The sequence below is a fragment of the Escherichia sp. MOD1-EC6819 genome, assembly GCF_002965765.1.
GTDB classification, from domain to species: domain Bacteria; phylum Pseudomonadota; class Gammaproteobacteria; order Enterobacterales; family Enterobacteriaceae; genus Escherichia; species Escherichia ruysiae.
In genome coordinates, this window is record NZ_PTRG01000009.1 from 1 (window position 1) to 113,146 (window position 113,146).

Genomic DNA, 113,146 nt, shown 5'->3' on the forward strand with positions numbered 1-113,146 from the left:
GTTTATCAGTGCCAAATGTTTTATTCAGTGCGGAATGAACAGTCCATGAGTCTGGTTTATTTGAGTTCCTCAGATAATTTGTCCTCTGTCCTTCAATCAATAAGCCATCGCGCTCAAATCGCGGTTCATCAACTTCAGCAAGCTTGAGTTGGCCGGACTTATTAATATACGTTGCTGTTGAAGCACGTTTAAACTTAACAATCTTGTCGCCTGGCATTGTTATTTCATCGTCACCAATAACAATCTTTTTATATGATGGCGAAAACCCCGTAATCATATCCAGTGTATCGTTAAACGGTATCCATACATCAGGCAGCGGCGGCACTATATTCGCATAGGGCTCTGCAGTCACTTCCGCTGCGGCTTCTGCGCGGTCTGCCGCCTTTTCTGCTCGTGTCGCTGCCGACAGAGCCTCATCCTTTTTCTGCCCGGCCTTTGTTGCGTCTGCTGCGGCCTCCCGCGCTTTTGTGGTGGCGATTCCGGCATTTTCAGCGGCTGACTCTGCATTACGGCGGGAAGCCTCTTCACTGTCTGCGGAGGCTTCCTCTGACGCACGGGCATTTGTCTCTGAATGTTCTGCCGCTGTTGCTGCATTTTGTGCGGCTGTTTTTGAAGAAGCTGCCGCTTTCGCGCTGTTACCTGCATTCGTCTCTGATGTTTTCGCCGCGTTCCTGGACGATGCCGCTGCTGTTTCTGATTTCTTTGCTGCCGCTGCGCTCTGAGAGGCGGCTTCAGCGTTGCGTGCCGCCTCTTCCACCATCTTTTCAAAACGATACAGTGCCTCCGGACGAACATCATCTTCTGTTGCAGCGCCCAGAAAATCATTCAATGTCCCCGGCTTAGAATCCTCATACACGGTGATGGTCCCGGCATGTGAAGGCGGAAAACCTTCAACCAGCAGGGCGACGCTGTACTGGCCATACTCAACATCCATGCTGTAACGTCCGGCTTCATCCGGATTTTCTGAGGCCACCGTGTTCACCACAACTGTGGTGCTGTTACGTTTTGCTTTGAGCTGAATGGTGCAGTTCTGTATCGGTTTTCCTGCACCGTCTTTCAGCACACCTGAAATCTGTACTGCCATATTCACTCCACAAATAAAAAAGGCACCATTTCTGGTGCCCGAATTTGGGTTTTAAAATTCAACTGATACTGATGCCGGCTGTTGATTTCTTCATCACGACAACAAGAAGGTCGCTGATACTGGTCGTTGGCGTCCAGTTATTTGCACCATATGAAGAAACATTGAAAGTCAGGGTGACATGGCCGTGTCCGGCAGGCATATCAATGACTGATGAAAATACCCTGCTGACATCCGTCGCGGGTTGCTGAAAGATTTCCTGTCCGTTCTTCAGCACCTGCAGCTTACAGGTTGAATACCAGTATGACTGTTGGTTGTTGCTGTTGAAGTTTTCATGCTTACCACCGCGAAACAGAACGGGGGGGATTACTATCTGACGGTCAAAAGCCTGGTCATCGTACACCGTGACCGTTATTGTACCGCTGGCATAACTGCTATTTCTCGGAAAGGCTTTTCCCACCGTTTTAACAATATCGCCTTCAATCTGGTTGGCTGACAGTTTTCCCAGAATCCGGCAGTTCTGATTAATCGTGACATTGTTGAGCGTCCCGGAGTTCGCGTTCACGTTACCGCTGATATCCGCATTTTTCGCCGTCAGCCGCCCGTCCGGTGTCAGGGAAAATGCCGGAGGATTACCGCCGCTGGTAATGGTGGGAGCCGTCAGATATTTCAGGAACACTTCATTCATAAATATCTGATCGCCCTGACCAACAAACATCGGCTTTGTATTGCCATTCGCAGGATTAATCATCGCAATCCTGTCCGCCGCCAGCAGCACCTGACTCTGCATACCGTCAGGGGTATTCTCAATACCGGCACCAATACCCGCGATATAAAGGCGTCCGTCCTGCATCTGCTGCAGCTTCACAGCCCACATGCTGTTCAGGTTATTATTTGTATCAACCTGAACCTTCTGTATCTGCTGGATCGCTGCACTCTGGTCTTCCAGTTTCTTATTGACGGTCTGCGTGATTTCATTGCTGACATCCGTAATGGACGTCCTGATTTCAGCCAGGTCAGGCGCAAGCTGACCGTTATCAATCTGCGTCCACAACTCCTGAGCCAGATGGGTTTTCCCTATCTCTCCTTTGAAAAAATCCAGATAGCCGGATGCATCATCACTCGGCTGGCCAACAGCCTCCACAAATGCCGATTTGCCAACGGTGTTCACACTGCGAATGTAAAAATAATAATCATGGCCCGGTTTGATATTGATACTAGCGGCTATCCAGTACAGCGCCGTACCAAGATAACGCGCGCTGGCTTCAACCTGCCTGATATCCGCAATCCGCTTTTCCGAGAACCAGAACTCAAACTGTACCGTCGGATCATAAACGGCAAGATGCGGCGTTGCGGTTATCTGAAAATAGCCCGGCGTCAGCTCAATCCGCGATGGCGCTGCCGGTGCGGCAATCCGGAACGATACCGACGCCGGATCCCCCTGCTGCCCCCACGCATTTACCGCCCGGACTGTCAGCCTGTAGTTCCCCAGCGCCAGTTGCCTGAAGCGGTATGTGGTTTCCGTCGTCCTGGCCGTGCTGACCAGCCGCTCACTGCCGTCATCCGCTGCCACGGTCAGGCGAAGCATAAAGCTCCCCCCCTTCACCACCTTCGGCGTGTCCCAGCGCGCCAGCACCTGGTATTCCCCGCTGTCTGCGGTGACTTCTGCAGTCAGGTGCTGCACCGCGGGCGGCGTGACACCGTTCACCGTTCCGCTCTGGTCGCCGTCAAAGTACGCCCCGTTATCCACGATGGCTTCTTTCTCCGGTACATGCTGCACGGCAGTGATGGCATACGTGCCGTCATCGTTCTCACGGATACTCACACAGCGGAACAGGCGCTGGCGCAGCATCGGCAGCTTCAGCCCCCACACGCTGTATCCGGCAACGCCGTCAGGAACACGGCTCACTTTCACCTTCACACCGTCGGTGACGGACTGGACCTCCACGCTGACCGGATTCCCCTGCCCGTCAACCAGGCTTATCAGCGTGGTGCCGGAGGATGGCAGCGTGATTTCACGGTCGAGCGTCAGCGTCCGGGTCTGGCTGTTCACCGCCAGCACACGCCCACCGATGCTGATACCGGCATAGTCATCATCGCAGATTTCAATGACATCCCCCGGTACATGGCGAAGCCCTTCAGCACCCACGCTGAAGTCCACGGTCTGCGTTTCCAGCAGCTCCGTTTTAATCAGCCACAGCCCGGCGCGGTGTGCCTGCCCCCGACTGGTACAGCCAAAGGCATCCATCTTCGTGACGTTACGGCCGTAACGGGCAACGGCCTGCGTATCCTCCACGAGCTCTGTCGCCGTCTCCCAGCCGTTGTTCGGGTCAATCCAGTTCACCTCAACGGCATTATGGCGGTCCTTCAGGGCGCTGAAGCTGTAGCGGAACGGCGCGCCATCATCCGGCATCACCACATTACTGCGGTTATAGGTCCACACCTTATCTGATGGTCGGTCCTGCACGAACGTCAGCGTCTGCCCGTTCCATACCGGCATACAGCGCATCGCCGAGCAGAAATCACTGAGCACATCCCACGCCTTGCGCTGTGTGGTCAGGTACGCATTACAGGTGATGCGCGGCTCCGTGCCGCCAAAGCCGTCCGGCACTGACTGGTCGCAGTACTGGCCGATGACATACAGCGCCCATTTATCCACATCCGCCGCACCAAGACGTTTCCCCATGCCGTAGCGCGGATGGGTCAGCATATCCCACAGACACCAGGCCATGTTGTTGCTGTATGCCGGTTTAAACGTTCCGTCCCAGATACCGCTGTATTGCCGCGTCTGCGGGTTATAATTCGACGGCACCTGCAGAATACGCCCGCGCAGATGATAATTACGGCTCACCTGCTGACTGCCGAACTGCTCCGAGTCCACCTGCACGCCGACCAGTGCCGTGTTCGGGTAGCACTGTTTCACATCGATAATTTCGGTGTATGACGACCAGAGCGTTTTGTTCTGCAGCTGGTCTGTGGTGCTGTCCGGCGTCATCCTGCGCATCCGGATACTGAACGGGCGCGGCGGCAGGTTATCCACCACCACCGAGGCCAGATACTGTGAAGTGGTTTTACCCTTAATGGTGATGTCTTTTTCCGTCACCCAGCCACCGTTACGTTGTATCTGAACCAGCAGGCGGACTTCCGATGGATTCCTGTCCCCCTTTGAGGTGGTTTCCACCAGTGCCTGCACGCCGAAAGTAAAACGCAGACGGTCAATGTTTGCCGACGTGATGGTCCGGGTGATCGGCGTGTCATATTTCACTTCTGTACCGAGCACCGTCTCGGAGCCGGAGGATTCAAATCCCTCCGGCGGTGTCTGCTCCTGCTCACCGGCCCGGAACACCACCGTGACGCCGGATATATTGGTATTCCCCTCACTGTCCAGCACCGGCGTACTGTTCAGCAGCACGCTTTTTAATCCATCCACCGGACCTTCAACCGGCCCTTCGCTGATGGCATCGATCACACTCAGCAGCTGCGTGGACTTCAGGTTGTCCTTCGCTTCGCGCGGGATATGCCCCTTACTGCTGCCTTTACCCATTCGTCATGCTCCATAAACGATAAAACCGCCCGGAGGCGGTTTCACATAAAACATTTTGCATCAGCGACCAATCACCACAATCTGACCACCATCCCCTTCGTCTGCCGTGCTGATCTCCTGAGAAACCACGCGTGACCCCACGCTCATTTCACCGTACAGAACCGGCAGAACATTGCCCAGGGCAACCATGTTATCCAGTGAGGAGAAATAGGTGTTCTGTTTGCCGTTATCCGTTGTCTGTGTACGGGGAGTTCTGGCTTTCGGTGCCAGCATCTGCGCCACACCACCGAGCACCATACTGGCACCGAGAGAAAACAAGATGCCGGTCATACCACCGGCCCCAATGGCTGCCCCCCATGCTGCAAGGGTGGCTCCGGCGGTAAAGAATGATCCGGCAATGGCGGCAGCCCCCAGGACAATCTGGAATACGCCACCTGACTTGGCCCCTGCGACTCTGGGAACAATATGAATCACAGCGCCATCAGGCAGAGTCTCATGTAACTGCGCCGTTAACCCGGACGTGCTGACGTCCCGCCCGGCAATCCGTACCTGATACCAGCCGTCGCTCAGTTTCTGACGAAACACCGGGAGCTGTGTGGCCAGTGCGCGGATGGCTTCAGCCCCCGTTTTCACACGAAGGTCGATGCGGCGGCCAAATCGTTGTAAATCCCCGTAAAGGCAGATGCGTGCCATGCCCGGTGACGCCAGAGGGAGTGTGTGCGTCGCTGCCATTTGTCGGTATACCTCTCTCGTTTGCTCAGTTGTTCAGGAATATGGTGCAACAGCTCGCCGTCGCCGCAGTAAATGGCGGCATGATTCGGCACCGATGAACCAAAACAGCACAGCAGCACATCGCCCGGCTGCGCCGCTGACAACGGCACCTGATACAGCCCTGTGGCCTCCAGATTATCCAGATAGAGATTCTGACCGTGACGCCACCAGTCATCCTCGCGGTGAAAATCCGGCATCTCAATCCCCGCCAGATGGTAAGCGTCCCGGAACAGCGTGTAACAGTCCGTCACCCCGTGCTCAAAGCGCCGCCCGATGAGATACGGCACACAGCGGAATTTATGAATCTCCCCGCGGCAGACCAGCCACCACGGTAAATCACTCTGCACCTGCAGCCGCCGGTCGGCTTCACTCAGCCAGGGCAGACCACCGGGATGGCTGTGGACCAGCGCCACAATCTCACCCTGCATCTCTGCCTGCAGCCAGTCCTCCGGCGACATCCGGAAATACTCCTCCGGCTCACCGGAGATATTCACGCAGGGAAAATATCTTTCCCCCTCCGGCGTTCTCACCACGAAGCCGCACGACTCCGCTGGCGCACATCGTCGGGCGTGCGCCAGAATCGCTGATTCTGTCTCTGTCATGGGATTTACTGCGAAAGTTTGTTAATGGAAAGGAAGCCGCCAAAGTTGCCGACGTTATTGCGAAACTTACAGCCACTCAGGCATTTGCTGCATTTATCCTTCGTGATATCGGACGTCGGCTGGTCATATTCATCCGCGACAGCCGGACCGTGATAACCGCACTCATCACCGCGATAGGTCCAGGTGCAGGTATTAGCCAGCATGATGCGCCCCGGAAAAACAGCACCATCCGTTTCAGTCGGCGTGGACAGTACAAAAGAGGCACTCACCGCGCTCAGTTCGCTGCACTGTTCGATGCGCCAGCGGCTGATCACCTCCTGCTCCGGATCGGCGTCGCTGTTTCCGTTAACGAAGTTCACCGCATCCAGAAAACGGGCGTAAACCTTACGCCGGACCACCGTTCCGCCGACCAGACTCTGCAGGTCTTCCGCCATACCGGTGACCATGCCGTGCAGGTTAGAGACCGTCAGCGTGGGGCGCGTACTGGTGCCTTTGCCATTCAGTTCAAAACCGCTCCCCTGAATGGGATACGGCTGATACTGTCGCCCCTGCCAGGTGACCGGCTCACCTTTTTCGTTCTGCTCATTACAGAAAAAATAACGTTCTCCACCGACCTCTGTCAGATCGATTTCCCAGAGCACCACGCTGGCCGACTGCTCCGCACGGGTGCATTCATTCAGTGTTTCCTGCCGGATATCCTGCATCAGTTCACCACCTGTTCAAACTCTGCGCTGAACTCAACACGCAGCATACTGACCCGCGACGACCATTTTGCGCAGGTCACCTTTATCTGCCGCCACTCATAAGGCGGCGTCCACAGAAAGGATTTCCAGCCCCCGTGCTCAGCCAGAAACGACTCAAGCGCCGTGGCCTCCCAACGGGGAACAGAAAGCGTCACGCTGTACGTTTTCAGGTCGGCATTCAGCCCGGCAGGCGCTCGCTGAGAATAGCCATCACCAAAGCGCACCTTTCTTACGGAAGGGGCCGAAGCCACATCCATACCGGGTTTCACTTTCCAGCGGAAGGTTTTCATCGTCCACCTCCGGAGAACAGACCACCATCGCGCATCTGCCCGGTCACAACATCCATTGCCGCCTTACGGGCTACGTCATAAACCGCCTTCAGCGCCTGTGGCCCTATCTGACCGTTCGTGCCGTCGTTGTTAATCACCACATGGTTATTCTGCTCAAACTTCCCGGACGCCTGCGAGCGGCTGTCCGCCATGCTGCCCGGTGTACCGACATAACCGCCGGTGGCATAGCCGCGCATCAGCCGGTAGAGATTCCCCACGCCAATCCGGCTGGTTGCCTCCTTAGTGAAGACAAATTCACCACGGTGAACAATCCCCGCTGGCTCATATTTGCCGCCGGTTCCCGTAAATCCTCCGGTCGCAAAATGGAATTTCGCCGCAGCTGCCTGAATGGCTGTACCGCCTGACGCTGATGCGCCGCCACCAACAGCCCCGCCAATGGCGCTGCCGATACTCCCGACAATCCCCACCATTGCCTGCTTAAGCAGAATTTCTGTCATCATGGACAGCACGGAGCGGGTGAAGCTGCGCCAGTTCTGTTCACTGCCGGTCAGCATCGCCGCCATATTCTGCGCAATACCATCAAAGGTCTGCGTGGCTGCACTTTTAACCTGCGACATACTGTCCGTGGCGCTCTCTTCCCACTCACTCCAGCCGGACTTGAGGCCTGCCATCCAGCTCCCGCGAAGCTGGTCTTCAGCCGCCCAGGTCTTTTTCTGCTCTGACATGACGTTATTCAGCGCCAGCGAATTATCGCCATACTGTTCCTTCAGGCGCTGTTCTGTGGCTTCCCGCGCTGCCTGCCGGTCAGTAAGCCCCCGGTTTTTCGCCTCAATGGCTGCCCGTTTTGCCCGTTGTTGCTGTGCGAACTTATCCGCCTGCTGCGCCAGCGCATTCAGGTGCTCCTGATACGTGACCTTATCGCCAAGTACAGCCAGCTGGCGTTTGTACTCCAGCGTCTCATCTTTATGCGCCAGCAGGGATTTCTCCTGTGCGGATAGCTGGCGACGTTGTGCCGCCTCCTCCAGTACCGCGAACTGATTTTCCGCCTTCCACAAATCCCGGCGCTGCTGGCTGATTTTCTCATTCGCTCCGGCATGCTTCTCCAGCGTCCGGAGTTCTGCCTGAAGCGTCAGCAGGGCAGCATGAGCACTGTCTTCCTGACGATCGCCCGCAGACACCTTCACGCCGGACTGTTTCGGCTTTTTCAGCGTCGCTTCATAATCCTTTTTCGCCGCCGCCATCAGCGTGTTGTAATCTGCCTGCAGGATTTTCCCGTCTTTCAGTGCCTTGTTCAGTTCTTCCTGACGGGCGGTATATTTCTCCAGCGGTGTCTGCAGCCGTTCGTAAGCCTTCTGCGCCTCTTCGGTATATTTCAGCCGTGACGCTTCGGTATCGCTCTGCTGCTGCGCATTTTTGTCCTGTTGACTCTGCTGTTCAGCCTTCTTTCGGGCGGCTTTAAGCGCAAGACGGGCCTTTTCACGGTCATCCCAGTAACGCGCCCGCGCTTCATCGTTAACAAAATAATCATCCTTGCGCAGATTCCAGATGTCGTCCGCTTTCTTAAACGCAGCCTCTGCCTTAATCAGCATCTCCTGAGCGGTATCAGGACGACCAATATCCAGCACCGCATCCCACATGGATTTGAATGCCCGTGCTGTCCTGTCTGCCCAGGTTTCCAGCGTGCCCATGTTCTCTTTCAGGCGTCGGGTCTGGTCATCAAACCCTTTCGTTGCGGCCTCGTTCGCCGCCTGCAATGCCCCGGCTTCATCGCCGGAACGCTGCAACTGAGCAACATACGCAATCTGCTCCGCCGTCACGTTATGGAACTGGCGCGCCATCGCCGTCAGCCCCGACGTCGGGTCAGTGGTCAGCTTCCCGAAGGCTTCAGCGACCTTGTCCACCTCCACGCCGGATGCAGAAGAGAAACGCGCCACACTCTGGCTGATGGACGCAATCTGAGCCTCACCGCTTACCCCCGCCTTAACCAGTGCGCTGAGTGACTCGCTGGTCTGGTTAAACGTCAGCCCTGCCGCCTGCCCGGCTCTGGACAGGACCAGCATACGATCTGCCGTCAGCCCCGACTGATTGCCGGAAAGGACCAGCGTTTTGTTGAAATCGGACAGGGTTGAGTTGCCCTGATACCAGGCATACGCCAGCGCACCGGTCGCCACCGCCAGCGAGGTGGCCCCGACCATCGGCAGGGTGATCGCACCGGCAAGCCCCCGGAACATGGGGATCATCCCGCCGAAGGAGTCCTTCACCTGACCCCCCTGTTGCAGCAGGATCAGCCACGGACTTTGCCCGCCTGCAAGCTGCGTGGCCACGTCGGTGAACTGTGCAGGCAGCATACGCATGGCGGCTTTATACTGCCCGACGGAAATCCCCGCTTTCTGTGCAGCCAGCGCCTGCCGGTTCATCGACTGTTCAACGACTGCCGCTGTTTTTTTCGCATCACTTTCCGTACCGGAAAAATGACGCCTGACTCTGGCCATCTGCTCGTCAAATCTGGCCGCATCCAGACTTAAATCAACGACCAGATCGCCTACCGGTTCAGCCATACCGGACTCCTCCTGCGATCCCTTCTGATACTGTCATCAGCATTACGTCATCCTCCGTCATGTCCGCTACATCCGGGGAAGCGGGGATAACTTCTTTCCCGTCCGGGCCAAAACGAACGCCTCCGGCAAGCCCTACCGCTTTCTGCATCAGCACATCATCTTCAGGCTCTTCGTCAGCCTCACGCCGGTTAAGCAGACTGAAATCCAGCGGATGCATATCCGGATCGCTGAAAAACAGGCTGAGCACGGTATATGTCAGCCCGGAAAAGTGCATATCCAGCAGAACATCATGAAAATAATGGGTACTGTAAAAGCGGTGCCAGTCGGCATACTCCGTGGATGACATCCCGGCAAGCATGGCACGCCAGTCGGGTCGCCCCATCTCACGCGCCAGTTTCAGGGCAAAACTCAGCTCACCGTCGAACACTTTCCCGCAGAAACAGGCTCTGCAGGCCCGGCGTCATCTGCCTGTTCAGGAGCATCATTCACCACAAACTCATACATACCGGACAGCCGGTACACCACGTTTTCAGCATGAGAAATTGCCTCCGTGGGCCAGGTGGTAAGCACTTCCTGCTCAATCTGTTTAACGGCTTCATTCATGGAAGGCAGCTTTGTCTTCTGCGGATGGTTATGCCACAGGGACATCGCCACCACAAAAGCGCCGGTTCTGATGGCGTCTTCCACAGTAAACTTCCGGTTGCTGTCTGACTCCGCCTGTTCTGCCTGTCGTTTCATCAGGGCGAGATGCTCAATACGCTGCAGGGCTGACAGTTCAGAAAGCGTGACGGTCACACCGTTATGTTCAAATGATTCGGTTTTCAGGAACATCGCTGACTCTCCGGATTAACTGGCGGTGACGTTGATTTCTGCAACCGCAGCAAGTTCACCATTACCGGATACGACCAGAATGTTGACCTTGCCTGCAGCAACACCTTTCACGGTGATGGTCATACCACTGACCGACACGGTGGCTTTTGTTTTATCCGCAGACACCGCACGGAAGCTCTTGTCGGTTGCGCCTTCCGGCTGGAATGCCACGGTCAGCGTGGTGCTCTGCCCTTTCACCACCGAGGTGCTGGCAGGCGTCACGGTCATGCCGGTTGCCGCTGTTACCGTGCTGCGATCTTCTGCCATCGACGGACGTCCCACATTGGTGACTTTCACCGTGCGGGTGATCACTTCCTTCGCCGTCACCGCCTTACCGATACTGCTGACCCAGCCACGGAACACATCGACCGTGCCGTTCGGGAAGCGGATTTTATAGGCACGGGTATCGCCTTCATTAAACCACGCCAGCAGCGCCTGCTGCCCCTGCTCTCCGGGCATCCACGCCAGCGTGAAGCTGGTATCTCCGGCAGATTTCTGCCCCTGTCCGGTCGCAGTCCAGTCTGCATCTTCATCATCGAGATAGCTGTCGTCATAGGACTCAGCGGTCAGTTCGCCGGGCGTCAGGTCTTTAACTTTAGCCAGACGCGACCAGTCAACGTCTGAAAGCGGGTTTGCATAAGGGTCGCCGCTCCCGTTATAAACCCACAGGGTGGTTCCGGCACCTTTCACCGGTATTGCTGGATTTGGTACAGGCATATCGTCCTCACATTTCATAGGTAATGACATAAGTCAGATCGGCTGAACTCCACAGGCCCGCATCATCGTCGCGCCGGTAGTCATAGCCACTGGCCACCATACTGGTGATCAAATCTGACAGTGCCGGGATATCGCTCATCACCGGATAAATCCGGGACTCCATCCACGAATCCAGCTCTGAATCCGGCACCTGAGCAGGCAGGAAAACTTCAATATGCAGCTCCGCCTGCCAGGTATCGCTGTCCAGCTCTTCGCCCGTGTATTCAGCGCCGGTGAGATAAACGGCAATTGCCGGAAAATCTTCCTCATCAAAAACAGCGGGGCGACCATCAAAAAGCGTCGCCCCGGTGTCATGCTTCTCCAGTGCATCCAGTACGGCTGCACGGAGTTCAGTATGTTTCATCGCTTTATTACCATTCTCAGTTGATGCTGCAGCGCATAGCCCAGCTCTTTCGGAAGACGTTCACGCCGTATCCGTTCAATATTCTGTTTAAACGCCGTGGTCAGCGGCACCGCCATCGGGATTTTCACCACATCAATGGGGTAACGGTTTTTCCCGGCCACACGCTGCATAACATGCCACCGGCCATTTTTCAGTTGCTGAATAAACGCGCCGGGAATACGACGGTTACCCACCACAAGCACGCTGCCGCCACCTTTCAGGGATGAACGCTGCCCCTTTTTACGACGCCTGCGGCGGGACAGGACAACCCGCGCATTACCCAGCCTGATTACGGGCAAATCCCCCCGGTTAACTTTGATTCTGGCCTGCGGATTTTTGACCGTGGCCCTTTTCAGCCTGGCCCTTTCCTTTACCAGTTTCCGGCGTACCTTTGTCTCACGGGCAACCTGTGACGCAGACTGCGATATCGCGGATGAAGCAACGCGGTTAATGGCCATTGCGGCGGCACCAGGCACCGCCGTTTTGCTGATACGGCTGAGGTTTTCAACGGCCTGCTCAAGACCTTTTATGGCCATACATCCCCCTTTCAGCGGCGACGGTTAACGGCAGGCGGTACGCCCCGTCCAAGCCAGAGATGACAACTTCCGCCATCATCCGGCGAAACCCGATCTACCCAGAAATTTTCCTCACCGATGGTCAGCGTGTCTCCACGCCGCAGCTGCCGCACCTCATCAGTCCGGACAAACAGGGACGGGCTGGAGCCTTCAACGCGCACGCCCTGTCCGGCATAGCTGATATTTTCAGGGTCATCAAAAACACCACGTATTACTGCGCCGGACTGCTCACCGGATGTCATGGTGGCTGACGTTCCCATGTACCCGCGTATCGTTTCATCGGCGCGGGCAATGGCAGCATCGAACAGGTTATCGAAATCAGCCACAGCGCCTCCCGTTATTGCATTCTGGCCAGGCCGCGCTCTGTCATTTCGGCTGCCACACCGGCAGAGACACGAAACGCCGTTCCCGGCAGCACAAATGCCACAGCCTCATCCCGCGTGGCGTGAAGTGCATCAGTATGCAGCGTCACCAGTGCCACAACCGTGACCAGATCAGCCGTATCAGTCACGGTATCCGGCTGCGCTGATACAACCTCATTTTCATGTCCGGTCAGCACATTTTCCGGGCTGAGAGGGGTATCCTGACCGGCAGTGTCGCCCGTGTCATCAAGCTCTTCTTCCAGCTCTGCCACACGGAGCGCCAGTTCTTCTTTCGTCCCCGTCAGGCTGATATCACGGTTCAGTTGTTCACCCAGCGAGCGGAGACGGGCAATCAGTTCATCTTTCGTCATGGACTCCTCCACAGAGAGAAAATGGCCCCGAAGGGCCATGATTACGCCAGTTGTACGGACACGAACTCATCAGGGTCAGCCAGCAGCATCAGCGGTGCTGACTGAATCATGGTGAACTCACGCGCCGGGTCGCCGGTGGTCACCCAGTTTTTCGGGTAACGGGCAGAGGCGTTAATGCCTTCGCGCTGTGCGTCCGCATCCTGAATGCAACCATAGGTGCGCAGACCGCGTGCCTGAGTGTTCCCCAGCACCATCGTGTTGTCCGGCAGGAAGTTCTTTTTGACGCCGTTTTCCACGTACTGTCCGGAATACACGACGATGGCCACATCGCCATACATTCCCTTATAAGACACCGCTTTGCCCAGGTCTTTTACCGCTGTCTCCAGCTCGGAATGAGAGCCGCGACGGGTATCCAGCTTCTCCTTGACGGCCTTGAAGGAACGGAACAGCGCCCAGCCTTTCGGATCAAACACGATGATATTCACCACACCGCTGGCGTTCAGCGCGTAGGCTTCGATATCGTCGGTCGGGTCATACGTGGACTTGTCACGCTTGCTCCACTCCGTGCCGCCGGACTGCGTGATGTTATTCGCCGCACTGCGGCCCATATCCACCTCAACCGGATCGAAGGCTTCACCGGTCATGGTGTATTTGCCCTTAAGCACGGCAGAAACTGCCTGCATCTCTTCGACCTGGGCAATCGCCAGATTTTCATCCAGCATATTCTGCCGAATAATACGGCGACGACGGTAAGCCGGGTCAGCCAGGTTCTGCGGATCTTCATCCGGCAGGCGACGCAGGGTCATCTGCGGATTCACCTCATGCTTCGGCTTGACATAACCCGGCGTAAATTCAGAGGTGGAGCCGCCACGGGATCGGATAACCTCACCGGAAACAATCGGCGAAACGTACAGCGCCATGTTTACCAGTCCCGGAATTTGTGAGAGATAGACTTTTTCCGTGGTGAAAGGATAGGTTTCACGGAAAAAGAGACGCAGAAACAGCGGATCGAACTTAAAGTGATGCTGGGTCGATGCCAGTAATTCTGCAGTTGTATATACAGACATAAATTATTTCCATAAAAAAAGCCGCACAGGCGGCCTTTGTTGATGAAGGGGAAGATTAAACGATGCTGATTGCCGTTCCGGCAAACGCGGTCCGTTTTTTAGTCTCGTCGCTGGCAGCCTCCGGCCAGAGCACATCCTCATAACGGAACGAGCCGGACTTGTAGAACGTCAGTGTGGTGCTGGTCTGGTCAGCAGCAACCGCCAGAATGCCAACGGCTGCACCGTCGGTGGTGCCATCCCACACAACCAGCTTACGGGTAGTGCCATCCAGCATCAGCGGGGTCATTGCAGGCGTTTTCGCACTCAATCCGCCAGGCGCAATTGCTGTATGAGCCGGATCACTGTTACCCAGCGGCTGGTAATGGTTAAACTCTTCTTTTGACGCCATAACTGCCTCTTATACCGGTAAAGCTTCAGGTGTATTAAGTAATTCTTTATTGGTATCAGATGCCAGGTTACCTGCAGCCAGCGGTGCCGGTGCACCCTGCATCAGACGATCCAGCGCAGTGTCACTGCGCGCCTGTGCACTCTGTGGTGCTGCGGCCAGAATGCGGCGGGCCGTTTCCACGGTCATTCCGGGGGTTTCTGCCAGAACGCGCGCCTGTTCTTCGCGTCCGTGAGCCTCCTCACAGTTGAGGATCCCCATAATGCGGCTGTTTTCTGCCGCAACCGCTGCGGTGATCTGCGCGTTCACGTCCGGCTGCGCCGCGCTGGCGTTTTCGCCCTCCGTAGCTGGCACCACGTCAGTAACGTCAGCCTGCGAAGCGGTGGCTGAAACAGTTGTTGATTGAGTCTCTTTGGTCATTCGCCCTCCTGAGAGACGGGATTTACGTGCATCCAGTGCATCACGCATAACGGTGATCGCATCGGTGCTGTTGACAAGTTCATCAGCCAGTCCGGCATCAATGGCCTCCTGACCGCTGTACACTGCAGCCTCTGTATCCAGCACAGCCTGCACAGACAGGCCGGTATATGCCGACACCTTCTGCGCAAACATCCGGCGGGTTGCATCCATCCGGGACTGCAGTGTCTCCCGGACGTCATCCGGAAGATGGCTGTAGGGGTTGCCATCCACCTTATGGCTGCCGCTGTAAATCAGCGTGATTTCCACACCCTGTTTCTCCAGCGCAGCACCGTAATTACTGTGAGCCATCATGACGCCGATGGAGCCTGTCCGGGCGGTCTGCGTGACCAGACGCCGGGAGGCGGCACTGGCAAGCAGCTGACCTGCACTGCAGTTCATATCGTTGGCCAGCGCCCATACCGGTTTTATGTCACGCACACGGGCAATGATGTCAGCGCAGTCAAATGCTCCCGCCACCATTCCGCCTGGCGTGTCCATATCGAGCAGAATGCCGTCCACCATCGGGTCGCTGGCAGCCTGTTGCAGACGGGCGATAATGCCGTTGTAACCGGTCATCCCCGAATACGGCTGCAGCGCCCGCGTCCGGCTGACCAGCGTGCCGGACACCGGCAGCACGGCGATGCCGTTCATGACCTGATAACTGCGGGCCTGTCGTGGTCCGTCATCATCACCGGATAATGCCAGCGTCGCGAGTGCCTCCTGGGCAGTCAGGCTGTCGCCGGACACCGCATCCGTCAGGCGGCTGATCCCAAGCTGGCCTGCAAGCGCACAAAAGAAAACCCGCGCATAAGCGGGTTCAAGCATCAGCGGCTCATTAAAGGCCATACTGGCAATATGCGGGAGATTACGCAGCTCTGCTGTCACTCTTCTCCTCCTCTGTTGATTGTCGCAGCCCGGATTCAAATGCTGCAGCCGCCCAGGCGGGCGGTTTAAGACCAGCCGCGCGGCGCTCCATCGTTTCACGGACCTGCTGGGCAAAAATTTCCTGATAGTCGTCACCGCGTTTCGCGCACTCTTTCTCGTAGGTGCTCAGTCCGGCTTCTATCAGCATCACCGCTTCCTGAACTTCTTTCAGACCATCGATGGCCATACGACCGGAGCCTATCCAGTCACAGTTCCCCCAGGCACTTCGGGCTTCCTGAAAACTGAAGCGCGCTTTTGAAGGTAACGTCACCACGCGGCGAACGATGGCCTCTTCCAGCCAGCACAGAAACATCTGGCTCGCCTGACGGGATGCGACGAATTTTCGCCGTCCCATAAAGTGCGCCCACGACTCGTTCGCGCTGGCCCGTGCCGTGGAGTAGCTCATCTGGGCGTAATTCCGGGAAAGCTGCTCATATGAGACACCCAGGCCGGCAGCGATATACCGCAGCAGTGACTGCTCAAACACGGAGTAGCCGTTATCCGTGTCCTGAGCCGTCTGCAGGTTCAGTGAGTCACCCGGCATCAGGTGCGGCACTTTTGCGCCTCCCAGCCGGACCGGTGCTGCGGCGTAATACGCGGCAATTTCACCAATCCAGCCGGTCAGCCTTTCCCGCTGCTCCTGACTGTTCGCGCCCAGAATAAAATCCATCGCTGACTGCGTATCCAGCTCACTTTCAATGGTGGCGGCATACATCGCCTTCACAATGGCGCTCTGCAGCTGCGTGTTCTGCAGCGTGTCGAGCATCTTCATCTGCTCCATCACGCTGTAAAACACATTTGCACCGCGAGTCTGCCCGTCCTCCACGGGTTCAAAAACGTGAATGAACGAGGCGCGCCCGCCGGGTAACTCACGGGGTATCCATGTCCATTTCTGCGGCATCCAGCCAGGATAGCCGTCCTCGCTGACGTAATATCCCAGCGCCGCACCGCTGTCATTAATCTGCACACCGGCACGGCAGTTCCGGCTGTCGCCGGTATTGTTCGGGTTGCTGATGCGCTTCGGGCTGACCATCCGGAACTGTGTCCGGAAAAGCCGCGACGGACTGGTATCCCAGGTGGCCTGAACGAACAGTTCACCGTTAAAGGCGTGCATGGCCACACCTTCCCGAATCATCATGGTAAACGTGCGTTTTCGCTCAACGTCAATGCAGCAGCAGTCATCCTCGGCAAACTCTTTCCATGCCGCTTCAACCTCGCGGGAAAAGGCACGGGCTTCTTCCTCCCCGATGCCCAGATAGCGCCAGCTTGGGCGATGACTGAGCCGGAAAAAAGACCCGACGATATGATCCTGATGCAGCTGGATGGCGTTGGCGGCATAGCCGTTATTGCGTACCAGATCGTCTGCGCGGGCATTGCCACGGGTAAAGTTGGGCAGCAGGGCTGCATCCACACTTTCACTCGGTGGGTTCCACGCCCGCAACTGCCCACCAAATCCGCTGCCACCGCCGTGATAACCGGCATATTCACGCAGCGATGTCATGCCGTCCGGCCCCAGAAGGGTGGGAATGGTGGGCGTTTTCATACATAAAATCCTGCAGGTCCCCTGCGTCGCTGTGTCATGCCGGTCTGCACTTCCAGCTCCGCAATGTATTTTTTCAGGTCAGACACGGAAGTGGCCGTAAACTCCACTCGCCGTCCGTCTTTCTGTACTGTTGCCACCCGTTTACCTGTCATCAGGTCATGCAGTGCCGCACGGGCAGCGGCAAGTTCTTCCTGTTGCGTCATTCATCCTCTCCGGATAAGGCACGGGCGTAATCTGCCAGTGTTTTCTTGTTGGTTGCAGCACCATCCTCTTCCTGCAGGCTCGCCAGCAGTGCGCTGAGATCCAGCTGCCAGCGGGAAATACTGATGCGCAGCGCCGCCAGCGCATAAACGAAGCAGTCGAGTGCCTCATTGCGTCGCTTTTTGCTGTCCCACAGTATTTTTTTCCTGCCATCCACCCATTTTTCGACCTGCTCTTCAGCAGTCAGCTGCTGCGCTTCGGTCAGATCAAAAATATCCGGGTTATTCGGGAAGTGAACGGCACCGGGAAGCGGTTCATCCCCTTCCGGCGTCAGTGTGAAGCGGTTATAAATCTGCTCTTTCGCGGTATCCGTACCGATTTCGGTAAGGTAAACCCCGTTTTTGTTTCGCTTACGTGGCATGCTGGCCACCGGCTTACCGTAGACGGATGCCCCTTTAATGGAGATCACCCGGAACAGCCCATGCTTTTTCGAGCGTTCATACACAATGGTCGGGTCAATGCCCCCAATATCCCAGCAGATACGGGATATCGACATTTCTGCACCATTCCGGCGTGTATAGGTTTTATTGATGGCCTCATCCACACGCAGCAGCGTCTGTTCATCGTCGTGGCGGCCCATAATAATCTGCCGGTCAATCAGCCAGCTTTCCTCACCCGGCCCCCATCCCCATACGCGCATTTCGTAGCGATCCAGCTGGGAATCGATACCGGCAGTCAGGTAAGCCACACGGTCAGGAACGGGCGCTGAATAATGCTCTTTCCGCTCTGCCATCACTTCAGCATCCGGACGTTCGCCGATTTTCGCTTCCCACGTCTCACCGAGCGTGGTGTTCACGAAGGTTTTACGTTTTCCCGTATCCCCTTTCGTTTTCATCCAGTCTTTGACAATCTGCACCCAGGTGGTGAACGGGCTGTACGCCGTCCAGATGTGAAAGGTCACACTGTCCGGCGGCTCAATCTCTTCACCGGATGACGAAAACCAGAGAATGCCATCACGGGTCCAGATCCCGGTCTTTTCGCAGATATAACGGGCATCAGTAAAGTCCAGCTCCTGCTGGCGGATGACGCAGGCATTATGCTCGCAGAGATAAAACACGCTGGAGGGATCATCCGGCGTCCATTTGAGGCCAAACGGCGTCTCTTTATCGCCAAATTTAAGGTACTGCTCCTCCCCGCAGTGCGGGCAGGCAACATGAAAACGCATAAAATGCGGGGATTCACTGGCTGCACGCTCAATCTGGCAGGTGCCTCTCACTTTGGGCGTGGAGCCACGGATGGACTTTGGCCAGACCGAGCCTTCAATACGCTTGTCACCCAGGAACGTCGGAGAGCCTTCCTGTTCAATATCATCATCAAAAGCAGCAAGTTCATCATAACCCGCCACATCCACCGACTTTTCACGGTAGTTTTTTGCCGCTTTACCGCCCAGGCACCAGAAGCCACGCCCATTGGTGAAACGCTTCATGGTGAGCGTGTTATCCCGGTGCTTTTTGCCATACCACGGGGCCAGCGCCAGCAGCGACGGAATATCGCGGATGGTCGGCTCAACGTGGGTTTTCATAAAGTTCTCGGCATCACCATCCGTCGGCAACCAGATAAGGGTGTTGCGCTGCTTATGCTCTATGAAGTAGGCATAAACACCCAGCAGCATTTTGGAATAACCAACACGGGCAGACTTCACCACATTCACCTCACGGATGTAGTCGCTGCCCATCGCATTCATGATGGCCCGCTGAAAGGGCAGTGTTTCCCAGCGCCCTTCCTGGTATGCGGATTCTTTCGGGAGATAGTAATTGGCATCCGCCCATTCAACGGCGGTCTGTGGCTCCGGCCGGAACAGTGAGCGAAGCCCGGCGCGGACAAAATGCCGCAGCCTGTTAACCTGACTGTTCGATATATTCACTCAGCAACCCCGGTATCAGTTCATCCAGCGCGGCTGCTTTGTTCATGGCTTTGATGATATCCCGTTTCAGGAAATCAACATGTCGGTTTTCCAGTTCCGGAAAACGCCGCTGCACCGACAGGGGGATCCCGTCGAGAATACTGGCAATTTCACCTGCGATCCGCGACAGCACGAAAGTACAGAATGCGGTTTCCACCACTTCAGCGGAGTCTCTGGCATTTTTCAGCTCCTGTGCGTCGGCCTGCGCACGCGTAAGTCGATGGCGTTCGTACTCAATAGTCCCTGGCTGCAGATCTGTCTCGCTGGCCTGCCGCAGTTCTTCAACCTCCCGGCGCAGCTTTTCGTTCTCAATTTCAGCATCCCTTTCGGCATACCATTTTATGACGGCGGCAGAGTCATAAAGCACCTCATTACCCTTCCCGCCACCTCGCAGAACGGGCATTCCCTGCTCCTGCCAGTTCTGAATGGTACGGATGCTCGCACCGAAAATGTCAGCCAGCTGCTTTTTGTTGACTTCCATTGTTCATTCCACGGACAAAAACAGAGAAAGGAAACGACAGAGGCCCAAAAGTTCGTTTTCAGCACCTGTCGTTTCCTTTCTTTTCAGGGGGTATTTTAAATAAAAACATTAAGTTACGACGAAGAAGAACGGAAACGCCTTAAACCGGAAAATTTTCATAAATAGCGAAAACCCGCGAGGTCGCCGCCCCGTAACCTGTCGGATCGCCGGAAAGGACCCGCAAAATGATAATAATTATCATCTACATGTCACAACGTGCATCTACGCCATCAAACCACGTCAAATAATCAATTATGACGCAGGTATCGTATTAATTGATCTGCATCAACTTAACGTAAAAACAACTTCAGACAATACAAATCAGCGACACTGAATACAGGGCAACCTCATGTCAACGAAGAACAGAACCCGCAGAACAACAACCCGCAACATCCGCTTTCCTAACCAAATGATTGAACAAATTAACATCGCTCTTGATCAAAAAGGGTCCGGGAATTTCTCAGCCTGGGTCATTGAAGCCTGCCGCCGGAGACTGTGCTCAGAAAAAAGAGTTTCTCCTGAAGCAAACAAAGAAAAGAGTGACATTACTGAATTGCTCAGAAAACAGGTCAGACCAGATTGAAGCAATTTAGATAATCGTGCAGACTACGCCCCCTCATATCACATGGAAGGTTTATCTATGGATCAGGTAGTCATTTTTAAACAAATATTTGATAAAGTTCGAAACGATTTAAACTATCAATGGTTTTATTCTGAGCTAAAACGTCACAATGTCTCACATTACATTTACTATTTAGCCACAGAGAATGTTCATATTGTATTAAAAAATGATAATACAGTGTTATTAAAGGGCCTAAAAAACATTGTGTCTGTCAAATTTTCAAAGGATAGGCATCTTATAGAAACGACCTCTAATAAGCTGAAATCCAGAGAGATCACATTTCAGGAATACAGAAGAAACCTTGCTAAAGCAGGAGTTTTTCGGTGGGTTACAAATATCCACGAAAACAAAAGGTATTACTATACCTTTGATAATTCATTACTATTTACTGAGAACATTCAGAACACTACACAAATATTTCCGCACTAAATCATAACGTCCGGTTTCTTCCGCGCCAGAACCGGACTCGCTGGCATGATGAAATATGTGTACCCGGTAACCCCGGTGTGCATCGTTTTTGATTATTCCCGCACACTCGCGCAGAAGGAGTTCCCCGTCAGGCTACAGTCATAATTAATGCAAGAGTACAGCGACGATACAGCGCATGATGTGTCAGGCTTGAATACCTTTATCCGTTAAAAGGGATATCAGTTAAGTTATCCCGTGTAGGGTATAAGCCATTGTCGAGACCACTCATTGAATGGCCTCTGCAATAACCGATGTCTTTCCATCAGTCCGCCACCACAAAGAATCTTTTTTGCCATAAGGCAGGAGGTTCATCTTTCAGTGGCTGCCGGTGTTATTTCTCCACTTACTGGCTTGGGTTGTTTCGTGGTACTGCCGTTAACTGGTGGCCCAGAATAAATTCCGGTTTCATTATCAAGCCCACCCGTAAATGGGCTTTGTAATGAAGAGTTGTTATGAAAATTGCTCTAAACAAGCATTAATAGCCATCAGAAGTAATCGCTACAGATTTCAATCCCTCAATGTCATCCTTGGACAGGGCGAACCATTCACCGTGCTTTCTCTTTGCGGCAAATTTGCGATGAAGCATGTTTTCAGTTTCTCTTCCACCAGGGATCAGGCACTCAAGCTTCAAGCAGTCTGGTCCAGAGTTGCCAAGCGATTTGATGCGTTGTGGAATGTTGGATGAATACCCAATTTTGGTTAGCCCAGTTTTCTTCGATGACAAAACGTATACCTGAGGAGGTTCTTTTCTCTGGTCTTCCATTACACGTCTCATTGTTGCCATAAGTCCGCCGTGCATCAGCATTTCAACAAAGAACGCTGACCGAACACCTGACGACTTAAGCATGCCAGAAAATTCACTTGCCAATTCCATTAACTCTGCGATGTTTTCAGGAACTTTTTGGCAGTTATCTTCCTTGTATAAGGAAATCATTCTTTGAAGCTTTTCTTCTAATTGGTTCATAGCGTCTTTACCTTTTAGAAAGTGAGCCTGTCTCACAGAAAAGCCGCCCCGAGATGGTCGCCACCATATACGGCAGTTCTCAGGCTCAACTTTCTGAAAGGCTCGGGTGATGTAATATGCGCGTGAGATGCGCTGTGAAATTCAGATGTAAAAAAAGCCCCGCATCGCGAGGCTCATTAAATGGACTTTGTGATTTGCAAAAAAATTATTTCAGGCATTGCGTCCTGATGTATTCCTGCAGGTAGTTAACCTGCGCGGTTATCTTGTCGATTCCACTTCGGAGACGGTAATAATTGAGTTCAGCATCTGCTGTAAGTCCTGGGCTTTCTCCATCGCCCATGCCGCTGGCTCCGGTCGTTGACTTTGCACAGGTGGCGGCGACTTGCAGGCGCTTACGCCCAGCAGAAACATCAGCACGGAGACTTTCGATAGTCGCGTTAGCATCAGCAAGCTCCTTTGTGTATCTTGCGTCGAGTTCTGCTACATCACGTTGACGCTTCCGCATGTCAGCGATGGTGGCGTTCGCCTTCTCCAGTTCACTGGCCTTGTTATCGCGCTGCTCTTTGTAGGCGATTGCGTTATCACGGTAATGATTAACAGCCAATGACAGGCAGACGATGATGCAGATAACCAGAGCGGAGATAATCGCGGTTACTCTGTTCATTGCTGACCCCACAAACAGATTTCACGCTCAATCTCACGACGAGTCATGAGACCTTTCCATTGCTTACCGCCAGCATATGTCCAGCGACGTAGCTGATCACATGCGCCTTTGATATCGCCCTGGTTTATTTTGCGAAGAAGCGTCGATGTTCTGAAATTGCCAGCGCCCACGTTGTAAACGAACGAGTAAAGAGCGCCGCGCATTGTTTCCGGTATATCAACTTTTATGTACGGGTTAATTTGTCTGGCGACCGTGGCAAGGTCTTTATTCAGGAGGGCTTTGCATTCTGCTTTGGTATACGTTTTACCGAGCATGATGTCTTTTCCTGTATGCCCGTGACATACAGTCCATACACCAACAATATCTTTGTATGGTATGTAGCTGACACCTTCCAGACCATCGTTACCACTTGGGCCAGTGATTAACACTGATGCTATAGCAATTGCTCCGCCACCAATAGCAGCAGCAACGGCTTTTCGTAATGATGGAGGCATTATTCACCTCTCGCAGCCTTGCGCTTATCTTCTTTAATCTTGAAATAAAGGTTTGTCAGGTACGTCAGCAGGCCAAATACCAGGCTACCCAGCACACCTATTGCTGCCCACTGTGAGGGCGTGACTTTATCGAGCAGCTGTAAAAACCAGTAGCCAGCACTGCCTGCGGAGGTGCCGTAGGCAATGCCCGTTGTTAACTTATCCATGGATTTCATAGCCTCACCTCCGCAAATAACGGATGGTGTACACGGTTCGGAACGAAGAGGAAAGGTATAGAAGTTACATTAGCGTAAGGCTTGAACATCTATTCAAAAAGAAAAACGCCAGCGATTATTCTGGCGTAGCTGAAAGCATCATACAATTATCAAATACGAAAATTACAAAATCATTAAAACGCATCACGTTACATCATGTCTTTTTCTAAAAAAAATCTTGATGAATATTGATGGGGAGGAACACCAAAATATCTTCTGAAAACACTTACAAAATATGACGTGTTTTCATAACCGCATATCTCAGCAACTTTTCCAACAGAATATAAATTGTAGCTTAATAACCTTTCCGCCATCACCATTCGCTCTTCAAGAATTAATTTACTAAATGATAAGCCTTCGTGCTTTAATTTTCTTTTTAACAGACTTTCACTCAGATACAGTCTTGAAGATATATCACAAAGTCTCCATGTTGCAGATATATCCGTGTGAATAATAGCCTTAACTTTACTTCCTAAACTATTAAGACATCCAAATAAAAAACTTTGCACTATTTTCTCTGAAGATAAGATAGCAAGACATGCAAGTGATATTTGATTTCTAACAAAATCCGCAGTTCTGCCATCACAATTCAAGCATGCAATCAAGTTCTTTAACAATGAAAAATCTTCACATTCCACCATCAAGTATGCCGGATAAAACCTTCTTACAGAAAAAGGTGAGAGTGTGTTGCTTTTAAAGAAATCATTAACTGTTTTCTCTTCAACATCTACGATCATTACATGATCTATATTTGATGAAAAAAAATCTTTTAAATTGTAATCAATGAGAACAGCACTTCCTTTTTTAAACAAAATATCTTCTTTACCAATTCGGACATCAAACGAGTTCAACACCAAAATGATAGAACATATGTATGGCATATTATCCACCTGATATCATTGGGGTTACACCAGGTAAGTATAGGTGGAAAATCAATATTCGCCAGTTCAACAATAAGGAAAATCTCATTGCATCACAAGTATAAAATTATGTATTTAACTCACAAAGACAAATTATTAAACCAATCTGTTATATTATATATAGCTGCGTGGAATCATAATATCATATATTTTGACTGGCATGTTTACCAAATTTAAGTTGCATCTCAATGGTTTCTTCAGCGTAAACAGAGTTTTTATACAAACTGACACTCTGGGTATCATAGTGTAGTTTTTACGATTGTAAATATCCTGTATGCAGGAACTCATCCTTTTGGATGATATCGCATACAATTAATTTACCATCAGTCTTAGAGCCAGTTCGTCCGGATAGGGATCGAAGTAATTCTGTGTAAGCAAGTAATCATTAGGATACTCACCCAGATAATGCTTCAGCAGAGTCAACGGCGCAAGAAGAGGTAATGTGCCAGAACGATAGTTAAGTATAACCTCGCTCAACTCTTTACGCTGGCGTGTACTTAAGTAGTTACTAAAATACCCCTGTATATGCATCAGCACATTCGTGTGATTTTTACGTGATGCAGGTTTTCTGAGAATCGCCATCAGCTTATCACGATACACCTCAAAGTATGATTCAAGATCCGCCCACTCGTGTATTGCAGCCACAAATGGTCCCATATCTTTATAGCCTGTCTGACTATGCGCCAACAACTGAAGCTTATAACGACTATGAAAAGCCAATAACTCTCTTCTTGATAATTTCTCCTTGTAAAGGTGATTGAGCTCATGCAAAGCAAAAACTCTTTCAACAAAATTCTCACGAAGCACTGGATCATGTAATCGCCCATCCTCTTCAACCGGTAGCCAGGAAAACTTTTCCATCAAAGTGCTCGTAAATAGTCCCACTCCATCTTTACGACCTCGATTACCATTTTCATCATAGACACGCACGCGCTCCATGCCACAGCTGGGAGATTTAGCACAAACCACAAACCCCGATACATCCTTTAATTTGTCCATATAAGAACGACTAAACTCTGTCATTCTCTCTGTCACATCCTCATTCTGGTCGTGGCTGAAACACATCCGTATATTTCCTTGCGTCGAGCGCACAAGACGTAGAGCAGGACGCGGAACTGGCAGCCCTATAGCCATTTCCGGACATACTGGTCTGAATGTTACCCATTCCACTAATTTGTCCATTAAAAAGTCAGCTCTTTTGTGACCACCATCAAAACGAACAGCAGAACCGGCCAAACAACCGCTGATTCCAATCACAGGTTTTTTTATCATATCCTCCCCCTTGACTAATTCATTAACACATAAACTGTGTAGTGCACGGAATAAATTGCCTTTCTGGCGTCATCACTGACAATTTTTCTGTTATGGACTATTCCTAATATAGTATGAAAGTTCTTTAAGTGATCGGTCGTAATCATCTATCTTTCATACTTACTCTCAACTATCAAAAGTACAGGATTTATTATGAAGTTATGGCCTGTGTTGACTGGCATTGCGCTCTCTTTCACTCTTATAGCATGTAAGGCCCCGACACCACCTAAAGGTGTGCAGCCGATTACAAATTTTGACGCCAACCGCTACCTCGGAAAATGGTATGAAATAGCTCGCCTCGAGAACCGGTTCGAACGTGGTCTGGAACAGGTCAGCGCTACTTATGGAAAACGGAACGACGGAGGGATTCGTGTACTTAACCGTGGATACGATCCAACGAAAAATAAATGGAGCGAGAGCGAAGGTAAAGCATACTTTACTGGAGATACTAAAACTGCAGCGTTGAAGGTTTCGTTTTTTGGCCCCTTCTATGGTGGCTATAATGTAATCAAACTGGATGATGAGTATAAGTATGCTCTTGTCAGTGGTCCGAACAGAGAATACCTATGGATTCTGGCAAGGACCTCAACTATTCCAGATAAAGTAAAAGCAGACTATGTGCGAACCGCTCAAAAGTTGGGATTCAATGTCAATGAATTATTATGGGTTAAACAATAAAATCCCTACCCGAAATGATACTTATTAGAAAAAAACCAGCCTTTGGGGAGGCTGGCTAAATCAGGAAACAAGCTGTTATATGATAATAACTACGTTGCGATTCCAACATTTAAAATGTTAGACTAATGACAATCAGACAGCAACTTTTCCTTTAATTATTTCGAACAATCAGCATCCATCTCCAATCGGAGATCCAACACCATCAGCATACCCTCCACTACGCCCTCAGCTTTCTGGAGCATCCTGCCAACCCAACAATCAGATCGCCCATGCTTACGTGCAAGCGCCATAAAAGTCATGCCGCCGACATAATAGCCCACCAATAAATCATGCAAATCGCTGTTGTTCTTTTTCAGACGGGCCATGCACCCGCAAATGATCATCGCGTCATCGTCACAACATTGTGGGCGAGATTTTACTTTTGAAGGAATTAATCCCTTAAAACCGGCGGCAATGGACGACCAGGTCACATCTTCATGATTATTAGCCGCCCACGCTCCCCAACGCTCAAGAACCATCTGAATATCACGCATCAACTTACTCCACAAAAATCAGACCAGAACGCCAATTACAAGCAAAAATCAACAAAACAGTATTAGTTGATTGTTATCTCTGACTTCATACTCCTGCTCCTGTCAGGGTTTTGGCGTAATTCTTCAGTATTCGGTAATCGGTCAAAACAGAACCGGGGAAACGATATAAGCGCAGACGCCCCCAGCGGTGGCGAAGAAGTTCTGCCATATAAAACTCAAACATCATTCATTCCCCATTTCGGTGATGGTCAGTTCCAGCCTCCCACCTTTGGTAACAGGCATCTTCACAACGCGGTAATCAACGACCTGAGCATCATCCAGCCAGAAACCTGCTTTGGTGAGTGCGTCAAAAGCGGCTTTTTGCAGATTATCCAGGTCACGGCGACGGCGATCCGGCATGTGGCACTCAATACGGATTTTCACTGGCATAGCCAGGCCGATATCCAGCATTGCGTTTTTAATGATTCGGGTGACGTTATCGCGGTATGCCTGCCCTTCTGCGCTGATGTGTGTGCGCCCGCGATTATGGCGGTAGTAGCGGTTATTGCTCGGCGGCCAGGGTAGTGTGATGTGGTAAGTATTCACGCCTTAATTACCCCCTCTTTCAGCCAGATAACCTGCGTTCTCGCCATACCTTCCAGCGCGCATTCTTTTGCATATGCAGCATCGACAAAATGTGTGCGGCGGTCGATTTCGTCGTGGCAGGCAGAACATGCAATGGTGGCAATCAGGTCTGGCGGTTTGATACCGGTACCGCACAATCCAGCCAGCCGGATATGTGCCAGTACAGACGTTTCAGAATTGCCATTACATACGCCAGGGATTCTTACCTGGCATTCCCGACCACGCGCTGCTTTTCTCAAATCAGCCATGATTCCTCCTTGCTGCCAGTCGCAACCATTTTTTATCAACCAGGCTAGCGGTATATCCGAGCAGTGTTGGTATTTCGGATGGCTTCAGCTCAGGCTTACGCTTACGACGATTTGATACTCTGTAGATGTGTCCGTTCATGACACGAATAAGCGGTGTAGCCATTACGCCTCCTGCTTGTCGCGGAGCTGCTGGAACTCGCAGCTCTGCGGAATAGTCAGGTGGCAGCCAATATTCACCGCCCAGGCTTCAACCTTACACAGGAAGACATACATCTCTCCGGTATCAAGATCGGAGGTATGGCGTAACGACTGGATAGTGGTGATATCACCGGTTACGACATCAACCAGGTCTTTGGTTTCATAACCGAGATATGTGTGTTTGAGAGCATCTTTTACCCAAGCTGGAGTGGCGAACGTTTTACCCCTGCTGATGAGGTGTTCACTGATTTCGCTGTACCACATGTGGCTGAGTGCATTCTGGGAAAGACTGCGTTTCTCACGCCACGGTTTAAGCACCATGCGAAAGCATTTGCCCTCCTCCAGATAAGGCTGGATCTGCCGACCGATAGCGGTGAAGTTGCCGCGATGTAATTTGATGCCGTCTTGTGAGAGGTTCACGCTTCACCTCCGCAGAGGTCAAACGCTAGATGCAAAGAATTGCAGGTGCATTTCTGCATCTGTGAAGGGAGAAGAGAGTTTGGATTGTATGTGCGCATAAACGTCCCCGTTTAGCGCAGAAGTCACCGGAGTTGTTCAGGCTCCGGTGACATAATTATGCCGTGTTGATTTCCCAAAATCAAAATCGATAGAATTGCTCCTTCTTAAAACACTTTTACTCTCTGGAAGCTTTTCTTATCTCTCTTGGTGTTATATTAAAACGATTATGAAATCTTTCAGTAAAACGAGAAGGACACTTATAACCATTTTCTCTGGCAATCTCGCTTATAGGTTTTACCGTCGTTTGTATAGCAGACAACGCATTATTTAACCTCACATCGTCCAGTATACTTTGGAAACTTACCCCCTCGCTTGCTAGACGGCGATGTAATGTAGAAACAGAAATGTAGAGATATCGAGCAACCTTGTTTGCTGTCCATTTTGTGCCGGGTTCGGATAGCAGCAGGTTATAACAACGACTTATCAATGATTGTTTACTATATGATAAAAGTAAATGATTAACATGATTCACTCCTAACGAAAGTAGAACGCCCATTGCTAAGTGCTCCTGAATTTTAGTTGAGAAGCCTCGGGAAACAGATGTTTTTAGTTGCTCCCAACAATATATTAACTCAGGATTCTGAGGTAAAAAGAAACTTGTTTTGTTACGTATTTGATCAGTTACCGTATAAAGTTTTTGGAAACTCTCAATTAAATCAATGGGTAAGTAAAGCATTTCTGCAAGATAAAGCCCTGCTTCAGGATAATTCTCAATATAAAATTCATAACCACAAGGAAATAATATTATTTGATTATTATCAACAGTTAAAGTATGCGTCTCCCAATTGATAACTTTCTTTCCCTGACGGATACGACACAAAGCTGGCATAAGAGGCTTAACCCTATGAATCTCATGATGTTTATGCATCCGTATTTCTTCGATCTTTAAGTTAGTCTTACCTCTTGCCAGCATACTCTCACCCTACTTTATCTCATAAACTGGTGTTATCTCAGCGGTTGCGATTTTATTAGCATTAAGCATATAACCAACTAACGCTCCGCTGGAGTTAGAATCTACAGGAATCTTTTCAGTTTTTAGAGCCCATACTTTAAACTGGTAATGATGTGGTTTATCTCCTTTAGGAGGACATGCGCCACCAAACCCAGCATAGCCAAAATCATTTCGGCCTTGAACAGCACCAGTCGGCAGTTTTGTTCCATCACGTCTCCCTGCATCAACGGGCAAATATGTTATTGTTGCTGGAATATTAACAACAGTCCAATGCCACCAACCACTGCCTGTAGGTGCATCTGGATCATATACAGTTACGGCAAAGCTTTTGGTACCTTCAGGAACACCAGACCAGGTTAATGAGGGCGATGTATTACCACCTTCACACCCAAATCCAGAAAAGACATGAGACGTTGTAAGTTGCTCTCCTGTTTTTATTTCATTACTAGTGACCTGAAATGCTGCAGCCTGCGCAGAAAATGTTATGAATGCCAATACAGTTGAAACGATAAGTGTTTTCATAAAAACCTCTTTGTTATGACCTATCGTTATTTTATTTGATATTCCTTTATCTCATTATGCATAAAGGCGCAATGTTTATGCAAAAGCAATCACAATTGTACCCCCAACCCAATTATTTGCCACAATATACACAAAGCACATTGATACTATCTAAAAACTCTGCTTTATTATTAGTAATACCTACGAAAGTCGGTGTTATTTTTTAACCTACCATTCAAAATACGTGACATACACCATTTTGCTCATAATAATTTGTCACGTATTTTCAGTATTTGAATCTGCGACCAAGAGTTCTCACCTAACAAATGATTAAGATTGTATAGCTCATTTACTACCCCAATACAGCCGTACAAAACTCGCTTGTGGGAGCAAACAAAGTAATTACCCATTAAGTTTCGTCAAAGATAATTAATTCTGTCTTGCACTTTATCACCATAGCATAACTTAAAATCCGAGATCATTATTTAGAAATAAATCTCACCATCAACCATATATTTGAGAGCACTTATCGCCTGCTGGGCGGATATTACTTTCATTAAAGGATAGTGTTTAAAAACAATGCCATTCATAAAATAGATATCACAGGTTTTATTATCCGTATTAATTATGATTTTTTCGAATGTTTTATAGGCAAGTGTACGGCATAACTCTCGTCCATTTTTACTGGTTAAGTCAATAGCATAAAAATCACTGAATGAATTTACACCTTTACTCTTCAAAGTTTTCAATGATACCGAAGCCCTTCGTAATTCCTTATCTAATAGTCTTATTTTCTCTGCTATAGCGGTAACTTCAGGCGCGACAGACAATGCAACGATTAAATTATTAATTTTCATCTGAAGCTCAATAATTTTTAACTCTAAAGTTTCATTAGCATCTTTCTTGTTTTCAACTGGTTGAATTTTGCTACAATTAAAAAGCAATTCATTAATGATATTATAATCAACCAAATCTCTTTTTATTGATGGCCTGTCACATCGATGTAATCTTCTCATCGGACAAACATAATAGCCATGCAAACTTCCAGATACCGCATGAACAATCATGGTATTACCACAAGCCTCACACTTCATAACTGTTCGAAGTAGATTTATTAGCATAGGATTCTTGCTACTATTGCTAATACCAAAAGGTGCCAACCGAATTTCCTGTACAGCGTAAAACAAATCATCTGATATGACTCTGGGATAATAGCCAGCGATTTCACTTATCCCTTTCCCTCTTGCACGATATGAAGGTACGCATATACCTATCAGAGCTTTATTCGCTAATAATTTTTCAATTACAGAAGGTCCCCATGCACTTTCTTTTCCTGAGAAATTCTTTACAGCATGATCATTTAAATACTTGGCTATTGCATTCAATGAGCGCCTTTCCATCCTGAGTTTAAAAATTAGCTCAATAGTTTTCACCCTGTCGGGGTCTGGAACAAAAGCCGTTCTTTTGTCATCTAAGGAGAGCCATCTCGGACAAGACGCCGTCATAATCGTACCTGATTCCAGTGCATCCTGCCGTTTTTTCTTCCATGATAATTTAACCCGACTTGACTTTATCTCGCTTTCTTCATTTGCCCTTTGTGCTATAAGTATGGCTTTTATTAATGAATATGGCTCATTCAAAGAGTCAATATTATAGACTGTATTGTCGCAAAGAGTTATAACATCAATACCGTGATTCAAAATCAATTTCAGACGTTCAATCGCTTCACCGACTTTTTCTCTTGAAAGTCTGTCCAGACTTTCAACTAACAATGTAGTTCCTGGCAATATATAACCATGCTCTATAGCATCTAAAAATTCCGAAAAAGCTCCTGATTGTGCATGCTTTCCTTTGAATGCACTTAATCCTAAATCTTCATATGTTATGGTATCAAGATAATAATCACTATTTACCTTTAACCATTCAGCAATAAGTCTTCTCTGTCGGTTTAATGAGTCACCAGACATCTGACCTGGTGATGAAAATCGCATATATGCTATGGCTTTTTTCATGGTGACACCTGCTAACGTATGCTTTTATAAACCTTAGTGGTGGGATATAATTTTTGTTTAATTTTTATTTAAAAAGACAATTAAGGTCACATTATCTTGAATATACAACAATAATCGTATTGCAATTTTCTTACGCCATAATCTTGAAAGCACAAAAGAATACATAAAAAATAAAGACATTAACAAAAAGCATAAAACGAGGCTCATATAAATATAAGAGCCTCCATATTTTAGTCGTTTAGAAACAAATTATTTTAATGTGGTGTGCTTCGTGACAATAAATTAATAACCAACACACCGGCACAAATCAACATCATGCCTATAATGGCTGGCAGGTCCAGCCGTTGGCCGAAAAGTCCCCATGACAGTAAGCTAATCAGGACAATACCGACTCCTGACCAGATAGCATAAGCAATCCCTGTAGGAATATAAGCCAGCGTCTGAGCTAATAACCAGAATGATGCACAATAACAAATAATTGTACCAACAGATGGCCATAACCGTGTAAAACCTTCTGAAAACTTCATTAAGGTTGTACCAATGACCTCTGCAAGTATTGCACCACCAAGATAAATATAAGGGTTCATAGCATATTCTTTCCTGTTCAAACTGGAGAGAATTGTACTACAGTTTGAACTCAACTCACCTGTTTCATCATTGTGTACCCATTGATGTTCTTTTATATACCCTCAATACCCGTTTCATCGCGGCACTCTGGCGACACTCCTTAAAAATCAGATTCGTGCTCACCTTTCCTTCCCGTTCTTCTCTGGTAGCGAACCGGTAATACACCGTTCGCCAGACCTTACCATCAACGACCAGGATTCCTGCCCGCGCCATTTTAGCCGCAGCCTGATTTATGCTGGTTACGGTTGCGCCTGTTACCGCGGCAACGTCCTGTGCACAGAAGCTCTTATGCGTCCCCAGGTAATGAATAATTGCCTCTTTGCCCGTCATACACTTGCTCCTTTCAGCCCAAACTTAGCTTTGATTTCTGCGATCTTCGCCAGAGCCTGTGCACGATTTAGAGGTCTACCGCCCATGACAGGAAGTTGTTTTACTGGTTCAGGTATCGCCTCATCACGGTTAATTCGCGCTGTCATACAGGCCAGTTCATCGGCAGCCTTGCGCCGTAATTCCGCATCAGTCAGCGCATTGGCCCGCATGTTCTGATACAGGTTGGTAACCAGCCAGTAGTGCGCGTTTGATTTCCACGGATAAGACTCTGCATCCGGATACAGGCCACGTTTCCGGCAATACTCGTAAACCATATCAACCAGCTCGCTGGCGTTTGGCAGCCCGGCGGTAACGGATGCTTCTTCCCGGCACCAGGCAACAAACTGCCCGGGTGATGGCAGGAATGGTCGATTCTGCCGACGGGCTACGCGCATTCCTGCGTTAACCTGTTCCATCGTGGTGATCCCGTTTTCCCGGAAAGCCAGAACCCACTGGCGGCGGATTTCGTTCAGTTCGTTCTGGTCCCGGTTAGCCAGGCTCGCCGGGAAAGTTGCCAGTAACTGGCTGAACACACCGTTGATGATCTGCGCTACCTGCTGTACCTGCGGCTTTTCGTCGTACTTTTCCGGCATGTTGTTGGCGATCCGACGCATCTGCTCACGGTCAAAGTTAACCATCTGTGCGGCGATGTTTTTCATAGATCCACCCCGTAAATCCAGTCTGTGTTTGTCAGGTCGAGTTTTGGTTTGCTGGCTATCACGCCTGCCTGTTGCTTGTTACGGTTAATTTCGAGTTGGGTCCACTTGTCGCGGAGTTTGGCCGGACTTAGCACGTTACCGGACCAGAAGTTGTCCTGGCATGCCCAGCGGAACAGCACGCACATGTCGCGGTGGTTACGTCCGTCACGTTCACGCATCAGGCGGATATCGTTAGCCCACCCAGCAAAATTCGGTTTTCTGGCTGATGGTGCGATAGTCTTCACCATGTCAAACATCCACTCTGCGGCGGTCAGGTCTTCTGCTGTCCCCCACTTGCTGCCGCTCTGAATTGCAGCATCCGGTTTCACCACAGGAAGATCGTTTTCTGGCTGGTCAGAGGATTCGCCAGAATTCTCGGACGAAAAAGGTTTTATATTGTCTTTTGTTAGTTTGTCTTTTGTGTTTACCTGATTCGGGTAAACGCCTTTACCTGATTTGGGTAAACTTTTCTTACCTGATTCAGGTAAATTTACCTCTTTCAGGTAAACTTTATTTTTCTTACCTGATTCGGGTAATGTTGACCATTCACTGACCACATTATTAATGCCGATATTCCGCCCGCTCTGAATAAGAATCCCACGCTTTACCAGAACGCTTTTTGCAGCAGAACACTTGTGCGGCAATATCCCGGTCAATTCGGAAAGTTGCTCGTTGCTCACCCAATCCAGTTTTTTATTAAAGCCATATGTTTTGCGCATGACAGCCAGGAAGACCAGAAGCTGGTGCTGTGTTAATCCGGCCAGCATCACAGCTTCCAGCAACTCATTTGCAATGCGCGTATAACCATCATCGAGATCTGCCACGCGCGGCTCCTTTTGTGCCGCATCCGGCACTGGAAAATTGAATATCTCAGCAGTGTTTGCCATAATTCCTCCCGCAATGAGTGCGTTACGATTTGCACCTGAAAGTCGGTTCTGTTCCAGCAGACCGGCTTTCGCCATTTCTGAACCAGTCATATTGCCCCCAGCATGGTGGTGACCATCGCCATCAATGGACCAGCCAGATCCGGGTCCACACGAAACATCGACACAATGCCTTCACTCATCTCCTTCAGTTTCTGGTGGCGTGGCGCGTTGAGAATGACAGCCTGTTTTGCTTCACTGAGTTCCTTTTCCATTTCAGCCAGCCGAGCCATGAAGCTATCCTGCTCAACCAGGTGGCCGCGATAGTCCAGCGGTAGTACCGCCAGAATTGCCGGGGTCAGTTCACGCACGTTATTTCGGTATTTTTCAGAATCGAATTTGTTATCGAGGAAGCGGAACAGCTTCTGGCGTGCACGGCTGACATCATCAGGGAAATCGATGGTGCCGCCGCCCTGCTCCCGATACTCATTCACAATGAGTGCGGCAACAACATCCTGATTATCTGCAGCCGACCAGGCGCGGACGGCATCACGGATTTTTTCGTGGCCTGGAGCTTGTTTTGTTTGAGAACGATTTATCACCGCAGTCGGGCTAAATCCGCTAGTCTGTTGGTATGTAAGTGGTTGCATAGTCATTGCCTTATCAGTTAACGCCGCAGATTAGGCGGCAGAATTACTCGCGTTAAACAATGGTGCGAGGTCGGGACGAATATCTGCTGGTTTAATCTTTCCACCAGTGGCTGAGACAATTTTCATTACATAGCGGGCATCAATTCCGCCACCGTGTAGCCAACGCCAAACAGTGGGCTGGGCTACACCGCATAGATCTGCCAGTCGTTTTTGACTACCTGTAATACTGATTGCGAGTTGAATGGTTTGATTTGTCATTGTTAATTCCTATTGGTATTACAATGAATAAATAATAGCAATGCGTATTAATCACAACAATAGCAAAACGTGTTTTGACCATCAATACGCAAGCGTATAAATTAAAACTTATGAAAAAAGAAACTCTTGCTGATCGCTTAAACCTAGCGATGGAACAATCTGGAATGTCTCAAGGCGCTCTTGCAAAGGCGTCTGGCGTAGCTCAACCCACAATCTGGAGACTGACAAGCGGCAACGCGCGCGGCTCAACAAAAATTGTTGAAATAGCTAATGCATTGGGTGTTCGAACAGAGTGGCTCTCATCAGGCATAGGCCCGATGAGAAATGACGGTCAACAATTAGGGAAGCCTACTGCCAACCATCCCAAATACTTCAAGATTGACGTTCTTGATATAGAAGTGAGTGCCGGGCCGGGAGTCATCAACCGTGAGTTTGTAGAAGTTCTACGCTCGGTTGAGTACTCGTTTGACGATGCTCGTCACATGTTCGATGGTAGGAAGGCAGAAAATATCCGCATCATTAACGTACGCGGTGACAGCATGTCAGGAACGATTGAACCTGGTGATCTTCTATTCGTTGATATCACGGTTAAATCTTTCGACGGTGATGGTATCTATGCGTTTCTGTACGACGACACAGCCCATGTAAAGCGCCTGCAAATGATGAAGGATAAGCTGCTGGTTATCTCTGATAACAAAAGCTACTCACCGTGGGACCCGATCGAGAAAGATGAGATGAACCGGGTATTTATCTTCGGGAAAGTTATTGGGAGCATGCCGCAGACGTATAGGAAGCATGGATAGTACCAATTAAAAATTATCAACCGGGCATTGTGCTCATTCAGTAAAACAACTTAATTATTCATTTTAGAATGGAGAACTTAATGGATACTTTAAAATATGAGAAATTCTCTGATTTTGATCACAATGACCCATTTTTTGACTCTTTAAAAAAAGATTATAAAGAGTTTCCTCTTTGGTTAGAAAAAAAAGCCAGAGAAGGAGAATCAGCTTATGTGCTCTATGATGACAAGCATAAAATCGAAGGTTTTATGTATCTAAAAGAAAATGATGATGCAAATGACATTAATCCAGCGCTCCCACCAGGACGTCATCTAAAGATAGGAACACTCAAATTTGAATCTAAAGGCACCCTTCGCGGACAACGATTTCTAAAAAAAGCGTTTGACCATGCATTTTCATCAAAATCTGATGATATTTATGTTACTGTTTTCGACAAACACGTCCATCTAATAAAACTTTTCCAAACGTACGGATTTTACATTCATGGTGAAAAAGAAACACATAACGGGAAAGAGTTTGTATATGCGAGGTCTTTGCATGAGCCTTATGGTGATATTTTATTAGATTACCCTCGAATAATGACATCAAGGGCCAACAAATATTTACTGGCGATTTATCCCGAATATCACACTAGACTATTCCCTGATTCAAAACTTGTAAATGAATCACCAGATATTGTCAAAGATATATCCCATGCTAACAGCATTCATAAAATTTACATATGTGGAATGCGTTCTGTGATGGGAATGAAAAGAGGAGATATCATTGTCATCTATAGAACCGGAGACAAAAAAGGGCCAGCTCGCTATCGTTCTGTAGCCAGTACATTATGTGTAGTTGAGAGCGTAAAAAATATTTCTGAATTTTTAAGCGAAGATAGTTTTGTAGACTATTGTATTCGTTTTAGCGTATTTTCTGAAGATGAACTCAGAAAAATCTATAAAGAACGTCGATACCCTTTCATTATAAGATTCACATACAATCTGTCTTTGCCAAAGAGACCCAATCGTGCTATTTTAATAGATCATGTGGGGCTAAATGGTTCGCGTGCATTCCGATGGAGTCACTTTAAACTCACAAATGAGCAGTTCTTAAAGATCATCGAGTTAGGCAAGATAAATGAAAGTTTTATTATCCATTAAGCCTGAGTTTGCAGAAAAAATATTGAACGGAACAAAGCGGTTCGAGTTTCGTAAAGGTATATTCAAAAATCCGCAAATTAGCACCGTTGTTATTTATGCCACGATGCCATTAGGTAAAGTTGTTGGTCAATTCCGTATTGAATCAATACTAAGTGACGAACCGGAATCTCTTTGGAAAAAGACGGAAAAACACGCAGGTATTTCTAAGCAATTTTATGACTCATATTATTCAGGTAGAGAAAAGGCCTACGCAATAAAAATTGGTGAAGTGGAAAGATATAAAGAACCAATTCCTATCTCTGCTCTAGGTAGTAATATTAAGCCACCACAATCATATCTTTACCTACCTGCGTAAGAATCCCGGCCACCGTGCCGGGTTTTCTTTTGTCCCCTCATCACACAAACCGTTCGAAAAACCACCACATCCTCCCTTCAGTTATCGCTATGCGATGCAAGTCACAAAATTAATTCTTTTTGCTATCAAACAGTTAATATCAAAACACATCAATCAATAGCAATAAGTATTGATACAGCCAATAGCAATAGCTATTATCACCATATCGCAACAACACAACGATACGGCAATCACCTGATTCACCGTTGCGATGACCGCTTAGATCCGCAGCTTGAATTTCAGCAGGCTCCGGGGAGTGCGAGGGGTGAAGCGGACGCGTGAACGTCGGTGTGACCAGCTGAAATCAACCCAACTCAACACCTCATACCTCAGTCGCTTCAACGAGGCGGCTTAGTTATGACAACCGGCGGCCATCCACCGCCTGAATACGCGCAGAAGTCTCTATATGTTCAGCAGCCCAGCTTACGGGCAGGAGTTTTTATGGTTCATCAACATTACGGAACGCAGACCGTTAATCGAGGTGCGGTCATGCCAGGAATGCTGGTCAAACACAAAGATGGTACCTGGACTGCATCAGCTAATTTACGCGGACGGCTATATCTGCATCGCGGCATCGAGCGCACTTATACCCGTGATTTGCTCGTGGAAGTTTTTCTCGACGGACGCGGTAACGGCCTGAATCGCTAATCCCCTTTCCTGTTTTCCTAATCAGCCTGGCATTTCGCGGGCGATATTTTCACAGCCATTTTCAGGAGTTCAGCCATGAACGCTTATTACATTCAGGATCGTCTTGAGGCTCAGAGCTGGGCGCGTTACTACCAGCAGATCGCCCGTGAAGAGAAAGAGGCAGAACTGGCAGACGACATGGAAAAAGGCCTGCCCCAGCACCTGTTTGAATCGCTATGCATCGATCATTTGCAACGCCACGGGGCCAGCAAAAAAGCCATTACCCGTGCGTTTGATGACGATGTTGAGTTTCAGGAGCGCATGGCAGAACACATCCGGTACATGGTTGAAACCATTGCTCACCACCAGGTTGATATTGATTCAGAGGTATAAAACGGATGAGTACAGCACTCGCAACGCTGGCAGGGAAGCTGGCTGAACGTGTCGGCATGGATTCTGTCGACCCACAGGAACTGATCACCACTCTTCGCCAGACGGCATTTAAAGGTGATGCCAGCGATGCGCAGTTCATCGCATTGCTGATCGTCGCCAACCAGTACGGCCTTAATCCGTGGACGAAAGAAATTTACGCCTTCCCTGATAAGCAGAACGGCATTGTTCCGGTGGTGGGCGTTGATGGCTGGTCCCGCATCATCAATGAAAACCAGCAGTTTGATGGCATGGACTTTGAGCAGGACAATGAATCCTGTACATGCCGGATTTACCGCAAGGACCGTAATCATCCGATCTGCGTTACCGAATGGATGGATGAATGCCGCCGCGAACCATTCAAAACCCGCGAAGGCAGAGAAATCACGGGGCCGTGGCAGTCGCATCCCAAACGGATGTTACGGCATAAAGCCATGATTCAGTGTGCCCGTCTGGCCTTCGGATTTGCTGGTATCTATGACAAGGATGAAGCCGAGCGCATTGTCGAAAATACTGCATACACTGCAGAACGTCAGCCGGAACGCGACATCACTCCGGTTAACGATGAAACCATGCAGGAGATTAACACTATGCTGATTGCCCTGGACAAAACATGGGATGACGACTTATTGCCGCTCTGTTCCCAGATATTTCGCCGCGACATTCGCGCATCGTCAGAACTGACACAGGCCGAAGCAGTGAAAGCTCTTGGATTCCTGAAACAGAAAGCCACTGAGCAGAAGGTGGCAGCATGACACCGGACATTATCCTGCAGCGTACCGGGATCGACGTGAGAGCTGTCGAACAGGGGGATGATGCATGGCACAAATTACGGCTCGGCGTCATCACCGCTTCAGAAGTTCACAACGTGATAGCAAAGCCCCGCTCAGGAAAGAAGTGGCCTGACATGAAAATGTCCTACTTCCACACCCTGCTGGCTGAGGTTTGCACCGGTGTGGCTCAGGAAGTTAATGCTAAGGCGCTGGCCTGGGGAAAACAGTACGAGAACGACGCCAGAACCCTGTTTGAATTCACTTCCGGCGTGAATGTTACTGAATCCCCGATCATCTATCGCGACGAAAGTATGCGCACCGCCTGCTCTCCCGATGGTTTATGCAGTGACGGCAACGGCCTTGAACTGAAATGCCCGTTTACCTCCCGGGATTTCATGAAGTTCCGGCTCGGTGGTTTCGAGGCCATAAAATCGGCTTACATGGCCCAGGTGCAGTACAGCATGTGGGTGACGCGAAAAGATGCCTGGTACTTTGCCAACTATGACCCGCGTATGAAGCGTGAAGGCCTGCATTATGTCGTGATTGAGCGGAATGAAAAGTACATGGCGAATTTTGACGAGATGGTGCCGGAGTTCATCGAAAAAATGGACGTGGCACTGGCTGAAATTGGTTTTGTATTTGGGGAGCAATGGCGATGAAGCATCCTCACGATAATATCCGGGTAGGCGCGATCACTTTCATCTACTCCGTTACAAAGCGAGGCTGGGTATTTCCCGGCCTTTCTGTTATCCAAAATCCACTGAAAGCCCAGCGCCTGGCTGAGGAGATAAATAATAAACGAGGGGCTGTATGCACAAAGCATCTCCTGTTGAGTTAAGAACGAGCATTGAGATGGCACATAGCCTTGCTCAAATTGGAATCAGGTTTGTGCCAATACCAGCAGAAACAGACGAAGAATTTCATACGTTAGCCACATCCCTTTCACAAAAGCTGGAAATGATGGTGGCGAAAGCAGAAGCAGATGAGAGAGACCAGGTATGACAACCACTGAATGCATTTTTCTGGCAGCGGGCTTCATATTCTGTGTGCTTATGCTTGCCGACATGGGACTTGTTCAATGACACCTCAGCAGGAAAACGCCCTTCGCAGCATTGCCCGTCAGGCTAATTCTGAAATCAAAAAAGCCAGACAGCAGTTTCCGGATAAAAACGTCGATGACATTTGCCGTAGCGTACTTAAGAAGCACCGCGAAACGGTAACGCTGATGGGATTCACACCGACTCATTTAAGCCTGGCGATCGGCATGTTAAACGGCGTCTTTAAGGAACGGTGAACATGAAAAGCAAAATCATCAGGGAGCTACAGGCTCCTTTTTTATTGTTCGCATTCATCCTCAAGCGTATTAACCAACAATTCAGGGATTAATGAAAGATGGCAGACATCATTGATTCAGCATCAGAAATCGAAGAATTACAGCGCAATACAGCAATAAAAATGCGTCGTCTGAACTATCAGACTGTATCCGCAACTCATTGTTGTGAATGTGGCGATCCGATAGATGAGCGAAGACGCCTGGCTGTTCAGGGTTGTCGGACTTGTGCAAGTTGCCAGGAGGAGATCGAACTTAAGAACAAACAATGGGGACTGTGATGGCCTCAAAGCAGCAAATTTCAACATCGTCCAACTGAGGTGTAAAAATGTTCAGAATCATTTTTCCTAACACCTGGTACGTCGACCACCACGGCACTCCCTGCAAAATCCTGCGTTCTACCCACAACAAAGTTCACTACATCCGAAAAGGCAGAACATGTATCGCCAGCATGTTCCGCTTTAATCATGACTTTGAACCTGTGAATAAAGCTGATGCAGATCGGATAGCAGAAGAGATCGAAACGGCAGAACACATTAAGAAGTTACGTGCCATACGCAGGAAATAGAAAAATTGATAAATTCAATACTGCATTTCTCAGCATTAAATTTATCTCTATGACCAGTCAAGAGATGTACCTGCCATGAGCTTAATATCATGTCAGATATATCGGTCACAAACTCCCTCAGCAGCTAAGAGGAGGACAAATGTCTCGACTAATCACTTTACAGGACTGGGCTAAAGAAGAATTTGGGGACTTAGCACCAAGTGAGCGAGTTCTGAAAAAATACGCGCAAGGGAAAATGATGGCCCCACCCGCTATAAAAGTTGGTCGCTACTGGATGATTGACCGAAATTCCCGTTTTGTAGGAACGCTTGCAGAACCGCAACTCCTAATAAACGCAAACCCAAAACTCCAACGGATAATCGCTGATGGCTGCTAGACCCCGATCTCACAAAATCTCTATACCCAATTTATATTGCAAATTAGATAAGCGAACCGGAAAGGTATATTGGCAATACAAACATCCACTATCCGGTCGTTTTCATAGCTTAGGAACTGATGAGAATGAAGCAAAACAAGTTGCTACTGAAGCAAATACCATTATTGCTGAACAACGTACCAGACAAATATTAAGCGTCAATGAGCGTCTGGAAAGAATGAAAGGCAGGCGCTCAGACATTACGGTGACAGAATGGCTTGATAAATATATTTCTATCCAGGAGGACAGGCTGCAACATAATGAACTAAGACCCAACTCCTATCGGCAAAAAGGCAAACCCATTCGTCTTTTCCGTGAGCATTGTGGAATGCAACACCTCAAGGATATTACCGCACTTGATATTGCCGAAATAATTGATGCTGTAAAGGCTGAAGGTCATAACAGGATGGCGCAAGTCGTGAGAATGGTGTTGATCGACGTCTTCAAAGAAGCACAACACGCAGGACATGTTCCGCCAGGATTTAACCCAGCGCAGGCAACAAAACAACCGCGAAATCGAGTAAACCGCCAAAGATTGTCACTGCCCGAATGGCAGGCAATATTTGAAAGCGTAAGCAGACGGCAGCCCTATTTAAAATGCGGCATGCTACTTGCTCTTGTTACTGGACAACGTTTAGGCGATATCTGCAATTTGAAATTCTCTGATATATGGGACGACATGTTGCACATTACTCAGGAAAAAACCGGTTCAAAACTTGCTATTCCGCTTAACCTGAAATGCGATGCTCTGAATATTACCCTTCGTGAAGTTATATCTCAGTGCAGGGATGCTGTTGTTAGTAAATATCTGGTCCATTACCGTCACACTACCTCTCAAGCAAACAGAGGAGACCAGGTTTCTGCAAATACTCTGACAACGGCTTTTAAAAAGGCCCGGGAAAAATGTGGCATAAAATGGGAGCAAGGAACTGCGCCCACATTTCATGAGCAGCGATCTCTGTCAGAACGGTTATATCGGGAACAGGGTCTGGATACGCAAAAGTTGTTAGGTCATAAATCCAGAAAAATGACCGACCGATACAATGATGATCGTGGTAAAGACTGGGTTATCGTAGATATTAAAACAGCATAGAAAATAGCCAGTTTTGGGGAAGGGTTTTGGGGAAAGTTTTGGGGAAGATTTTACATCTTCATAAAACAACGGGCGTATAACACGCCCGTTTCAATATTTAACACATGTAGAGATTACATGTTCTTGATGATCGCGTCACCAAACTCTGAACATTTCAACAGTTTAGCGCCTTCCATCAGACGTTCGAAGTCATAGGTTACGGTCTTGGCGTTGATTGCGCCTTCCATACCTTTAACAATCAGGTCTGCGGCTTCAGTCCAACCCATATGGCGCAGCATCATCTCAGCGGAGAGGATGATAGAGCCCGGGTTAACTTTGTCCTGACCGGCATATTTCGGCGCAGTACCGTGGGTGGCTTCAAACAGGGCACATTCGTCACCGATGTTTGCGCCAGGGGCGATACCAATACCGCCAACCTGCGCTGCCAGGGCGTCAGAAATGTAGTCACCGTTCAGGTTCATACAGGCGATAACATCATATTCAGCCGGACGCAGCAGGATCTGTTGCAGGAATGCATCAGCAATCACGTCTTTAATGACGATCTCTTTGCCGGTATTCGGGTTTTTAACTTTCAGCCACGGGCCGCCGTCGATCAGTTCACCGCCAAATTCTTCACGCGCCAGCTGGTAGCCCCAGTCTTTAAACGCGCCTTCGGTGAACTTCATGATGTTGCCTTTGTGCACCAGGGTCACAGAGTCACGATCGTTAGCAATTGCGTATTCGATCGCGGCACGAACCAGACGTTTGGTGCCTTCTTCAGAACACGGCTTAATGCCGATACCGCAATGTTCCGGGAAGCGGATTTTCTTCACGCCCATCTCTTCACGCAGGAATTTAATCACTTTCTCAGCGTCGGCAGAGTCAGCTTTCCATTCGATACCCGCATAAATGTCTTCCGAGTTTTCACGGAAGATAACCATATCGGTCAGTTCAGGGTGTTTAACCGGGCTTGGAGTGCCCTGATAGTAACGTACCGGACGCAGGCAGATGTAGAGATCCAGTTCCTGGCGCAGGGCTACGTTCAGAGAGCGAATACCGCCACCAACCGGAGTGGTCAGCGGGCCTTTAATGGCAACGCGATATTCACGAATCAGATCAAGGGTTTCAGCAGGCAACCAGACGTCCTGACCATAAACCTGTGTGGATTTTTCACCGGTGTAAATTTCCATCCAGGAGATTTTACGCTCGCCTTTATAGGCTTTCTCGACTGCGGCGTCGACCACTTTCAGCATGGCTGGGGTTACATCTACACCGATTCCATCACCTTCGATGTAAGGGATAATCGGATTTTCAGGAACGTTGAGTTTGCCGTTTTGCAGGGTGATCTTCTTGCCTTGTGCCGGAACAACTACTTTACTTTCCATTCACCTCTCCTTCGAGCGCTACTGGTTTGCTCGTCTGCCACCACGTTGCATATGCGTTTGCGTCCTGCGATACGGATGCTTTAGAGCAATTTTTTGTTAATGATTTGTAATTGGCTTGTCAATACTACCCTATTGTTTGCCGTCATGAAAGATGCGCGTTATTAGGCTATAATGCGGCAATTCATAATCTCTGAAAATACCATGCAAAAAACTTCTTTTAGAAATCACCAGGTTAAGCGATTCAGCTCGCAACGTTCTACCAGGCGAAAACCTGAAAACCAGCCCACGCGCGTGATCCTGTTCAATAAACCCTATGATGTTCTTCCGCAGTTCACCGATGAAGCAGGGCGTAAAACATTAAAAGAATTCATCCCGGTTCAGGGCGTTTATGCGGCTGGTCGTCTCGACCGCGATAGCGAAGGGTTACTGGTGCTGACTAATAATGGCGCGTTACAGGCGCGTTTAACCCAGCCGGGCAAACGCACCGGGAAAATCTATTATGTGCAGGTGGAAGGCATTCCTACGGAAGACGCTCTTGAAGCCTTGCGCAATGGCGTAACCTTAAATGATGGCCCTACCCTGCCCGCTGGCGTGGAATTGGCTGAAGAACCGGAGTGGTTATGGCCGCGTAATCCGCCAATTCGTGAACGAAAAAGTATTCCCACCAGCTGGCTGAAGATCACCTTATATGAAGGACGTAATCGCCAGGTACGCCGCATGACCGCCCATGTTGGTTTCCCCACACTGCGACTGATTCGCTATGCGATGGGGAGTTACACGCTGGATAATCTTGCTAATGGCGAATGGCGAGAAACCACAGAATAAGGAAGCACAATGTTTAAACCGCACGTTACCGTTGCCTGCGTGGTGCACGCAGAAGGCAAATTTTTAGTCGTTGAAGAGACGATTAATGGTAAAGCGTTATGGAACCAACCTGCCGGGCATCTGGAAGCAGATGAAACCTTAGTGGAAGCCGCCGCGCGTGAGCTGTGGGAAGAGACGGGCATCAGCGCGAAACCGCAACATTTCATCCGTATGCATCAGTGGATTGCGCCAGATAAAACGCCGTTTTTGCGTTTCCTCTTTGCCATTGAACTTGAGCAAATATGCCCGACCCAGCCTCATGACAGCGATATCGACTGCTGCCGTTGGGTCAGCGCCGAAGAAATTTTACAGGCGTCAAATCTTCGTTCGCCGCTGGTGGCGGAAAGTATTCGTTGTTATCAAAGCGGGCAACGCTATCCGCTGGAGATGATTGGCGATTTTAACTGGCCTTTTACAAAGGGTGTCATCTAAAAGGCTGCGTGATAGAATACGCCGCCTTGAAGTTCAATGTCGTGAGTGATCCAATGTCTGAAACCGCAAAAAAAGTAATCGTCGGCATGTCCGGCGGTGTCGATTCCTCCGTTTCTGCCTGGCTGTTGCAACAACAGGGATATCAGGTCGAAGGCCTGTTTATGAAGAACTGGGAAGAAGACGACGGTGAGGAATATTGCACGGCGGCAGCGGATCTGGCTGATGCCCAGGCTGTCTGCGACAAGCTCGGCATTGAACTGCACACCGTCAACTTTGCTGCTGAATACTGGGACAACGTCTTCGAACTGTTTCTTGCCGAATATAAAGCCGGTCGCACGCCGAATCCGGATATTCTGTGCAACAAAGAGATCAAATTTAAAGCCTTCCTCGAATTTGCCGCCGAAGATTTAGGTGCCGATTATATCGCTACCGGTCATTACGTTCGTCGCGCAGATGTCGATGGCAAGAGCCGCTTGCTGCGTGGTCTGGACAGCAACAAAGACCAGAGCTACTTCCTTTACACGCTTAGCCATGAGCAGATTGCGCAAAGCCTGTTCCCGGTCGGCGAACTGGAAAAACCGCAGGTGCGTAAGATTGCTGAAGATCTCGGTCTGGTTACCGCGAAGAAAAAAGACTCTACCGGCATTTGCTTTATTGGCGAACGTAAATTCCGCGAGTTCCTGGGGCGTTATCTCCCGGCGCAACCGGGCAAAATCATTACCGTTGATGGCGATGAAATTGGCGAACACCAGGGGCTGATGTATCACACCCTCGGTCAGCGTAAAGGTCTGGGTATCGGTGGCACTAAAGATGGCACCGAAGAACCGTGGTACGTCGTCGATAAAGACGTCGAGAATAACATTCTGGTTGTCGCGCAGGGTCATGAGCATCCACGTCTGATGTCTGTTGGGTTGATTGCCCAGCAGTTGCACTGGGTCGATCGTGAACCGTTCACCGGCACTATGCGTTATACGGTAAAAACCCGCTATCGCCAGACCGATATCCCCTGCACCGTCAAGGCGCTGGACGATGATCGCATTGAAGTGATTTTCGATGAACCCGTTGCCGCAGTGACTCCGGGTCAGTCTGCCGTCTTCTACAACGGTGAAGTGTGCCTCGGTGGCGGTATTATTGAGCAGCGTCTGCCGCTGCCGGTCTGATTATTATCTTTACTTAAAACAAGGAAGCAGTGAACGTGGCAAAGAATTACTATGACATCACCCTCGCCCTGGCCGGTATTTGTCAGTCGGCTCGCCTGGTGCAACAACTCGCTCACCAGGGGCATTGTGATGCCGATGCGCTACACGTTTCACTCAACAGTATTATTGATATGAACCCCAGCTCCACGCTGGCGGTTTTTGGCGGTAGCGAAGCCAACCTGCGCGTCGGGCTGGAAACCCTGCTCGGCGTGCTCAATGCCAGCAGCCGTCAGGGTTTGAACGCTGAGTTAACCCGCTACACCCTTAGCCTGATGGTGCTTGAGCGTAAACTTTCATCTGCCAAAGGTGCGCTCGACACTCTGGGCAACCGGATCAACGGCCTGCAACGCCAGCTCGAACACTTCGATTTACAGTCCGAAACGCTGATGAGCGCGATGGCCGCCATCTATGTTGATGTTATCAGCCCGCTTGGCCCGCGCATTCAGGTCACCGGTTCCCCTGCTGTACTGCAAAGCCCGCAGGTGCAGGCGAAAGTTCGCGCAACCCTGCTGGCAGGCATTCGCGCCGCCGTGCTCTGGCACCAGGTCGGCGGTGGACGTCTGCAACTGATGTTTTCTCGTAATCGCCTGACCACTCAGGCAAAACAAATTCTTGCTCATTTAACCCCGGAGTTGTGATCTATGGAATTATCCTCACTGACCGCCGTTTCCCCTGTCGATGGACGCTACGGCGATAAAGTCAGCGCGCTGCGCGGGATTTTCAGCGAATATGGTTTGCTGAAATTCCGTGTACAAGTTGAAGTACGTTGGCTGCAAAAACTAGCCGCGCACGCAGCGATCAAGGAAGTTCCTGCTTTTGCTGCCGACGCAATCGGTTACCTTGATGCAATCGTCGCTAATTTCAGCGAAGAAGATGCTGCACGCATCAAAACCATCGAGCGTACCACTAACCACGACGTTAAAGCGGTTGAGTATTTCCTGAAAGAAAAAGTGGCAGATATCCCGGAACTGCACGCGGTATCTGAATTCATTCACTTTGCCTGTACTTCGGAAGATATCAATAACCTCTCCCACGCGTTGATGCTGAAAACCGCGCGTGATGAAGTGATCCTGCCATACTGGCGTCAACTGATTGACGGTATTAAAGATCTCGCTATTCAGTACCGCGATATTCCGCTGCTGTCCCGTACCCACGGTCAGCCAGCCACGCCGTCAACCATCGGGAAAGAGATGGCTAACGTTGCCTACCGTATGGAACGCCAGTACCGCCAACTTAACCAGGTGGAGATCCTCGGCAAAATCAACGGCGCGGTCGGTAACTATAACGCCCACATTGCCGCTTACCCGGAAGTTGACTGGCATCAGTTTAGCGAAGAGTTCGTCACCTCGCTGGGTATTCAGTGGAACCCGTACACTACCCAGATCGAACCGCACGACTACATTGCCGAGCTGTTTGATTGCGTTGCGCGCTTTAACACTATTCTGATCGACTTTGACCGTGACGTCTGGGGTTATATCGCTCTTAACCACTTCAAACAGAAAACCATTGCTGGTGAGATTGGTTCTTCCACCATGCCGCATAAGGTTAACCCGATCGACTTCGAAAACTCCGAAGGGAACCTGGGGCTTTCCAACGCAGTGTTGCAGCACCTGGCCAGCAAACTGCCGGTTTCCCGCTGGCAGCGTGACTTGACCGACTCCACCGTGCTGCGTAACCTCGGCGTGGGTATTGGTTATGCACTGATTGCTTACCAGTCTACCCTGAAAGGCGTGAGCAAACTGGAAGTGAACCGTGACCATCTGCTGGATGAACTGGATCACAACTGGGAAGTGCTGGCTGAGCCGATCCAGACAGTCATGCGTCGCTATGGCATTGAAAAACCGTATGAAAAGCTGAAAGAGCTGACTCGCGGTAAGCGCGTTGACGCCGAAGGCATGAAGCAATTTATCGACGGTCTGGCGCTGCCAGAAGAAGAGAAAGCGCGCCTGAAAGCGATGACGCCGGCTAATTATATTGGTCGTGCCATCACGATGGTTGATGAGCTGAAATAATCCCCTGTCAAGGCCGGATGGCGATGCTGTCCGGCCTGCTTCTTAAGCTAATCTTTTCCTGTATTACCTCCCCTACCCGCTGGTTTAATTAATGTTTACTCCCATAAACACATAATCGCGTTACACTATTTTAATAATTAAGACAGGGAGAATAAAAATGCGCGTACTGGTTGTCGAAGACAATGCGTTGTTACGTCACCATCTTAAAGTTCAGATTCAGGACGCTGGTCATCAGGTCGATGACGCAGAAGATGCCAAAGAAGCAGATTATTATCTCAATGAACATTTACCGGATATTGCCATTGTCGATCTTGGCTTGCCTGATGAAGATGGCCTGTCGCTGATCCGCCGCTGGCGTAGCAATGATGTTTCACTACCGATTCTGGTATTAACCGCCCGTGAAAGCTGGCAGGACAAAGTCGAAGTCTTAAGTGCCGGTGCTGATGATTACGTGACCAAACCGTTTCATATTGAAGAGGTGATGGCGCGTATGCAGGCGTTGATGCGGCGTAATAGCGGTCTGGCTTCACAGGTTATTTCGCTGCCACCGTTTCAGGTTGATCTCTCCCGCCGTGAATTATCCATTAACGACGAAGTGATCAAACTGACCGCGTTTGAATACACCATTATGGAAACGCTAATCCGTAATAACGGCAAAGTGGTCAGCAAAGATTCGCTGATGTTACAGCTCTATCCGGATGCCGAATTGCGGGAAAGCCATACCATTGATGTATTAATGGGCCGACTGCGTAAGAAAATTCAGACGCAATATCCGCAAGAAGTGATTACCACCGTTCGCGGCCAGGGCTATCTGTTCGAATTGCGCTGATGAAAAAATTACTGCGTATTTTTTCCCCACTCTCGCTACGGGTTCGTTTTCTGTTGGCAACGGCAGCGGTAGTGCTGGTGCTTTCGCTTGCCTACGGGATGGTCGCGCTGATCGGTTATAGCGTCAGTTTCGATAAAACCACGTTTCGGCTGTTACGTGGTGAGAGCAACCTGTTCTATACCCTCGCGAAGTGGGAAAACAACAAATTGCATGTCGAATTGCCAGAAAATATCGACAAGCAAAGCCCTACTATGACACTGATCTATGATGAGAACGGGCAACTTTTATGGGCGCAGCGTGACGTTCCCTGGTTGATGAAAATGATCCAGCCTGACTGGCTGAAATCTAATGGCTTCCATGAAATAGAAGCGGATGTTAACGATACCAGCATCTTGCTGAGTGAAGATCATTCTATACAGCAACAGTTGCAGGAAGTACGGGAGGATGACGACGACGCTGAGATGACTCACTCGGTGGCAGTAAACATCTATCCGGCAACGTCGCAGATGCCGAAGTTAACCATTGTGGTGGTTGATACCATCCCTGTAGAGCTTAAAAGTTCCTATATGGTGTGGAGCTGGTTTGTCTATGTGCTCTCAGCCAACCTGCTGTTAGTGATCCCTCTGTTATGGGTCGCCGCCTGGTGGAGTTTACGCCCTATCGAAGCCCTGGCAAAAGAAGTCCGCGAACTGGAAGAGCACAACCGGGAACTACTCAACCCTACCACCACGAGGGAACTTACCAGCCTGGTACGTAACCTGAACCGACTGTTAAAAAGTGAGCGTGAACGTTACGACAAATACCGCACTACGCTCACCGACCTGACGCACAGTCTGAAAACACCGCTGGCGGTGCTGCAAAGTACGCTACGTTCCATGCGTAGTGAGAAGATGAGCGTCAGCGAAGCAGAGCCGGTAATGCTGGAACAAATCAGCCGCATCTCGCAACAAATTGGCTACTACCTGCATCGCGCCAGTATGCGCGGTGGAACATTACTTAGCCGCGAATTGCATCCTGTCGCCCCACTGCTGGACAATCTCACCTCGGCGCTGAACAAAGTTTATCAGCGTAAAGGGGTTAATATTTCCCTCGATATCTCGCCAGAAATCAGCTTTGTGGGTGAGCAGAATGATTTTGTCGAAGTGATGGGCAACGTACTGGATAACGCCTGTAAATACTGTCTTGAGTTTGTCGAAATTTCAGCCAGACAAACCGATGATCATCTCTATATTGTGGTCGAGGATGATGGCCCCGGTATCCCGAAAAGCAAGCGTGAAGTGGTCTTCGACCGTGGTCAACGTGTTGACACTTTGCGCCCAGGACAAGGTGTCGGTCTGGCAGTCGCACGTGAAATTACCGAGCAATACGACGGAAAAATCATCGCCGGAGAGAGTATGCTCGGCGGTGCAAGAATGGAAGTGATTTTTGGTCGCCAGCATTCTTCGCCAAAGAGTGAATAAATATGCCCTTTCTTCACGCATTACGTTAAGCATCCGTTATAATCGGTTGCAGATACCAGCCTGTGGATGCTTAACATGGAATACCAACTTACCCTTAACTGGCCCGATTTTCTTGAACGCCACTGGCAGAAACGTCCGGTAGTGTTAAAACGCGGCTTTAATAATTTTATTGACCCAATCTCTCCAGACGAGTTAGCGGGTCTGGCGATGGAAAGCGAAGTCGACAGTCGGCTGGTCAGTCACCAGGATGGTAAATGGCAGGTCAGCCACGGTCCATTCGAAAGCTACGATCATCTCGGTGAGACCAACTGGTCATTGCTGGTGCAGGCAGTAAATCACTGGCATGAACCAACCGCCGCGCTGATGCGTCCGTTTCGTGAACTGCCGGACTGGCGCATTGACGACCTGATGATCTCATTTTCCGTACCCGGCGGCGGCGTCGGCCCGCATCTCGATCAATACGATGTGTTTATTATCCAGGGAACCGGTCGTCGTCGCTGGCGAGTGGGCGAAAAGCTGCAAATGAAACAGCACTGCCCGCACCCGGATCTGTTACAGGTCGATCCGTTCGAAGCAATCATCGATGAAGAGCTGGAGCCTGGCGATATTCTTTATATTCCGCCGGGATTCCCGCACGAAGGCTACGCGCTGGAAAATGCGATGAACTACTCTGTCGGTTTTCGTGCGCCCAATACGCGGGAGCTGATCAGCGGTTTTGCCGATTATGTTCTGCAACGTGAGCTGGGCGGTAATTATTACAGCGATCCGGATATCCCTCCTCGCGCCCATCCGGCTGATGTTCTGCCGCAAGAGATGGATAAACTGCGTGAGATGATGCTTGAACTGATCAACCAGCCGGAACACTTTAAGCAATGGTTTGGCGAGTTTATTTCCCAGTCACGTCATGAACTGGATATCGCGCCGCCAGAGCCGCCTTATCAGCCGGATGAAATCTACGATGCGCTGAAACAAGGTGATGTGCTGGTGCGCCTGGGTGGTCTGCGCGTATTGCGCATTGGTGATGATGTATACGCCAATGGTGAAAAGATCGATTCTCCGCACCGTCCGGCACTGGATGCGCTCGCCAGTAATATTGTGCTGACTGCCGAGAATTTTGGCGATGCGCTGGAAGATCCGTCATTCCTCGCGATGCTCGCGGCGCTGGTCAATAGCGGGTATTGGTTCTTCGAAGGGTAAGTTTGGATGTAAGCCGGATGCGGCATCACATGCCGCATCCCTTTTCGCTTACTTCCGTTGCGCCGTTAACTCGGCAATACGCACGATCACCTGCACCGCTTTTTCCATTCCTTCCAGGGTCACAAACTCATGTTTACCATGATAGTTGTAACCGCCAGTGAACAGGTTCGGGCACGGTAATCCCATAAACGACAACTGCGCGCCGTCGGTGCCGCCACGGATCGGCTTCAGATCCGGTTCAATATCACAATCGCGCATCGCCTGCTGGGCGATATCGAGAATATGCGGATGATCCACAATTTTCTCGCGCATGTTGTAGTAACTGTCTTCAATCACCAGTTCAATGTAGCAATCAGGGTGCAGCCCTTTGCCCACTTTCTTGGCAATCTCCATCATCTTACGTTTACGCGCTTCAAACTGTTTACGATCGAAATCACGAATGATGTAGTGCATATCGGCGCGCTCAACGGTGCCTTTCATGCTCGTCAGGTGATAAAAACCTTCATAACCTTCGGTAGTTTCTGGGCTTTCATCCGCCGGAACTTCTGCATGAATGCGTGCAGCCAGCGATAGCGCGTTAACCATCACGCCTTTTGCCGAGCCAGGGTGAACGTTGTTACCGACAATTTTGATATTCACCGATGCGGCGTTGAAGTTTTCAAACTCCAGTTCGCCTACGCCACCACCATCGACGGTGTAAGCCCAACGAGCATCAAAGGCATCAACATCAAAGTGTTTCGCCCCTTTCCCCACTTCTTCATCTGGCGTAAAGGCGACGCGAATATCGCCATGCGGAATGTTTTTCTGCTGCAATACCGCCAGCGCGGTCATAATTTCCGCAATACCGGCTTTATCGTCAGCGCCCAATAGCGTTTTGCCATCGGTGGTGATCAGCGTCTGCCCCAGCAATTGATGCAGAACCGGGAACATCACTGGTGACAAGACTTCGTCGCCAATACCCAGCGCGATGTCGCCACCACGATAGTTTTCAACAATTTGCGGATTTACATTTTTACCGCTGCAATCCGGAGAGGTATCCACATGAGAAATAAAACCAATCGCCGGGATATCGCCAGGAACGTTAGCCGGTAACGTCGCCATTAGCGTTCCTTTCTCACTTAAGGTCACATTGATAAGCCCCATCTCTTCGAGCTGATCTTTCAACAAATGCAATAACTTCCACTGACCTTCCGTGCTGGGAACCTGTCTCACTCCCGCTTTTGATTGGGTATCCAGAGACACGTAGTTCAAAAAACGCTCAAGTAGTTTATCCATGTAGTCACCCTCACTTTTCGTGACAACATTATTAAGAAGCAAGAAAAGACAAATATTGCGTCAGGTCACTTTTACCCCTGCAAGCGGGAATATTTATCAACATTACCTTAATCAATATAAAGCTAAGCCAGTAATTCACAACAAGGATTGGCGATTCCGATGGTTTGCCGTAGAATTACCGCCCTCATTAAGAGTCACCAAGGTGGTTAACCACAAACCCCGCATCGGTAAGCCATCCGTTGCGTTTACATGGGACAGAGTAAAAAATTGAATAAACAACCGAGTTCGCTTTCACCGCTGGTGCAATTGGCGGGAATTCGCAAATGCTTTGATGGTAAAGAAGTCATTCCCCAGCTTGATCTGACTATCAACAATGGCGAGTTCCTCACGCTGCTTGGCCCTTCTGGCTGCGGTAAAACAACCGTTCTTCGCCTGATTGCGGGTCTGGAAACTGTTGATTCCGGGCGCATCATGCTGGATAACGAGGACATCACCCACGTTCCGGCGGAAAACCGCTATGTGAACACCGTTTTCCAAAGCTACGCGTTATTCCCCCACATGACCGTATTCGAAAATGTGGCCTTTGGGTTGCGTATGCAAAAAACCCCCGCTGCTGAAATTACGCCTCGCGTGATGGAAGCCCTGCGGATGGTACAACTGGAAACCTTCGCTCAACGCAAACCGCATCAACTCTCTGGCGGTCAGCAGCAACGCGTGGCCATTGCCCGCGCAGTGGTTAACAAGCCTCGTCTGTTGTTGCTTGATGAATCGCTTTCCGCGCTGGATTACAAACTGCGCAAACAGATGCAGAACGAGTTAAAAGCGTTACAGCGAAAACTTGGCATTACTTTCGTCTTCGTTACCCACGACCAAGAAGAGGCACTCACTATGTCTGACCGGATTGTGGTGATGCGCGATGGTCGCATTGAACAAGACGGCACACCACGTGAAATCTACGAAGAACCCAAAAACCTGTTTGTTGCCGGATTCATTGGCGAAATCAATATGTTTAACGCCACGGTGATCGAACGTCTCGACGAGCAACGCGTACGCGCCAACGTTGAAGGCCGCGAGTGTAATATCTACGTTAACTTCGCCGTTGAACCTGGGCAAAAACTGCATGTTCTGTTACGCCCGGAAGACTTACGCGTTGACGAAATCAACGATGATAACCACGTCGAAGGGCTGATTGGTTACGTTCGCGAGCGTAACTACAAAGGCATGACGCTGGAGTCGGTTGTCGAACTGGAAAATGGCAAGATGGTGATGGTCAGCGAATTCTTCAACGAAGACGATCCTGACTTTGACCACTCACTCGACCAGAAAATGGCCATTAATTGGGTAGAAAGCTGGGAGGTCGTACTGGCTGATGAAGAACACAAGTAAGTTCCAGAATGTAGTGATTGTCACTATCGTCGGTTGGCTTGTGTTGTTTGTCTTTCTGCCCAACCTGATGATCATTGGCACCAGCTTTTTGACCCGCGACGACGCGAGTTTCGTCAAAATGGTCTTTACGCTGGATAACTACACACGTCTGCTCGATCCGCTCTATTTTGAAGTGCTCGTGCACTCACTGAATATGGCGCTGATCGCCACTCTCGCCTGCCTGGTGCTGGGCTACCCGTTTGCCTGGTTTCTGGCAAAACTGCCGCATAAAGTGCGACCGCTGCTGCTGTTTCTGCTGATTGTTCCGTTCTGGACAAACTCGCTGATTCGTATCTACGGGCTAAAAATTTTCCTCAGCACCAAAGGCTATCTCAACGAGTTCCTGCTGTGGCTGGGCGTTATTGATACCCCAATTCGCATCATGTTCACCCCCAGCGCGGTGATTATCGGTCTGGTTTACATTCTGCTGCCGTTTATGGTGATGCCACTCTATTCCAGTATTGAAAAACTGGATAAACCTTTACTGGAAGCGGCGCGCGATCTCGGTGCCAGCAAATTGCAGACTTTTATCCGTATTATTATTCCGCTGACGATGCCGGGAATTATTGCCGGATGTCTGCTGGTGATGCTGCCAGCTATGGGCTTGTTCTATGTATCCGACCTGATGGGTGGTGCGAAAAACCTGCTGATCGGTAACGTCATCAAGGTTCAGTTCCTTAATATTCGCGACTGGCCGTTTGGCGCCGCCACCAGCATTACGCTGACTATCGTAATGGGCCTGATGTTGCTGGTTTACTGGCGCGCTTCTCGTTTGCTGAATAAGAAGGTGGAACTCGAATGATCGGTCGACTGCTTCGCGGCGGTTTTATGACCGCTATCTACGCGTACCTGTATATCCCAATCATTATTTTGATTGTGAACTCCTTTAACAGCTCGCGCTTTGGCATCAACTGGCAGGGTTTTACCACCAAATGGTATAGCCTGCTGATGAACAACGACAGCCTGTTACAGGCAGCGCAGCATTCACTAACAATGGCGGTGTTTTCGGCGACGTTTGCTACGCTTATCGGTTCACTGACGGCAGTTGCACTGTACCGTTATCGCTTTCGTGGTAAGCCGTTCGTTAGCGGAATGCTGTTTGTGGTGATGATGTCACCAGATATCGTGATGGCGATTTCGCTGCTGGTGCTGTTTATGCTGCTGGGTATTCAGCTTGGCTTCTGGTCGCTGCTGTTCTCGCATATCACCTTCTGCCTGCCATTTGTGGTGGTGACAGTGTATTCGCGCCTGAAAGGTTTTGATGTGCGGATGCTGGAAGCGGCGAAAGATCTCGGCGCCAGCGAATTTACCATTCTACGGAAAATCATTTTGCCACTGGCAATGCCAGCTGTGGCTGCGGGCTGGGTGCTAAGCTTTACCCTGTCGATGGACGATGTGGTAGTTTCGTCGTTTGTCACCGGACCGAGCTATGAAATTCTGCCGTTAAAAATTTATTCGATGGTCAAAGTCGGCGTATCGCCGGAAGTTAACGCGCTGGCAACCATATTACTGGTGCTGTCGCTGGTAATGGTAATTGCCAGCCAGCTTATTGCTCGTGATAAAACGAAAGGTAACACAGGGGACGTTAAATGAAAAAATGGTCACGCCACCTGCTCGCGGCGGGTGCTCTGGCACTGGGCATGAGCGCCGCTCACGCCGATGACAACAACACGCTGTATTTCTACAACTGGACCGAGTACGTGCCGCCAGGACTGCTTGAACAGTTCACCAAAGAAACCGGTATTAAGGTTATCTATTCGACTTACGAGTCGAACGAAACCATGTATGCCAAGCTGAAAACGTACAAAGACGGTGCCTATGACCTGGTGGTTCCTTCAACCTATTACGTCGATAAAATGCGTAAAGAAGGGATGATCCAGAAGATCGACAAGTCGAAGTTAACGAACTTCAGCAATCTCGATCCAGACATGCTCAACAAGCCTTTTGACCCGAATAACGACTACTCCATTCCGTATATCTGGGGTGCGACGGCGATTGGCGTTAACGGTGATGCGGTGGATCCGAAATCCGTTACCAGCTGGGCCGATCTGTGGAAGCCTGAGTACAAAGGCAGCCTGCTGCTGACCGACGATGCCCGTGAAGTGTTCCAGATGGCGCTGCGTAAGCTGGGCTATTCCGGTAACACCACCGATCCGAAAGAGATTGAAGCTGCATATAACGAGCTGAAAAAACTGATGCCAAACGTCGCAGCGTTTAACTCCGATAACCCGGCTAACCCGTACATGGAAGGCGAAGTTAACCTCGGCATGATCTGGAACGGTTCTGCTTTCGTTGCGCGCCAGGCGGGTACGCCAATTGACGTGGTGTGGCCGAAAGAAGGCGGCATTTTCTGGATGGACAGCCTGGCGATCCCGGCAAATGCCAAAAACAAAGAAGGCGCGCTGAAATTGATCAACTTCCTGCTGCGCCCGGATGTGGCAAAACAGGTTGCCGAAACTATCGGTTATCCAACGCCAAACCTTGCGGCGCGTAAGCTGTTAAGCCCGGAAGTAGCGAACGATAAAACGCTCTACCCGGATGCTGAAACCATTAAAAATGGTGAATGGCAGAATGACGTTGGCGCAGCCAGCAGCATTTATGAAGAGTATTATCAGAAGCTGAAAGCAGGACGTTAATTCAGCAAACGGGCGGTGGTATTACCGCCCGTTTTTTATTTAGCAAGGATGTGGCTAATGAGTCAGGACAGTAAAGTGTTATCCCGCGCTTTTCTCGGTATCGGTCTGATATTGCTCGTTATTTCTGCAATTATCTTTTATTACCATTTTACTTTTACCAAAAGCGCGGTTCATACAGAAGGAATCATTGTTGATGCCGTCTGGTACAACAATCATTCAAACGACGTCGGTGATAATGGTTCCTGGTATCCAGTGGTTGCCTTTCGCCCTACACCAGATTACACGCTAATTTTTAATTCAAATATTGGTAGTGATTTTTATGAAGATAGCGAAGGTGACAAAGTCAATGTCTATTATCCGCCAGGGCATCCAGAAGAAGCCGAAATAAACAATCCCTGGGTTAATTTTTTTGAATGGGGCTTTGTTGGCATAGCAGGCATTATTTTCGGTGGTATCGGTCTAATAATCATGGTCCCCTCCTCTAAAAAATCACGCAGGAACAGGAAGTCCCGCCCATGAAAAAATTCATACGAGTAAAAGTTAAAAGAGGCCGATAAAGTGCGCGTGTATTATGCCGGATGCGGCGTTAACGCCTTATCAGGCCTACAAAACCCGCAAATTCAATTAATTGCGCCCTATCGTAGGCCTGATAAGCGTAGCGCATCAGGCTATTACTCCTGATTTATAATCCCTTCAGCAACTTTTCAACAAACTCTGGCACCACCAGGCTTGCCGGGCCGTAATATTTCTCGGCAAATTCGTTACCAACCTGGCTCGGCTCAAGATTGAGTTCCACGGTGTGCGCGCCATGCAATTTTGCTTCATGAACAAAACCGGCCGCCGGATAAACATGCCCGGATGTGCCAATGGCAATGAAAATATCCGCCATCGCCAGTGCCATATAAATTTCATCCATGCCAAGCGGCATTTCGCCAAACCACACCACGTGCGGGCGCAGCGGAGCCGGAAACTGGCAGCAATGACATTTATCTTCTGGCGTAACATCACCAGTCCAGTCGAGAACCTGCCCGCTTTGCGAACAACGTACTTTCAGCAATTCTCCATGCATATGAATCACATTGGTATTGCCTGCGCGTTCATGCAGGTTATCGATATTCTGCGTCACCAGCAAAAAGCGGTCGCCGAGGGCATCTTGCAGTTTAGCCAGCGCAAGATGCGCGGCGTTAGGCTGTATTTCTGGCTGCTGTAACTGTCGGCGACGAGCGTTATAAAACGCTTGCACCAGTTCAGGGTCGCGATCAAAGCCCTCTGGCGTCGCAACATCTTCAACACGATGTTCTTCCCACAGGCCATCTGCGGCGCGAAAGGTACGAATACCTGATTCCGCAGAAATACCAGCCCCTGTCAGTACGAGTACTCTTGGTTTTTCCATTGCTTCCGACACCACTTTATCTCTGAAAAAAATACGCTGACGTAAACGCTCGCGCAGGCGGCGTTTATTTTTACGAAAACGACTTAACCGATGACCCCGACGCGACAGCATAGCAACCTCTGTTGTTTAATCGGTTAGATGTAGGAAGGCAGCTCCACGCATTCCGCCTGCATCACCGTGGCGCGCGCGTTCAATGCGCGGAACACGAGCTACAGGTAAGAGATGACGAGGCAGCCTGTCCGCCAGTTGCGTTGTGATTGCCGGGAAATTGGATAAACCACCGCCAATGACCACCAGATCAGGGTCAATAATGGTCAGGATGTTTCCCAGACAAACCGCTAATAGATCCAGATAACGCTCAACATGCGCCCTTGCCTGCTCATCGCCTTGATCATAAAGCGCAATAATTTCGGGAGCCTGCAACGGTTGATGATAATAGTGTTGATACAGCCACGCAAAACCGCGACCAGACAGATAATTTTCAATGCAGCCATGCTGACCACAGCCGCAGCGGCGTAATGGGAAATCAAGCCCCATCATGGTTAACGCATCGACCGGCAGACGCATATGACCAAACTCGCCGGTAATATAGCTTTTACCCGTCACCGCTTTACCGTTAAACACCAGTCCACCGCCAACGCCGGTGCCGAGAATTAACCCCATCACCAGCGGATATTGGGTAAATTCATCATCCCAGGCTTCAGAAAGGGCAAAACAGTTCGCGTCATTATCAAGTCGCACATCGCGCTCAAGACGTGCGCTCAGGTCGGCACGCAGCGGTTTACCGCTGGCAGCGGGGACATTGGCGGCATACAGCGTGCCATCTTCTGTTTCCGGCATTCCCGGAATACCGATGCCGACAGAACCTTTACAGCCAAAACGCTGATCGGCTTCGACGACCAGCTCGCACACTGCATCTAAAAATGCGTCATAGCTGTTACGCGGTGTCGGCACCCGCTTTTCCCACTGCAACTGCCGACTGCTATCAAATACGCCAAGCGCAATTTTTGTTCCACCAATATCAAACCCGTAATACATTGCCGCTCCTTGTTTTAATGTACTGCCTTTACTGGCCGCTAAGGACTCGCGCAGGGTCAATATTGCTGGCGCGCCGCGCCGGATACCAACTTGCCAAAAGACTCAGCAACAATGCTGTGACCAGTACGTAGAAGACATCCAGCCAGTGCAATTCCGATGGCAGGAAGTCAATAAAATAGATATCGCTGGAGAGGAACTGATGACCGATCAGCTTTTCAATCCACTCGATGATCGGAGTAAGTTGCAGCGAAACCACTACGCCGATAATCACACCACACAAGCTGCCGAACAACCCTGCCAGTAATCCATACCAGACAAAAATGGCGCGAATTAAACCGTCTTTCGCGCCCAGCGTTCTTAATACTGCGATATCGCCACTCTTGTCTTTTACCGCCATCACTAAAGTGGAGACGATGTTGAAACAGGCCACGCCAATCACCAGTACCATCGCCAGATACATAATGGCGCGGATCATCTGGATATCACGATACATATAGCCGTAAGTGCCGATCCAGCTCTTGATATAAACATAGCTATTGGTCACTTCGCCCGCGTCACGCACCAGTTTGTTGGCGTTAAATACATCCGTCATTTTAAGGGCAATACCTGACACACTGGAACCCATATCAAGATATTGTTGGGCATCCGCCAGCGGGATCATGGCAAAACTGTGATCGAGTTGACCGCTCAGCTGCAAAATTCCGGCAATTTGCAAGCGCACACGTTTTGGCTGCATCAGTTTATGCTCGGGATTCGAATTTGGGATCATGATCGACACCCAATCGCCCTGCTTCACTTTTAACGCATCCGCTACGCCTTTGCCGATAATAATCTGCTGCTCACCGGCTTTAAAATTGTTCCAGGCATCACCCTGAACAAACGAGGGCAGCGCACTTAGGCGCTGTTCCTGTTGCGGATCAACCCCTTTAACCTGAAGCGCGCGCAGATTTGCTCCGCTTTCCACCAGCCCCGTGAAATTGATATACGGCGCAGCAGCGGCAATACCTGGCACTTTTTGCACGTTATCCAGTGCTTCCTGCCAGTTAGTCCACGGCTGATCCACTGCTTCAATTTCGCCATGCGGTACTACCGCCAGAATGCGGTTATTCAGTTCACGTTCAAAGCCGTTCATCGCGCTTAAGCCGACGATCAATACCGCCACGCCAAGTGCAATGCCAATGGTAGAAATGACGGAGATCAGCGACACCATGCCGCCACGCCGCCGTCCGCGACTAAAACGCAGACCAATTAATAACGATAAAGGCATCGCCATTACTCCGCCCCCATCAGGCTCAGTTCCGCCGTCAGACGACCATCACGCATTTCTAACTGGCGGCTCATACGTTTCGCCAGTTGCAGATCGTGAGTAACCACCAGGAAGGCGGTGCCCTGCAAGCGATTCAACTCCCCAAGCAACTGGAAGATGCTGTCGGCGTTACGTGCGTCAAGGTTACCGGTAGGTTCATCTGCCAGTACCAGACGCGGGTTATTGACCAGCGCACGGGCAATCGCCACACGCTGACGTTCGCCGCCGGAAAGTTCGGATGGACGGTGATTCGCGCGATGCTCCAGCCCCACCGCTTTTAACATTTCCAACGCTCGACTGTTGATTTCAGCGGGCTTTTTCTTGCCAATCAGCAGCGGCATAGCTACGTTTTCCAGGGCGGTAAAATCCGGTAGCAGGTGGTGAAACTGATAAATAAAGCCCAGCTTCTGGTTGCGCAGTTCTGCTTTTGCCGCCGACGACAGTTTGCTCATCGGCTGACCGTTAAAAATCACATCGCCGGAAGTTGGCGTATCCAGCCCGCCCAGCAGGTGCAGTAAGGTACTTTTACCGGAACCTGAGCTGCCGACGATAGCCATCATTTCGCCTTCACCCACGCTGAAACTGACATTGTGCAGCACGTCGGTTTGCACACTGCCTTCCTGATAGCGTTTGCACAGGTTGTCGCATTGCAACAGGATCTTATTCATAACGTAAAGCCTCAGCGGGTTGAGTGGCGGCAGCGCGCCAGGAAGGGTAAAGCGTAGAAAGCAGCGCGATAGCCATCGCCACCAGCGCAATAATAATGACCTGTAAAGGTTCGATAGCGACCGGCAGCGCCGCGCCATCAAGCAGGACGCCGATTATCGGCATCAGATTATTCAACTGGCTGGCAAGCAGCGCACCAAGCGCCGCGCCCAGGATCGCACCAATAATTCCGGCGCTGGCACCCTGTACCATAAAGACCATCATGATTTGTCGCGGAGTTAAACCTTGCGTTTGCAAAATCGCCACTTCGCCCTGCTTCTCCATCACCATCAGCCCCAGCGAGGTAATAATGTTAAACGCCGCAACGGCGACAATCAGGCTCAGCAGCAAGCCCATCATATTTTTTTCCATACGCACGGCCTGGAACAGCTCACCTTTACGGTCGCGCCAGTCCTGCCATTTACTGCCTTCTGGCAGTTTTTGCTGGCTTAACGAATCCACTTTCAGCGGCTCATCCAGCCACAGACGCCAGCCGGTGATATTACCTGCCGGATAACGCATCAGACGCGAGGCATCCTCAATATTCACCAGCATTTCATAGCCGTCGACTTCACTGTTGGCGGCAAAAGTGCCAATCACATTGAACAGACGCTGACTTGGAATACGCCCCATCGGCGTGAACTGGCTGGCGGAAGGCACCATCACGCGGATTTGGTCGCCGCGATTGACACCTAACTGTGAGGCAAGCTGTTCACCGAGGATGACATTATATTTCCCCGGCTCGAGGTTGGCTTGCTTCACATTGACCAGATACGGGGTTAGCGGATCTTTTTGCGCCGGATCGATACCTAGCATGACGCCTACCGCCACGCTGCGTGCGCTTTGCAGCACCACATCACCAGTAGTGATAGGCGCGACGCGATTTACGCCGTCCAGTTTGACTGCCGATTCCGGGAGTTTCTGCGGGTTAAGAGAGCCCTGCTCCGAAGAGAGGATCGCCTGTGGCATCAGGCCAAGGATGTTGTTTTGCAGCTCGCGCTCAAAGCCGTTCATCACTGACAATACTGTGACCAGCGCCATCACCCCGAGGGTAATGCCGATGGTAGAAAGCCAGGAGACGAAACGACCGAAGCGATCCGCTGCACGCCCACGCATGTAACGCAGGCCAATAAATAGAGCGACAGGTTGGTACATGAAATCCGTCTGGTTGCTGTTAGCAAAGACACGAGTATATAAGCGAAAGCAGGATGGGTAAACGCCTGAACTGTAAGTGATCATCAGGGCTAATCTGAAAAGCATCCATAAATCAATCGGCTAAATTGCCATATTTTACCAGCAGGCTTGCAGCCTGATCTTAATCTGAAAAATCATCTAATACAGACAGATACCCATTACACCTCGGTTAATAACCAGCAGGATCAGTTGTTGGTAAATTAATAAAAGAGCGTGTTCTTCTGATGAAACAAAAAGAACTATGGATTAACCAGATCAAAGGGTTATGCATCTGTCTGGTGGTGGTTTATCACTCGGTAATCACCTTTTACCCGCATCTGACCACTTTTCAGCATCCGTTATCGGAAGTACTGAGTAAATGCTGGATCTATTTCAATCTTTACCTTGCGCCCTTCCGTATGCCGGTCTTTTTCTTTATCTCCGGCTATTTGATTCGCCGCTATATCGACAGTGTGCCGTGGGGAAATTGTCTCGATAAACGGATCTGGAGCATCTTCTGGGTGCTGGCGCTGTGGGGTATCGTCCAGTGGCTGGCGCTGAGCGCACTGAATCAGTGGCTGGCACCTGAGCGCGATTACAGCAATGCCTCCAATGCCGCTTATGCCGATTCCACCGGTGAGTTCCTGCACGGGATGCTCACCGCCAGCACCAGCTTGTGGTATCTGTACGCTTTAATTGTCTATTTCGTGATATGTAAAATTTTTAATCGCCAGGCTCTGCCGTTATTCGCCCTGTTTGTACTGATGAGTGTGGCTGTTAATTTCGTTCCCACGCCGTGGTGGGGAATGAACAGTGTGATCCGCAATTTGCCTTATTACAGCCTTGGCGCTTGGTTTGGCGCAACATTAATGACCTGTGTTAAAGAAGTACCGTTGCGCCGCCATCTGCTGATGTCTTCGCTGCTGGCCGTTCTGGCGGTCAGTGCCTGGTTGTTTAACGTGTCGCTACTCCTGTCGCTGGTATCGATTGTGGTGATCATGAAGCTGTTTTATCAGTACGAGCAGCGTTTCGGTATGCGCTCCTCCAGCCTGCTGAATGTGATTGGTTCCAACACCATTGCCATCTACACCACCCATCGCATTCTGGTAGAGATATTCATCTTGAGTCTGATTCCGCAAATGAACACAGCACGCTGGTCGCCGCAACTCGAACTGACGCTCCTGCTGGTTTACCCCTTTGTCAGTTTGTTGATTTGTACTGTTGCTGGCTTGTTGGTACGCAAAATTTCACAACGCGCATTCAGCGATCTGTTGTTCTCCCCGCCTTCTCTGCCTGCAACCAGTTACTCTCGCTAAGCCATCGCCCCAGCCGGGGCGATTCAATTTGCTAAACCATGTCGATTCCGGATAATGAACAGCATTGCTTATCAGAGATATGCCCCCATATGTTGAGGCATATCCTAACGAGAATCTGACAACCGTTATGCCTGAACAATATCGTTATACGCTGCCCGTCAAAGCGGGTGAACAGCGTCTGCTGGGCGAGTTAACCGGCGCTGCCTGTGCGACGCTGGTAGCGGAAATTGCCGAACGTCACGCCGGACCGGTGGTGCTCATCGCACCAGATATGCAAAATGCTCTGCGTTTGCATGATGAAATCAGCCAGTTCACCGACCAGATGGTGATGAATCTGGCGGACTGGGAAACCCTCCCTTACGACAGTTTTTCGCCTCATCAGGATATTATCTCCTCGCGTCTTTCCACCCTTTACCAGTTACCAACAATGCAGCGTGGTGTACTGATTGTTCCGGTAAATACGCTTATGCAGCGCGTTTGCCCGCACAGTTTTCTCCACGGTCATGCGCTGGTGATGAAAAAAGGTCAGCGCCTGTCACGAGATGCATTGCGTACCCAACTGGACAGCGCCGGTTATCGCCATGTTGATCAGGTAATGGAGCACGGTGAATACGCCACGCGCGGTGCGTTGTTGGATCTCTTCCCGATGGGGAGTGAGCTGCCTTATCGTCTTGATTTCTTTGATGATGAAATTGACAGCCTGCGAGTATTTGATGTCGATAGCCAGCGCACGCTGGAGGAAGTTGAAGCCATCAACCTACTGCCCGCACACGAATTTCCGACCGATAAAGCGGCAATTGAACTGTTCCGCAGTCAGTGGCGTGATTCTTTCGAAGTAAAACGCGATCCAGAACATATTTATCAACAAGTGAGCAAAGGCACATTGCCTGCCGGGATCGAGTACTGGCAACCGCTGTTCTTCAGCGAACCGTTGCCGCCACTGTTCAGTTATTTCCCTGCAAATACACTGCTGGTGAATACTGGCGATCTGGAAAACAGTGCCGAACGTTTCCAGGCTGACACGCTGGCGCGTTTTGAGAATCGCGGCGTCGATCCGATGCGTCCACTACTGCCGCCACAATCGCTCTGGCTGCGGGTCGATGAACTGTTCTCAGAGCTGAAAAACTGGCCGCGTGTACAGCTAAAAAATGAACATTTACCGACAAAAGCAGCGAATGCCAATTTAGGCTTTCAGAAACTGCCAGACCTTGCCGTTCAGGCGCAGCAAAAAGCCCCGCTGGATGCGCTGCGTAAATTTCTTGAATCTTTCGACGGCCCGGTGGTGTTCTCGGTAGAAAGTGAAGGTCGCCGTGAAGCACTCGGTGAACTGCTCACCCGTATTAAAATTGCTCCGCAACGCATTATGCGCCTCGATGAGGCCAGCGACCGTGGGCGTTATCTGATGATTGGCGCTGCCGAACATGGTTTTGTCGATACGGTGCGTAATCTGGCACTGATTTGCGAAAGCGATCTGCTCGGTGAACGCGTTGCCCGTCGTCGTCAGGATTCTCGCCGCGCCATCAACCCCGATACACTGATCCGCAACCTCGCGGAACTGCATATTGGTCAGCCGGTGGTGCATCTGGAGCACGGTGTCGGGCGCTATGCCGGAATGACCACGCTGGAAGCTGGCGGCATTACTGGCGAGTATCTGATGCTCACCTATGCCAACGACGCCAAACTGTATGTTCCGGTGTCGTCGCTGCATCTGATTAGCCGTTACGCGGGTGGTGCAGAAGAAAATGCCCCGCTGCATAAACTTGGCGGCGATGCGTGGTCACGCGCTCGGCAGAAAGCGGCAGAAAAAGTGCGTGATGTGGCGGCGGAATTGCTGGATATCTACGCTCAACGCGCCGCCAAAGAGGGTTTCGCGTTTAAACACGATCGTGAGCAATATCAATTGTTCTGCGACAGCTTCCCGTTCGAAACCACGCCGGATCAGGCGCAGGCCATTAATGCGGTGCTTAGCGACATGTGTCAGCCGCTGGCAATGGATCGTCTGGTGTGCGGCGATGTTGGCTTTGGTAAAACAGAAGTAGCGATGCGCGCCGCTTTCCTGGCGGTAGAGAACCACAAGCAGGTGGCGGTGCTGGTGCCAACAACTCTGCTCGCGCAGCAGCATTACGACAACTTCCGCGACCGTTTCGCCAACTGGCCGGTACGCATCGAAATGATCTCCCGTTTCCGCAGCGCCAAAGAGCAGACGCAAATCCTTACGGAAGTGGCGGAAGGGAAAATCGATATTCTGATCGGTACGCACAAACTGCTGCAAAGTGACGTCAAGTTTAAAGATTTAGGCCTGCTGATTGTCGATGAAGAACACCGCTTCGGGGTGCGTCATAAAGAGCGCATTAAAGCGATGCGCGCGAACGTGGATATTCTGACACTTACCGCAACGCCGATCCCACGAACGCTGAATATGGCGATGAGCGGAATGCGCGATCTGTCGATTATCGCCACGCCGCCCGCCCGTCGTCTGGCAGTTAAAACCTTTGTCCGTGAGTACGACAGTCTGGTGGTCAGAGAGGCTGTCCTGCGTGAAATTCTGCGCGGGGGACAGGTTTATTATCTCTACAATGATGTGGAAAACATCCAGAAAGCCGCCGAACGGCTGGCAGAACTGGTGCCAGAAGCGCGGATCGCCATCGGTCACGGGCAGATGCGTGAGCGCGAACTGGAACGGGTGATGAATGATTTCCATCATCAGCGTTTTAACGTGCTGGTTTGTACCACAATTATCGAAACCGGGATCGACATCCCTACCGCCAACACCATTATTATTGAACGCGCAGATCACTTCGGTCTGGCGCAACTACACCAGTTGCGCGGCCGCGTCGGACGTTCGCATCACCAGGCATATGCATGGCTGCTGACGCCGCACCCGAAAGCGATGACTACCGATGCGCAAAAACGTCTCGAAGCGATTGCTTCTCTGGAAGACCTTGGCGCGGGCTTTGCGCTGGCAACGCACGATCTGGAGATTCGCGGCGCCGGTGAACTGCTCGGCGAAGAACAAAGTGGCTCGATGGAAACTATCGGTTTCTCGCTTTATATGGAGTTGCTGGAAAATGCCGTCGATGCACTGAAAGCCGGACGCGAGCCGTCGCTCGAAGATCTCACCAGCCAGCAAACGGAAGTCGAACTGCGGATGCCGTCGCTGTTGCCGGATGACTTCATTCCTGATGTAAATACCCGTCTGTCGTTCTATAAACGTATTGCCAGCGCCAAAACGGAAAGCGAGCTGGAAGAGATCAAAGTCGAACTTATCGATCGCTTCGGCCTGCTGCCGGATCCGGCGCGAACCCTACTGGATATTGCCCGTCTGCGCCAGCAAGCGCAGAAGCTGGGGATCAGGAAGCTGGAAGGGAACGAGAAAGGCGGTGTGATCGAATTTGCTGAGAAGAATCACGTGAATCCTGCCTGGCTGATTGGTTTGCTGCAAAAACAGCCGCAGCATTACCGCCTTGATGGCCCGACGCGCCTGAAGTTTATTCAGGATTTGAGCGAGCGGAAAACGCGAATCGAATGGGTGCGCCAGTTTATGCGTGAACTGGAAGAGAACGCGATCGCTTAATGGTAAATTGGGGGCGTTTCTTCGCCCCCATCCCCAACATTTACAAATTCTTTGCACTTCCCTGCACTATCCGACACTGTCACCATCCATAATTCAGACTTATCTTTTTATTACAATAACCTTATACTTATTATGGACTTTTGGCGATGATCAAAACGCGTTTTTCTCGCTGGCTAACGTTTTTTACGTTCGCCGCTGCCGTGGCGCTGACGCTACCGGCAAAAGCCAACACCTGGCCGCTGCCGCCTGCGGGCAGTCGTCTGGTGGGCGAAAACAAATTTCATGTGGTGGAAAATGACGGCGGTTCGCTGGAAGCGATCGCCAAAAAATATAACGTCGGTTTCCTCGCGCTGTTACAGGCCAACCCCGGTGTTGATCCGTATGTACCGCGCGCAGGCAGTGTGTTAACCATTCCATTGCAAACTTTACTGCCAGACGCGCCGCGTGAAGGCATTGTGATCAACATTGCGGAGTTGCGTCTCTATTACTACCCACCGGGCAAAAATTCAGTGACCGTGTACCCCATCGGCATTGGTCAGTTGGGGGGTGACACGCTGACGCCGACAATGGTGACTACCGTTTCAGACAAACGTGCAAACCCAACCTGGACGCCGACTGCAAACATCCGCGCCCGTTATAAAGCCCAGGGGATTGAGCTTCCACCAGTCGTTCCGGCAGGACCGGATAACCCGATGGGCCATCATGCGATTCGTCTGGCGGCCTATGGCGGTGTCTATTTGCTTCACGGTACGAACGCCGATTTCGGTATTGGTATGCGGGTAAGTTCTGGCTGTATTCGTCTGCGTGATGACGATATCAAAACACTTTTCAGTCAGGTCAGCCCCGGCACCAAAGTGAACATTATCAACACGCCGATTAAAGTCTCCGCCGAACCAAACGGCGCACGTCTGGTGGAAGTGCACCAGCCGCTGTCAGAGAAGATAGATGACGATCCACAATTGTTGCCGATTACGCTCAACAGTGCGATACAGGCATTTAAAAATGCTGCGCAAACTGACGCCGAAGTGATGCAGCACGTAATGGACGTGCGTTCCGGAATGCCGATTGATGTGCGTCGTCATCAAGTGAATCAGCAAACGCTGTAAATCGCGGACAAAAAAATCCCCGCAGCACAGGGTGTTGCGGGGAAATAGCAGCAATAACAGGCATTAATGAGGGTTAATGCTTATTTATAAATTACTGCCGTTCCGTGGAGGGTATTCGGACCGGTTACTGAAGTAATACGGAAAGATTTTGCGCCCATCTCATCTGCTTTTTGTGCCAGTTGTTCTTCCAGCGATCCCAGATTTGTCCCCGCGTTAGCACTGATAGTGCCCACTTTTTGTTGACCTTCTGGTGTTGCCTGAACTTCGACAGCCGCAAAGCTGGCAAATGACATGGAGCTTAAAATCGCCGCAGCGATGAGGGTTTTTACATTTTTCATAATAGTGACCTTATGCAGATGAATAGCGTCGCAAGCAATTACTTAACGATCGATAACTAAATGATAGATGTGATTTTGATCACATACAAGATGTTTTTTATAACAATCATTAATTAAATTAAAACCCTTTAAATTTCAGTTAAATAGATGGAAATTATTTTTCTGTCTTCTGGACTGGTGAACGGAAGTGATTATTTTTATAATAACCGTTCATTCACAGCTACAAGGTACAACGGCATCATGGCAACTGACTCAACACATTGTGTAAAAAAAAGCCGTGGTCGCCCAAAAGTGTTCGACAGGGAAGCCGCGCTTGATAAGGCCATGAAGTTGTTCTGGCAGCATGGTTATGAAGCCACTTCTCTTGCCGATCTCGTCGAAGCGACCGGAGCCAAAGCGCCAACGCTATATGCGGAGTTCACCAATAAAGAGGGATTATTCCGCGCCGTACTTGATCGCTATATCGACCGTTTTGCCGCAAAGCACGAAGCACAACTGTTTTGTGAAGAGAAAAGTGTGGAGTCTGCGCTGACTGACTATTTCGCTGCCATCGCCAACTGCTTTACCAGCAAAGACACCCCTGCTGGCTGCTTTATGATCAACAACTGCACCACCCTCTCCCCGGATTCTGGAGATATCGCTAATACGTTGAAATCACGCCACGCGATGCAAGAACGCACCTTGTATCAGTTTTTATGTCAACGCCAGGCGCGCGGGGAAATCCCTGCCCACTGTGACGTAACGCATCTGGCGGAATTCCTTAACTGTATTATTCAGGGGATGTCGATCAGCGCCCGCGAAGGCGCATCGCTGGAAAAACTGATGCAGATTGCCCGAACCACTTTGCGTTTATGGCCGGAACTGGTGAAATAAAGCGCAAAAAAAGCCCCTCAGCCTGAGCGAATGAGGGGCTAAATTGCAGAATACAGCCTTGTTATACTTTGTTATTCAGAACCAGTTGTCCGTTGTTATCTAATTGGATTTGTGTACCCGGATCGCGGTCCATACGGATTTTGCCCTGCTGATCGCCAATCTTATAGGTCACGTCATAGCCGAGCATTTTTTCTGACTTGTCATACACCGTTTTACAACGCTGTTGGGTGGTGGTGTAAGTATCACGTTCCTGGAGAGAGCCCTGAATCTGGTTACCAGCATATCCACCACCGAGCGCCCCGACGACTGTAGCAACATCCTTACCGCGACCACCGCCAAACTGATGCCCTATCACCCCACCAGCCACAGCGCCCAGAACCGAACCCGCAATGCGATTTTCATCCTGCACCGGTCGGCGATGAGTCACTGTGACATTGCGGCACTCCTGGCGCGGTGTTTTAACCGTTTCCTTGATTGGGATTGCAGAAACAACCTGAGCGTATTGCGGGCCACGTTCAAACACGTTCAGGCTGGCCACTGCCGCTACGCCCAGCGCAGCCGCGACACCAATCCCGATACCCGCCAACATTGATTTATTCACGGGAACACCTCCTTCTTTGCAGTTATGTCAATCATGCAAGCGAAGGGGTGAAACAACCATCAGACAGAAGATGAAAAGCGCAGGAATGGCAGGAAATACTTAAGGATTCGGAGGAGTCTGAGGGAATGCCTGATGCGACGCTTAACGCGTCTTATCAGGCCTGCCGCTCATACTATTTATCCTGGGCGGATAAGGCATTTACGCCGCATCCGCCAGTACAAGTTGATTAATGCAGTTTCAAACGCGGACGGATAACGCGGTTGATACTCCCCACCAGCATCATTAATCCGGTTTTAAAGTAACCATGTAGCGCAATCTGATGCATTCGGTACAGCGAGATATACACAAAGCGCGCAATACGTCCTTCAATCATCATTGAGCCGCGCGTCAGGTTACCCATCAGGCTACCGACGGTAGAGAAGTTCGACAGCGATACCAGCGAACCGTGATCTTTATACTGATAATTTTTCAGCGGTTTGCCATTCATCTGCGCCAGAATATTGTTCATTGCGCAGGTAGCCATCTGGTGTGCGGCCTGAGCGCGCGGCGGAACAAAACCCCCTTCCGGACGCGGGCATGACGCACAGTCGCCAATAGCATAAATGTCTGGATCGCGCGTGGTTTGCAGCGTCGGTTCCACCACCAGCTGGTTGATACGGTTGGTCTCCAGCCCACCAATATCCTTCAGGAAATCTGGCGCTTTGATCCCGGCAGCCCACACCATCAGATCAGCCTCAATATATTCGCCATCTTTAGTGTGCAGCCCCCCTTCATCGGCGCTGGTGACCATGGTTTGCGTCAGCACGCGAACGCCCAGTTTCGTTAACTCATTGTGGGCGGCAGCAGAGATACGTGGCGGCAGCGCAGGCAAAATACGTTCGCCCGCTTCTACCAGCGTTACGTTCAACGCTTCGTTGGTCAGGCCTTTGTAACCGTAGCTGTGCAGTTGCTTGACGGCGTTGTGCAATTCAGCGGAGAGTTCTACACCCGTCGCGCCGCCGCCAACAATCGCAATATTCACTTTGCCATTCGCGCCCAGGTTGGCGGAGTATTTCAGGAACAGATTCAGCATCTCCTGATGGAAACGACGCGCCTGATGCGGGTTATCGAGGAAAATACAGTTCTCTTTTACACCCGGCGTATTGAAATCGTTAGAGGTGCTGCCCAGCGCCATCACCAGCGTGTCATAGGCGATTTTGCGTTCCGGCACCAGCAGTTCGCCTTTCTCGTCGCGCAGTTCAGCAATGGTGATTGTTTTCGCTTCTCTATCGATATCAACCACAGAACCCAACTGGAACTGAAAACCATGATTACGCGCATGAGCCAGGTAACTCAGTGCATCGACGCCTTCATCGAGCGAGCCAGTCGCTACTTCGTGCAGCAGCGGTTTCCACAGGTGGCTGTGGTTGCGATCTACCAGCGTAATTTTGGCTTTTTTCTTACGTCCCAGCTTATGTCCCAGCTGTGTCGACATTTCCAGCCCACCAGCACCGCCGCCGACAATCACAATCTTTTTCAATGGCGTAGTCAACGTGACCCCCTTAAATTTATTAACCAATTGTTAATTAATGGTTATATGCATAGCCCTTAATTAACAGCAGGTTACAGTGATGAAAATGCTCTTCGCTATTGAGAATAACATGAATGGTGTATTGGTCATACCAAAATTGATATGAATCAAGTTTTGTTGCTGAAAAGATAGGCGGATTTACCGAGTGAGATCAAAAAACAGAGATTGTTGTTTATTATTTAAGCGGAGTCGGGAGAGTGAGGCGTATATGGAGGGCATTTGGTAGGCCAGATACAATGCGCAGCATCGCATCAGGCATTGGTGCACGGCTGTCGGATGCGGCGTGGACGCTTCATCCAACCTACAGAATCCGGGGCGCATCAGATACCAGCAAGGTTACCTGATGCGACCGACGATAGCTTTTAACCGAGGGTTTTGAACGCCTTAATGCGCTGCAAATGCGGGGAGATATTTTTGAATTTGTGCGTCTGCTCTTCGTCCCAGACAATCTCGTAATAATGATGCAACTCTTCAGATGTCCGCTGACTGTTAAGCGCCTCATCGTTACGCGACAAAATCACCAGACAACGATCGCGATTCTTCTCACGGAAATTGGTCACACATTTAGTCGCGATATCGGTGTACTCTTCCGGGCGATCAATCTTCCCTTCCATGTTCTCGTAAGGGAACAAATTAGGGTTGAAGATCACCTGGCGGATATCGCAGAGAAAACCAATCCGTTCCGCCCAGTAACCACCCAGCCCGACACCGCAAATTAGCGGGCGCTCGTCGACGTTCAGTTGCAGCATTTTGTCTACTTCTTTGAGCAGATGCTGCATATCGTGTTTCGGATGCAGAGTGCTGTAGCTTATCAAGCGCACATCCGGGTCAATAAACTGCAATTGTAAAACTTTCTCGTGGTTACCCGGACTGTTAGAGTCAAAACCGTGTAAATAGATAATCATCGCTTCCTCACATAAGCCAGGGTTAGTGACCTGCTTTCTCTTCCTGCCAGCGTTCATGTAACTGATTCAGACGGGCGCTGATCTCTTTCCAGCGAGCCGAGTCCATCAGCTCCTGTCGCGAAAATGAACCTTTATGATACAAACGTGTAACACGCTCTGCCTTGATCGGTGACAGATTATCTAACACGCTGACGGCCCCTTTACGATTATTGCAGACCAGGATCATATCGCAACCCGCATCCAGTGATGCCTGCCCACGTTCGGCATAACTGCCCATAATCGCGGCACCTTCCATCGATAAATCGTCTGAGAAAATCACGCCGTCAAACCCCAGCTCCTGACGTAAAACAGTTTTCAACCAGTAGGGAGAACCGCTAGCCGGACGTGGATCAACATCGCTGTAGATCACATGCGCAGGCATAATGGCGTCGAGTTTATTTTCGCGAATTAACGTACTGAAGACCGACATATCTTTGGCGCGAATTTCCGCTTGCGGACGTGGGTCGCACGGTGTCTCTTTGTGCGAATCTGCCGTTACTGCACCGTGGCCAGGAAAATGTTTACCGGTGCTTTTCATTCCGGCTTCATGCATACCATCAATAAACTGGCTGGCGATTGCGAGGGCTTTTTCGGGATCGGCATGGTAAGAACGCTCGCCAATCGCCGCGCTAATGTGCCCTACGTCCAGCACGGGTGCAAAGCTGATATCAATATCCATGGCGATCATTTCGCTGGCCATCAACCAGCCTGCCTCTTGCGCCAGTTTGCCGCCTTCTTCCATTCCCAACAGCGCAGCGAATGATTGCGCCGCTGGCAAGCGGGTAAAACCTTCACGAAAACGCTGCACTCGCCCACCTTCCTGATCCACCGCCACCACCAGATGATTGCGCGAAGCTGTGCGGATTTGGCGCACCAGTTCGCGTAATTGCGCAGGATCATGATAGTTACGCGTAAAGAGAATCAGCCCTCCCACCAGCGGGTGCGCCAGTATTTCACGCTCTTCCGCGTCCAGTTCGTAACCTTCAACATCCAACATTACTGGACCCACACTGCTCTCCTTATTGTTTTATTGATAGCTGCCGCCAGGTGTCATCGGCAAGCCTGATAAATTGTTGATCGCCGGTTTGTTGCCAACGGTACTCAAACCACCCTGCTTTGAGCATCAGCAACCAGGGAAACCAGCGCCTGACCTGACGCCATAATTGCGCCGGATTAATCTTCGCCCGCGCGGCATAGTCATTGACCAATTGCCGATGCTGGTGAGTATTTTCCACCCACACCGCCGCCAGTTCCAGCGCGATATCGCCATCACCGGCATACTCCCAGTCAATGAGTTTTAACCCTGACTCACTATGCACTAAGTTTCCGGCATGAACATCCATATGCAATGGGCTTAAGCGTAATGGCTGTGGTTCCCGTATTTTGCGCAGACGTTTTAATAGTCGCAGCCAATCCGCTGTCCGCCGCGCCGGATCGCTTCGCTGCCAGTACCGTTCCAGTAACGGTAGCAGGGTTATTCGCCAGCCAAAACGCGGTTGTTGATGCAGATAATACAGCAAGCCTGCCAGTTCGTCGGTATCCGGCAATTGCGTTTTTACCTCGCCGGGCAAATAGTCGACCACCATCCAGCCACGGAGATAGAGATGTGGCTTCGGTGCAAGGTATGCCGGCAATCGTGATAACGCCCGATACTGGCGCAGAAACACGGACTGCGGTGCATCAGGATCGTGAGTCTGACGCACAACGAAACGCAGATCCTGATGTTCAATGAGAAAACTCCCGCCGCTAAGTCCATGATTAAACGTCGCGACGGGATGATACTGCGGGAAATAGCGCGACAATAATTCGTCGCGCGTGATGGGATTATTGTTGCTGAACGGCACCTTTACCTGACCAGATAATTTCACCCGTCTGCACCAGCATGAGTTGCATTTGCAGGGTCGGTGCGTTGACGTTACCAGAGGCACTGGAGTACAGCACATAATGAGCGCCGACGTTACGGGCAATGCCAATCGCTTTACTGCGAGTGCCTAAACTGTCCTGCGGCGACAAACCTAACTGCTGTTTGGCCATTGAAAGCTGTTGGGCAGAAACGAGTGTAAATTTACCGTTATTGGCCAGCGCATTACGTAGCGTTTCGGTCGCTTCTCCGGCATTCAGCGAACCGTTAGTACGGTTATTAACGCTATCAACCAGCAGAACGCTGCCTGCGGTCACACCATCAGCCCCAAGCATTTTACTGACCATCGGCTGCATTGCGCCGTTCCAGTCATAATGACGAATATGCGGCGCAGGCGGTGCAGTTTGATCTTCGTGCTCAATTGGCCCTGGCTGCTGCGGGATCGTCGGCACCGATGGCACGGTTGGTACTGGCTGTTGCGGCTCGGCTGGTTGCTCCGGCGCAGGTTTCACCTCTTCTACCGGTGCAGGTTCTCGAGACCCCACACACCCGGCGAGAAACATCGCCAGCGCGGTGATTAAGGCGTAGCGACTCATTTTTGTCATCAAGATTCACCCCTTACAAATATAGATAAAGTCTGACTTTGTGCGCCCCCAGATAATTGGCGCTGCCGTACAGAGTTACCGCCGAACGTGCGGGAATGGTAACGCTGCGGGGCGTTTCCAGAGGATGCATCTCCAGCCCTCTGGCGTCATACCAGTAAAAACGATAATGAACGGTAACGGGTTCTTGCCTTTCGTTATAAAGCGTCGAGGATGCTGAAGGCTGAATATCAGACATTGAAAGAACGGGCTTTTCTGCACTGATGCCCGCAGCCAGAAGAGATGACTCCATCACCAGCGACTGTTCTTCATTCACCGGAATTTCCGGATGTGAACGACACCCCACCAGCAATAACAGCGCCAGAGACACCAGCCCAAAGCATCCTTTTCTCATCGTTACAGACCTTTATGCGCCAGCATTGGGCCAAGAGGACGGCCACCCAGCAAGTGCATATGGATGTGGTACACCTCTTGCCCGCCATGGCGGTTGGTGTTCATGATCAGACGATAGCCATCTTCGGCAATGCCTTCTTGCTCAGCAATTTTTGCCGCTACAGTGATCATGCGTCCCAGCGCCTGCTCATGCTCGGCAGAGACGTCGTTCACGGTAGGAATCAGGATATTAGGAATGATGAGAATATGCGTTGGCGCTTGCGGCGAAATATCGCGAAACGCCGTTACCAGATCATCCTGGTAGACGATATCGGAGGGGATCTCACGACGAATAATTTTGCTGAAAATAGTTTCTTCTGCCACGACATTTTCCTTTTTTAAATAGCCATGCGTTGCGCCATGCTACGCCGCGCCACACTGCGAGTATAGAGTATGGTCGAGTTAAACCCGCTCTTTCAACCTTAACCCACGATTTATTAAGCAAAAAACCGTTTTACTGCCGCATACATCGCCATTATTCCCCTTTATGCCTATGAATGAACCGAAAACACACTTTCTCTTTGGTTTACATGTTAAATATGAATGCGTATATTTCTCATTTGCATTACCATGCAGAATTATTAGCGCGCTAAATATAAACGCTCATCACCTTCCTCTGGAATGAGCCTGACTACAACATAAATCAAGAGATTTCAGATGCTTTCGACACAATTTAACAGGGATAATCAGCATCACGCCGCAGCCACGCCGTCGCTGCTCGCAGCCTGCATTGCTCTGGCCTTATTTCCTTCCTCCACTCTGGCCGTGCCAACCGCCGAAGAAACGGTGATTGTTGAGGGAGCAACCAATGCTCCAGTTGATGACGAAAATGATTACAGCGTAACGTCTACCTCTGTAGGTACTAAAATGCAGATGACCCAACGTGATATTCCACAGTCGGTCACTATTGTCAGCCAGCAGCGAATGGAAGATCAGCAACTGCAAACGCTGGGCGAAGTGATGGAAAATACCCTCGGGATTAGCAAAAGCCAGGCTGACTCCGACCGTACCCTCTATTATTCGCGTGGATTCCAGATCGATAACTATATGGTCGATGGTATTCCCACCTATTTTGAATCACGCTGGAATCTGGGCGATGCGCTCACTGATATGGCGTTGTTCGAGCGTGTAGAAGTGGTGCGTGGCGCGACCGGGCTAATGACGGGTACTGGCAATCCTTCTGCGGCGATTAATATGGTTCGTAAACATGCCACCAGCCGTGAATTTAAAGGCGATGTCTCGGCGGAATACGGAAGCTGGAACAAAGAACGTTATGTGGCGGATTTACAAAGTCCGCTCACGGAAGATGGTAAAGTCCGCGCGCGAATTGTCGGCGGCTATCAGAACAACGATTTATGGCTGGATCGCTACAACAGCGAAAAAACTTTCTTCTCCGGCATTGTGGATGCTGATTTGGGCGAGCTGACCACGCTTTCTGCCGGTTATGAATATCAACGTATTGATGTTAATAGCCCAACCTGGGGTGGCCTGCCACGCTGGAATACCGATGGCAGCAGCAACAGTTACGATCGCGCCCGCAGCACCGCGCCTGACTGGGCGTATAACGACAAAGAGATCAACAAAGTCTTTCTGTCACTGAAGCAACGATTTGCCGATACCTGGCAGGCAACGCTGAATGCCACCCATTCCGAAGTCGAATTTGATAGCAAAATGATGTATGTCGACGCCTACGTAAATAAAGCAGATGGAACGCTGGTGGGACCATATGGCAGCTATGGCCCCGGATTTGATTATGTGGGCGGCACAGGCTGGAACAGTGGCAAACGTAAAGTTGACGCGCTGGATCTGTTTGCCGACGGTAGTTATGAAGTGTTTGGTCGCCAGCACAATCTGATGCTCGGCGGTAGCTACAGTAAACAAAACAACCGCTATTTCAGCTCCTGGGCCAACGTTTTCCCCAATGAAATTGGCAGTTTCTACAACTTCAACGGTAACTTCCCGCAGACCAACTGGGCACCGCAAAGCCTGGCACAGGACGATACCACACATATGAAATCGTTGTATGCCGCCACCCGCGTCACCCTCGCCGATCCGCTGCATCTGATCCTCGGCGCACGTTATACCAACTGGCGGGTTGATACGCTGACTTACAGCATGGAGAAAAACCACACCACGCCTTATGCTGGTCTGGTGTTTGACATCAATGACAACTGGTCGACCTACGCCAGCTATACCTCTATTTTCCAGCCACAAAATGATCGTGACAGTTCAGGCAAATATCTGGCTCCAATCACCGGTAACAACTACGAGCTGGGTCTGAAATCAGACTGGATGAATAGCCGTCTGACCACCACGTTAGCCATCTTCCGTATTGAGCAGGATAATGTCGCCCAGTCCACCGGAATGCCTATCCCCGGCAGTAACGGCGAAACCGCCTATAAAGCGGTGGATGGGACAGTAAGTAAAGGCGTGGAATTTGAACTTAACGGCGCAATTACCGACAACTGGCAACTGACGTTTGGCGCAACGCGCTATCTGGCGGAAGATAACGAAGGGAATGCCGTTAACCCGAATCTGCCGCGTACCACGGTTAAAATGTTTACCAGCTATCGGTTGCCTGTCATGCCAGAGTTGACGGTCGGCGGTGGTGTTAACTGGCAAAATCGCGTGTATACCGACACCGTGACACCGTATGGCACCTTCCGCGTCGAGCAAGGTAGCTACGCGCTGGTGGATCTGTTCACCCGCTACCAGGTGACAAAAAACTTCTCGTTGCAGGGTAACGTCAATAATCTGTTCGATAAAACCTATGACACTAACGTGGAAGGTTCTGTCGTCTACGGCGCACCACGTAATTTTAGTATTACCGGCACGTATCAGTTCTGATTAACACCTGTAAAAAAGGCAGCCATCCGGCTGCCTTAGTCTCCCCAACATTTTACTGATTAGTTGTTGCGGATGTACTCATCCATCTCGGTTTTCAGGTTATCGGATTTAGTACCGAAAATTGCCTGAACACCAGAACCAGCAACCACTACGCCCGCTGCGCCCAGTTTCTTCAGGCCAGCCTGATCCACTTTGGACACATCAGCAACGCTGACGCGCAGACGAGTAATACATGCATCGAGGTTAGTGATGTTTTCTTTACCACCAAATGCGGCAACCAGAGCCGGTGCCATTTCGCTGGTGCCGGTAGCTTTCGCATCTTCAGTTGCGTCTTCACGGCCCGGCGTTTTCAGATCCAGAGCTTTAATCAGCACACGGAAGATGGTGTAGTAAACAATCGCATAACCAATACCGACAATCGGGAACAGCCACAGTTTGCTGCTGTTACCAGACAGTACGATGAAGTCGATCAGGCCGTGTGAGAACGACGTACCGTCGCGCATTCCCAGCAGAATACAGATTGGGAATGCCAGACCAGCCAGTATCGCGTGGATGATGTACAGGATCGGCGCAACGAACATGAAGGAGAACTCGATCGGCTCGGTGATACCGGTCAGGAACGAGGTCAACGCAGCGGAGATCATGATACCGCCAACTTTAGCGCGGTTTTCTGGTTTAGCAGAGTGCCAGATAGCAATCGCAGCTGCCGGCAGACCGTACATTTTGAACAGGAAGCCGCCAGACAGTTTACCCGCAGTCGGGTCACCCGCCATATAACGCGGAATATCGCCGTGGAAAACCTGACCTGCTGCGTTGGTGTATTCACCAATCTGCATCTGGAAAGGTACGTTCCAGATATGGTGCAGACCAAACGGCACCAGACAACGTTCGATGAAGCCGTAAATACCAAACGCAACTACCGGGTTCTGGTAAGCAGCCCACTGGGAGAAGGTCTGGATTGCGGAACCAATCGGCGGCCAAATGAAGGACAGCACAACGCCAGTAAAGATGGCAGCCAAACCAGAAATGATCGGTACAAAGCGTTTACCGGCAAAGAAGCCAAGATACTCAGGCAGCTTAATACGGTAGAAACGGTTAAACATGTACGCTGCAATCGCACCGGAGATGATCCCCCCAAGTACGCCAGTATCCGCCAGATGTTTAGCGGCAATTTCTTCAGCAGGTAAATGCAGTACCAGCGGCGCGACCACAGCCATGGTTTTTACCATGATGCCATAGGCAACAACTGCGGCAAGAGCGGATACGCCATCGTTATTGGTAAAGCCAAGGGCGACACCGATCGCAAAAATAAGTGGCATGTTTGCAAAGACGGAACCGCCTGCTTCTGCCATAACATGCGATACAACGGCTGGCAGCCAGCTGAAATTCGCGGAACCGACGCCCAGCAGAATACCTGCGATAGGCAGTACGGATACCGGCAGCATCAGCGATTTACCGACCTTTTGCAGGTTAGCAAATGCATTCTTAAACATAATTGAGAGTGCTCCTGAGTATGGGTGCTTTTTACGTTCTCACGCGTGGCAAGGGGGGAGAACCTTGCCGTGTACAGGGCATCTAAGCGCCCTTTATTTATTACACAGAGTAAAATAATTCAGTGTCGATTTGTTTGACGGCTATCACGTTTCAACTTCAGGTCTTTAGCGAAGTTGCACATTTTGACAAAACATATGTCAAGATATTACAAACATGGTTAGCCACCGCCCAATTTGCGGCGGTGAACTTTACTCGTTTTAACCATTAATTACGAGCTTAAAAAAAATTCATTCAACTGATGGACTGAAGGCGGGAAGCGTCGATGTGAAACAGACGGGCGAAGTTATCGGTGGTTACCTGCGCCAGTTCTTCAACGGCAACACCTTTCAACACAGCCATGTATTCTGCAACGTCACGAACCATTGCAGGTTGATTCTCTTTTCCTCGATATGGCACTGGCGCCAGGTAAGGCGAATCAGTTTCCACCAGGAGTCGATCCAGCGGGACATAACGCGCGGCATCGCGCAGTTGTTCCGCATTACGGAAGGTCACAATGCCGGAAAAGGAGATATAAAATCCGAGATCCAGTAACTTGCCCGCCGTTTCTTTGTCCTCTGTAAAACAGTGTAGTACGCCACCACAATCCGTCACTTTTTCTTCGCGCAGAATAGCCAGCGTATCGGCGCGGGCGTCACGCGTATGGACGATAACCGGCTTGTTCAGTTCGCGACCAATCTGGATATGGTGAATAAAGGATTCTTGCTGACGGACTTTTGTTTCCGGCGTGTAATAATAATCCAGCCCGGTTTCACCCAGCGCAACAACGCCCTCTTCTGTTGCCAGACGGCGTAAATCTTCCACATCGTAGGGATCATTCTGATTTAGCGGATGCACGCCGCAAGAAAAAACGACGTTGTCACGTTCGCCGACCAGATCCCGCATATGCAGGTAACCGGGCAATGTTGTGGCGACCGCCAGACAAAATTTCACATCGCGCGCAGCGGCTTTCGCCAGAACGTCATCCACGTCCTTGTGCAAAGATTCATAATTCAGACCATCGAGATGGCAGTGTGAGTCGACTAAAAACATAATGTCTCTCTTAAAGATGAGGAACCGGTAACACAACACCCGGTTGCAGGTAATGCTCAATACGTAGTAAAAGATCGGTGATGACAAGCTCGCGGTTTACGCCTGTGACAGAAATTAACTGCTCACGACTTTGGCAAACATCCCCCAGTATAGCCTGCAGGCGAGAGGGAGAAAGCTGGTTTGCCAGTGCGGTGACAACACCAGGAACATCAACATTGGTGACTTGTGAAGCGCCATAATGGCGTTTGAGCGCATCCATCAACAAAGTTGCCAACCAGTGCAGACGCGCCGGAGCTTGTTCGTGGTTCAGTGCCGACAACATCGAATACCAGTCACCCGATTGCACGCTGTGTGCCAATGCCTGACAAAGTATCTCACGTGCCTGCCAGGTATCTCCCTGAAACAGCCCCAACGCCGCGCCAGGCGAACCGGCGCTCAGACGCAATGCGGTTATTATGGCCTCTTGTGACATTGTCACTTCACGCGCAAGCCAGCTCACTGCGTACTGTTCTGGCGGCGGTGCAAGGTAATGTAAGCGACAACGGCTGCGCAGTGTTGCCAGTAAGCGTTCAAGTTCTCGTGTAGCGAGGAAAAACCAGGTTTCCGCTGGCGGCTCTTCCAGCGTTTTCAGCAAGGCATTGGCAGCAGCATCGGTCAGCAAGGCGGCATCGGTGACCCAGACAACTTTCGCACCGCCTAATCGTGCGTGTTCATTCAGCTTTTCGGTGACTTCACGCACGGCATCAATGCCTAGGGCATTCTTCCCTTTTTCGGGAGCAAGAGTGTAATAATCGGGATGCGTCCCCGCCTGCATCAACTGGCATCCGCGACAATGACCACAACTTTTGTGCCCCTGCGGTTGTTGGCAAAGTAAATAACGGCTAAGAGCGTAGATTAAGGCATCATCGCCCATGCCAGGTAATGCCTGAATCAGTAGCGCATGGTGACCCCTTCCGGCCTGATAGCTGGCTACCAGTTTTTCGAAATCAGGTCGTAACCATGGATACCATCTCATTCGCCCTGCTCCTTAACCCAGTGAGTCACGGTGGTGCGAATCGCGTCCATGACGGCTTCCAGCGATTGTGTTGCATCAATAGTGTGAATGCTTTTATCTTGTGCAGCCAGTTCCAGATAGCGGGCGCGGGTGCGATTAAAGAAATCAAAAGACTCTTGCTCAATGCGATCCAGCTCGCCGCGCGCGCGCGCGCGCTTAAGGCCGACTTCTGGGGTAACATCGAGATAGAGCGTTAAATCAGGGCGAAAATCCCCAAGAACGGCATCACGCAACGTTGCCAGCATATGCTGGTCAATACCACGACCACCGCCCTGATACGCCTGAGTGGAGAGATCGTGGCGATCGCCAATCACCCAGGTGCCGTTTGCCAGTGCCGGTTTGATGACGGTTTCTACCAGCTGTACACGCGCGGCATAAAACATCAGCACTTCGGCTTTATCGGTAATGACTTCATCGCCTACCGATTTGATATCCAGCACCAGGCTTCTTAACTTTTCGGCAAGTTGCGTACCGCCAGGTTCCCGAGTGAAAACCATGTCGCGGATACCCAGTTGCTCAAGCGTCTCAACCACCACGTTGCGCGCGGTGGTTTTGCCTGCACCTTCCAGCCCCTCAATGACGATATACTTACTGCGCATTTTTTTCCTTAAGCACTTTCAGATAATCCTGCACAGACTTGTTATGACTGGCAAGATTGGTATTAAACGTGTGACCACCTTTACCATCGGCCACAAAATAGAGATACGGCGTTTTTGCCGGATGCGCAGCAGCCTTCAGCGAATCAGCCCCCGGCGTAGCAATCGCGCCTGGCGGCAAACCGGTAATGGTGTAGGTGTTATACGCTGTTGGCGTTTCCAGATCTGCACGAGAAAGTTTGCCATTATAACGCTCTCCCATCCCGTAAATCACCGTCGGGTCGGTCTGCAGGCGCATACCAATGCGTAAACGGTTGATAAAGACCGAGGCAACCTGATCTCGCTCACTGGCAACGGCGGTTTCTTTTTCGATAATTGATGCCATCGTCACCAGCTGGTTTTTATCTTTATAAGGTAGACCGTCCGCACGCCCTTCCCAGGCGCTATCAACCGCTTTCACCATTTTCTTGTGTGCTCGCTTGAGTAACGCAACATCGGTGGTATTGGCGGTATACATCCAGGTGTCTGGCCAGAACCAGCCTTCAATCCACTCCGGGTTTTCCAGCTCCAGCGCCTGTGCCACGGTGGTATATTTATCGTCGCTCAGCGTGTGCTTGACATACGGTGCCTCACGCAATTGTTTGAGGTAATCGCTCAGACGCATCCCTTCCACCAGGCGTAGTGGAAACTGTGCTTCTTTACCGCTTTCCAGCAATTTCAGCATCTCACGCACAGTCATCTGCGGTGTAAAGCGGTAAGTTCCGGCTTTGAAATGAGAAAGATCCGGCTCGATACGCAACAGCCATTGAAATACCCGTGGGCGATTGATGATCTTATCGGCATAAAGCTGTTCACCGAGCGCCAGACGTCCGGTTCCCGGTTTGAGGGTAAATATCGTCTCTTCTTTAATAAGTAATTTGCTGTCGGCGAGATGGCGAACCTTCCAGACGCCCACACCAGCGGCGATACCCAGTACCACCAGCAATAACAAGACAATCAATAACACTTTTTTCATGACTAATTCGGGTGCTCACAAAGTGGGGCTAAATATTCATATAGCGTTGTTGACGAAAAGGAGGCTTCGCCACAGGCACGCACGGGAATCACTGGCATCAACGCATTACAGACTACCATCTCATCTGCCTGCATCACCTCCTCCAGCGAGGCTTGTACTTCGACAAGCTGATAAGAGGATTGTGCCAGTAAACCGATGCAGAATTGTCGCATAATGCCGTTGACACCAGCCTGATCCAGACGCGGCGTATAAACTACGTTGCCCTTGCGCCAGAACAAATTAGCCGCACAGCATTCCGTAACCCACCCATCGCTGTCAAGAACCAGCGCCTCATCGGCGTTTGTCTGCTCAAGATGAGAGCGGATCAGTACTTGCTCAAGCCGATTAAGATGTTTAATTCCTGCGAGATAAGGATTACGTCCAAGGCGTACTGGACTTAGCGCCAGAGTAATACCTTCCCGCCGCCAGCGGGTGTAATGTTCAGGAAAGGGGGAGACAGATAAAATGCGCCCAGGCGATTCGCAGTGGGCGATGCTATATCCTCGACCACCACTGCCGCGAGTGATAATAACTTTTAAAACGCCACGCTCAGCTTGTCGTGCCAGACTTTGCATCTCATCTTCCAGTATAGACCAGTCGGAATAAGGAATGCTTAAACGGGAGCAGGCTTCACGTAAACGTGTTAAATGCGCGGTCAAGAGTACTACCTGCCCACGGTTTATCACAGCCGTTGTAAAACATCCATCACCGAACTGTATGCTCCTGTCACAAGCCGGTAACTCATTGTTACATTTTCCATTAATTAAAAACATTCACTTCCCCAATAAACAAAGAAATACAATAAATTATTTTAGCTTCTATGTTCAAATTTATCTGTTCACTGGCCTCTTTTTGATTGCCCAAAGATATTTATACGACAGCACACATTTAAATCATCAATATGATTGTACAACCCCCCCAGCAATCCTCACAAACTTCACCACCAATCATACGCAATACGAATCAATTAAGTATGCCTAAAAACATATTTAAGTAAAAATAAGGTGTTTAACGTTTCGTGCTTTAATATTATATTTTTTCCTGAGGAATTTAAAATTCACTGGAGTGATGGCAGTGCCTTAGTACTGTCAAAGTAAGCATATTTGCTGCAATCTCAAGGATAATGTAAATGAAATTCAAACTAGCCGCTCTGGTTTTAGTAACAACCGCTGGTCTTAGCTCTGTCGCCTCTGCAGATGATGGTAAAATAAATTTTATTGGAGATATCATTGAATCAGGCTGTGAAGTTAACAGTACGCTGTCATCTCCAATGACAGTGAAATTAGGCACAATTGCTAAAACAGCTTTTAACGCTACGGCTGGGACTACTGCTGCAAATACCAAGTTTACACTGGTATTAAAAAATTGCCCGAATGAGCTCAAAAATGTTGCTGTTAAATACGATGGTACTCCGGATCAGATCAATCAGGATGCTTTACAAGTTACTGATTACGGTACAACCGGTGTAGCAAAAGGTGTTGCAATTCAGCTCATGAATTCTTCCGGTAGCGTGCTGCCTCTCGGTACTGAATCCGATAGCACGGCTCTCAATAGCACTGGCGACACTAACCTGGACTTCTTTGCACGTTATATCGCTACAGAAGATACCATAGCGGTTGGTAGTGCAAATGGTACTGTGAACTTTACGTTAGCGTATAACTAAGATACGCCTGATTTTAATATAATTACGTCAGGTAAAACCTGAGTTACTCGGTTTTACCTTTTAAAGGTTTTTGAGATGAAATTATCGACTTATTTTCTTGCTACTGCATTGTTATTATCCAACTCTGTTGCACAGGCGGGTGTCATTGTTGGAGGAACACGAGTTATTTATAACGGCGATAAAAAAGAAACGTCTCTGCACCTGAAAAATCCGGATAAATCCTCCTACCTTATTCAATCATGGGTCGATGGAGATCCGCAAACCAACGCCAAAGCCCCTTTTATTATTACCCCCCCTCTGTTCCGCCTGGGCGCCACTGAAGAAAATGCGTTGCGCATTATTCGCGCTGGCGGCAATCTGCCGACAGATCGCGAAACGATGTACTGGATGAATATTAAAACGATACCTGCAACTGAAAAGCAGGAAAATGTCAACACCTTGCAAATTGCCATTAAAACGCGAATTAAATTGATTTATCGACCACATGAGATTTCGTCCACATTACCAGAACAAGTCGTGAAAAATTTGACCTGGCGACGTAGCGGACAGCAAATCACTGTCACCAACCCAACTGCTTACTATATGAACTTCAGTCAGGTCAAGATTGGCGGAAAAGCATTACCTGATGCCACATATGTTGCTCCTATGAGTAGTGCGACATTTCAAATTCCAGCCAACACAACAGGAAATGTAAGCTGGACAATCATCAGTGATTACGGTGCAGCAGGCGACGTACACAACGCTTCTTTGTAAGACGTCATTTAACTGCATAAGGATGTGTAATGAGTTCAAGAATCAATAAAAAGAAAATGATACGGAACAAAATTGCCTGTTTCGTTGCTCTGCAATGCGCCCTGTCTCTCGCCTCATCGGCATATGCACGCGAATATTTTAACCCCGCATTACTGGGAATCGACGGCCCTGGCTCAGGTATTTCAGATCTTAGCGCTTTTGAAGAGGGTGTCGGTCAGATTCCTGGAACCTATCGTGTTGACGTTTACCTAAACAAAATGTCGCTGGGTACACACGATATTACTTTCAGTATGCAGAAAGACCTTCAGGGTCAGAACATATTGCAACCATGCATATCGGTGGAAAAATTAAAGCAATTTGGTGTTCGTACCGAGTTATTCCCGCAACTGATCAATAATGAAGGCTGCGCCAATCTCGCGGCAATTCCGATGGCCTCGGCAAAACTCATTTTTAACCGTCAGCAGCTAATGGTGGAAATACCTCAAGCGGCAGTCGAAGCGAAACCGCGTGGATACGTGGCGCCTGAAAATCTGGATGAAGGAATAAATGCGTTACTGCTGAACTACAATTTCACCGGTGCTAATACAAAATCGCGTGATAGCAATTCATCTGATTCTGACAGCTATTATCTTAATCTCCTTCCTGGATTAAATATCGGGCCATGGCGCTTACGTAATTACAGTACCTGGAGTCGTAACACTTTTGGTAGTGATACCCAGAACAACTGGGATTCTCTGTATACCTATGCCCAGCGAAATATCATTTCGCTCAAGAGCCAGCTCACGCTTGGAGAAAGCTCTTCTCCGTCAGATATGTTTGATAGCGTTCCGTTTCGCGGTGTGCAGCTAGCTTCTGATGACGATATGTTACCTGACAGTATGCGTGGTTATGCACCTGTTGTACGCGGAATCGCCAGAACCAATGCGCAGGTTATTGTTAAACAAAATGGTTATACCATTTATCAAACTTATGTTTCGCCAGGCGCATTTGAAATCACGGATATGTATCCGACCGGAAGTAGCGGCGATCTGGACGTAACGGTTAAAGAAGCGGATGGCAGTGAACAGCACCAGGTTGTTCCCTTTGCATCGCTCCCCGTGTTGCAACGTGAAGGCCGCCTGAAATATAGCGTGACCAGCGGGAAATACCGCTCTTATGACAGTCGTGTTGATAAAGAGTATTTCACGCAAGCAACTGCCATATATGGCCTACCCGTTGGATTTACCTTATATGGCGGTGGGCAATTCGCGAAACATTATCAATCATTAATTTTCGGTATGGGTAAAAACCTGGGTGAAATGGGCGCCTTATCTATCGATACCGCCCAGGCCTGGTCCCAACAGCAGGAACAAGAGAAAACCAGCGGTCAGTCAGTACGGGTACGCTATAGTAAAAACATTCTCGCCACCGGGACTAACGTTTCTATCGCGGGCTACCGCTATTCCACATCGGGTTATTATTCACTGCAAGAAACGCTCGACACCTGGCGTGAAAATAATCAAAACATGCCAGAACGGCGGCGTAATCGAGCGGAGTTCCTGCTTAACCAAAATCTTGGACAGAATGCTGGTTCAGTATCGCTTAATGCCATTAGCGAAGATTACTGGAACAGCGATCGACAAATGCGTTCTGTTGGCGTTGGCTACAGTAATAGCTGGAGCGGCATGACTTACAGCCTGAATTACAGTTATAACCGTAATACCAACGACAATAGTAATTACCGCGACAATAATACAACGCGTAATAAGTACTACAATAGCGATCAGATTTTCTCATTTAATATCAATATTCCATTAAATCGCTGGTTGAATAACAGTTGGGCGAGCTACAGTCTGAATACCAGTAAACACGGCGATACCAGTCATTCTGTAGGCATGAATGGTTCTGCGCTTGACGATCAGAACCTCAACTGGAATATTCAGGAAAGTGAAACGGATCACGGTGTAGGTAATGGCGGTTATGCCAGCCTGGACTATCAGGGAACCTATGGTCGCGTCAATGCTGCGTACAGTTATGACCAGAACCAGCACCGGGTGAACTATGGTATTGATGGGGGTATTGTTGTTCATGCCAATGGCATCACCCTAAGCCAGTCCCTGGGAGAAACCACTGCACTGGTTGAAGCGCCAGGTGCCAGCGGTGTAAATATCAGTAACCAGACCGGTGTAAACACCGACTTTCGTGGCTACACGATCGTTCCTTATATCAGCCCCTATCGTGAAAACACTATTTCACTTAACACTGAAGCATTACCTGAAAATGCAGATGTTGAGCTCTCCTCACGTACAGTAACGCCGACACGTGGCGCTATCGCGCGAGCAAACTTTAATATTCGCGTAGGTAATCGTGTATTAATGATGCTGGATAAACCATCGGGAGAAGCAATACCTTTCGGAGCCATTGTCACCCTGCTTAACAGTGAAAATGCAAACAGCTTTATCGTCGGCGATAACGGACAAGTCTATATGACAGGTATGCCAGACAGTGGTGTACTCGCTGTTAAATGGGGAAACGATGCGCACCAAAATTGCCGGGTTGAATTCAACGTCACTCAACAGCAATCGACAAATAGTGTATTAGAGAGCCATGGAAGGTGCGAATAAATTGAGCCAGAAAAGAGGAAACAATGCTATGAATAAACAAAGGGTAATCATCTTTCTTATCTCAGGCATTGCATCACTGCCGTTAACAACAACAGCATCGCAATTTCAGACTGATACTGCACAGGTAGTCACTTACCCTCATGATTTTTCAACGTGGAGCATACCAACGAGTGTAGGTGGAACAACCTGGTTTGATGACTGGAATAAATTTTATTGGATCAATATCGCGTCCGGAGGTTCTGGCAGTGCATATGCCGATCTTACAGTAAATGGGACGGTGGTCGGAACAACGGGCGACGGAGCAACCATATATCAAACTAGCAATCCAGGTATTGGCATTGCATATCAACTCAATTTTTCAACCCCAACAGATACCACACCAAATTTGGCGAAAGCAGCACCTCACACGCTGACTTTCCCGGAAGGTTTAAGCAAGAGTGGTTACATACACATCAAGTATGAATTAGTTCGTCTTACAGAGCAGATACCGCCAGGACCTCTTGTCGCTGTTCCTGACGTCACATTAAATTATCACAACCCGCCGGGAAGCACTTATTCGGATAAATCATTTCTTGCACGCTCGGGAGTTTCTTCGCAGCCTACCATGACGCCATGCACGATAAATGCCCCAAAAGAAGTGAATCTTACAACACTTTATGGCGGTAATGCAGTCAGTGGGGCACAACTGGCTACGCCAATACCTACGATAACATTAACAAATTGTCCGGGCGCAATTACGGGTATCTCTTACAAATTTAGCGCCTTATACGGAACTCACGGCTCGGTGGATGGCGTGATGAACGGTGAGACCGGAACCGGTTATGCGCAAGGCGTATATGTGCAATTTCAAAACCCCGATGGAAGCGGATTCGATCAGTTTAACAATAACTTTGCATTGAATTATATCGGCTCAGGTGATTATACAATACCCGAATATAAAGTAGCTTATTACATTGACGATGTTAATAACATAACCACCGGCCAGGTAAAATCCGCATTGCAATTTACTGTACAATATAATTAAGGAAAAATGATGAATATAATATGGAAGCGTAAGTTTATAATATTTGTTATCGCCAGCAGTCTTCTGGGGGCTTCCTCCGTTAATGCGGTAGATATCAATATTAATGGATTAGTACTGGCATCTCCGTGCGTCGTTAATGGTGGGAATAGTGCCGTGAATGTAAATATTGGCGATAATATTCAGGCGGATTCTCTTTCGGCTGCGGGAAGCGCATCCACCTGGAAAGACTTCTCTTTGCAATTAACCAATTGCCCACTCTCAACCTCCAGCTTTAGCGTCGCTTTCTCTGGTACGCCGGACGGTGATATTGCCACAAACTACGCCAATACTGGTTCAGCAACTAATCTCTCTCTTGAGCTCACTACGCAGGATGGTTCTACAACGTTGGGTAATGGTTCATCAATCAATAATACCCCTATTCCTGGTTCTCACGCCTATGACCTTCAGCTTCGTACGCGGGCTGTATCGAAAGGAAATGTGATGCCTGGTTCAATCACCGGCCTGGTTCAGGCAACATTTACTTATCAGTAACAGGTGCTAGCGCCATGATTACTCAACGAAGTGCCACAATTTTTACCTTACTGGTAACGCTCTGGCCTTTATGTGCATTTCACTCTGCCCAAGCGGCTGATATTAACATTAATGGCACGGTGGTAGCATCAGCATGCGTCATAGACACACAAACGAAGGATCAAACTGTCAGCTTTGAGCAGGCGCGAGCCGTTAATTACGACACGGTCGGCCATACCAGTGAGTGGCAGAACTTTAGTCTGAATTTATCTTCTTGCCCTGCATCAACAAGCAGTGTTACAGCGTTGTTTACCGGGGAAAGCGATCTTGTTGACCAGACGAAGTTCGCGAATACACTTGGGGATGCCACCGGGATGGCGCTGCAGATTATGACGGATGACCACATAACGGAAATAAGCCCGAATGGTAAAATGACGGTAAACGTCGACCAGGCCAGTAGAAAAGCGACCTTCCCACTTGCTGCACGGATGTATACACCTACCGGTACGGTCACGGCAGGTGAATTCCATACTGTTGTGCAGTTTACGTTTACTTATCAATAAGTTGACGTAAAAAAAGCGAAACACATTGTGTTTCGCTTTTTAACTATCTACTTAAGGATTAAACGCGTTTAAAGATCAACGAACCGTTAGTACCTCCAAAGCCGAAGGAGTTACACAGGGTATACTCCATTCCGCTGACCTGACGCGCTTCGTGCGGTACGAAATCCAGATCGCAACCTTCATCAGGGTTATCCAGGTTGATGGTCGGTGGAACAGCCTGATCGCGCAGCGCCAGGATGGAGTAGATAGACTCTACCGCACCCGCCGCACCTAACAGGTGACCGGTCATGGATTTCGTGGAGCTTACCAGCACACGGCTTGCAGCTTCACCGAAGATGGTTTTCACTGCCTGCGCTTCGGCTTTATCGCCAGCAGGCGTTGAAGTACCGTGCGCGTTAACGTAGCCAATCTGGCTCGCTTCAATACCTGCATCACGCAGAGCATTTGCCATTGCCAGAGCTGCGCCTGCGCCATTTTCCGGCGGCGACGTCATATGATAGGCATCGCTGCTCATACCAAAGCCGACGAGTTCAGCGTAAATTTTCGCACCGCGTTTTTTCGCGTGTTCGTACTCTTCGAGCACCAGCATACCGGCACCATCGCCCAGTACGAAACCATCACGCTCTTTATCCCACGGGCGGCTAGCCGCTTGCGGGTTATCATTGCGGGTAGATAATGCACGTGCCGCGCCGAAACCGCCAACGCCCAGCGGCGTACTGGCTTTCTCTGCGCCACCTGCAACCATCACGTCAGCATCGCCATACGCGATAATACGCGCAGCATGACCAATGTTGTGCACGCCGGAAGTACAGGCGGTCGCGATAGAGATGCTTGGGCCACGCAGGCCATACATGATAGTCAGGTGACCTGCCACCATGTTCACAATCGTTGACGGAACGAAGAATGGGCTGATCTTACGTGGACCACCGTTCATCAAAGATGTGTGGTTTTCTTCGATCAGTCCGAGGCCGCCTATCCCGGAGCCAATTGCGGCACCAATGCGGGTTGCGTTCTCTTCCGTTATTTCAAGGCCAGAATCCTGCATGGCCTGAACGCCAGCGACAATTCCATATTGAATGAAGGCATCCATCTTGCGCTGTTCTTTGCGCGAGATAATGTCCTCACAGTTAAAATCCTTTACTAAGCCAGCAAATTTCGTTGCATAGGCGCTAGTATCGAAATGGTCGATTAGGCTGATGCCACTCTGACCGGCAAGCAGAGCTTTCCAGGTAGACTCTACGGTATTGCCGACAGGAGACAACATGCCCAGTCCGGTCACAACTACACGACGCTTAGACACGTTTGTCCTCCAGGGAGGGAAAAAAAATGATTCTAGTGGGACAAAAAGATAAAACTCAGGCGGTCGAACGACCGCCTGGAGATGTTCACTTACGCCTGGTGGCCGTTGATGTAATCAATGGCAGCCTGAACGGTGGTGATTTTCTCAGCTTCTTCGTCCGGAATCTCAGTATCAAACTCTTCTTCCAGAGCCATTACCAGCTCAACGGTGTCAAGAGAATCCGCGCCCAGGTCTTCAACGAAAGAAGCATTGTTGGTAACTTCTTCCTGCTTAACGCCCAGCTGTTCGCCGATAATTTTCTTAACGCGTTCTTCGATAGTGCTCATACTCTTAAATTTCCTATCAAAACTCGCTTTCGCGATGGTTTTCGTAGTGTATAAAATGTTGAAAAATTTGCAACTAAATCCCGGCAGGTCTTACCACGATTTTACGTTATTTTGAGGCCATACCCCCCAACAACGCAAATCATTTTGCACTAATTATTACTCATAACCACGCAGACTGCGCGCAACATGAGCATTTTGTGCAAATCGCGGTCAGACCATGTACATCCCGCCGTTCACATGCAAAGTTTCACCCGTGATGTAAGCTGCTTCGTCGGATGCCAGGAATGCAACCGCGTTGGCGATTTCCTGTGCGCCGCCGAGGCGACCCGCAGGAACCTGCGCCAGGATACCCGCACGCTGGTCATCGCTCAGCGCACGTGTCATGTCCGTTTCAATAAAGCCCGGAGCAACAACGTTTACAGTAATACCACGTGACGCAACTTCGCGCGCCAGGGATTTACTGAAGCCGATCAAGCCCGCTTTCGCCGCAGCGTAGTTGGCCTGACCGCCATTTCCCATGGTACCAACCACAGAACCGATAGTGATAATACGACCATGACGCTTTTTCATCATAGCGCGCATTACCGCTTTTGACAGACGGAAAACAGATGAAAGGTTGGTTTCGATAATATCGTTCCACTCATCATCTTTCATTCGCATTAACAGGTTATCACGAGTGATACCGGCATTATTGACCAGGATATCGACTTCACCAAATTCTGCGCGAATTTTTTCCAGAACAGATTCGATAGATGCCGGGTCGGTCACATTCAACATCAGACCTTTACCGTTATCACCTAAATAATCGCTGATCGCCTGAGCGCCGCTTTCACTGGTCGCAGTACCGATAACTTTCGCGCCACGAGCTGCGAGCGTTTCAGCAATTGCGCGGCCAATCCCACGGCTTGCACCGGTTACCAGTGCGATTTTTCCTTCAAAATTCATATTTTTCCTCTTTTAAAGCTCGAGCGCCGCTGCCATCGCTGAAGGTTCGTTCAGCGCCGAGGCGGTCAGGGTGTCGACAATGCGTTTCGTCAGGCCAGTAAGCACTTTGCCCGGGCCGACTTCATAAAGATGTTCAACGCCTTGCGCTGCCATGTATTCAACAGATTTCGTCCACTGAACCGGATTATACAGCTGACGTACCAGCGCATCACGGATAGCATCGCCATTAGTTTCGCATTTCACATCAACGTTATTCACAACCGGAACGGTTGGGGTATTGAAGGTGATTTTCGCCAATTCAACAGCCAATTTATCGGCAGCCGGTTTCATCAGCGCACAGTGTGACGGTACGCTTACAGGCAACGGCAGCGCACGTTTTGCGCCCGCAGCTTTACAGGCAGCGCCTGCACGCTCAACCGCTTCTTTATGACCGGCAATAACGACCTGCCCCGGAGAGTTAAAGTTTACCGGAGAAACGACCTGACCTTCTGCAGCTTCTTCACACGCTTTAGCAATAGACGCATCATCAAGACCGATAATTGCCGCCATTGCACCTGTCCCTTCCGGTACAGCTTCCTGCATGAACTTGCCACGCATCTCAACCAGACGCACCGCATCAGCAAAATCAATCACACCAGCGCAAACCAGCGCGGAGTATTCACCCAGGCTGTGACCGGCCATCATCGCCGGTGCTTTACCGCCCTGCTGCTGCCACACACGGTACAGCGCAACAGATGCCGTCAACAGTGCTGGTTGGGTTTGCCAGGTTTTATTCAATTCTTCGGCAGGTCCCTGCTGGGTCAGTGCCCACAAGTCGTAGCCCAGCGCCGCAGAAGCTTCAGCAAACGTTTCTTCGACAATGGGATAGCTCGCCGCCATATCAGCCAGCATTCCAACGGTTTGAGAGCCCTGTCCAGGGAACACAAATGCAAATTGCGTCATCTTTAAATCCTTATCCTAGAAACGAACCAGCGCGGAGCCCCAGGTGAACCCACCGCCAAAGGCTTCAAGCAGAACCAACTGCCCAGGCTTAATGCGCCCGTCGCGTACAGCTTCATCCAGCGCGCACGGGACAGAAGCGGCAGAAGTATTACCGTGGCGATCCAGCGTCACCACGACATTGTCCATCGACATGCCGAGTTTTTTCGCCGTTGCGCTGATAATACGCAGGTTCGCCTGATGCGGAACCAGCCAGTCCAGTTGGGAACGATCAAGATTATTCGCCGCCAGCGTCTCATCAACGATGTGCGCCAACTCGGTTACTGCAACCTTGAAGACTTCGTTGCCCGCCATGGTCAGATGAATTGAATTTTCTGGATTCACACGGTCGGCATTAGGCAACGTCAGCAATTCACCATAGCTGCCATCAGCATGAAGATGCGTTGAGATAATTCCTGGCTCTTCAGAGGCAGCCAGCACTGCAGCGCCCGCGCCATCGCCAAAAATGATAATGGTCCCGCGATCTGTTGGATCGCAGGTGCGCGCCAGTACATCGGAACCGACAACCAGAGCATACTTCACCGCACCAGATTTCACGTATTGATCGGCTACGCTCAACGCGTAGGTGAAACCTGCACATGCTGCGGCAACGTCAAACGCCGGGCAACCTTTAATGCCCAACATGCTTTGAATCTGACATGCTGCGCTCGGAAAAGCGTGCGTAGCAGAAGTCGTTGCCACAACGATCAGCCCAATCTGGTCTTTATCGATGCCAGCCATCTCAATTGCGCGTGTCGCCGCTTCAAAACCCATGGTTGAAACGGTTTCGTTTGGCGCGGCAATGTGGCGTTCGCGGATGCCTGTACGAGTGACAATCCACTCGTCAGAGGTATCCACCATTTTTTCCAGATCGGCGTTTGTCCGCACTTGTTCGGGCAGATAGCTGCCAGTACCAATAATCTTCGTATACATGTACGCTCAGTCACTTTTCGGTTATATACCGTCACTTGCAAACTGCGAGTTCGCTGGCAGCGTCCTGCTACCGCAGAGATCCGCTTTTGCCACCGTCCAACAGCTCAAAACCAGCTGGGTATACAGATTCCAGGCGAGCGGCAATTCGCTGAGGAACTTGTCGCTGCACCGCCTGCACTGCCTGTTCAATCGCGACCGCAAAAGCTCGCTGATTGGCTGCACCATGACTTTTTATCACCGTGCCGCGCAATCCTAACAGACAGGCGCCGTTATACTGGTCGGGGTTGAGGTGACTGAATCGCCTCGTCAGGCTCTTTTGTAGCCAACGCTTTAATAACAGTAGCCACCACGACCGTTTTTTCCCTTCTCCCTGAGATTTCAGCAGAGAAAGGAACATCCTGACAACACCTTCCATCGTCTTTAATGTGACATTTCCTGTAAAGCCGTCACAGACCAGCACATCTGTCTTGCCAGTTAATAACTCATTGGCTTCAAGATAGCCGATATAGTTGATAGAAGGGATTGTTTTAAGCACCGCTGAGGCATCCCGAATACTGTCGAGACCCTTTACTTCTTCTTCACCAATATTGAGCAACGCCACGCGAGGATTGGGAATTCCCACCACCTCTTCAGCCAAAACTGAGCCCATAATGGCAAATTGCACCAACATTGTGCTGTCACAATCGACGTTGGCTCCTAAATCGAGAACCACCGTTTTGCCCTTTTGTTGATGCGGTAACACCGTCACCAACGCCGGGCGCTCAATCCCCTCCAGGGGCTTGAGTAATAATTTAGCCAGCCCCATCAGCGCCCCGGTATTGCCAGCACTGACACAGGCTTGCGCTCGACCTTCTTTCACCAGTTCCAGCGCCACGCGCATTGAGCTACCGCGACTGGCGCGGATAGCTTGCGAAGGCCGGGCATCACTGGCGATAACTGACTGCGCAGGAATAATCTGCAAACGAGAACGTTGTTCGAAGTCAGCTTTAGCAAGTAATGGCGTGATGGCGTCGGGATTACCGACTAAAAGAAGAGTGAGTTGCGAATTAGAGTTCAGTGCCTGCAAAGCTGCAGGCACTGTCACAGAAGGGCCAAAATCGCCCCCCATGACATCTAACGCCAGGGTTAGACGTGTCAAGGTATCGTCGCCGCCCGGTTTGGTCTTTCCCCAGTTGCCTGGGGAAAATCCTCACTAAGCTTCATCACGCAGATGCGTGATTACTTAGCGATGACCTTGCGGCCACGGTAGTAACCGTCGGCAGTGATGTGGTGACGCAGGTGTTTTTCACCAGAAGTTTTGTCTACAGACAGGCTGGTGACTGCGGTCAGCGCGTCATGGGAACGACGCATGCCACGTTTGGAACGGGTTGGTTTATTCTGTTGTACGGCCATGGACCTTACTCCTCAATTACGGTTTATCCCCGATCCAACGGGGAGCACCAATTACTTACGCTTTAAGCTGGCTAATACGGCAAATGGGTTTGGCTTTTGCGCTTCTTCAGGCAGTTCACCAAAGACCATGTCCGCTTCGGACACTTCACAGTGTTCAGAATCATGCACCGGAACTACCGGCAAGGCGAGGATGATTTCATCTTCAACCATTGCAAGCAGATCGATTTCACCGAATTCGTTAACCTCAATCGGTTCATACGCTTCCGGCAGTGCTTCAGCCTGTTCGTCTGAACGCACAGGACTAAAACAGTACGTTGTGTAGACCTGATGAGTAAACGGCTTCCCGCAACGCTGACACTCGAGCGTTACCGTCACCTTCGCATCGCCGTTTAACACTGCGAGACGTTGGTTATCGATAGCGAACGACATGGAGCATTCCACATCACTGTCCACACTGACTACGGATTCGGCGACGCGCTCAACCTGATCAGGAGTATAGATACCCTGGTAATCAAGGCGTTTTTGAGCCGTACGAACCGGATCGAGAGTCAGGGGTAATTTTACCTTTTGCATAGGGCGCGCATATTAACTTTGTAACGTCATAGAGTCAAAGAAAAAGGCAGCCTGTGGTTGCCTTTTGCCAATAATTCGCACACATTGCGGGTTACTGCTTTATTTTCGTTCAGTGCTGATAACGAACATCAACCTGCAAAACGAAGCGCATAGTTTAAAATGGCTATCATCAATACGCTATATCTGATGGAAAAAAATATGTCTAAACTTATTTTAGCCTCCACTTCGCCCTGGCGCCGCGCCCTACTTGAAAAACTACAAATCTCTTTCGAATGTGCCGCCCCGGAGGTCGACGAAACCCCGCATAGCGATGAATCACCGCGCCAGCTGGTGCTCCGGCTGGCGCAAGAAAAAGCGCAATCCTTAGCGTCACGTTATCCCTCTCATTTAATTATTGGTTCAGACCAGGTGTGTGTTCTTGATGGGGAAATCACCGGTAAACCGTTAACGGAAGAAAATGCGCGTCTGCAATTACGCAAAGCCAGCGGCAATATTGTCACCTTCTATACTGGGCTGGCGCTATTTAATTCGGCGAACGGGCATCTGCAAACGGAAGTGGAACCTTTTGACGTTCATTTCCGCCACTTAAGCGAGGCGGAGATTGATAATTACGTGCGTAAGGAGCATCCCCTGCACTGCGCGGGTAGCTTTAAGAGTGAAGGATTTGGCATTACGCTGTTTGAGCGTTTAGAGGGGCGTGACCCTAACACGCTGGTTGGTTTACCGCTAATCGCGCTGTGTCAGATGTTACGTCGGGAAGGGAAAAACCCGCTGATGGGATAGTTGTTTGCGCCGGATGCGGTTACGTCGCATCCGGCAATCGGTGCTGGCGGCCTGATGCAGTATCAGGCCTACCGCCCATTATATCTGGCTTATATGCTTGTATTAACGCGCATTACGCAGTTTCTGCAAACAACGCTTCAGGCCATCATCCATCGGCGCTTCGATACGCATCACCTCACCCGTTCCCGGATGGGTAAACTTCAACGCTGCCGCATGCAGGAACAAACGTCTCAGCCCCGTTCCGGTCTCAGTGAGCTGTTGATCAAACTCACGATCGCCGTAACGATCATCAAAGGCAATCGGATGACCCGCATACTGTGTATGCACACGGATCTGATGAGTACGCCCTGTTACCGGGCTACAACGCACCAGGGTGGCAAATGCATAGCGTTCTTCCACTTTAAAGCGTGTTTCCGACGGTTTGCCTTCCTGACTGACACGCACGATACGTTCACCGCTTTGCAGAATATTCTTCAGCAGCGGAGCCTGGACACTCTTCACGTGTGACTGCCACTGACCGCGCACCAGCGCCAGATAATCTTTTTGCATCCCTTTTTCACGTAATTGCTCATGCAGAGAACGTAACGCCGAACGTTTTTTCGCTACCAGCAATACACCTGAAGTGTCCCGGTCGAGTCGATGCACCAGTTCAAGGAATCGCGCTTCCGGGCGCAACGCCCTCAGCCCTTCAATAACGCCGAAACTTAAACCACTGCCGCCATGCACCGCCGTACCTGAGGGTTTATTCAGCACCAGGATATGATCATCTTCATATAAGATGACGTCCGCCAGCGCCGCCACTTTTTGCAGATGCGGCGAAACGGCCTCTTCTTCCCGTTCAGCAACGCGAACCGGCGGAATACGCACTTCATCACCGGCTTCGAGTTTATATTCAGGCTTAATACGTTTTTTGTTCACCCGCACTTCGCCTTTACGCAAAATACGGTAAATCATACTTTTTGGTACGCCTTTCAATTGGGTGCGCAAAAAGTTGTCGATACGTTGCCCCGCTTCATCAGCGGTAATAGCAACGATTTTTACGGATGGAGTCTCTGTTTTCATGGTGGGCGATTCTAAATAGCCAACAGGATTCGCGCCACTCATTTTTCTATGCTTATATTTAGTTCTGCACCTTATTACTTCCCAGTGCAATCACTTAATTGATGGTTATTAGACCAATCGCCAGTAAGAAGTGAAAAAACTGTGAGTAAGTGGGTGATAAATGGTAAAAGTCATCTTGCTATAACAAGGCTTGCAGTGGAATAATGAGAACGTTTCCGTGTCCAACCTTGTTAAAACAAGAAATTTTACGGAATACCCCATTTTGCCCGACCGATCATCAACGCAGCAATGGCGTAAGACGTATTGATCTTTCAGGCAGTTAGCGGGCTGCGGGTTGCAGTCCTTACCGGTAGATGGAAATATTTCTGGAGAGTAATACCCAGTCTGTTTCTCTGATAATTGCGCTGTTTTTCCGCATGAAAAACGGGCAACCGACACTCTGCGCCTCTTTGAGCTGACGATAACCGTGAGGTTGGCGACGCGACTAGACACGAGGCCATCGGTTCACACCCGGAAAGGCGTTACTTTGCCCGCAGCTTAGTCGTCAATGTAAGAATAATGAGTAAGTTACGATGAAAAGAATGTTAATCAACGCAACTCAGCAGGAAGAGTTGCGCGTTGCCCTTGTAGATGGGCAGCGTCTGTATGATCTGGATATCGAAAGTCCAGGGCATGAACAGAAAAAGGCGAACATCTACAAAGGTAAAATCACCCGCATTGAACCGAGTCTGGAAGCTGCTTTTGTTGATTACGGCGCTGAACGTCACGGTTTCCTCCCACTAAAAGAAATTGCCCGCGAATATTTCCCTGCTAATTACAGTGCTCATGGCCGTCCTAACATTAAAGATGTGTTACGCGAAGGTCAGGAAGTCATTGTTCAGATCGATAAAGAAGAGCGCGGCAACAAAGGCGCGGCATTAACCACTTTTATCAGCCTGGCGGGTAGCTATCTGGTTCTGATGCCGAACAACCCGCGCGCGGGTGGCATTTCTCGCCGTATCGAAGGCGACGACCGTACCGAATTAAAAGAAGCACTGGCGAGCCTTGAACTGCCGGAAGGCATGGGGCTTATCGTGCGCACCGCTGGCGTCGGCAAATCTGCTGAGGCGCTGCAATGGGATTTAAGCTTCCGCCTGAAACACTGGGAAGCCATCAAAAAAGCCGCTGAAAGCCGCCCTGCTCCGTTCCTGATCCATCAGGAGAGCAATGTTATCGTTCGCGCATTCCGCGATTACTTACGCCAGGACATCGGCGAAATCCTTATCGACAATCCGAAAGTACTCGAACTGGCGCGTCAGCATATCGCCGCGTTGGGTCGCCCGGATTTCAGCAGCAAAATCAAACTGTACACGGGTGAAATTCCCCTGTTCAGCCACTACCAGATCGAATCGCAGATCGAGTCCGCCTTCCAGCGTGAAGTCCGTCTGCCGTCTGGTGGCTCCATTGTTATCGACAGCACCGAAGCGTTAACCGCCATCGACATCAACTCCGCGCGTGCAACTCGCGGCGGCGATATCGAAGAAACTGCATTTAACACTAACCTGGAAGCAGCCGATGAGATTGCTCGTCAGCTACGCCTGCGTGACCTCGGCGGTCTGATTGTTATCGACTTCATCGACATGACGCCTGTACGCCATCAGCGCGCGGTGGAAAACCGTCTGCGTGAAGCGGTACGTCAAGATCGTGCGCGTATTCAAATCAGCCATATTTCTCGCTTTGGCCTGCTCGAGATGTCCCGTCAGCGCCTGAGCCCGTCGCTGGGTGAATCCAGCCATCACGTCTGCCCGCGTTGCTCCGGTACTGGCACCGTGCGTGATAATGAATCCCTGTCGCTCTCTATTCTGCGTTTGATTGAAGAAGAAGCCCTGAAAGAGAACACCCAGGAAGTCCACGCCATTGTTCCTGTCCCTATTGCCTCTTACCTGCTGAACGAAAAACGTTCTGCGGTAAATGCAATTGAAACCCGTCAGGACGGCGTGCGCTGTGTGATTGTACCAAACGATCAGATGGAAACCCCGCACTACCACGTACTGCGCGTGCGTAAAGGGGAAGAGACGCCGACCTTAAGCTACATGCTGCCGAAGCTGCATGAAGAAGCAATGGCGCTGCCGTCAGAAGAAGAGTTTGCGGAGCGTAAACGTCCGGAACAACCTGCACTGGCGACTTTTGCCATGCCGGATGTGCCACCAGCTCCAGCCCCGGCAGAACCTGTAACGCCTGCGGCAGCCACAGCGCCTAAAGCCGCGCCGACAACACCTGCTGCTCCTGCACAACCAGGCCTGTTAAGCCGTCTCTTCAGCGCCCTGAAATCGCTGTTCAGCGGTGGTGAAGAAACCAAACCAACCGAGCAACCTGCACCAAAAGCAGAAACGAAACCGGAACGTCAACAGGATCGCCGTAAGCCTCGTCAGAACAATCGCCGTGACCGTAATGAGCGCCGCGACACGCGTAGCGAACGTACAGAGGGTAGCGATAATCGCGAAGAAAACCGTCGTAATCGTCGCCAGTCACAGCAGCAAACTGCCGAGACGCGTGAGAGCCGTCAGCAGGCTGATGTAACAGAAAAAGCGCGTACCACCGACGAGCAGCAAACACCGCGTCGTGAGCGTAGTCGTCGCCGTAACGATGATAAACGTCAGGTACAACAAGAAGCGAAGGCACTGAATGTTGAGGAGCAATCTGTTCAGGAAACTGAACAGGAGGAGCGTGTACGTCCGGTTCAACCGCGTCGTAAACAGCGCCAGCTAAATCAAAAAGTGCGTTACGAGCAAAGCGTTGCGGAAGAAGTGGTAGCCGCTCCGGTGGTTGAAGAAACCGTCGCCGCCGAACCTGTTATGCAGGAAGCGTCTGCCCAACGTACTGAACTGGTGAAAGTACCATTGCCAGTCGTTGCACAAACTGCGCCGGAACAACAAGAAGATAACAATGTCGATAACCGTGACAACGGCGGTATGCCGCGTCGTTCTCGTCGCTCGCCTCGCCATCTGCGCGTGAGTGGTCAGCGTCGTCGTCGCTATCGTGACGAGCGTTATCCGGTTCAGTCACCAATGCCGTTAACCGTAGCGTGTGCGTCTCCGGAACTGGCCTCTGGCAAAGTCTGGATCCGCTATCCGGTTGTACGTCCACAAGATGTACAGGTTGAAGAGCAACGCGAACAGGAAGAAGTACAGATGCAGCCGATGGTGACTGAAGTCCCTGTCGCCGCCGCTGTCGAACCTGTCGTTGCCGCGCCGGTTATTGAAGAAGTGACCGAAACTATAGAAGCACCGGTTCCGGTTGCACAAGCGCAACCGGAAGTGGTTGAAACGACGCATCCTGAAGTGATTGCCGCAGCGGTAACTGAACAGCCACAGGTGATTGCCGAGGCTGATGTTGCTGTAGCGCAGGACGTTGCAGAACACGCGGAACCGGTAGTTGAACCGCAGGAAGAGACGGCAGATATTGAAGAAGTTGCCGAAACTGCCGAGGTTGTAGTTGCCGAACCTGAAGTTGTCGCTCAACCTGCCGCACCTGTGGTCGCTGAAGTCGCAGCAGAAGTTGAAACGGTAGCCGCTGTTGAACCTGAGATTACCGTTGAGCATAACCACGCTACCGCACCGATGACACGCGCTCCGGCACCGGAATATGTTCCGGAAGCACCGCGTCACAGTGACTGGCAGCGCCCTACTTTTGCCTTCGAAGGTAAAGGTGCCGCAGGTGGTCATACGGCAACGCATCATGCCTCTGCCGCTCCTGCGCGTCCGCAACCTGTTGAGTAATCATTAGCTCAAAGTAATCAAGCCCTGGCAACCGCCGGGGCTTTTTATTTCATCTTTGAATCAACATATTCAAATTCATCAAATGGCATTCTTGCTAGCCAACTACTCAAATCAGGCAAAAAAAATGCCCGCCCCGGCGATCCCAGAGCAGGCAGACAAAACATACCCAGTTTCATGATATGTTTGAAAAAGTGCTTATTTGTTGAGCTGGAAAAGCGATAACCCCTGCATATCAGTAAACGCTTTGTACGACGCCTGCAACGCCGTTTGCTGCATGATGTAAGATGAAATAGTCGCATTCCAGTCCACATCAACCAAATCACTCATCTGCTGCGTTTGGCCTAAAGCGCGATCGCTACCTAAAGAATCCAGCGACTCCAGCTCGTTCAGCTGCGTACCTAATTCCGCGCGTACGGTGAGCACATTATTCAGCGAGTTTTTCAGGCCACGGTTGGTTTTATCTAACGCCGCAGCGGAGGTTTCTTGATCCGCTTCACTATCCGCAACCGGTGTTTTAAGCGCAGCGATGGCGCTATCCAGCATGGCAAAAAGATTGGTTTCAGAATCGCTACCGTCTGGTTCCGCTACTGCATTACTGGTAATGCTATTAAAAATTTTGTCGCCGGTATGCCCTATCACCATCGAACGCGAAGCATCTACCTGTTGCTTAATACTTTCTGTTCCGCCGACATATTTACCTTTCTCTTCGCTAAACGGCGCGGTTTCTGTTTTATAACCCGCAAAAATGTAGCGCCCGTTACCGTCAGTGGTATTCGCCAGATTCAACAACTGGTCACGGAACCCCTGAATATCCGTTGCCAGCGATGCCCGGTCATCGTCACTCAAGGTGCCGTTGCTGGCATAGACAATTTTCTCCTGAGCATTCTGGATAGCAGTGGTCACCTGGCTAAGCACACTCTCTTCCAGTGACACTTTTTGAGTCGCGAAAGTACGCGCCAGCGTGTACTGGCTGTTTTGCGCCTGCGCTTGTGAGAGCACTACGGCTTGTGATGCAGCAATGGGATCATCTGAAGGGTTAACGACTCGCTTACCCGTCGACATCTGTTCGCCGTACTTCATCCATTTCGCCTGAGAACTGGTGATACCGCGCATGTTCTGCTGGTACATCATTTGAGTACTGAAACGCATTTTTTCTCTCCCTTAGCGAATGTTAATCAGCGCATCAAAAATGGCGTTCGCCGTCTGCAAAACCTGCGCATTCGCCAGGTAATACTGCTGAAAGCGTTGCAGGTTGCCGTACTCTTCGTCGAGGTTGACGCCGGAAATAGATTGCTGCTGATTAGAAAGTTGCGTTACCACATTACCTTGCGTGGTACTGCTAGTTTTCAACGTAGCGGTTTTATTACCGATGTCGCTGACCAACGAGGCATAGGCGTCGTTAAAGGATTTCGCCCCGCCCACCGTTTTACCGTTGTTTTGCAAATCCAGCAGCGCCTGACCATTGCGGTTGTCGCTCTCACCAGCCGTTTTATCACTCGCCATGGCGATTTCTGCTTCGTCGGTGATTAAAACATCCATATTGACGATGGCATCGCTTACCGGTTTCAGCGTAAAGCTGTCGTTAGCGACTGGTGTGCCAGTAAACGTCAACTCCAGACCATCAAACGTGACTTTACCGTCAGCATCCGGCGTCACCGGAAAAGTGGTATTGCTGGCAAGGCGGGTGACCTGCCACTGATCGTTGCTAAAGGAGATTTTGTAATCTGTCGCCAGCACGGCAGAGCCATCGGTCACGGTGGCGCTAATCGCGCTGTTACCCTGGTTTTTAGTATTCTCCAGTACAGCCGGCTTACCGATGGCAAAGAAATCCTGCCCTTCCTTACCATTGGCATCAAATCCCTTGTTATGTTGGGTATTGAAAGCCTCGGCAAATGCCAGCGCCAGTTGCCCGAGCGTATTGCGCGTCTGGTCAAGATCCTGAGAACGGAATGTCAGAATGCCGCCCAGCGACCCGGTATTCAGCAACTTCTCCGGGATCTCAATATTGCCTGCTGTCCCATCAACATAAGCGACAGTGGTACGAGAAGGATCGGCGCTGGACGGTACTGCCGCCAGCTGGCGCGCCGTACTACCTTGTACCAGCGAGTAACCATTGGCCATCGTGATGTTATAAGTGCCGCCATCCTGAACGCTGACTTCTACACCAACAATCTGGTTTAATTCACTCACCAGTTGATCGCGTTGATCCAGGAGATTGTTGGGTGACGCCCCTGCCCCCACACCTGTCAGGCGTGAAATTTGATCGTTCAGGCTGGCGATTTGTTTAGCGAAATTGTTGATCTGGTCAACGCTGGCACCTATCGCAATATTGACCTGTTTGTCCTGGTCGCGCAGATACTGATCGGTGGTTTTAAACTGATTCACCAGCCCTTCTGATTTACCAATCAGCGCCTGACGTGCTGCTGGATCTTCCGCGTTGCTGACCAGCGTTTGCAGACTGGTGAAGAAGTCCTGCATCTGTGTTGCCAGCGACGTGGTGCTGCCAGAGAGCATATTGTCGATTTTCGACATCTGCTCATAGCGGGAAGTCAGGCCGCTACTCTGGGTCTGCGCCGCACGTAACTGGTTGGTAATAAAGGCGTCGTACTCACGCTGTACGCCGGAAACGTAGACGCCATTGCCAACCCAGCCGCCTGCCCCCAGAGTGCTATTGGCCTGCGCCATAATGGTCGTTTGACGAGTATATCCGGCAACGTTATAGCTGGAAATATTATTACTCGCCGTATTTAACGCCGCCTGAGCCGCGTTAAGTCCGCTCATGGCGTTATTGATCAAGCTGGACATGGAGGTTCCTTATAAGCTTTCAATTACAGAGCATTATCGGCAGCGACCCGCCGGACTTGAGTTGTTCAGAACAGATTATCGATACTGATGTTGTAGGTCTTACTCACCTTGTCGCTTACCGATTTCATCTGTTGAATCATATTGGTGAGTTTGCGGGCATAATGAGGATCGGTAGCATAGCCCGCGTCCTGTAATACCTGCGCGCCCTGCTCGGCGCTTGTGGCGGTCGTCACGGCAGCGTAACGCGGATTACGCGTTAACAGTCCTACATAATCCGACAATGCTTCAAGATAAGAGCTGTAGACCCGAAACTTCGCCTTCACTTTCCTCGCTTCGCCGTTTTCATATTCGGTAGTGGTAATTTCAGTCACCGCCCCTTTCCAGTTGGCAGAGGCTTTGACGCCAAACAGGTTATAGCTTGGTTCACCATTTTCACGACGAATTTGCCGTTGACCCCAGCCTGATTCCAGCGCGGCCTGGGCGAGGATCAGATGATGTGGCACACCGCTTTGCTGGCTTGCCAGTTGGGCGGGCAATGAGAGTTGGGCGAGGAATGCTTTACTGTCACCTGGCAGCGAATCATCGTAGTTACGTGGCACGGCTTTTTGCACAAGCTGCGTGAGTGTCTGATTTTGATAACGCACCACGGTTTCGAGCGGGAATTTCATCGGTGCCGTTGGCGTCGCTTCATCTGGCAGTGGTTGTTCTGGCGTCATCTGTTTTACCATCATCTCCGCCAGTCCCAGACCTTTGCCCGCCGTCATCTGTTGGGCAATCTGCTGGTCATACATACTGGTGTAGAGGCGAGTGTGCTCACTACTGAACAGGCCATCTTTCGGTAGGGCTTCACGCATACTTTTCAGCATCATCTGCACGAACATCCCTTCCACCTGGCGGGCAACCGGACGAATATTTGCCGCCGGATCTTCGCCCGCTTTCGCTTTCAGATCGTTAAGCGATTGCGCATCCCAGGCGGCACTTGCCAGTAGTTTGCTGTCGCTAATCATCAGATGATTTCCAGTTTTGCCCGCAGACATCCCGCGCTTTGCATTGATTGCAGTATGGACATCAGATCCATCGGCGTAGCGCCCAGCGCATTGAGCGCGCGCACCACGTTATTGAGGCTGGCACTAGAACGTACGCTTTGCAGCGAACCGCCGCTCTGGCGTAAGTCGATCTGGGTTTGTGGCGTGACAACGGTCTGCCCGCCACCAAACGGTGTGTCTGGTTGACTCACGTTAACCTGACGATTTACCGTAACCGAGAGATTCCCCTGTGCTACCGCGCAACTGTCCAGCGTCACTTCACGATTCATCACCACTGAACCAGTACGCGAGTTAATAATCACTTTGGCGTCCTGCGGGATGACATTAACCTGCATATTCTGGATATCAGCAAGGAAACGCACCTGGGAACTGTTGCCACTCGGCACGCGTACCTGAATAGTCCGCGCATCTAACGCCGTCGCGTTACCGTATCCACGTGTGCGGTTGATGGTATCGGCAATTTCCTGCGCCATGGTGAAATCTTCCTCATTTAGCTGCAAATTGAGGGTATTGCCAGCGCCAAACTGGCTGGGCAATTCGCGCTCAATAATCGCACCATTAGTGATCCGTCCGCCGTTCAGTTGGTTAACCTGGACACTGCTGCCTCCCGCCGATGCGCCCGCACCGCCAACCAGAATGTTGCCCTGCGCCAGCGCATACACCTGGCTATCAACGCCCTTAAGCGGTGTCATCAACAACGTGCCGCCACGCAAACTTTTGGCATTCCCCATAGAAGAAACCACCACGTCGATGGTTTGCCCCTGGCGACCAAATGGCGGAAGCGACGCCGTCACCATTACCGCAGCCACGTTTTTGAGTTGCATATTAGTGCCAGTCGGAACGGTAATTCCCAACTGCGAGAGCATGTTATTAAGCGTTTGAGTGGTAAACGGCGTCTGGGTCGTCTGGTCGCCTGTACCATCCAGGCCAACGACCAGCCCATAACCGATCAGCGAGTTTTGCCGTACGCCCTGAACGCTGGTGAGATCGCGAATACGGTCGGCCTGCGCCACCGTCGCAACCAGCAAAAGAATGAACGCAGAGAGAAATTTAATCACTACAGCCTCACTTACATTGGCGACAGGTTAAGGAAGAAACGCTGTAACCAGCCCATATTTTGCGCTTCGTTAATGTAACCGTTACCCACGTACTCAATACGTGCATCCGCCACCTGAGTAGACGGTACGGTATTGCTGCCGCTGATGGTGCGTGGATTGACCACACCGGAGAAGCGAATAAACTCAGTGCCCTGATTAATGGCGATCTGTTTTTCGCCCACCACATGCAGGTTACCGTTGACCAGCACCTGATCGACCGTCACTGTTAATGTGCCGCTAAAGGTATTGCTGGCATTAGCACCGCCTTTACCGTTGAAACTATTGCCACCAGAGGCATCGACATCGGCGCGGGCGTTACCAAACAGCCCCTGCAAATAGCGCGGCACAGTATCAAAGCCAAAATTAGTTTTACCGTCACGGCTGGCATTCGCAGAGGAACTCTTGCTGGCGCTGACGTTCTCCTGCAACACAATGGTCAGCGTGTCACCAATATTGCGCGGTCGGCGATCTTCAAACAGCGGTTGATAGCCATAGTTAATCGGCTGGGCAGACTGAAAAATTGAACCGTTGGCAACGGGCGTCGGGCCGGGAACCGGCTGTGCACTGGTCGCCCCCTGCACCAGCGGCGTGGAGGGTATCCAGGCACAGCCGGATAGTGAAAGCACCAACAAGCTGGAAATGGCGTAAGTATGCACAGCGTTTTTTTGCATGGCTATCATCTCAAAATCAGTAAACCGGTGAGAGTCCCCACCGGTATGCCTTAGAGTTGCGTCAGTTTTTGCAGCATTTGATCGGTAGTGGATACCGCTTTACTGTTGATTTCGTAGGCGCGCTGTACCTGGATCATGTTGACCAGTTCTTCCGCCACGTTGACGTTAGATGTTTCAACATACCCTTGATACAACAGTCCTGCACCGTTCAGGCCTGGCGTGCTTTCATTCGGTGCACCGGAGGATTGCGTTTCGGTGTAGAGGTTTTCACCAATACTCTCCAGCCCGGTGTCGTTCATAAAGGTAGTGAGATTGAGTTGCCCAACCTGAACCGGCGCCGCCTGACCTTGCTGGGTAACGCTTACCACGCCATCACGACCAATGGTGATACTTAACGCATTCGCCGGAATGGTGATTGCTGGCTGCACCTGAAAGCCACCGGCCGTCACCAGTTGCCCGTTCTGATCCACCTGGAAAGAGCCGTCACGGGTATAGGCTGATGAGCCATCCGGTAACATGACCTGGAAAAAACCCTGCCCTTTGATGGCAACATCTTTGCTGTTATTGGTTTGCGACAGATTGCCCTGGCTGTGTAAACGTTCAGTGGCGACCGGACGCACACCGGTGCCAATTTGCAACCCGGATGGCAAGGTGGTTTGTTCGGAAGACTGTGCGCCAGGCTGGCGAATGGTTTGATAAAGCAGATCTTCAAACACCGCCCGCTGGCGCTTAAAACCGTTGGTGCTGACGTTTGCCAGGTTGTTGGCAATAACGTCCATATTGGTTTGCTGGGCGTCGAGACCCGTTTTGGCGATCCATAATGAACTGATCATAAAATATCCTGTGGTGGATTGCTGACAAGCAGAGCAAAAGCACGCGGCGGTGCGAATTCCCCCTCACCCTAACCCTCTCCCCAAAGGGGCGAGGGGATAGTCCGCGCGCTTTTATTGCAATGTCATCAATCGTTGAATTAACTCATCGACAGCAGTTGATTGGCACGCCCTGCGTTATCATCGACGCTGCTGATCACCTTCATCTGCATTTCAAAACGCCGCGCGCTGGCAATCATGTCGCTCATTGCCGAAACGGCATTGACGTTACTGCCTTCCAGTACGCCCGACATCACGCGCAACGTCGGGTCAGTCTGCAGCACCGTGCCACGCGTTGCCTGGCTTTCCGCACTTAAACGAAAAATACCATCATCACCACGCTGTACTTCACTGCCCGTGGCTTTCACCAGTTTCAGACGCCCCACTGGCGCGACGGTATTTGCCGGATCACCGGGATTCCGCGCCGAAATCGTGCCATCGGCGGCAATCGTGATTTCTGCCCCTTCCGGTACAGCAATCGGTCCCGCCTCGCCAATCACCGGATGCCCCTGAATCGTCAGTTGCCCGGTGGGATCAACCTGGATGCTGCCGTTACGCGTATACCCTTCGCTACCGTCAATAGTCTGCACGGCCAGCCAGCCGTCCTGCTGTAATGCGACGTCCAGCGGGCGCGAGGTGTAATCCATCTTGCCGGGAGTCATGTCTGCACCCGGCGTTGACGCCGTTACCAGCGTGCGCGTGGGCAGAGAAAGCCCTTCCACCGGCACCGCACGTAAGGCGTTTAACTGCGCGCGAAAACCCGGTGTCGAGACATTTGCCAGATTACTGGCGGTCACCGCCTGCTGATTCAGCGTCTGGCTGGCGGCGCCCATTGCGGTATAGATTGCGTGATCCATTGAGCTATTCCGTCAGCAATTAGCGTAAGTTAACCAGCGTGTTAAGGATCTGATCCTGGGTTTTGATGGTCTGAGCATTGGACTGATAGTTACGCTGGGCGACAATCATATTGACCAGTTCTTTGCTGAGATCGACGTTGGACGCTTCCAGCGCGCCGTTGGTCAGACTGCCAAAATTACCCGTTCCGGCAGTCCCCAGCAGCGCCACGCCAGAAGATTGCGTCGCAGACCAGACGTTATCGCCTTCGGAAGCCAGCCCTTCGTTGTTAGCGAAGTTTGCCAGCACAATCTGCCCCAGCAACTGGGTTTGTTCGTTGGAATAGTTACCGACTACCGTGCCGTCATCGTTGATTTGATAGCTCACCAAATCGCCAGGTTTGTAGCCATCCTGCGTGGTTGCCACAATGTTGTTTGCGCCGGTGTTTTGCTGCATAGAATTGAGGAAACTTAACGAGAATGAGGCAGGATCTGCGCCATTGATTGCGCCGGTGGTAATGTTCGCTGTCCCCCCCGAAGTCAATATGCCATTGGCATTAAACGCTAGCGTCGTTGCGTGGTTCGCTGTGCCTGTTGGATCACTGCTGTCCTGGGTGTAAACATCCCAGTTATTATCCCCGGTCTTCACAAAGTAGACGCTCATGTCATGAGCATTCCCCTGACTATCGAAAACAGTCACCGAGCCTTTTTTGTTATAGCTATCCGCATTACTGGCATCAAAGGTAGTCACCGACGGAAGCGGATCACTGGAGTTCAGGTTGATCTGCATCGACGCCGTGGTGGTGGTTTTTGCCGCCATCAAGGTATTTGGAATCGAAATATTGGTCGGATTCGCCCCTTGCTGAATGGTCGGCGGCGTGCCGGTTGCCGGATAACCTGTCAACTGTAAACCTTGCATATTCACCAGGTTGCGGTTTTCATCGAGTTTGAATTGCCCGTTACGGCTATAAAACACCGAGCCGTTGCTGTCTACCAGGCGAAAAAAACCGTTCTGGCTGATAGCAACGTCAAGACCACGTCCGGTATTGGTGGTCGTGCCATCGGTAAAATCCTGGGTGATGCCAGCAACTTTTACTCCCAGTCCCACTTTAGAACCCGCGAACATATCAGCAAATGAAGCCGTGCCGGATTTAAAGCCATAGGTGGCGGAGTTGGCGATATTGTTGCCAATGACATCGAGGTTGGTGGCGGCAGCGTTTAATCCGCTTACCGCTTGAGAAAAGGCCATGACTGACTCCTGAAATGTGAAGGCTTAGATTATCTGCCGTACTTCGTCGAGCGTGGTGGTGCCGTAAGTACCAAGATCCAGCGTATTCCCGTTGTTGCCGCGAATCACGCCCTGTACCAGAGCAAACTGCAGCGGTTGAGCCACTAACTGCGTACCACCGTTACTGGCGCTAATCGCCACGTTATAAGAACCATTTGGAGCGGTTGTGCCATCAGTTAACGTACCGTCCCAGGTGAAACTGTGGACGCCGGCGGTCAGTTCACCGATATCAATAGTGCGCACAACCGCGCCGTTTTTATCAGTGATAGTGGCAGTGACTTTGTCTGCCGCCTGTTGCAGTTCAACACCGAACGGTGTGGTCGTGGTTACCGCACCTTCTTCACTGCCGGTTCCGGCAAGAATAGTGGTGCCGGGGATCATCACACCGTGACCAATCAGGTTACTGGCCTGTAGCGACTGACTGTTGTCTATCTGCCCGGAAATCGAACCGAGCGTAGTATTGAGTTTTTCAATCCCACTGACCGTGCTGATTTGCGCCAGTTGCGACGTCAGCTCGTTGTTTTCCATTGGATTGGTCGGGTCCTGGTTTTTTAGTTGTGCCACCAGCAAGGTCAGAAAACTGCTTTGTAAATCTGCGGCGTTACTGCCCGTGATCGAACTACTGCTGGTAGTGCTGACGCCGGTATTTGTCGGATCGGTGGTGGTTACCGCAATGGACATGGCTTTCTCCTTTATTGACCGAGCGTGAGGGTTTTCAGCATC

General features: G+C 50.3%; 128 protein-coding genes (1 of these 128 cut by a window edge). 43 read left to right on the forward strand and 85 right to left on the reverse strand.

Annotated elements, in window-relative coordinates:
• The 21 genes from A7Z06_RS13760 to A7Z06_RS13860 all read right to left on the reverse strand — a co-directional run.
• Positions 1 to 1,084 (reverse strand): prophage tail fiber N-terminal domain-containing protein (locus tag A7Z06_RS13760; protein ID WP_198599654.1); only part of this gene is annotated, 1,084 nt, incomplete at its 3' end.
• A 58-nt stretch (positions 1,085 to 1,142) separates the two neighbouring features.
• Entirely contained in the window at positions 1,143 to 4,625 is a 3,483-nt protein-coding gene (gene gpJ, locus A7Z06_RS13765; RefSeq protein WP_105279463.1) for a phage attachment tail tip protein J, read from the reverse strand.
• 60 nt (positions 4,626 to 4,685) lie between these two features.
• Complete coding sequence (locus A7Z06_RS13770; protein WP_000847703.1) at positions 4,686 to 5,258, reverse strand: tail assembly protein; 573 nt, start codon at positions 5,256 to 5,258, stop codon at positions 4,686 to 4,688.
• Positions 5,255 to 5,998, reverse strand: coding sequence for a C40 family peptidase (locus A7Z06_RS13775; RefSeq protein WP_105276269.1), 744 nt, complete (start codon positions 5,996 to 5,998; stop codon positions 5,255 to 5,257). Before A7Z06_RS13775 ends, A7Z06_RS13770 begins: the two co-directional genes overlap by 4 nt.
• Positions 5,999 to 6,003: 5 nt before the next feature.
• A complete protein-coding gene (locus A7Z06_RS13780; protein ID WP_001152574.1) occupies positions 6,004 to 6,702 on the reverse strand; it encodes a phage minor tail protein L in 699 nt (232 codons plus the stop codon).
• The gene (locus tag A7Z06_RS13785) at positions 6,702 to 7,031 is read right to left on the reverse strand and encodes a phage tail protein (RefSeq protein WP_000847332.1); all 330 of its coding nucleotides are present in this window, start codon (positions 7,029 to 7,031) and stop codon (positions 6,702 to 6,704) included. Before A7Z06_RS13785 ends, A7Z06_RS13780 begins: the two co-directional genes overlap by 1 nt.
• On the reverse strand, positions 7,028 to 9,589 hold the full coding sequence (locus A7Z06_RS13790) for a phage tail tape measure protein (RefSeq protein ID WP_000840308.1): 2,562 nt from the start codon (positions 9,587 to 9,589) through the stop codon (positions 7,028 to 7,030). Before A7Z06_RS13790 ends, A7Z06_RS13785 begins: the two co-directional genes overlap by 4 nt.
• On the reverse strand, positions 9,582 to 10,016 hold the full coding sequence (locus tag A7Z06_RS13795; protein ID WP_000459470.1) for a phage tail assembly protein T: 435 nt from the start codon (positions 10,014 to 10,016) through the stop codon (positions 9,582 to 9,584). Before A7Z06_RS13795 ends, A7Z06_RS13790 begins: the two co-directional genes overlap by 8 nt.
• Positions 9,998 to 10,420, reverse strand: coding sequence for a phage tail assembly chaperone G (gene gpG, locus A7Z06_RS13800; RefSeq protein ID WP_000479163.1), 423 nt, complete (start codon positions 10,418 to 10,420; stop codon positions 9,998 to 10,000). Before gpG ends, A7Z06_RS13795 begins: the two co-directional genes overlap by 19 nt.
• 15 nt (positions 10,421 to 10,435) lie before the next feature.
• Positions 10,436 to 11,176, reverse strand: coding sequence for a phage tail protein (locus A7Z06_RS13805; RefSeq protein ID WP_024165097.1), 741 nt, complete (start codon positions 11,174 to 11,176; stop codon positions 10,436 to 10,438).
• A gap of 7 nt (positions 11,177 to 11,183) precedes the next feature.
• Complete coding sequence (locus A7Z06_RS13810) at positions 11,184 to 11,579, reverse strand: phage minor tail U family protein (RefSeq protein ID WP_000683145.1); 396 nt, start codon at positions 11,577 to 11,579, stop codon at positions 11,184 to 11,186.
• The gene (locus A7Z06_RS13815) at positions 11,576 to 12,154 is read right to left on the reverse strand and encodes a phage tail protein (protein ID WP_000975075.1); all 579 of its coding nucleotides are present in this window, start codon (positions 12,152 to 12,154) and stop codon (positions 11,576 to 11,578) included. The genes A7Z06_RS13810 and A7Z06_RS13815 overlap by 4 nt, the downstream gene beginning before the upstream one ends.
• A gap of 11 nt (positions 12,155 to 12,165) precedes the next feature.
• Positions 12,166 to 12,519 (reverse strand): head-tail joining protein, encoded by a 354-nt coding sequence (locus A7Z06_RS13820; RefSeq protein ID WP_000753007.1) that lies wholly within the window; start codon positions 12,517 to 12,519, stop codon positions 12,166 to 12,168.
• Positions 12,520 to 12,530: 11 nt separating this feature from the next.
• A complete protein-coding gene (locus A7Z06_RS13825) occupies positions 12,531 to 12,926 on the reverse strand; it encodes a DNA-packaging protein FI (protein ID WP_000158882.1) in 396 nt (131 codons plus the stop codon).
• A 41-nt stretch (positions 12,927 to 12,967) separates the two neighbouring features.
• Positions 12,968 to 13,993, reverse strand: a complete 1,026-nt coding sequence (locus A7Z06_RS13830) for a major capsid protein (protein ID WP_000118191.1) — start codon at positions 13,991 to 13,993, stop codon at positions 12,968 to 12,970.
• Between the two features lie 55 nt (positions 13,994 to 14,048).
• A complete protein-coding gene (locus tag A7Z06_RS13835) occupies positions 14,049 to 14,381 on the reverse strand; it encodes a head decoration protein (protein ID WP_000146971.1) in 333 nt (110 codons plus the stop codon).
• A gap of 9 nt (positions 14,382 to 14,390) precedes the next feature.
• Positions 14,391 to 15,722 carry a S49 family peptidase gene (locus A7Z06_RS13840; RefSeq protein ID WP_001516225.1) on the reverse strand — a complete coding sequence of 444 codons (1,332 nt, stop codon included), beginning with the start codon at positions 15,720 to 15,722 and terminating at the stop codon, positions 14,391 to 14,393.
• Positions 15,703 to 17,304: a phage portal protein gene (locus tag A7Z06_RS13845; RefSeq protein WP_001552789.1), complete on the reverse strand. Its 1,602-nt coding sequence runs from the start codon at positions 17,302 to 17,304 to the stop codon at positions 15,703 to 15,705. Before A7Z06_RS13845 ends, A7Z06_RS13840 begins: the two co-directional genes overlap by 20 nt.
• Positions 17,301 to 17,507, reverse strand: coding sequence for a phage head-tail joining protein (locus A7Z06_RS13850; RefSeq protein ID WP_000193669.1), 207 nt, complete (start codon positions 17,505 to 17,507; stop codon positions 17,301 to 17,303). Before A7Z06_RS13850 ends, A7Z06_RS13845 begins: the two co-directional genes overlap by 4 nt.
• Positions 17,504 to 19,429 carry a phage terminase large subunit family protein gene (locus tag A7Z06_RS13855; protein ID WP_105279464.1) on the reverse strand — a complete coding sequence of 642 codons (1,926 nt, stop codon included), beginning with the start codon at positions 19,427 to 19,429 and terminating at the stop codon, positions 17,504 to 17,506. The genes A7Z06_RS13850 and A7Z06_RS13855 overlap by 4 nt, the downstream gene beginning before the upstream one ends.
• On the reverse strand, positions 19,404 to 19,949 hold the full coding sequence (locus A7Z06_RS13860; RefSeq protein ID WP_000453587.1) for a DNA-packaging protein: 546 nt from the start codon (positions 19,947 to 19,949) through the stop codon (positions 19,404 to 19,406). Before A7Z06_RS13860 ends, A7Z06_RS13855 begins: the two co-directional genes overlap by 26 nt.
• A 388-nt stretch (positions 19,950 to 20,337) precedes the next feature.
• Between A7Z06_RS13860 and A7Z06_RS13870 the strand changes: the two genes are divergently transcribed.
• A complete protein-coding gene (locus A7Z06_RS13870) occupies positions 20,338 to 20,571 on the forward strand; it encodes a YlcI/YnfO family protein (protein ID WP_001309326.1) in 234 nt (77 codons plus the stop codon).
• 57 nt (positions 20,572 to 20,628) lie between these two features.
• A complete protein-coding gene (locus A7Z06_RS13875) occupies positions 20,629 to 21,039 on the forward strand; it encodes a DUF1398 domain-containing protein (RefSeq protein WP_010345251.1) in 411 nt (136 codons plus the stop codon).
• A gap of 514 nt (positions 21,040 to 21,553) precedes the next feature.
• Here A7Z06_RS13875 and A7Z06_RS13885 read toward each other — a convergent pair.
• The 6 genes from A7Z06_RS13885 to A7Z06_RS13915 form a co-directional block, all read right to left on the reverse strand.
• Entirely contained in the window at positions 21,554 to 22,042 is a 489-nt protein-coding gene (locus tag A7Z06_RS13885) for a GIY-YIG nuclease family protein (protein ID WP_016245257.1), read from the reverse strand.
• A 205-nt stretch (positions 22,043 to 22,247) separates the two neighbouring features.
• Positions 22,248 to 22,706, reverse strand: coding sequence for a lysis protein (locus tag A7Z06_RS13890; RefSeq protein WP_001082731.1), 459 nt, complete (start codon positions 22,704 to 22,706; stop codon positions 22,248 to 22,250).
• A complete protein-coding gene (gene rrrD / locus A7Z06_RS13895) occupies positions 22,703 to 23,200 on the reverse strand; it encodes a lysozyme RrrD (protein WP_001135277.1) in 498 nt (165 codons plus the stop codon). The genes A7Z06_RS13890 and rrrD overlap by 4 nt, the downstream gene beginning before the upstream one ends.
• Positions 23,200 to 23,415, reverse strand: a complete 216-nt coding sequence (gene essD, locus A7Z06_RS13900) for a phage lysis protein EssD (RefSeq protein ID WP_000839582.1) — start codon at positions 23,413 to 23,415, stop codon at positions 23,200 to 23,202. The genes rrrD and essD overlap by 1 nt, the downstream gene beginning before the upstream one ends.
• 188 nt (positions 23,416 to 23,603) lie before the next feature.
• Positions 23,604 to 24,335: a helix-turn-helix domain-containing protein gene (locus A7Z06_RS13905; protein ID WP_123058181.1), complete on the reverse strand. Its 732-nt coding sequence runs from the start codon at positions 24,333 to 24,335 to the stop codon at positions 23,604 to 23,606.
• A gap of 351 nt (positions 24,336 to 24,686) precedes the next feature.
• A complete protein-coding gene (locus tag A7Z06_RS13915; RefSeq protein WP_000592547.1) occupies positions 24,687 to 25,646 on the reverse strand; it encodes a YbgA family protein in 960 nt (319 codons plus the stop codon).
• Positions 25,647 to 25,838: 192 nt separating this feature from the next.
• Between A7Z06_RS13915 and A7Z06_RS13920 the strand changes: the two genes are divergently transcribed.
• Entirely contained in the window at positions 25,839 to 26,363 is a 525-nt protein-coding gene (locus A7Z06_RS13920; RefSeq protein WP_000780582.1) for a lipocalin family protein, read from the forward strand.
• Between the two features lie 155 nt (positions 26,364 to 26,518).
• Here A7Z06_RS13920 and A7Z06_RS13925 read toward each other — a convergent pair whose 3' ends face one another.
• From A7Z06_RS13925 to A7Z06_RS14000, 17 genes are all read right to left on the reverse strand, one after another.
• The gene (locus A7Z06_RS13925) at positions 26,519 to 26,896 is read right to left on the reverse strand and encodes an antiterminator Q family protein (protein WP_105279466.1); all 378 of its coding nucleotides are present in this window, start codon (positions 26,894 to 26,896) and stop codon (positions 26,519 to 26,521) included.
• Positions 26,897 to 26,981: 85 nt separating this feature from the next.
• Positions 26,982 to 27,122 (reverse strand): YlcG family protein, encoded by a 141-nt coding sequence (locus A7Z06_RS13930; RefSeq protein WP_000971070.1) that lies wholly within the window; start codon positions 27,120 to 27,122, stop codon positions 26,982 to 26,984.
• Positions 27,119 to 27,481: a crossover junction endodeoxyribonuclease RusA gene (rusA, locus tag A7Z06_RS13935; protein WP_001099521.1), complete on the reverse strand. Its 363-nt coding sequence runs from the start codon at positions 27,479 to 27,481 to the stop codon at positions 27,119 to 27,121. Before rusA ends, A7Z06_RS13930 begins: the two co-directional genes overlap by 4 nt.
• Positions 27,478 to 27,768, reverse strand: a complete 291-nt coding sequence (locus A7Z06_RS13940) for a DUF1364 domain-containing protein (protein WP_000774488.1) — start codon at positions 27,766 to 27,768, stop codon at positions 27,478 to 27,480. The genes rusA and A7Z06_RS13940 overlap by 4 nt, the downstream gene beginning before the upstream one ends.
• Complete coding sequence (locus A7Z06_RS13945) at positions 27,761 to 27,931, reverse strand: NinE family protein (protein ID WP_000224916.1); 171 nt, start codon at positions 27,929 to 27,931, stop codon at positions 27,761 to 27,763. Before A7Z06_RS13945 ends, A7Z06_RS13940 begins: the two co-directional genes overlap by 8 nt.
• The gene (gene ybcN, locus A7Z06_RS13950) at positions 27,931 to 28,386 is read right to left on the reverse strand and encodes a DNA base-flipping protein YbcN (RefSeq protein ID WP_001054339.1); all 456 of its coding nucleotides are present in this window, start codon (positions 28,384 to 28,386) and stop codon (positions 27,931 to 27,933) included. The genes A7Z06_RS13945 and ybcN overlap by 1 nt, the downstream gene beginning before the upstream one ends.
• On the reverse strand, positions 28,383 to 28,484 hold the full coding sequence (locus tag A7Z06_RS13955; protein WP_001303586.1) for a hypothetical protein: 102 nt from the start codon (positions 28,482 to 28,484) through the stop codon (positions 28,383 to 28,385). The genes ybcN and A7Z06_RS13955 overlap by 4 nt, the downstream gene beginning before the upstream one ends.
• A 116-nt stretch (positions 28,485 to 28,600) precedes the next feature.
• Complete coding sequence (locus tag A7Z06_RS13960) at positions 28,601 to 29,398, reverse strand: helix-turn-helix transcriptional regulator (protein WP_000881075.1); 798 nt, start codon at positions 29,396 to 29,398, stop codon at positions 28,601 to 28,603.
• 9 nt (positions 29,399 to 29,407) lie between these two features.
• Positions 29,408 to 29,959, reverse strand: a complete 552-nt coding sequence (gene ybcL / locus A7Z06_RS13965; protein ID WP_001445652.1) for a Raf kinase inhibitor-like protein YbcL — start codon at positions 29,957 to 29,959, stop codon at positions 29,408 to 29,410.
• Positions 29,960 to 30,423: 464 nt separating this feature from the next.
• Entirely contained in the window at positions 30,424 to 31,950 is a 1,527-nt protein-coding gene (locus tag A7Z06_RS13970; protein ID WP_000709082.1) for a recombinase family protein, read from the reverse strand.
• Positions 31,951 to 32,007: 57 nt separating this feature from the next.
• On the reverse strand, positions 32,008 to 32,157 hold the full coding sequence (ylcJ, locus tag A7Z06_RS21690) for a protein YlcJ (protein ID WP_001299444.1): 150 nt from the start codon (positions 32,155 to 32,157) through the stop codon (positions 32,008 to 32,010).
• 47 nt (positions 32,158 to 32,204) lie between these two features.
• Positions 32,205 to 32,537 carry a multidrug efflux SMR transporter EmrE gene (gene emrE, locus A7Z06_RS13975; RefSeq protein WP_001070451.1) on the reverse strand — a complete coding sequence of 111 codons (333 nt, stop codon included), beginning with the start codon at positions 32,535 to 32,537 and terminating at the stop codon, positions 32,205 to 32,207.
• Positions 32,538 to 32,604: 67 nt separating this feature from the next.
• A complete protein-coding gene (locus A7Z06_RS13980; RefSeq protein WP_000145915.1) occupies positions 32,605 to 32,907 on the reverse strand; it encodes a protein ren in 303 nt (100 codons plus the stop codon).
• Positions 32,904 to 33,605, reverse strand: coding sequence for a replication protein P (locus tag A7Z06_RS13985; protein WP_000788823.1), 702 nt, complete (start codon positions 33,603 to 33,605; stop codon positions 32,904 to 32,906). The genes A7Z06_RS13980 and A7Z06_RS13985 overlap by 4 nt, the downstream gene beginning before the upstream one ends.
• Entirely contained in the window at positions 33,602 to 34,621 is a 1,020-nt protein-coding gene (locus A7Z06_RS13990) for a replication protein (protein ID WP_000147863.1), read from the reverse strand. Before A7Z06_RS13990 ends, A7Z06_RS13985 begins: the two co-directional genes overlap by 4 nt.
• The gene (locus A7Z06_RS13995) at positions 34,618 to 35,157 is read right to left on the reverse strand and encodes a toxin YdaT domain-containing protein (RefSeq protein ID WP_001182878.1); all 540 of its coding nucleotides are present in this window, start codon (positions 35,155 to 35,157) and stop codon (positions 34,618 to 34,620) included. The genes A7Z06_RS13990 and A7Z06_RS13995 overlap by 4 nt, the downstream gene beginning before the upstream one ends.
• 30 nt (positions 35,158 to 35,187) lie before the next feature.
• Entirely contained in the window at positions 35,188 to 35,415 is a 228-nt protein-coding gene (locus A7Z06_RS14000) for a helix-turn-helix domain-containing protein (RefSeq protein ID WP_000184665.1), read from the reverse strand.
• 110 nt (positions 35,416 to 35,525) lie between these two features.
• On the opposite strand from A7Z06_RS14000, the gene A7Z06_RS14005 reads away from it, so the two are divergent.
• The 14 genes from A7Z06_RS14005 (at position 35,526) to A7Z06_RS14075 (ending at position 42,989) form a co-directional block, all read left to right on the forward strand.
• Positions 35,526 to 36,218 (forward strand): XRE family transcriptional regulator, encoded by a 693-nt coding sequence (locus tag A7Z06_RS14005; protein ID WP_000712396.1) that lies wholly within the window; start codon positions 35,526 to 35,528, stop codon positions 36,216 to 36,218.
• Between the two features lie 80 nt (positions 36,219 to 36,298).
• A complete protein-coding gene (locus A7Z06_RS14010; RefSeq protein WP_105279467.1) occupies positions 36,299 to 37,360 on the forward strand; it encodes an N-acetyltransferase in 1,062 nt (353 codons plus the stop codon).
• A complete protein-coding gene (locus A7Z06_RS14015; protein ID WP_000866321.1) occupies positions 37,338 to 37,715 on the forward strand; it encodes an ASCH domain-containing protein in 378 nt (125 codons plus the stop codon). The genes A7Z06_RS14010 and A7Z06_RS14015 overlap by 23 nt, the downstream gene beginning before the upstream one ends.
• 480 nt (positions 37,716 to 38,195) lie before the next feature.
• Positions 38,196 to 38,402, forward strand: coding sequence for a phage encoded cell division inhibitor protein (locus A7Z06_RS14020; RefSeq protein WP_000233577.1), 207 nt, complete (start codon positions 38,196 to 38,198; stop codon positions 38,400 to 38,402).
• Between the two features lie 75 nt (positions 38,403 to 38,477).
• Positions 38,478 to 38,774 carry a host-nuclease inhibitor Gam family protein gene (locus tag A7Z06_RS14030; protein WP_000995455.1) on the forward strand — a complete coding sequence of 99 codons (297 nt, stop codon included), beginning with the start codon at positions 38,478 to 38,480 and terminating at the stop codon, positions 38,772 to 38,774.
• Between the two features lie 5 nt (positions 38,775 to 38,779).
• Entirely contained in the window at positions 38,780 to 39,565 is a 786-nt protein-coding gene (gene bet / locus A7Z06_RS14035) for a phage recombination protein Bet (protein ID WP_016261926.1), read from the forward strand.
• Positions 39,562 to 40,242, forward strand: coding sequence for a lambda exonuclease family protein (locus tag A7Z06_RS14040; RefSeq protein ID WP_016261925.1), 681 nt, complete (start codon positions 39,562 to 39,564; stop codon positions 40,240 to 40,242). The genes bet and A7Z06_RS14040 overlap by 4 nt, the downstream gene beginning before the upstream one ends.
• Positions 40,239 to 40,421, forward strand: a complete 183-nt coding sequence (locus tag A7Z06_RS14045; RefSeq protein ID WP_105279468.1) for a DUF1317 domain-containing protein — start codon at positions 40,239 to 40,241, stop codon at positions 40,419 to 40,421. Before A7Z06_RS14040 ends, A7Z06_RS14045 begins: the two co-directional genes overlap by 4 nt.
• Positions 40,394 to 40,585, forward strand: a complete 192-nt coding sequence (locus A7Z06_RS14050) for a DUF1382 family protein (RefSeq protein WP_097481797.1) — start codon at positions 40,394 to 40,396, stop codon at positions 40,583 to 40,585. Before A7Z06_RS14045 ends, A7Z06_RS14050 begins: the two co-directional genes overlap by 28 nt.
• 76 nt (positions 40,586 to 40,661) lie before the next feature.
• The gene (locus tag A7Z06_RS14055) at positions 40,662 to 40,877 is read left to right on the forward strand and encodes a hypothetical protein (protein ID WP_000188870.1); all 216 of its coding nucleotides are present in this window, start codon (positions 40,662 to 40,664) and stop codon (positions 40,875 to 40,877) included.
• Positions 40,878 to 40,975: 98 nt separating this feature from the next.
• On the forward strand, positions 40,976 to 41,194 hold the full coding sequence (locus A7Z06_RS14060; protein WP_000763385.1) for a TraR/DksA family transcriptional regulator: 219 nt from the start codon (positions 40,976 to 40,978) through the stop codon (positions 41,192 to 41,194).
• Between the two features lie 47 nt (positions 41,195 to 41,241).
• Positions 41,242 to 41,481 (forward strand): DUF4222 domain-containing protein, encoded by a 240-nt coding sequence (locus A7Z06_RS14065; RefSeq protein WP_000488406.1) that lies wholly within the window; start codon positions 41,242 to 41,244, stop codon positions 41,479 to 41,481.
• Positions 41,482 to 41,620: 139 nt separating this feature from the next.
• On the forward strand, positions 41,621 to 41,857 hold the full coding sequence (locus A7Z06_RS14070) for an excisionase (RefSeq protein ID WP_000088652.1): 237 nt from the start codon (positions 41,621 to 41,623) through the stop codon (positions 41,855 to 41,857).
• Complete coding sequence (locus A7Z06_RS14075; RefSeq protein WP_000741339.1) at positions 41,847 to 42,989, forward strand: site-specific integrase; 1,143 nt, start codon at positions 41,847 to 41,849, stop codon at positions 42,987 to 42,989. Before A7Z06_RS14070 ends, A7Z06_RS14075 begins: the two co-directional genes overlap by 11 nt.
• 113 nt (positions 42,990 to 43,102) lie before the next feature.
• Here the strand turns inward: A7Z06_RS14075 and icd are convergent, their stop codons facing one another.
• On the reverse strand, positions 43,103 to 44,353 hold the full coding sequence (gene icd, locus A7Z06_RS14080) for an NADP-dependent isocitrate dehydrogenase (protein WP_000444487.1): 1,251 nt from the start codon (positions 44,351 to 44,353) through the stop codon (positions 43,103 to 43,105).
• A gap of 171 nt (positions 44,354 to 44,524) precedes the next feature.
• On the opposite strand from icd, the gene rluE reads away from it, so the two are divergent.
• The 8 genes from rluE to roxA all read left to right on the forward strand — a co-directional run bounded on the left by rluE (position 44,525) and on the right by roxA (position 52,346).
• Positions 44,525 to 45,178: a 23S rRNA pseudouridine(2457) synthase RluE gene (gene rluE, locus A7Z06_RS14085; RefSeq protein ID WP_001248687.1), complete on the forward strand. Its 654-nt coding sequence runs from the start codon at positions 44,525 to 44,527 to the stop codon at positions 45,176 to 45,178.
• A gap of 9 nt (positions 45,179 to 45,187) precedes the next feature.
• Positions 45,188 to 45,649, forward strand: coding sequence for a phosphatase NudJ (gene nudJ / locus A7Z06_RS14090; RefSeq protein WP_000476081.1), 462 nt, complete (start codon positions 45,188 to 45,190; stop codon positions 45,647 to 45,649).
• Positions 45,650 to 45,702: 53 nt separating this feature from the next.
• Entirely contained in the window at positions 45,703 to 46,809 is a 1,107-nt protein-coding gene (gene mnmA, locus A7Z06_RS14095; protein WP_105279469.1) for a tRNA 2-thiouridine(34) synthase MnmA, read from the forward strand.
• 35 nt (positions 46,810 to 46,844) lie between these two features.
• On the forward strand, positions 46,845 to 47,486 hold the full coding sequence (gene hflD, locus A7Z06_RS14100) for a high frequency lysogenization protein HflD (protein WP_001297479.1): 642 nt from the start codon (positions 46,845 to 46,847) through the stop codon (positions 47,484 to 47,486).
• A 3-nt stretch (positions 47,487 to 47,489) separates the two neighbouring features.
• Positions 47,490 to 48,860, forward strand: a complete 1,371-nt coding sequence (gene purB, locus A7Z06_RS14105; RefSeq protein ID WP_000423715.1) for an adenylosuccinate lyase — start codon at positions 47,490 to 47,492, stop codon at positions 48,858 to 48,860.
• 157 nt (positions 48,861 to 49,017) lie between these two features.
• Positions 49,018 to 49,689 carry a two-component system response regulator PhoP gene (gene phoP / locus A7Z06_RS14110; protein WP_001265482.1) on the forward strand — a complete coding sequence of 224 codons (672 nt, stop codon included), beginning with the start codon at positions 49,018 to 49,020 and terminating at the stop codon, positions 49,687 to 49,689.
• Positions 49,689 to 51,149 carry a two-component system sensor histidine kinase PhoQ gene (gene phoQ / locus A7Z06_RS14115; RefSeq protein WP_000735366.1) on the forward strand — a complete coding sequence of 487 codons (1,461 nt, stop codon included), beginning with the start codon at positions 49,689 to 49,691 and terminating at the stop codon, positions 51,147 to 51,149. The genes phoP and phoQ overlap by 1 nt, the downstream gene beginning before the upstream one ends.
• A gap of 75 nt (positions 51,150 to 51,224) precedes the next feature.
• The gene (gene roxA / locus A7Z06_RS14120) at positions 51,225 to 52,346 is read left to right on the forward strand and encodes a [50S ribosomal protein L16]-arginine 3-hydroxylase (RefSeq protein ID WP_000456504.1); all 1,122 of its coding nucleotides are present in this window, start codon (positions 51,225 to 51,227) and stop codon (positions 52,344 to 52,346) included.
• 48 nt (positions 52,347 to 52,394) lie between these two features.
• Here roxA and pepT read toward each other — a convergent pair whose 3' ends face one another.
• Positions 52,395 to 53,621 (reverse strand): peptidase T, encoded by a 1,227-nt coding sequence (pepT, locus tag A7Z06_RS14125; RefSeq protein ID WP_000359429.1) that lies wholly within the window; start codon positions 53,619 to 53,621, stop codon positions 52,395 to 52,397.
• 249 nt (positions 53,622 to 53,870) lie between these two features.
• On the opposite strand from pepT, the gene potA reads away from it, so the two are divergent.
• The 5 genes from potA to A7Z06_RS14155 are packed head-to-tail and all read left to right on the forward strand — an operon-like array spanning position 53,871 to position 58,201.
• Complete coding sequence (potA, locus tag A7Z06_RS14135) at positions 53,871 to 55,007, forward strand: spermidine/putrescine ABC transporter ATP-binding protein PotA (protein ID WP_000531593.1); 1,137 nt, start codon at positions 53,871 to 53,873, stop codon at positions 55,005 to 55,007.
• On the forward strand, positions 54,991 to 55,848 hold the full coding sequence (potB, locus tag A7Z06_RS14140) for a spermidine/putrescine ABC transporter permease PotB (protein ID WP_000799415.1): 858 nt from the start codon (positions 54,991 to 54,993) through the stop codon (positions 55,846 to 55,848). Before potA ends, potB begins: the two co-directional genes overlap by 17 nt.
• Entirely contained in the window at positions 55,845 to 56,639 is a 795-nt protein-coding gene (gene potC, locus A7Z06_RS14145; protein WP_000580316.1) for a spermidine/putrescine ABC transporter permease PotC, read from the forward strand. The genes potB and potC overlap by 4 nt, the downstream gene beginning before the upstream one ends.
• Positions 56,636 to 57,682, forward strand: a complete 1,047-nt coding sequence (gene potD / locus A7Z06_RS14150; RefSeq protein ID WP_000759317.1) for a spermidine/putrescine ABC transporter substrate-binding protein PotD — start codon at positions 56,636 to 56,638, stop codon at positions 57,680 to 57,682. The genes potC and potD overlap by 4 nt, the downstream gene beginning before the upstream one ends.
• A 57-nt stretch (positions 57,683 to 57,739) precedes the next feature.
• The gene (locus A7Z06_RS14155) at positions 57,740 to 58,201 is read left to right on the forward strand and encodes a DUF3592 domain-containing protein (RefSeq protein WP_010345565.1); all 462 of its coding nucleotides are present in this window, start codon (positions 57,740 to 57,742) and stop codon (positions 58,199 to 58,201) included.
• Positions 58,202 to 58,364: 163 nt separating this feature from the next.
• Here the strand turns inward: A7Z06_RS14155 and cobB are convergent, their stop codons facing one another.
• Genes cobB through lolC form a run of 5 tightly spaced genes read right to left on the reverse strand, consistent with a single transcriptional unit; the run spans position 58,365 to position 63,279 of the window.
• Positions 58,365 to 59,186, reverse strand: coding sequence for a Sir2 family NAD+-dependent deacetylase (gene cobB, locus A7Z06_RS14160; RefSeq protein ID WP_000952752.1), 822 nt, complete (start codon positions 59,184 to 59,186; stop codon positions 58,365 to 58,367).
• 15 nt (positions 59,187 to 59,201) lie between these two features.
• Positions 59,202 to 60,113, reverse strand: coding sequence for an N-acetylglucosamine kinase (gene nagK, locus A7Z06_RS14165; RefSeq protein ID WP_000291315.1), 912 nt, complete (start codon positions 60,111 to 60,113; stop codon positions 59,202 to 59,204).
• Positions 60,114 to 60,141: 28 nt separating this feature from the next.
• Entirely contained in the window at positions 60,142 to 61,386 is a 1,245-nt protein-coding gene (gene lolE / locus A7Z06_RS14170; RefSeq protein WP_001251371.1) for a lipoprotein-releasing ABC transporter permease subunit LolE, read from the reverse strand.
• Positions 61,386 to 62,087: a lipoprotein-releasing ABC transporter ATP-binding protein LolD gene (gene lolD, locus A7Z06_RS14175; protein WP_001033695.1), complete on the reverse strand. Its 702-nt coding sequence runs from the start codon at positions 62,085 to 62,087 to the stop codon at positions 61,386 to 61,388. Before lolD ends, lolE begins: the two co-directional genes overlap by 1 nt.
• Entirely contained in the window at positions 62,080 to 63,279 is a 1,200-nt protein-coding gene (lolC, locus tag A7Z06_RS14180; RefSeq protein ID WP_000284716.1) for a lipoprotein-releasing ABC transporter permease subunit LolC, read from the reverse strand. The genes lolD and lolC overlap by 8 nt, the downstream gene beginning before the upstream one ends.
• Before the next feature lie 263 nt (positions 63,280 to 63,542).
• On the opposite strand from lolC, the gene A7Z06_RS14185 reads away from it, so the two are divergent.
• The 3 genes from A7Z06_RS14185 (at position 63,543) to ldtC (ending at position 69,293) form a co-directional block, all read left to right on the forward strand.
• The gene (locus A7Z06_RS14185; protein WP_105279470.1) at positions 63,543 to 64,613 is read left to right on the forward strand and encodes an acyltransferase family protein; all 1,071 of its coding nucleotides are present in this window, start codon (positions 63,543 to 63,545) and stop codon (positions 64,611 to 64,613) included.
• 127 nt (positions 64,614 to 64,740) lie between these two features.
• Entirely contained in the window at positions 64,741 to 68,187 is a 3,447-nt protein-coding gene (mfd, locus tag A7Z06_RS14190; protein WP_010345572.1) for a transcription-repair coupling factor, read from the forward strand.
• 146 nt (positions 68,188 to 68,333) lie between these two features.
• Positions 68,334 to 69,293 carry a L,D-transpeptidase LdtC gene (gene ldtC, locus A7Z06_RS14195; protein WP_000598229.1) on the forward strand — a complete coding sequence of 320 codons (960 nt, stop codon included), beginning with the start codon at positions 68,334 to 68,336 and terminating at the stop codon, positions 69,291 to 69,293.
• Positions 69,294 to 69,373: 80 nt separating this feature from the next.
• Here the strand turns inward: ldtC and bhsA are convergent, their stop codons facing one another.
• The gene (gene bhsA / locus A7Z06_RS14200) at positions 69,374 to 69,631 is read right to left on the reverse strand and encodes a multiple stress resistance protein BhsA (RefSeq protein ID WP_000800147.1); all 258 of its coding nucleotides are present in this window, start codon (positions 69,629 to 69,631) and stop codon (positions 69,374 to 69,376) included.
• A gap of 240 nt (positions 69,632 to 69,871) precedes the next feature.
• Here bhsA and comR point away from each other — a divergent pair, with 240 nt between their 5' ends.
• On the forward strand, positions 69,872 to 70,504 hold the full coding sequence (gene comR / locus A7Z06_RS14205) for a TetR family copper-responsive transcriptional repressor ComR (protein WP_024212422.1): 633 nt from the start codon (positions 69,872 to 69,874) through the stop codon (positions 70,502 to 70,504).
• A gap of 61 nt (positions 70,505 to 70,565) precedes the next feature.
• Here the strand turns inward: comR and A7Z06_RS14210 are convergent, their stop codons facing one another.
• From A7Z06_RS14210 to hinT, 8 genes are all read right to left on the reverse strand, one after another.
• Positions 70,566 to 71,105 (reverse strand): glycine zipper 2TM domain-containing protein, encoded by a 540-nt coding sequence (locus A7Z06_RS14210; protein WP_024212421.1) that lies wholly within the window; start codon positions 71,103 to 71,105, stop codon positions 70,566 to 70,568.
• 226 nt (positions 71,106 to 71,331) lie between these two features.
• Entirely contained in the window at positions 71,332 to 72,636 is a 1,305-nt protein-coding gene (ndh, locus tag A7Z06_RS14215) for an NADH-quinone dehydrogenase (RefSeq protein WP_105279471.1), read from the reverse strand.
• Between the two features lie 401 nt (positions 72,637 to 73,037).
• Entirely contained in the window at positions 73,038 to 73,580 is a 543-nt protein-coding gene (gene ycfP / locus A7Z06_RS14220) for an alpha/beta hydrolase YcfP (protein WP_000587922.1), read from the reverse strand.
• Positions 73,581 to 73,602: 22 nt separating this feature from the next.
• Positions 73,603 to 74,628 carry a beta-N-acetylhexosaminidase gene (gene nagZ / locus A7Z06_RS14225; protein WP_000529323.1) on the reverse strand — a complete coding sequence of 342 codons (1,026 nt, stop codon included), beginning with the start codon at positions 74,626 to 74,628 and terminating at the stop codon, positions 73,603 to 73,605.
• Positions 74,629 to 74,638: 10 nt separating this feature from the next.
• Positions 74,639 to 75,463: a thiamine kinase gene (thiK, locus tag A7Z06_RS14230; protein ID WP_001116778.1), complete on the reverse strand. Its 825-nt coding sequence runs from the start codon at positions 75,461 to 75,463 to the stop codon at positions 74,639 to 74,641.
• Entirely contained in the window at positions 75,444 to 76,085 is a 642-nt protein-coding gene (gene lpoB, locus A7Z06_RS14235) for a penicillin-binding protein activator LpoB (protein ID WP_000164456.1), read from the reverse strand. The genes thiK and lpoB overlap by 20 nt, the downstream gene beginning before the upstream one ends.
• Before the next feature lie 13 nt (positions 76,086 to 76,098).
• Positions 76,099 to 76,476 (reverse strand): YcfL family protein, encoded by a 378-nt coding sequence (locus tag A7Z06_RS14240; RefSeq protein ID WP_001225287.1) that lies wholly within the window; start codon positions 76,474 to 76,476, stop codon positions 76,099 to 76,101.
• 2 nt (positions 76,477 to 76,478) lie between these two features.
• Positions 76,479 to 76,838: a purine nucleoside phosphoramidase gene (gene hinT / locus A7Z06_RS14245; RefSeq protein WP_000807125.1), complete on the reverse strand. Its 360-nt coding sequence runs from the start codon at positions 76,836 to 76,838 to the stop codon at positions 76,479 to 76,481.
• A gap of 333 nt (positions 76,839 to 77,171) precedes the next feature.
• Here hinT and fhuE point away from each other — a divergent pair, with 333 nt between their 5' ends.
• A complete protein-coding gene (gene fhuE, locus A7Z06_RS14250) occupies positions 77,172 to 79,361 on the forward strand; it encodes a ferric-rhodotorulic acid/ferric-coprogen receptor FhuE (protein WP_105279472.1) in 2,190 nt (729 codons plus the stop codon).
• A gap of 59 nt (positions 79,362 to 79,420) precedes the next feature.
• On the opposite strand, the gene ptsG is transcribed toward fhuE, so the two are convergent.
• From ptsG to pabC, 6 genes are all read right to left on the reverse strand, one after another.
• A complete protein-coding gene (gene ptsG, locus A7Z06_RS14255) occupies positions 79,421 to 80,854 on the reverse strand; it encodes a PTS glucose transporter subunit IIBC (protein ID WP_000475698.1) in 1,434 nt (477 codons plus the stop codon).
• A gap of 292 nt (positions 80,855 to 81,146) precedes the next feature.
• Complete coding sequence (locus A7Z06_RS14260) at positions 81,147 to 81,944, reverse strand: metal-dependent hydrolase (RefSeq protein WP_000480285.1); 798 nt, start codon at positions 81,942 to 81,944, stop codon at positions 81,147 to 81,149.
• A 10-nt stretch (positions 81,945 to 81,954) separates the two neighbouring features.
• On the reverse strand, positions 81,955 to 82,959 hold the full coding sequence (holB, locus tag A7Z06_RS14265) for a DNA polymerase III subunit delta' (RefSeq protein ID WP_001267910.1): 1,005 nt from the start codon (positions 82,957 to 82,959) through the stop codon (positions 81,955 to 81,957).
• Complete coding sequence (gene tmk / locus A7Z06_RS14270; protein ID WP_001257008.1) at positions 82,956 to 83,597, reverse strand: dTMP kinase; 642 nt, start codon at positions 83,595 to 83,597, stop codon at positions 82,956 to 82,958. The genes holB and tmk overlap by 4 nt, the downstream gene beginning before the upstream one ends.
• Entirely contained in the window at positions 83,587 to 84,609 is a 1,023-nt protein-coding gene (gene yceG / locus A7Z06_RS14275; protein WP_000756886.1) for a cell division protein YceG, read from the reverse strand. The genes tmk and yceG overlap by 11 nt, the downstream gene beginning before the upstream one ends.
• A 2-nt stretch (positions 84,610 to 84,611) precedes the next feature.
• Positions 84,612 to 85,421, reverse strand: a complete 810-nt coding sequence (gene pabC / locus A7Z06_RS14280) for an aminodeoxychorismate lyase (RefSeq protein WP_000478694.1) — start codon at positions 85,419 to 85,421, stop codon at positions 84,612 to 84,614.
• A gap of 356 nt (positions 85,422 to 85,777) precedes the next feature.
• Here pabC and A7Z06_RS14285 point away from each other — a divergent pair, with 356 nt between their 5' ends.
• From A7Z06_RS14285 to A7Z06_RS14310, 6 genes are all read left to right on the forward strand, one after another.
• Positions 85,778 to 86,311 (forward strand): fimbrial protein, encoded by a 534-nt coding sequence (locus tag A7Z06_RS14285; protein ID WP_000669543.1) that lies wholly within the window; start codon positions 85,778 to 85,780, stop codon positions 86,309 to 86,311.
• Between the two features lie 75 nt (positions 86,312 to 86,386).
• A complete protein-coding gene (locus A7Z06_RS14290) occupies positions 86,387 to 87,064 on the forward strand; it encodes a fimbria/pilus periplasmic chaperone (protein ID WP_000778187.1) in 678 nt (225 codons plus the stop codon).
• A gap of 29 nt (positions 87,065 to 87,093) precedes the next feature.
• Positions 87,094 to 89,667, forward strand: a complete 2,574-nt coding sequence (locus A7Z06_RS14295) for a fimbria/pilus outer membrane usher protein (protein WP_000098583.1) — start codon at positions 87,094 to 87,096, stop codon at positions 89,665 to 89,667.
• Positions 89,668 to 89,695: 28 nt separating this feature from the next.
• Positions 89,696 to 90,691 (forward strand): fimbrial protein, encoded by a 996-nt coding sequence (locus tag A7Z06_RS14300; protein WP_001041735.1) that lies wholly within the window; start codon positions 89,696 to 89,698, stop codon positions 90,689 to 90,691.
• Positions 90,692 to 90,700: 9 nt separating this feature from the next.
• The gene (locus A7Z06_RS14305) at positions 90,701 to 91,222 is read left to right on the forward strand and encodes a fimbrial protein (protein ID WP_001021712.1); all 522 of its coding nucleotides are present in this window, start codon (positions 90,701 to 90,703) and stop codon (positions 91,220 to 91,222) included.
• Positions 91,223 to 91,236: 14 nt separating this feature from the next.
• Positions 91,237 to 91,764 carry a fimbrial protein gene (locus tag A7Z06_RS14310; protein WP_000632673.1) on the forward strand — a complete coding sequence of 176 codons (528 nt, stop codon included), beginning with the start codon at positions 91,237 to 91,239 and terminating at the stop codon, positions 91,762 to 91,764.
• Positions 91,765 to 91,822: 58 nt separating this feature from the next.
• Here A7Z06_RS14310 and fabF read toward each other — a convergent pair whose 3' ends face one another.
• The 8 genes from fabF to yceD form a co-directional block, all read right to left on the reverse strand.
• Positions 91,823 to 93,064 carry a beta-ketoacyl-ACP synthase II gene (gene fabF, locus A7Z06_RS14315; protein WP_000044680.1) on the reverse strand — a complete coding sequence of 414 codons (1,242 nt, stop codon included), beginning with the start codon at positions 93,062 to 93,064 and terminating at the stop codon, positions 91,823 to 91,825.
• An 89-nt stretch (positions 93,065 to 93,153) separates the two neighbouring features.
• Positions 93,154 to 93,390 carry an acyl carrier protein gene (gene acpP / locus A7Z06_RS14320; protein WP_000103754.1) on the reverse strand — a complete coding sequence of 79 codons (237 nt, stop codon included), beginning with the start codon at positions 93,388 to 93,390 and terminating at the stop codon, positions 93,154 to 93,156.
• A 210-nt stretch (positions 93,391 to 93,600) separates the two neighbouring features.
• Entirely contained in the window at positions 93,601 to 94,335 is a 735-nt protein-coding gene (gene fabG, locus A7Z06_RS14325; protein ID WP_001008544.1) for a 3-oxoacyl-ACP reductase FabG, read from the reverse strand.
• Between the two features lie 12 nt (positions 94,336 to 94,347).
• Positions 94,348 to 95,277 (reverse strand): ACP S-malonyltransferase, encoded by a 930-nt coding sequence (gene fabD, locus A7Z06_RS14330; protein ID WP_000191375.1) that lies wholly within the window; start codon positions 95,275 to 95,277, stop codon positions 94,348 to 94,350.
• A gap of 15 nt (positions 95,278 to 95,292) precedes the next feature.
• Positions 95,293 to 96,246 carry a beta-ketoacyl-ACP synthase III gene (gene fabH / locus A7Z06_RS14335; RefSeq protein WP_000288127.1) on the reverse strand — a complete coding sequence of 318 codons (954 nt, stop codon included), beginning with the start codon at positions 96,244 to 96,246 and terminating at the stop codon, positions 95,293 to 95,295.
• A 67-nt stretch (positions 96,247 to 96,313) separates the two neighbouring features.
• Positions 96,314 to 97,384, reverse strand: a complete 1,071-nt coding sequence (gene plsX / locus A7Z06_RS14340) for a phosphate acyltransferase PlsX (protein ID WP_085460621.1) — start codon at positions 97,382 to 97,384, stop codon at positions 96,314 to 96,316.
• 80 nt (positions 97,385 to 97,464) lie between these two features.
• Positions 97,465 to 97,638, reverse strand: a complete 174-nt coding sequence (gene rpmF / locus A7Z06_RS14345; protein ID WP_000290727.1) for a 50S ribosomal protein L32 — start codon at positions 97,636 to 97,638, stop codon at positions 97,465 to 97,467.
• Positions 97,639 to 97,689: 51 nt separating this feature from the next.
• The gene (yceD, locus tag A7Z06_RS14350) at positions 97,690 to 98,211 is read right to left on the reverse strand and encodes a 23S rRNA accumulation protein YceD (RefSeq protein ID WP_001174481.1); all 522 of its coding nucleotides are present in this window, start codon (positions 98,209 to 98,211) and stop codon (positions 97,690 to 97,692) included.
• Positions 98,212 to 98,409: 198 nt separating this feature from the next.
• On the opposite strand from yceD, the gene yceF reads away from it, so the two are divergent.
• Entirely contained in the window at positions 98,410 to 98,994 is a 585-nt protein-coding gene (yceF, locus tag A7Z06_RS14355) for a 7-methyl-GTP pyrophosphatase (RefSeq protein WP_010345602.1), read from the forward strand.
• Between the two features lie 102 nt (positions 98,995 to 99,096).
• Here the strand turns inward: yceF and rluC are convergent, their stop codons facing one another.
• Entirely contained in the window at positions 99,097 to 100,056 is a 960-nt protein-coding gene (gene rluC / locus A7Z06_RS14360; protein WP_024165114.1) for a 23S rRNA pseudouridine(955/2504/2580) synthase RluC, read from the reverse strand.
• Between the two features lie 572 nt (positions 100,057 to 100,628).
• Here rluC and rne point away from each other — a divergent pair.
• Entirely contained in the window at positions 100,629 to 103,814 is a 3,186-nt protein-coding gene (rne, locus tag A7Z06_RS14370; protein ID WP_000827349.1) for a ribonuclease E, read from the forward strand.
• 195 nt (positions 103,815 to 104,009) lie between these two features.
• Here the strand turns inward: rne and flgL are convergent, their stop codons facing one another.
• From flgL to flgC, 10 genes are all read right to left on the reverse strand, one after another.
• Positions 104,010 to 104,963, reverse strand: a complete 954-nt coding sequence (flgL, locus tag A7Z06_RS14375) for a flagellar hook-associated protein FlgL (RefSeq protein WP_105279473.1) — start codon at positions 104,961 to 104,963, stop codon at positions 104,010 to 104,012.
• A gap of 12 nt (positions 104,964 to 104,975) precedes the next feature.
• Positions 104,976 to 106,619, reverse strand: coding sequence for a flagellar hook-associated protein FlgK (gene flgK, locus A7Z06_RS14380; protein ID WP_000096512.1), 1,644 nt, complete (start codon positions 106,617 to 106,619; stop codon positions 104,976 to 104,978).
• Between the two features lie 65 nt (positions 106,620 to 106,684).
• The gene (gene flgJ / locus A7Z06_RS14385) at positions 106,685 to 107,626 is read right to left on the reverse strand and encodes a flagellar assembly peptidoglycan hydrolase FlgJ (protein ID WP_010345608.1); all 942 of its coding nucleotides are present in this window, start codon (positions 107,624 to 107,626) and stop codon (positions 106,685 to 106,687) included.
• Positions 107,626 to 108,723 (reverse strand): flagellar basal body P-ring protein FlgI, encoded by a 1,098-nt coding sequence (gene flgI, locus A7Z06_RS14390; protein ID WP_000589295.1) that lies wholly within the window; start codon positions 108,721 to 108,723, stop codon positions 107,626 to 107,628. Before flgI ends, flgJ begins: the two co-directional genes overlap by 1 nt.
• A gap of 11 nt (positions 108,724 to 108,734) precedes the next feature.
• Entirely contained in the window at positions 108,735 to 109,433 is a 699-nt protein-coding gene (gene flgH / locus A7Z06_RS14395) for a flagellar basal body L-ring protein FlgH (RefSeq protein WP_010345611.1), read from the reverse strand.
• A 50-nt stretch (positions 109,434 to 109,483) separates the two neighbouring features.
• On the reverse strand, positions 109,484 to 110,266 hold the full coding sequence (gene flgG / locus A7Z06_RS14400) for a flagellar basal-body rod protein FlgG (protein WP_000625837.1): 783 nt from the start codon (positions 110,264 to 110,266) through the stop codon (positions 109,484 to 109,486).
• Positions 110,267 to 110,403: 137 nt separating this feature from the next.
• Positions 110,404 to 111,159: a flagellar basal-body rod protein FlgF gene (gene flgF, locus A7Z06_RS14405; RefSeq protein ID WP_000349350.1), complete on the reverse strand. Its 756-nt coding sequence runs from the start codon at positions 111,157 to 111,159 to the stop codon at positions 110,404 to 110,406.
• 19 nt (positions 111,160 to 111,178) lie between these two features.
• Positions 111,179 to 112,384 (reverse strand): flagellar hook protein FlgE, encoded by a 1,206-nt coding sequence (gene flgE / locus A7Z06_RS14410; RefSeq protein ID WP_000885864.1) that lies wholly within the window; start codon positions 112,382 to 112,384, stop codon positions 111,179 to 111,181.
• Positions 112,385 to 112,408: 24 nt separating this feature from the next.
• Positions 112,409 to 113,104, reverse strand: a complete 696-nt coding sequence (gene flgD, locus A7Z06_RS14415; protein WP_000020458.1) for a flagellar hook assembly protein FlgD — start codon at positions 113,102 to 113,104, stop codon at positions 112,409 to 112,411.
• An 11-nt stretch (positions 113,105 to 113,115) separates the two neighbouring features.
• On the reverse strand, positions 113,116 to 113,146 hold the end of the coding sequence (flgC, locus tag A7Z06_RS14420; RefSeq protein ID WP_001196460.1) for a flagellar basal body rod protein FlgC. It continues 374 nt past the right edge of the window; only the last 31 of its 405 coding nucleotides appear in the window; the start codon falls outside the window, past its right edge — the gene reads right to left on this strand; its stop codon occupies positions 113,116 to 113,118.

Bases quoted from the DNA above. Each gene is read 5' to 3' on its own strand.
- gpJ (WP_105279463.1), bottom strand. From the start codon at position 4,625: ATGGGTAAAGGCAGCAGTAAGGGGCATATCCCGCGCGAAGCGAAGGAC.
- A7Z06_RS13775 (WP_105276269.1), bottom strand. From the start codon at position 5,998: ATGACAGAGACAGAATCAGCGATTCTGGCGCACGCCCGACGATGTGCG.
- A7Z06_RS13780 (WP_001152574.1), bottom strand. From the start codon at position 6,702: ATGCAGGATATCCGGCAGGAAACACTGAATGAATGCACCCGTGCGGAG.
- A7Z06_RS13785 (WP_000847332.1), bottom strand. From the start codon at position 7,031: ATGAAAACCTTCCGCTGGAAAGTGAAACCCGGTATGGATGTGGCTTCG.
- A7Z06_RS13790 (WP_000840308.1), bottom strand. From the start codon at position 9,589: ATGGCTGAACCGGTAGGCGATCTGGTCGTTGATTTAAGTCTGGATGCG.
- gpG (WP_000479163.1), bottom strand. From the start codon at position 10,420: ATGTTCCTGAAAACCGAATCATTTGAACATAACGGTGTGACCGTCACG.
- A7Z06_RS13805 (WP_024165097.1), bottom strand. From the start codon at position 11,176: ATGCCTGTACCAAATCCAGCAATACCGGTGAAAGGTGCCGGAACCACC.
- A7Z06_RS13810 (WP_000683145.1), bottom strand. From the start codon at position 11,579: ATGAAACATACTGAACTCCGTGCAGCCGTACTGGATGCACTGGAGAAG.
- A7Z06_RS13815 (WP_000975075.1), bottom strand. From the start codon at position 12,154: ATGGCCATAAAAGGTCTTGAGCAGGCCGTTGAAAACCTCAGCCGTATC.
- A7Z06_RS13825 (WP_000158882.1), bottom strand. From the start codon at position 12,926: ATGACGAAAGATGAACTGATTGCCCGTCTCCGCTCGCTGGGTGAACAA.
- A7Z06_RS13830 (WP_000118191.1), bottom strand. From the start codon at position 13,993: ATGTCTGTATATACAACTGCAGAATTACTGGCATCGACCCAGCATCAC.
- A7Z06_RS13835 (WP_000146971.1), bottom strand. From the start codon at position 14,381: ATGGCGTCAAAAGAAGAGTTTAACCATTACCAGCCGCTGGGTAACAGT.
- A7Z06_RS13845 (WP_001552789.1), bottom strand. From the start codon at position 17,304: ATGAAAACGCCCACCATTCCCACCCTTCTGGGGCCGGACGGCATGACA.
- A7Z06_RS13850 (WP_000193669.1), bottom strand. From the start codon at position 17,507: ATGACGCAACAGGAAGAACTTGCCGCTGCCCGTGCGGCACTGCATGAC.
- A7Z06_RS13860 (WP_000453587.1), bottom strand. From the start codon at position 19,949: ATGGAAGTCAACAAAAAGCAGCTGGCTGACATTTTCGGTGCGAGCATC.
- A7Z06_RS13870 (WP_001309326.1), top strand. From the start codon at position 20,338: ATGTCAACGAAGAACAGAACCCGCAGAACAACAACCCGCAACATCCGC.
- A7Z06_RS13875 (WP_010345251.1), top strand. From the start codon at position 20,629: ATGGATCAGGTAGTCATTTTTAAACAAATATTTGATAAAGTTCGAAAC.
- A7Z06_RS13885 (WP_016245257.1), bottom strand. From the start codon at position 22,042: ATGAACCAATTAGAAGAAAAGCTTCAAAGAATGATTTCCTTATACAAG.
- A7Z06_RS13890 (WP_001082731.1), bottom strand. From the start codon at position 22,706: ATGAACAGAGTAACCGCGATTATCTCCGCTCTGGTTATCTGCATCATC.
- rrrD (WP_001135277.1), bottom strand. From the start codon at position 23,200: ATGCCTCCATCATTACGAAAAGCCGTTGCTGCTGCTATTGGTGGCGGA.
- essD (WP_000839582.1), bottom strand. From the start codon at position 23,415: ATGAAATCCATGGATAAGTTAACAACGGGCATTGCCTACGGCACCTCC.
- A7Z06_RS13905 (WP_123058181.1), bottom strand. From the start codon at position 24,335: ATGCCATACATATGTTCTATCATTTTGGTGTTGAACTCGTTTGATGTC.
- A7Z06_RS13915 (WP_000592547.1), bottom strand. From the start codon at position 25,646: ATGATAAAAAAACCTGTGATTGGAATCAGCGGTTGTTTGGCCGGTTCT.
- A7Z06_RS13920 (WP_000780582.1), top strand. From the start codon at position 25,839: ATGAAGTTATGGCCTGTGTTGACTGGCATTGCGCTCTCTTTCACTCTT.
- A7Z06_RS13925 (WP_105279466.1), bottom strand. From the start codon at position 26,896: ATGCGTGATATTCAGATGGTTCTTGAGCGTTGGGGAGCGTGGGCGGCT.
- A7Z06_RS13930 (WP_000971070.1), bottom strand. From the start codon at position 27,122: ATGATGTTTGAGTTTTATATGGCAGAACTTCTTCGCCACCGCTGGGGG.
- A7Z06_RS13940 (WP_000774488.1), bottom strand. From the start codon at position 27,768: ATGGCTGATTTGAGAAAAGCAGCGCGTGGTCGGGAATGCCAGGTAAGA.
- A7Z06_RS13945 (WP_000224916.1), bottom strand. From the start codon at position 27,931: ATGGCTACACCGCTTATTCGTGTCATGAACGGACACATCTACAGAGTA.
- A7Z06_RS13955 (WP_001303586.1), bottom strand. From the start codon at position 28,484: ATGCGCACATACAATCCAAACTCTCTTCTCCCTTCACAGATGCAGAAA.
- A7Z06_RS13960 (WP_000881075.1), bottom strand. From the start codon at position 29,398: ATGCTGGCAAGAGGTAAGACTAACTTAAAGATCGAAGAAATACGGATG.
- ybcL (WP_001445652.1), bottom strand. From the start codon at position 29,959: ATGAAAACACTTATCGTTTCAACTGTATTGGCATTCATAACATTTTCT.
- A7Z06_RS13970 (WP_000709082.1), bottom strand. From the start codon at position 31,950: ATGAAAAAAGCCATAGCATATATGCGATTTTCATCACCAGGTCAGATG.
- ylcJ (WP_001299444.1), bottom strand. From the start codon at position 32,157: ATGAGCCTCGTTTTATGCTTTTTGTTAATGTCTTTATTTTTTATGTAT.
- emrE (WP_001070451.1), bottom strand. From the start codon at position 32,537: ATGAACCCTTATATTTATCTTGGTGGTGCAATACTTGCAGAGGTCATT.
- A7Z06_RS13980 (WP_000145915.1), bottom strand. From the start codon at position 32,907: ATGACGGGCAAAGAGGCAATTATTCATTACCTGGGGACGCATAAGAGC.
- A7Z06_RS13985 (WP_000788823.1), bottom strand. From the start codon at position 33,605: ATGAAAAACATCGCCGCACAGATGGTTAACTTTGACCGTGAGCAGATG.
- A7Z06_RS13990 (WP_000147863.1), bottom strand. From the start codon at position 34,621: ATGACTGGTTCAGAAATGGCGAAAGCCGGTCTGCTGGAACAGAACCGA.
- A7Z06_RS13995 (WP_001182878.1), bottom strand. From the start codon at position 35,157: ATGCAACCACTTACATACCAACAGACTAGCGGATTTAGCCCGACTGCG.
- A7Z06_RS14000 (WP_000184665.1), bottom strand. From the start codon at position 35,415: ATGACAAATCAAACCATTCAACTCGCAATCAGTATTACAGGTAGTCAA.
- A7Z06_RS14005 (WP_000712396.1), top strand. From the start codon at position 35,526: ATGAAAAAAGAAACTCTTGCTGATCGCTTAAACCTAGCGATGGAACAA.
- A7Z06_RS14010 (WP_105279467.1), top strand. From the start codon at position 36,299: ATGGATACTTTAAAATATGAGAAATTCTCTGATTTTGATCACAATGAC.
- A7Z06_RS14015 (WP_000866321.1), top strand. From the start codon at position 37,338: ATGAAAGTTTTATTATCCATTAAGCCTGAGTTTGCAGAAAAAATATTG.
- A7Z06_RS14020 (WP_000233577.1), top strand. From the start codon at position 38,196: ATGGTTCATCAACATTACGGAACGCAGACCGTTAATCGAGGTGCGGTC.
- A7Z06_RS14030 (WP_000995455.1), top strand. From the start codon at position 38,478: ATGAACGCTTATTACATTCAGGATCGTCTTGAGGCTCAGAGCTGGGCG.
- bet (WP_016261926.1), top strand. From the start codon at position 38,780: ATGAGTACAGCACTCGCAACGCTGGCAGGGAAGCTGGCTGAACGTGTC.
- A7Z06_RS14040 (WP_016261925.1), top strand. From the start codon at position 39,562: ATGACACCGGACATTATCCTGCAGCGTACCGGGATCGACGTGAGAGCT.
- A7Z06_RS14045 (WP_105279468.1), top strand. From the start codon at position 40,239: ATGAAGCATCCTCACGATAATATCCGGGTAGGCGCGATCACTTTCATC.
- A7Z06_RS14050 (WP_097481797.1), top strand. From the start codon at position 40,394: ATGCACAAAGCATCTCCTGTTGAGTTAAGAACGAGCATTGAGATGGCA.
- A7Z06_RS14055 (WP_000188870.1), top strand. From the start codon at position 40,662: ATGACACCTCAGCAGGAAAACGCCCTTCGCAGCATTGCCCGTCAGGCT.
- A7Z06_RS14060 (WP_000763385.1), top strand. From the start codon at position 40,976: ATGGCAGACATCATTGATTCAGCATCAGAAATCGAAGAATTACAGCGC.
- A7Z06_RS14065 (WP_000488406.1), top strand. From the start codon at position 41,242: ATGTTCAGAATCATTTTTCCTAACACCTGGTACGTCGACCACCACGGC.
- A7Z06_RS14070 (WP_000088652.1), top strand. From the start codon at position 41,621: ATGTCTCGACTAATCACTTTACAGGACTGGGCTAAAGAAGAATTTGGG.
- A7Z06_RS14075 (WP_000741339.1), top strand. From the start codon at position 41,847: ATGGCTGCTAGACCCCGATCTCACAAAATCTCTATACCCAATTTATAT.
- icd (WP_000444487.1), bottom strand. From the start codon at position 44,353: ATGGAAAGTAAAGTAGTTGTTCCGGCACAAGGCAAGAAGATCACCCTG.
- rluE (WP_001248687.1), top strand. From the start codon at position 44,525: ATGCGGCAATTCATAATCTCTGAAAATACCATGCAAAAAACTTCTTTT.
- nudJ (WP_000476081.1), top strand. From the start codon at position 45,188: ATGTTTAAACCGCACGTTACCGTTGCCTGCGTGGTGCACGCAGAAGGC.
- mnmA (WP_105279469.1), top strand. From the start codon at position 45,703: ATGTCTGAAACCGCAAAAAAAGTAATCGTCGGCATGTCCGGCGGTGTC.
- purB (WP_000423715.1), top strand. From the start codon at position 47,490: ATGGAATTATCCTCACTGACCGCCGTTTCCCCTGTCGATGGACGCTAC.
- phoP (WP_001265482.1), top strand. From the start codon at position 49,018: ATGCGCGTACTGGTTGTCGAAGACAATGCGTTGTTACGTCACCATCTT.
- phoQ (WP_000735366.1), top strand. From the start codon at position 49,689: ATGAAAAAATTACTGCGTATTTTTTCCCCACTCTCGCTACGGGTTCGT.
- roxA (WP_000456504.1), top strand. From the start codon at position 51,225: ATGGAATACCAACTTACCCTTAACTGGCCCGATTTTCTTGAACGCCAC.
- pepT (WP_000359429.1), bottom strand. From the start codon at position 53,621: ATGGATAAACTACTTGAGCGTTTTTTGAACTACGTGTCTCTGGATACC.
- potA (WP_000531593.1), top strand. From the start codon at position 53,871: ATGGGACAGAGTAAAAAATTGAATAAACAACCGAGTTCGCTTTCACCG.
- potB (WP_000799415.1), top strand. From the start codon at position 54,991: ATGAAGAACACAAGTAAGTTCCAGAATGTAGTGATTGTCACTATCGTC.
- potC (WP_000580316.1), top strand. From the start codon at position 55,845: ATGATCGGTCGACTGCTTCGCGGCGGTTTTATGACCGCTATCTACGCG.
- potD (WP_000759317.1), top strand. From the start codon at position 56,636: ATGAAAAAATGGTCACGCCACCTGCTCGCGGCGGGTGCTCTGGCACTG.
- A7Z06_RS14155 (WP_010345565.1), top strand. From the start codon at position 57,740: ATGAGTCAGGACAGTAAAGTGTTATCCCGCGCTTTTCTCGGTATCGGT.
- cobB (WP_000952752.1), bottom strand. From the start codon at position 59,186: ATGCTGTCGCGTCGGGGTCATCGGTTAAGTCGTTTTCGTAAAAATAAA.
- nagK (WP_000291315.1), bottom strand. From the start codon at position 60,113: ATGTATTACGGGTTTGATATTGGTGGAACAAAAATTGCGCTTGGCGTA.
- lolE (WP_001251371.1), bottom strand. From the start codon at position 61,386: ATGGCGATGCCTTTATCGTTATTAATTGGTCTGCGTTTTAGTCGCGGA.
- lolD (WP_001033695.1), bottom strand. From the start codon at position 62,087: ATGAATAAGATCCTGTTGCAATGCGACAACCTGTGCAAACGCTATCAG.
- lolC (WP_000284716.1), bottom strand. From the start codon at position 63,279: ATGTACCAACCTGTCGCTCTATTTATTGGCCTGCGTTACATGCGTGGG.
- A7Z06_RS14185 (WP_105279470.1), top strand. From the start codon at position 63,543: ATGAAACAAAAAGAACTATGGATTAACCAGATCAAAGGGTTATGCATC.
- mfd (WP_010345572.1), top strand. From the start codon at position 64,741: ATGCCTGAACAATATCGTTATACGCTGCCCGTCAAAGCGGGTGAACAG.
- ldtC (WP_000598229.1), top strand. From the start codon at position 68,334: ATGATCAAAACGCGTTTTTCTCGCTGGCTAACGTTTTTTACGTTCGCC.
- bhsA (WP_000800147.1), bottom strand. From the start codon at position 69,631: ATGAAAAATGTAAAAACCCTCATCGCTGCGGCGATTTTAAGCTCCATG.
- comR (WP_024212422.1), top strand. From the start codon at position 69,872: ATGGCAACTGACTCAACACATTGTGTAAAAAAAAGCCGTGGTCGCCCA.
- ycfP (WP_000587922.1), bottom strand. From the start codon at position 73,580: ATGATTATCTATTTACACGGTTTTGACTCTAACAGTCCGGGTAACCAC.
- lpoB (WP_000164456.1), bottom strand. From the start codon at position 76,085: ATGACAAAAATGAGTCGCTACGCCTTAATCACCGCGCTGGCGATGTTT.
- A7Z06_RS14240 (WP_001225287.1), bottom strand. From the start codon at position 76,476: ATGAGAAAAGGATGCTTTGGGCTGGTGTCTCTGGCGCTGTTATTGCTG.
- fhuE (WP_105279472.1), top strand. From the start codon at position 77,172: ATGCTTTCGACACAATTTAACAGGGATAATCAGCATCACGCCGCAGCC.
- ptsG (WP_000475698.1), bottom strand. From the start codon at position 80,854: ATGTTTAAGAATGCATTTGCTAACCTGCAAAAGGTCGGTAAATCGCTG.
- A7Z06_RS14260 (WP_000480285.1), bottom strand. From the start codon at position 81,944: ATGTTTTTAGTCGACTCACACTGCCATCTCGATGGTCTGAATTATGAA.
- holB (WP_001267910.1), bottom strand. From the start codon at position 82,959: ATGAGATGGTATCCATGGTTACGACCTGATTTCGAAAAACTGGTAGCC.
- tmk (WP_001257008.1), bottom strand. From the start codon at position 83,597: ATGCGCAGTAAGTATATCGTCATTGAGGGGCTGGAAGGTGCAGGCAAA.
- yceG (WP_000756886.1), bottom strand. From the start codon at position 84,609: ATGAAAAAAGTGTTATTGATTGTCTTGTTATTGCTGGTGGTACTGGGT.
- pabC (WP_000478694.1), bottom strand. From the start codon at position 85,421: ATGTTTTTAATTAATGGAAAATGTAACAATGAGTTACCGGCTTGTGAC.
- A7Z06_RS14285 (WP_000669543.1), top strand. From the start codon at position 85,778: ATGAAATTCAAACTAGCCGCTCTGGTTTTAGTAACAACCGCTGGTCTT.
- A7Z06_RS14290 (WP_000778187.1), top strand. From the start codon at position 86,387: ATGAAATTATCGACTTATTTTCTTGCTACTGCATTGTTATTATCCAAC.
- A7Z06_RS14295 (WP_000098583.1), top strand. From the start codon at position 87,094: ATGAGTTCAAGAATCAATAAAAAGAAAATGATACGGAACAAAATTGCC.
- A7Z06_RS14300 (WP_001041735.1), top strand. From the start codon at position 89,696: ATGAATAAACAAAGGGTAATCATCTTTCTTATCTCAGGCATTGCATCA.
- A7Z06_RS14305 (WP_001021712.1), top strand. From the start codon at position 90,701: ATGAATATAATATGGAAGCGTAAGTTTATAATATTTGTTATCGCCAGC.
- A7Z06_RS14310 (WP_000632673.1), top strand. From the start codon at position 91,237: ATGATTACTCAACGAAGTGCCACAATTTTTACCTTACTGGTAACGCTC.
- acpP (WP_000103754.1), bottom strand. From the start codon at position 93,390: ATGAGCACTATCGAAGAACGCGTTAAGAAAATTATCGGCGAACAGCTG.
- fabG (WP_001008544.1), bottom strand. From the start codon at position 94,335: ATGAATTTTGAAGGAAAAATCGCACTGGTAACCGGTGCAAGCCGTGGG.
- fabD (WP_000191375.1), bottom strand. From the start codon at position 95,277: ATGACGCAATTTGCATTTGTGTTCCCTGGACAGGGCTCTCAAACCGTT.
- fabH (WP_000288127.1), bottom strand. From the start codon at position 96,246: ATGTATACGAAGATTATTGGTACTGGCAGCTATCTGCCCGAACAAGTG.
- rpmF (WP_000290727.1), bottom strand. From the start codon at position 97,638: ATGGCCGTACAACAGAATAAACCAACCCGTTCCAAACGTGGCATGCGT.
- yceD (WP_001174481.1), bottom strand. From the start codon at position 98,211: ATGCAAAAGGTAAAATTACCCCTGACTCTCGATCCGGTTCGTACGGCT.
- yceF (WP_010345602.1), top strand. From the start codon at position 98,410: ATGTCTAAACTTATTTTAGCCTCCACTTCGCCCTGGCGCCGCGCCCTA.
- rluC (WP_024165114.1), bottom strand. From the start codon at position 100,056: ATGAAAACAGAGACTCCATCCGTAAAAATCGTTGCTATTACCGCTGAT.
- rne (WP_000827349.1), top strand. From the start codon at position 100,629: ATGAAAAGAATGTTAATCAACGCAACTCAGCAGGAAGAGTTGCGCGTT.
- flgL (WP_105279473.1), bottom strand. From the start codon at position 104,963: ATGCGTTTCAGTACTCAAATGATGTACCAGCAGAACATGCGCGGTATC.
- flgK (WP_000096512.1), bottom strand. From the start codon at position 106,619: ATGTCCAGCTTGATCAATAACGCCATGAGCGGACTTAACGCGGCTCAG.
- flgJ (WP_010345608.1), bottom strand. From the start codon at position 107,626: ATGATTAGCGACAGCAAACTACTGGCAAGTGCCGCCTGGGATGCGCAA.
- flgH (WP_010345611.1), bottom strand. From the start codon at position 109,433: ATGCAAAAAAACGCTGTGCATACTTACGCCATTTCCAGCTTGTTGGTG.
- flgG (WP_000625837.1), bottom strand. From the start codon at position 110,266: ATGATCAGTTCATTATGGATCGCCAAAACGGGTCTCGACGCCCAGCAA.
- flgF (WP_000349350.1), bottom strand. From the start codon at position 111,159: ATGGATCACGCAATCTATACCGCAATGGGCGCCGCCAGCCAGACGCTG.
- flgE (WP_000885864.1), bottom strand. From the start codon at position 112,384: ATGGCCTTTTCTCAAGCGGTAAGCGGATTAAACGCTGCCGCCACCAAC.
- flgD (WP_000020458.1), bottom strand. From the start codon at position 113,104: ATGTCCATTGCGGTAACCACCACCGATCCGACAAATACCGGCGTCAGC.